This window comes from Arthrobacter antibioticus (assembly GCF_030063205.1).
Taxonomy (GTDB): domain Bacteria; phylum Actinomycetota; class Actinomycetes; order Actinomycetales; family Micrococcaceae; genus Specibacter.
Window position 1 is genome coordinate 57672 of the sequence record NZ_JASISQ010000002.1, and the last position, 113206, is coordinate 170877.

The following is a 113206-nucleotide window of genomic DNA, read 5'->3' on the forward strand; positions in this document are numbered from 1 at the left end:
CAACCCCAAACACTGCGACGTTGGCAATTCCCTTACTGTCTCCGGCACCCTGAAAGCGGCTTTGGCTGATACCCAAAGGCACGGCTGATTGCACGCCGGGCTGCGCTGACCAGAGATCGGATTGTTTGGCCGTCACCTGACTTTCGGTGAAGGAAACCTTTGCTTCGTTCTTGGCAGGGGCGCCAAAAACTATCTGGCTCACTTTGGTGCCTGAGCTGCCTGAGCTTGAGGAGTTGCCTGAGCCGGTGCCCAGCTGCGCAATTGCGGAGGTGGATTGGTTGCCGAGCCCTGCTGTCAGGCCCGATAGCAGGACGAGCAGGAGGCTGATGAGGGCAACAACGGCCCCCATCAGGGCGAACCGTCCCTTGGCAAAGCGGATATCTCGGATCGCGAGGAACATAGGAAGCTTCTTTCATGTGCCGGAAGAACTGGTTGTCTTTCGGGTGGATATGTCAGTAATTCAACTTTCCCGCGGAAGAGCTGCTGTTCCATCGCGGGGTTGGTTGATCCGCCTCCTATGAAAAGTTGGAGGGCCCACTCAACCATTTGGTTGATTCCTCTGCTTGAATCCAACGCCTATGCTGGTGACATGTCTGCCATGGATGCCCCACCCGTCACCAGTGGCACGATCCTTCGCTTTCTGCGTGTCACGTTGCACGTTGGCTTTGCGGTGCTGCTGAGCGTGGGCGTCGTCCGACTCCTAGTGGATCAAACTCACAGGCACGGGCGCTACTGGTTCCTGGCACTGTCGGTCCTTCTTGCGTTGACGTATTTACTCGGGACTGTGGCTGAAAAGCGTTTTTCGGCGGGGCTAACGCGCCGCAATCCGAGACGTTTCGCGGTGCTCTGGCTCGCTTTGATCACGCTCATGTGGGCCATACTTTTGCTCGGCTCGGTAGAGTTCTCCTGGCTTGTCTTCCCGTTGTTTTTCCTTCATTTGCATCTCTTGCCGCGCTGGGTGTCCCTGACCACGGTGGTTCTCATGACCGGTGGAGTCATTGTTGCGCAGTGGCTCTCAACGGGATCCACTTTCCCTCCCCTGCCAGTGATAGTGGGGCCGGCCTTTGGTGCCGCTTTCGCAGTGGTCACTTCTATGGCCTACCAATTGCTGTACCGGGAAGGGGAATACCAGCGTCAAGCGGCGGATGAGCTCCGGCGCACCCGCGCCCAGCTGGCCGCCACCCAGCACGAGTCGGGTGTTCTGGCTGAGCGTGCGAGATTGGCACGGGAAATCCATGACACTTTAGCCCAGGGTTTTTCCTCCATTATTTTGGTCTCGCGTGCAGCCTTGCGCAGCCTGGATTCCGGTGATTTGGAATCCGCCGGTGAGAGTTTGTCCATGGTTCAGGCCACTGCCGCGGAGAACTTGGCGGAGGCTAGGAGTTTTGTGCGTAACCTTTCTTCCCCGGCCCTTGCTGAGAGCTCTCTTGTAGAGAGCCTGTCCCGGCTCTGCATTAAAACGCAGGGCGAGTCCACTGCGCGTGGGGGCTCGTTGCGGTGCAGTTTCCGGTTGGATGGTGAGCCGATGGAGCTACCGCAGCCCTACAAAGTGACCCTTTTGCGTGCCGCTCAGGCGAGTCTCGCCAACGTCTGGATGCACGCTAAAGCCAAGTCCGCCGTCGTAAGTTTGGCGTTTCTGGGCAGCGAAGTGACCCTTGACGTGTACGACGACGGACTTGGCTTTAACCCGGAAGAGCTCGCCGACATTGTGGCCGGGCGTACGGATGGGAGTGGCTTTGGGTTGCGTTCCCTGCATGAACGAGTGGTGGCGCAGCAGGGGACGTTGGCAATCGAGTCAGCCCCGGGAGAGGGCACAGTGGTGGCCATCCGGTTGCCGCTGAATGGGGGCCGGCTGGTTCCCGAAGCAGCACAGGGGGAGATTCAATGAATGAGATCCGGATTTTATTGGTAGATGACCACCCTGTGGTGCGGGCGGGTTTGCGGGCCATGCTGACCGAATTTGAGGGATTCACTGTGGTGGCTGAAGCGCCCGAAGGTGGTGCCGCCATTAAGGAGGTGCAGCGTCTGCAAACCTTGGGTGAACCTGTTGACGTGGTGCTCATGGACCTGCAAATGGGAAGCGGGATGGACGGGGTGAGTGCAACGAAGGCCATCAAGGAGTTATCCGGCGCACCGCCTGTGCTGATTCTAACTACCTATGACACTGATGCGGATATTTTGGCAGCCGTTGAGGCCGGGGCTAGCGGCTACATGCTCAAGGATGCCCCGCCCGAACAGATTCGTGGTGCGGTGCAATCGGCTGCTGCCGGGCAAACTGCCCTGGCACCGGAGGTTGCCGCCAGGCTGATGAGCCGGATCCGCAATCCCGCTCCGGTACTGTCTGCACGCGAAGTGGAACTTGTTGAACTGCTGGCCACGGGGATGGGCAACAAAGCTATCGCCAAGGCGCTGTTCATTTCTGAAGCGACAGTAAAGACCCATCTTGTGCACATTTACGACAAATTGGGTGTTGACAACCGGACGGCAGCCATTGCGGCCGCGGTTTCGCGGCGCATCATCCGCAGTGCCGGGTAAGAGTTGCCTGCCTGAGTGAACTTTCTATTAGAACTCCTTTAGATTCCTTGAAAGCGGCGTAGGCTCGTCAGTACCGTGTGCAAGGGGGCAGGAGGACTCGCCGGTGGCTATTTCGCAACATTGGTCGCGACAGCTTCACTTGAGCATGTCCATTATTTGTACGCTGTTGGCTTCCGGCGGCTTCGTGGCGGCCGGCTATGTTGGCACGTCCTCCGCGGATGCTGCTGCAGCTGTGTTCAGCCAAGAAAGCGGCCAGAGCGCCCAGGCCTCTCCGTATGTGGCCACGCTGGCCGGATTTTATTCCAACGGCACCCAGCAATCCGATGTGACAGTTTCTTTTGCCGACGCAATTATTAGGGCGAGAAAGCCTACCGTCAAACCGATTTTCGATTTGACCGATCCTACCGCCAACACGGGCCACCTTGTGCAGGGGGTCAATGCTCTGCGTGAGCGAACTCCCGAAATCTCCGCCGAGCTGATCTCTCAAGTGCGGAAAGACATTTTGACCGCGGCATACCAAGGTCTGGGACATCGCTACGTTTGGGGAGGGACCAGCTTCGACAACGGATGGGATTGTTCAGGGTTTGTGCAATGGGCCTATGGACAAGCCGGAGTGAGTCTGCCACGCACGGAACAGTGGCTACCCATGGTCGCGACCAACAACCCCCAGCCCGGCGATATTGTGGTGCAAAACCCTGACGGTCCCAACCACTGGTCTCACATTGGCATCTACGTGGGAAATGGCAGGATGATCAGTGCGCTGAACCCGTCCGTAGGAACTTTTATGCACAGCCCGGCAGATGTCAGCAGCTCTTCGAGCTACTTCACCATGCCGGCATTCGCCACAGCTGATGAAAAGGCGAAGTCTGACGCAGCGAAAATCAAGGCTGCGGCGGCCACACCTCCGCCGTCCACGCCTCCGCCGGCCACAACGGCGGCGGCCACACCTCCGCCGTCGGACAAGTCCACGCCCAATCCGGCAGTCAGCACGGCGCCAAGCACTGGCCCTTCAGCCATACCCAGCACGAAGCCGGCTCCAACAGCATCGGAGACCCCAAAGCAACCAGGAACAACACCTGCCACAACCCCAGCTTCGGCGCCTGCACCCTCAGCGCCTAGTAGTTCGTCAGGTAGTTCGTCAGCTTCTGAATCATCGGGATCTTCAGCCGGCACCATTCTTTTGCGCTAGTGCCGCCGCTGGAAAGAAGTGCCCGCATTGTGCCAACAGTTCCAGTACCTTCGACTTGCGCGGGCTGGGCGCATTAACGGGGTCGCCTTGGACGCGAATGGAAAGCAGCACCGATCATTTCCGGATCAATGAGTGTGGAACCGTTTCGGATCGGTTCGCTGGCATCGGTGAAGTCCTCAAAATGGGCAGCTCCAAGTCCATGTAAAACCCGGACAGGACACAGAACAAATCGGTACCGATCGTCTGCCATGTTCTAAGACGCAGTATCAACTTGGATCTGAGTGCTTTGAGACCGGTCCATCTGGGGCTTCTCGCAGGGTGCTCCAGAGCGATGGCGTCGGTGGGAACAAGGAGATGGGAGGATTGAGGTGTGGGACATATTGACGTTGCAAACATTGACTATTTTCTCTCCGACGGACGGCAGCTGCTGAACGGGGTGAACTTCCGCGTCTCAGACGGCACCAAAACGGCGTTGATCGGGCCCAACGGAACGGGTAAAACCACGCTGTTACGTATCATCTGCCAAGACATTAAAGCTGATGAGGGAGCTGTGTCGCGTTCTGGAACCATGGGCGTAATGCGTCAGTTCGTGGGCCAGGTCCGCGATGAGAGCACTGTGCGAGATCTCCTACTGTCCGTGGCAGCGAGCAATATCGCCGCAGCCGGTAAAGCCGTAGATGACGCAGAGCTGGCCATGGTGGAGCGCGATGACGAACCCAGCCAAATGGCGTATGCCCAAGCTATCGCTGACTGGGGTGATGCTGGTGGCTACGAAATGGAGACCACCTGGGATGAAGTCACTATGGCGGCAATGGGCATGGATTTCTACACTGCACAGTTCCGTAAAGCTTCCTCACTCAGTGGCGGCGAGCAAAAGCGTCTTGTTCTAGAGGCTTTATTTGCCGGACCTGACGAAGTATTGCTCCTTGATGAGCCTGATAACTACCTCGACGTACCGGGGAAACGCTGGCTTGAGACAAAAATGGGCTCATCGGAGAAGTCAGTTCTGTTCGTCAGTCACGATCGCGAACTTTTGGCCAATGCCGCAGACCGTATTGTCACCCTTGAACCCGGCATCAACGGGGCTTCCAGTTGGACGCACGGAGGCGGCTTCGAGTCCTACATCAAGGCACGCGAGGATCGCAATGCCCGCTTTGAAGAATTGCGCAAACGCTGGGACGAAGAGCACGTCAAACTCAAAGAACTTGTCAACATGTACAAGAATAAGGCTGCGTTCCGCTCTGACATGGCAAACCGGTACCAAGCTGCTCAGTCGCGCCTTGCACAGTTTCTGGAGCAGGGGCCGCCGGAAGCGTTGCCCATTGAACAAAACGTAAAAATACGTCTCAAGGGTGGCCGGACAGCTAAGCGAGCTGTTATTGCCACCAAGTTGGAGCTGACCGGGCTCATGAAACCTTTCAGTACCGAAGTGTGGTTTGGCGACCGTGTCGGCGTTCTGGGCTCTAATGGATCGGGAAAATCTCACTTTCTGCGTCTTCTAGCCGCCGGTGGCTCAGACCCGGACAAGGAACATGAGCCAGTGTCCGACGTCGAAATCGCCCATGTGCCCCACGAAGGATCTGTGAAACTTGGCGCCCGTATCCGCCCGGGTTTCTTTGCTCAGACGCACGCGCGGCCTGACCTTCTCACCCGGACTTTGCTTGATATTTTGCACCGCGGCGATGAGCATCGTTCCGGTTTGGGCCGCGAAGCTGCTGCCGGGGCATTGGACCGTTATGGTCTGGCGGCAAGCTCGGAGCAGAAATATGATTCGCTATCGGGGGGACAGCAGGCCCGGTTTCAAATTCTGCTGTTGGAGCTCTCCGGTGCAACATTGTTGCTACTGGATGAACCAACCGACAACTTGGACCTACACTCGGCCGAGGCTTTGGAGAAGGCCATAGACTCTTTTGAAGGGACCGTTCTCGCTGTCACGCACGACCGCTGGTTTGCTCGCTCCTTTGACAGGTTCCTTGTTTTTGGTTCCGACGGGAAAGTCTATGAATCCGATGAACCCGTTTGGGATGAGAAGCGGGTCGATCGAGCCCGCTAGACCCTGACCCACCCCCGATCACTGCGACCGGGGAAAAATCCATGGCGTTAGAGTTGGTTCAAAACGCCTTATAAAACACTTGTGTAAAGAGTAAATCCATCATGAATCAGCGTGCGGTCCGTGCCGCGGCCATTGCCACCTTCTCAATCTTTGCCATTAACGGTTTTGTGTTCGCCAGCTGGGCCGCAAGAATCCCTGCCGTGACAAGGGTTTTGGAATTATCCGCAGGAGACATGGGCCTGCTGCTGCTAACAATTGCTGCCGGATCCGTCATTGCACTGCCGTTGGCAGGAACAGTCGTAGGCCGGTTAGGTACGGCAAATACCATCCGCGTTGGTGGGTTCACAGCTGCTTTTGGTGGTCTGATCGTTGCTGTTGCGCTAGCTCAGCACTCCGTTGGGTTCACGGCTGCCGGACTGTTCTTTTTTGGTATAGGTATTGGCTTGTGGGACGTAGCCCAGAACATTGAAGGTGCGGATGTTGAACGGCTGTTGCGTCGCACAGTCATGCCCCAGTTTCATGCAGGATTTAGCGGCGGGGCGCTTGTGGGTGCTCTTGTAGGTGCGGGCTTGTCAGCGCTGAACGTCAGCATGTCCTTGCACCTGCTGGTCATTGTTGTGGGTGTCTGTGTTGCCATGGTTTTTGTGCCGAAATCCTTCCTTCCGGAGACGCATACCAGCGGCAGTAAACGTACGCAAGCCACCACTGCTCTGAAGGGCCGCAGTGCTTGGCGCGAAAAACGTACGCTGCTGGTAGGTCTTGTAGTGCTCGGCGCAGCGCTGACAGAAGGGGCTGCCAATGACTGGATAGCGAAGGCAAGCGTGGATGGCCTCGGCACCACTGAAGCCGGTGGAGCCATCATGCTTGCCGTATTCGTGGCTTCCATGACTTTGTTCAGGTTCTTTGGCGGAAAGTTTGTTGACAAGTTTGGCCGGGTGAGTGTTTTGTACGGCAGTCTGGGCTCGGCACTGGCCGGACTCGTTTTGTTCGTTGTTGCTCCGAATATGCTGCTGGCCGGCGCCGGCGCTGTCCTCTGGGGTGCCGGAGCTGCCATGGGCTTCCCCATGGGCATGTCAGCGGCTGCTGATGATCCGGCCCGCGCGGCCGCTCGCGTCTCCGTTGTGTCAACCATCGGATATGTGGCATTCCTTGCCGGGCCGCCCTTGCTTGGCTTCCTGGGCGACCACGTCACCATCCGCTGGGCACTGCTGGCGATTGCCGTTGCCATTGTGGCCTCTATCCTGACCGCCCCGGCCGCCAAGCCGCTGCCCGCTAGCGAGCATCAGGGTGCGTTGCCTTCCTAGCCGGAAGTTCCCAGCGTTGCCTTCCTAGCGTGAAGTTCTTCGCCGGATGCGCGACGCCGGTAGCTCGCCTGGGGAATGCTCGCTCAGTTGCGGTGAGCGAACGTTTGCCTATAATCGACGTTTACTGAAGGAGCGTTGGATTAAACCCGACGTTAAGTGAGCGAGCGTCGGGGAGGCGGGGCGTCAAACATTGGCGTGTGCCCCTAACGCAACCACCGCCATCATCCATTGTGACTACCCTGAACGCACCCTGAATCATCCCTGAGGTAGAAGAAATTGACTGATTGAATGCGTACGGTGGTTATAGATTCGTAAACCGGGCCACAACGCCCCCAGTAAAACCATCCGAAGGGGTGTCCACATGATTGAGGCAGTCAACCTGGCTAAGCAGTACGGAGCCAAGACCGCCGTTGGCGGTGTCACGTTCACCGTGAAACCGGGAATGGTCACGGGCTTCCTGGGCCCCAACGGTGCTGGTAAGTCAACCACTATGCGTATGGTTGTTGGGCTGGATAAGCCCAGTGCCGGAACCGTGACTGTCAATGGCAAGCCATACGTTGCGCACCGCGATCCGATGCACCAAGTGGGTGCCCTGCTGGATGCTAAGGCGGTGCACACCTCCCGCAGCGCCTATAACCACCTGCTGGCCATGGCGGCAACACACAACATTCCCACCAAGCGTGTCAATGAGGTTATTGACATGACCGGCCTGACCTCGGTCGCCAAAAAGAAAGCAGGCGGATTCTCCCTAGGTATGGGACAGCGGCTGGGTATAGCCTCCGCATTGCTGGGCGATCCGCAGACGCTGATCCTTGACGAACCGGTCAATGGTCTGGACCCCGAAGGTGTGCTGTGGGTGCGCAATTTAGCCAAACATCTGGCTGGACAAGGCAAAACGGTATTCCTGTCCTCACATTTGATGAGCGAAATGGCGCAAACAGCTGATCACCTCATCGTGATTGGCCGGGGACGGATCATTGCTGATGCACCCATTGCCGATATTTTGTCCGGCACTCAGCAGGCTAAAGTGCTGGTCCGCACCTCGGAGGTCACCCGATTGAGCCAACTGTTAACAAGCAACGGTGTACAAGTCGAGTGCAATGAGAATGAGACCCTGGAAATTTCGGGGCTGGACTCCCGCCAGATTGCAACCATTGCCATGGATAACCGGGTGCTGGTGTATGAACTAACCACCATGACTTCCTCCCTGGAGGAAGCATACTTTGACCTCACCAAGGACTCGGTGGAGTACCACTCACAAGAACTTACTGATAATTCGCTTGGCAACGGCTCCGGCTCTGCCACTGAGCCGGTTCCGGCCGCTGTGAAGGGACTCTAAAAATGAGCACAACAACAATTACCGCACCCCACCGCTCAGTGGGCGGCTCATTGACCTTTGTCGGTGTACTGCGCAGCGAATGGATAAAGTTCCGTTCGCTATTGTCGACCCGACTGCTGCTTCTCTTCACCTTTGTTGCAGTGGTTGGAGTAGGTACATTGGTAGCTTGGCTCCAGGCATGGACCTTGGAAGGGGTCATGAAGAGCGGGATGGGCATGGGCATACCGGGCGCTCCCACGGAACCCATGACCTTGGAACAGGCACAGCAGGCGATTGGTTTTACCGGTGCCGCGATACCAAATGGAGGGTTGCAAATTGGTGTCCTGATTCTTGGTTCCCTCTCCGTGCTGTTGATGTCCTCGGAGTTTGGCACAGGTATGATCCGCTCCACCGTCACGGCAGTGCCGAAACGGCTGCCGGCGTTCTTTGCCAAGGCCATGGTCTTGATTGTGATCTCCTACGTCTTGACTCTGTTGGCTGCGCTTGTAACTACATTGGTGGCCATGCCCATCTTTGGTGCCTACGGCGTTGAACTGTCCTTTGGCACAGAAGGCGTCATCTATGCAATTCTCATGGGTGGGCTCTACGTAGCCGGCGTAGCCCTGATGGGTCTGTCTTTGGGCACCCTGCTTCGGAGCTCGGCAGGAGGCATCATTGTTTTGGTTGTCCTGATCTTCCTTTTGGAGATTGGGACAAGCTTGCTGGGACTGGTACCTGGTGAGTTCTTCAAATACGTCAACCAGTACGTGCCCAGCGTTGCTGGCGGACGGATGTTGGAGATCACTGACAAGGAAGCTTTCATCACGCCGCTATCTGGTGGCCTGATTTTCCTAGCCTGGATTGCCTTGCTGATGGTGCCGGCCATCATTTCCTTCAAGACTCGTGACGTCTAAGATCTGCTGAAGGTTTCCACTGACTACCGTTGGGGACCTAAGCTCACACTTATGCGCACATATGACCAGGCGGGGGACGCGGAACGAACGGCCGTGACCCCCGCCGATTCACCTTCCGCTGAGCGGCGGGCCGCAGAATTTACGGACCGCCGCCGTGGCGTCATTAGAAGTTACTTTCACGCCCACCCTCGCATCATGGATGTGGTGGTGGTTTTGTGTTATTTGGCCGCTGGTTCCGGGGTGGTCCGAAGTGGTGATTACGAAACAAATTTAGTCGCGCACTTTAGCATCGTGCTGGCCTGTGCCGCCGTGTTGATGTTCCGGCGGGACAAGCCCCTAACAGTATTGGCGATCCTGCTAGTTTTTGAGATTATCAATATCGCGGTGATACCAAATGCCAGCAATATTGGTGTGAGCCTCTGGTTCGCCCTTTATGCTCTTGCCGTGAAGTACCGGCCATTGTTGAGTTTCTCTGCGGCAGTGGGTGTGGCTATTCCCCTGAGTTTGTACACACTTTTCATCTATCAATTTCCCAGCGAATATCTTGTTGTTGATGGCCCCACCGCAAGTCAGACCACTATTATCTCAACCATTATGATGTTGCTGGCCAACATCATCGCCACCGGGATTGGCTCCACGGTACGTAGCGGGCGCCAACATGACGCTGAACTGCGCCAATGGGCCATCCGCAACGCCCAGCTTGCTTCAGTGGCTGAACGCAACCGAATCGCACGGGAAATGCACGACGTTGTGGCTCATTCGCTCACCGTCATGGTGGCCCTGTCCGATGGGGCCGCCGTGGTAGTCAAGCGCGATCCAACAAAGGCGGGCGAAGTGCTGGGGCAGTTGTCTCAGACCGGCCGCACGGCACTGGCAGATATGCGCCGCGTGTTGGGAGTCTTACGTGAAGATGCTGGTGAAAGCCGCTCGCCACAGCCGCTCCACACTGACATGGGTGCCCTGATTGAGGGATTCCGGCAGGCCGGTCTGCCCATCACCTTCATCCAAACAGGCCCACCCGTGCCAGAAGACCCCGCGCTTGCATTGACCGTCTACCGAATCGTCCAGGAATCACTAACGAACGTGCTGCGTTACGGGACGGCTGTCTCACGGGTGCGGGTCTGCATTGAAAATAAGCTAATCCATGGGCAATTGTTGGTTCAGGTCTCCGATGACGGACGCGGCACTGTAGATACCTCGATTGGTACGGGCCGTGGCATTGTAGGAATGCGGGAACGTGCAGGAATTTTTGCCGGAACTGTCGACGCCGGACCGGCCCCGCACGGCGGCTGGAGTGTTAACGCCGTGCTGCATCCCGCAGAGGGTTCGGAATGAAGGAGCAAGCAATGAATGAGACAGCGGTTGACGGCAGCGCCGAGCGGGCAGAAGTCATCAAGGTCCTGTTGGTGGATGACCAGCCGCTGCTGCGTATGGGATTTCGGCTGATCCTGGAGGGCGAAGACGATCTCCAAGTAGTGGGTGAAGCCTCCAATGGGCTAGAGGCACTGGCCGCAGTGAGCAAGCTGGCGCCAGACGTTGTGCTGATGGATGTTCGCATGCCACTCATGGATGGTATCGAAGCCACGGAAAAGATCAGCGCATCGCCTTCACAAGCACGGATCATCATCCTGACCACCTTCGATCTGGATGAATATGCCTTTGCTGGTTTACAGGCCGGTGCTAGTGCATTCCTGCTCAAGGACGTGGCGCCGGCGGAATTGGTACAAGCTGTTCGATTAGTAGCCAGCGGAGATGCAGTGGTGGCACCACGGGTGACTCAGCGGCTTTTAGAGAATTTTGTGCGTGGCAGCCGGGCCCGCGCGGCAACACATCCTGACCCGCTTCTTGAAGAACTCACCCCGCGAGAACTTGATGTGGCGCAGTGCATTGCCCAAGGGCTTTCCAATGCCGAGATTGCCCACAAACTTTTCCTTTCCGAAGCCACGGTTAAGACACACGTGCGGAGAATTCTCACCAAACTTCATTTGCGGGACAGGGTTCAGGTAGTGGTTTACGCCTACGAAACCGGCATGGTCATCCCCAGTAATTCAGATTACTAACGCTGCTAAGGCTCGATGGGAGGGTGCCACGCCCACTGAGTGTTCATGATTGAATCAAGGTATGACTTCCGTTACACACATCCTGGACCTGCGAGACTTCATCGAAGCGTCGCCATCGAGTTTTCATGCAGCCTGCGAGGCAGGGCGGCGGCTAAAAGCTGCCGGGTTCAGTCAATTAGAAGAAGACGCGGCATGGCCCGTGCATGGTAAGTGTTTTGTCATCCGGGACGGGGCAATTATTGCGTGGATAGTACCTGAAACGGCGAACCAGACCACGGGCTTTAACATTTTGGGCTCCCACACGGATTCACCATCTTTCAAGCTCAAACCGAAACCCACCACTGGCCGTTTCGGTTGGCTCCAGGCAGGTGTGGAGGTTTACGGTGGTCCGCTGATCAATTCATGGCTGGATCGCGAACTGCAATTCGCGGGACGTCTAGTTGACTTAGCTGGCAAGGAAACACTTGTCGCCACGGGGCCGCTCCTGCGCTTCCCGCAACTGGCCATCCATCTTGACCGTGGTGTCAATGATGGGTTGAAGCTGGAAAAGCAACAGCATATGAACCCTGTTTGGGGCCAAGGTGACCCTGGGCAAGAAGATCTGCTCAAGCTCCTGGCAGACCGTGCCGGCGTGGACGTTAAGAGCATTGGCGGCTACGACATTGTGGTGGCGGATACCCAACCTGGTCAGATGTTTGGGGCCAACAATGAATTTTTCGCCGCCGGCCGCATGGACAATCTCACATCAGTGCACACTAGCCTGCTGGCGCTCATCGCTGTGGCAGAAGCCGGTGAATCAGCAAAAGACGGTGGCAAGCCAATGATTCCGGTCCTTGCAGCCTTCGACCACGAGGAAATTGGTTCAGGCTCCCGCTCAGGCGCCTGCGGGCCTATTCTGGAAGATGTCTTGACCCGGGTCTCGGATGGACTGGGCGCAACTGAAAGTGAACGACGTCGAGCCTTCGCCAACTCGTTGTGCATCTCAGCGGACGCCGGACATGCCGTCCACCCGAACTACTCGGAGCGGCACGACCCGGTGAACCTTCCAGTGCTCAACGGGGGTCCGTTGCTAAAGATCAACGCTAATCAGCGCTACGCCACCGACGGTGTGGGCGCGGCGCTGTGGGCAAAGCTCTGCGCCATTGCGGGTGCTCCGTATCAAGAGTTTGTTTCGAACAACAATGTCCCGTGTGGGTCCACGATTGGTCCATTGACAGCCACGCGTTTGGGGATCCGAACATTGGATGTAGGAACGCCGCTGCTTTCAATGCACTCTGCCCGGGAGCTGTGCGGCACGGCTGATCCTTACTACTTGGCGCAGATTACCCAGGCGTTCTTTGGCGGGGCACTTTCCTAGCAGTGTGGCAGCTGCCCTAAGTCAGCCGGCCAAAACTAGGCGACGAGGCTAACCACCAAGTTAATGGTTGTGGCCAGAATCCCGGTACCAAAAACAAAGGCAAGCAGGCTGTGACGCAACACCGCTGAGCGCATGGTGCGTGTGGTGATGTTGGTATCCGAGACTTGGTAGGTCATGCCCACGCTAAAGGCCATGTAAGCAATATCCGTATACTGTGGCGGCGCGTCCTGGTTGAACTGAATTCCACCGGGCTCCCCGCCATAGTAAATTTCGGTGTAGCGCAGTGTAAACAGCGTGTGGACCATGAGCCAGGACATGGCTGTGGTGCTCAGCGCCAGTAGGGCAAGCAGGAATTTTCCCGTTCCTGCTACGTCTTTGCTGCCCACCATCACCAGTACCACTGCAGCCAGTGAGCCCAATGCGGCCAGCAAAATCAGCAGATCCGAGATTTGCCGGCCAGGGTCTTCCGCCACAGCGTGAGTAGCGGTGCGTTCGGCATCCATGGGAATGATGGTGAACCACACCGAAGCGTTGTAAATCAGTGCCGCAACGGCCCAGCCAACCGCTGGAGCATAAAACCAGGCGCCAAGAACGCCCGCCAGCGTGGCCGCTAATGCCCCGCATACGAGCATGCCCAAAATGCGCAGTCGTCTGTGTCTTGCCCGAGCCGAAGGTGCATGCAACATGTACGTGATCATGCCACAAAGCCTCACTCCGTGGCAGCAGCAGAGTTGCACAGACCTATGAACGCCCCCAGCTCGGCCATGCTGGAAGGTTTGCTGGGCATGAAATTGCTCAGCTGCGGTGACCGAATGATGACGGCGCGCCACTGACCACGCGAAACGGCCACATTAATACGGTTCCGATTCAACAAGAACTCCATGCCGCGTGGTGCTGCCGTGGGGTCTGCACATGCCATGCTCACAATGACCACGGCGGCTTCCTGGCCTTGAAATTTATCCACTGTACCAACCCGCACTCCTGTTAATCCGGCGTCCTCCAAAGCCCCGCGCACCACGTGAACTTGGGCGTTGTAGGCAGCCACCACCAAGATGTCTTCCTGTGCGAGCGGACGGGGCGTTTTGCCGGCGTCGGAGGTCCATAAGAGAGAAATATGGGCCTTGGCCTGGGCAACCACCTCAGCGGCTTCCTCGGGGGAAGACTGCACATTGTCCTTCTCGCTGCCACGTGCTTGGGTGACGAAGACGGTTTCTACCCCTGGGTCTTTGCCTGCCAAATAGCGTAGTTCAGCGGCTGGGGCGGACTTAAGCTTGCCTTCGTAACTTAGCTCCGAGACGGCCGTACACAGGGTGGGGTGCATGCGCCACGAGTCAGCCAGAAAGTAGCCCATATCCGCCGGCAAGGTGGCATGCGAGGCAGAAAGCCAGCCCAGTGCCGACTCGTCCACAGGTGCCGGGTGCGAACCCTGTGTCACCTGCGGCAGCTGTTGTGGATCACCCAGCAGCAACAACCGTTGGGCGCATTGTGCCACCGCCAGGGTGTTGGCCAGGGAGTACTGCCCAGCCTCGTCAATGACCAGCAGATCAAGTGCACCAGCAGGAATACCTGCCCCGGTCATGGTCCATGCCGTGCCGCCAATCAGCGCGCCCCCTTCATCGCTTAAGAGTTTGCCAAACTGTTTTTCATCGGTGATGTGCCACGGGACCTCGTGAGGAGTTGGAAGCTTCTTGCCCACCCGCTGGGGATCAACACCGGCTTTTTCAATGGCTGCGCGGAGCATGTTTTCCACCACGGCGTGTGATTGGCCAACCACCCCCACTTTCCAACCTTTTGCCACGAGGTTTGCGATGACGTGAGAACCAACATGCGTCTTACCGGTTCCGGGCGGTCCCTGAACGGCCACATAGGAATGATCCAAATCAAGCACGGCCAAGGTGATGGCGCTAATGTAGTCATACTGTTGGTGGTTGTGCTCATCCCTGTGCTCATCCCCGTGCCCGTGCACGACGGCGGATGGCAGGGTCCCCCCGCTGGCCAGCCTTGGCGGTGACTTGCGCAGAATCTCAATGCCTGGATGCTTGGGCAGGTGGGGCAGCGTGCTGCCCACCAAGTTTGCAAGGTCCGCCAAAGCTGCCCGGATGCTGGCCGTGGGAACGGGCTTGTTCGGTGTTAGCGCCATGGGCAGCTGGTTGTAGGGGGGAACCTTAGTGGTTGACTTTTCCTGCACCAGCAAAGTGGTCAACTCCGGAGTTGCTGGATCCGATATATCCTCCACTATGGTGATGTTGAAAAGCCCGCCCCGAGCGGTGGGGTCTTGGAGCTCCTCTCCCATCCCGTCCGGAAGAGGGGAGTCAAACATGCCAAACCAGGATGTCCCCGAACGGAAATCTGAGCCTTCGGTGGCCGTTCCCGTCAGTTTGAGCGTGCGGACCTCGGTCCTGGCGCGCGGTGTTGGCTTCTCCCAGTCCTCAAGCACTTGGGCGTCCTGCACCAAGAAGATGTTCCGTTCCTGGGCCCAGTCATCACTTGACTTCTGAAGCCGGTCGAAGTGGCTCCACCAAAACTGCTTGTCTTCACGGCGATGGTAGCTGGCAGCGGCAGCCACCATGGCGATGGCATTTTCATCAGCAGTTTGTTCATGACCTTTCTCTTGGGCCAGATTCTCAATAAAGGCATGCAGGGTCAGCTCAGCCGCAGTGTATTCGTGGCTATTTTCCTTGATCTCAGGAACGGTGAGCTTGCCGCTACCCTCCGACCACGCTGGCACTGCGAGCCCGGCTCCTATTGCCAATAGCCAGTCACGCAGGCGCAGAGTGGAAAGACAGTCATACTCGTTGTAATCGGTGATGGAGGCAAGAATCTGCCTGGCTTCCTTCGCCCTGGCAGTATTACCTGCCAATCCGTCGTCGCGCGCTGCACAGTAACTTGCGTACGCAACCACGGATGCTCCGGCGTCTGTCACCTCACCGCTGCGAGCAGCCGGCATATAAAATGGCTCAAGCTTTTTAATGGAATATGAAGACTCGGAGATCCGCACCGATTGGCGGACCGTGTCCAGCAGGTCCACGAGTAGGCCCGCACGCAGCCACTCATCCACAATGTCCTCACCCACACCGTGGAAAACTGAAAGGTTCCGCAGCGCCGACTTTTCATAGGGTGCGTAATGATAAACATGCATGTCTGGGTGGGCTGCACGGCGGGTCTGCACGTAGTCAAGGAATGCTACGAATGCTATGCGTTCCTCTGTGCGGGAATGCGCCCAAAACGGGACAAATTTTTCTTTGGTACCGGCCGGAGATGCTGGGTCAGGGGCCTCGATGGAGCCAAATAGGTACTCGATACCCCACTTCTCGGTGACCGGATCCTGCCACAGCGGATCACCTTCAAAGTCAAAGAAAATATCCCCACTGCTGGGTTGGGGAAGCTTGCTGACGCTATCTTTGAGTACTTTGTAGCTGACCTTGTGTGTGTGATTTCCTTTCCCTGCAAGAGCTGACCCATCTGCAGGGTCCAGGCCAAGCTGCATCCGGGCCTGATCACGCAGACGTGCCAGCGCCCCCGGTGCGTGGGCCATGGCTGCGAGGGCATCAATGGTGGTGATGCCCGCAGCCATGAGTTTGCGGCGTTGGGAGCTGCTCATTCCGTTCACCAGCAGAAGATCGTGGTGAACTTGTACCTGTTGAGCGCAATAATCGCACCTGCCGCAGTAAGAGATTCCGTCCTGGCGCCAGGCAACCGGTTGTGGCTGGGCCCGGTGTGCAGCCGTCAAGGCAAGGAAACGATCCCGGCGTTCTCGGAATACCGGCAGCAGGTCAGGCATGGGGTGGTTGCTGTGTTTTCTACTGCCCAGGACCAAGCTAGCTTGGCGGGCCACGGGAATTTGGTATTTTTGTAGTTGATCCCCGTAGGCTGCAAGTTGCAGAAGGGCGCTAGTTTTTGCGTGCCGGGCCAACTTGGTATCCCAGACGGCATAGGAACCATCAGCCTCCTTGATCAAGAAGTCGGCGAAGCCCACCAGTGACCCATCAAAAAAGGTTGCCTGGAAGACCACATCAGCGCCTGCGCGCAAGGCCGCTAAGGTTTCATCCCGCTTGGCCACCAAACTGGTCCACGTCATCTCTCCACGCGCAATGGACTTCACCCCCTTGTCCGTAGCGGCTTGCCACGGACCGTGTTTGTCGATCAGCTCAGTAAGGATCTTGTGTTCAAAGGCATCACCAAGGGTGGCTGCACGCTCAATCATGGGGTCCTTGGCGAAATCAGGTTTGTCTGCCCGCCCCAGCTTTTCATCCAGAACCCGCAAGGTCCTGTACTGGCATTCACTGGCTGTGACTAGATCCGAGGCGGAGTAGATCAGCAGTGATTCAGCCTTACCAGAGGCGGAAACGTTCGGGGAGTCAAGTAAAAACATGTCAGGGCCTTCCACGCCGGTTCAGTGCAGCACCTTGAATCTAGCAAGGGCTACGGACATTCTGAGAACGTGGCGGCCAGCATACCCACAGTGACATGGGGCAAGATGGAGCTACCACGTACCCAGGAGGCTTTATGAGCAAGTTCCGTTACGAAACCGCTATCCCTTACCCGCGCCCCGACGTCTTTGAATGGTTCACTCGCCCCGGCGCACTGGTTCGGCTCACGCCGTCGTTCTTTGGCAGCACTTTGGCGGAGCCCAGCGATGGTATTAACGTTGGCTCCAGAGCGGCTCTGGGAGTAGGTGCCCCGGGCAATATCGGGATGTGGTTAGGAACCGCCGCCGGGTCTGTGCGCGGACTGTTGCCGGCCTCCCTTGCCGGAAAGAAGTGGACACGACCCGAGCTTCGATGGGACGCGTTGCATACCGAACTGACGCCGGGAACCAGTTTCACGGATGTTATGGACAAGGGACCGTTGGCTGCGTGGACGCATAAACACTCATTTGTTGATGGTGCGCAGCCAGGTACCACCGTGACGGTGGATGAAGTGGATTACGAGCTGCCCGCCGTGGCCCGCAATGCTTGGGCGCAGAAAAAGATGGATGCCGAGCTCACGGCCATGTTTGCTTTCCGGGAGCGCACGCTACTAGCTGATCTGGCTTTTCATGCGAACTATTCCTCGGCTCCGCTAACCATTGCCGTGTCAGGGGCGTCGGGGTTGATTGGCCGTCAGGTCTGTGCCTTGCTAGGTGGAGGTGGGCACACGGTGGTGAAGCTTGTCAGGGGTGCGCCGAAATCCTCCGATGAGATTTTCTGGGATCCCGATGCAGGAGTGCTTGATTCGGCTGGCCTGGCCCGGGCACAGGTAGTGATTCATCTGGCCGGTCACCCCATAGGGGGCCGATTCACCGATGAAGTTAAGGATGCTATTTACCAAAGTCGGGTCCGTGGCACCACGCTGGTGGCGCAGACTTTGGCGGATATAGCGTCCGACGGCGTGGAGCGCACCTTAGTTTGCGGATCCGCGGTGGGATACTACGGCTCCGATCCACATGCTGGTGTCGCGTCCGCGCAGGATGGAACGCCGAGACCACTGGTAGAAAGCGACCCGGCCGGTACCGATTTCCTTGCCCGAGTTTGCCGAGACTGGGAAGCCTCCTGCGCCCCGGCGGTAAAGGCAGGTGTGCGGGTGGCGAATGTGCGCACCGGCCTTGTGCTCTCCGCTGCAGGAGGGGTTTTGCAACGGCTGCTGCCCTTGTACCTGGCCGGGGCGGGCGGGCCCGTGGGTGGCGAGCAGTGGCAGAGCTGGGTGGGAATTGATGACATCGCCGGGATCTTCGTCCACGCGGCGCTGACTCCGCAGCTCAGCGGGCCGCTCAATGGTGTGGCGCCGCAACCGGTAACTGCGCGAGAGTTTGCGCGTACTTTAGGTGCTGTGCTGCACCGGCCCGCGAAATTGAAGGTGCCCGCACTGGCGCCGCGGCTGTTACTGGGGGATCAGGGCGCTAACGAACTGGCGCTCGCCAGCCAACGTGTATCCGCCGCTAAGATCCAAGAAAGTGGCTATACGTTCAGGCACAACGACCTTGAATCCGCGCTGCGTCACATCCTTGGGAAGTAGATTCCATACCCGGGGGTAGTTATTACGTTTCGCACCACGTCTGCCGGGTGCGAAACGTCATAGCTACCCCCGAGCTTTGGAAGCCGGGCGAGACGCTAGCCTAAGATATCCACGGAGGCGGGCTCCGGCGTCGAACGTAATGCACGCAAACCAAAAACAACCATGGGTAGCAGCACTACGAGTGCGGCCATATTGACCCAAAAGAAGCCGCCCAGGGCCAGGATAGGGCCGGCGATGGCTGCCATTCCGGCGGCACCAAAGTTCATCATCATGTCATTGGCGCCCTGCAGCGGCACGCGGAGCTCGTGTGGGGCAGATTGGTTCAGTAGGGATGAGCCACCGATCAGGCATGCCGACCAGCCCAGCCCCAACATGGTGAGCGCCAGGGACATCATGAAAGGGTCGCTGCGCTCGGAAAAAATGGCGCCAACGGTGATGGCTGCCAAGAAAATACCGCAACCGAGCAGCACGACTGGCACGGCGCCCACCTTATCCACCAGGACGCCAAAAACCGGGCTCGCGGCGTACATGCCCAGAATGTGCAGACTGATCACGATTCCGATGATCTCCAACGAATGGCCGTGGGCGTTCATGGCCACCGGGGTCATCACCATGACACCAACCATGATGGCGTGACCGCCAGTGACCGCCACCAACGCTGCCAGTGCGCGCGGGTTGTGGCTGGCCAGACGCAGCGCCCGCCATGCCCCGTGCGCCTTGGCGGGCTTAACTTCACTGGCGGGACCGGCAGCACTGGCCAACTTGGCGGACGGCAGCTGACTAGTTTCCTGCGCCGGGCGGGGTGCAAGAAAAAACACGGAAATCACTAGAGCAGCAGTGATGAATGCTACGAAGGAGAACACGAATGGCCCCGACAAAGGAACTAAACCAAGGGAAATGCCGAACAAACGGCCGGGCTCGGAGAGGTTGGGACCGGCCACGGATCCTACGGTGGTAGCCCAAATAACGATCGCCATTGCACGTCCGGCTTTTTCCGGAGGTGCTCCATCCACAGCCGCATAACGAGCCTGCAAGCCAGCTGCCGTAGCGGATCCGAAAAACAGCATGCCGGCGGCCATGAGCCAGAACTGGCCAAGACTTGCGGCCAGTAGGACCAGTGCCGCGCCTACAGCACCGAGCGCAAAGCCTGTGCTCAGAGCCCAACGTCGCCCGGAGCGCACAGCCAGATTGGCCAACGGTACGGCAACCAGCCCCGCGCCCAAAGCCGACGCCGTTTGTACAAAGCCTGATGCCGCCGTCGTGCCTGCCAGTTGAGCCGCCAGGATCCCTCCCACGGCAACACCGGAGGCAACGCCAACCCCGGAGAGCAACTGGCCTATGACCAGAACGGTCTGGTTACGGCGTTGGAAGGTGGTGCTCATGCGTTTATCCTTGCGGGTGGTGTTGGGGAGATCTTGTATCTACAGTAGCGTTCTACGTCAGTGCCATGGCCGCGGCCTGGGTCACTGCCTCTGTCAACTGCGTCAGAGCTGCTGACTTGATTTTCCAACGTTGCCAAAACAATGGAATGCTTGAAATATAGCCAGGACATAATTCTATTAGTTCCCCGGCGTCAAGATCGAGGCGGCAATGCGACTCGGGTATCAGGCCCCATCCCAGCCCGCGTTTGACGGCTTCCCCAAACTGAAGGGTATCCGGAATGAAGTGCTGGGTGCCAAGGAGCGGGGAGCCCGTCATGGCGGTAAAAAAGTTGCTTTGAAGGGTGTCATTGCGGTCAAACTGCATGGCTGGAGCTGCTGCGAAATGCTGTGTCGAGAATCCTTGCGGAAACCATTGGTTCATGAATGCCGCCGAGGCAACCCCGCGGTATGTCATCGCACCCAGAGGCAGCACCGAACAGCCCTGGACGGGATCAGCCGTGGCGGTTACGGCTGCCATCACCTCACCCGAGCGCAGAAGATCCACGGAATGTTGCTCGTCAGCTCGGATAACTTCACAGCTCAAGGTGCCATCCGGGACTAACGTTGCAAGCGCGTCCATGAACCATGTGGCCAATGAATCAGCATTCACCACAACTGCAATCGAGGCCCGGTTGGTGCTCTGCAAACCCAACTCAACACTGGCGTCAGCTTCGAGTTGACGCAGCTGACGCGCAAGACGGTGCACAACTGTCCCTGCCGAGGTGGCGGTAATGGGAGTGGTTCGCTGCAACAGTATCTGCCCGGCAGTTTGCTCCATCGCTTTGATGCGTTGCGAAATGGCTGAGGCACTCACATGCAGCTGCTGCGCTGCAGCCTCGAACGTGCCTCGTTCCAGAACGGCAAGAAGGGTGTGTAGTTGTTCGGTTTGGAATGCGCCCATTAGATTTCCTTAGGTATCAATAGAATAATTAGCTGTACCACCTGATGTAAGACTAGTAGTTTCAATGCTCGTGATGTCATTAAACATTCTTGGAACAATAGCTACTGGCTTTGGGGCAGGACTTGCCCTCATCATCGCCATCGGAGCGCAAAACGTATTTGTCCTGCGCCAAGGTATCCGCCAGGAACACGTTAGTCTCGTTGTTTTGTTCTGCATGCTCAGCGATATTGTACTGATTGCTGGCGGCATATATGGGATCGGGACGGTCATCACGGCGGTGCCGGCAGTGGTTGTGGTAATCAGGCTGGGAGGGGCCGTATTCCTAATTTTTTACGGCGTTTTAGCGGCCAAACGCGCCAGCCGACCCTCCACGCTGACAGCAGATAGCGGGCACGGCCGACTGAGCAGGAAGGCGGTGCTGCTCACGCTGACGGCACTGACTTGGCTGAACCCTCACGTTTACCTAGACACCGTGTTATTGCTGGGAACATTGGCCAATCAGCATGGCGACCTGCGCTGGTGGTTCGGAGCAGGTGCGGCCTTAGGCAGCGTCATCTGGTTCAGCGCGTTGGGCTACAGCGCTAAGCTGCTGCGACCCGTCTTTGCCAAGCCCGGGGCATGGCGGGTACTTGATGGGTTAGTTGCCGCCGTGATGCTCTTCCTGGGCGTGAAGTTGGCACTGGGGGCTTAGTCGGCATGAACTAAATAAAGTTCATCTCCACTTGCAGGAATGCTTCAGCTGAGATGATGGCGCCCACAAAGGCTTCTTCTTCAGTGGGAGACTTCTGTGGTGTGCGGGTGAACCACTCATGGGTGGTCATATGAACTTTGAGCACTCCACCGCCCGCCGGGGCGTAGAACAACCCAAAGCGTTGAACTGGCCACTCCGCAGAAGTCTCAATCCCAACCAACAGCGCCGCGTTCAGTGCCGGGTTAAACCACTGGGCGATTGGTCTACGCCTGTCCTCGAAAAACAGCCCTGCACAGTAGCGGGCGGCCGCTACCTCACCCATTTCCAGGCACAGCCGCTCACGCCACAACGGCAAAATGACCGTGTCATGGCGCTGCCACACGGCTGGGACCAGAGGCTTGTCGCTGCGAGAGCTCACAAATCAATTTTAGCTAATCCACCGGTAGTTGCCAGCTGCGCAGTATTCCTCTTTTACTTTCGGGCCGGCCGGCCGTTATTCACAGCCCACGCCGTCGCCGTCGCGATCGAACTTAGCCTGAAAACCCGGCTGGCCAATATGGATTGGCGCCGCTCCGGCTGCTCTGACCGCTGAACAGTTCTGGTAGTAAGGTTCTGGCGCCGAGACAGGAGGGGCCGGAGCGGGGACCGGGGGCGCTGCTGGCGGAGCCACCTGAACGGGGGCTTCAATAGGAGCCACAATAGCTGCCTCCACGGGGATCACCGGGACCACCGGAGCTGGCTCGGCGGTCGCGGGCTCAACCGGGGCGGCAGTCTGGTTGGTTGGCGCTGAAATATCAGCGCAACCCTCCAGAACCCGCGCCATGGCATCATGCTCAGCCTGAGTCACCCATAAAGTGTAGGTCGCCTTGACCGAGATCTGCCTGGCTACGTAATCACATCTAAAACTCTTATTGGGCGGCAACCAAGTGGCCGCGTCACCGGCGCCCTTCTTTTGGTTGCTTGGACCATCAACGGCCAACAGGTTCAAAGGATCGTTGGCAAAGGCTGTACGTTGGGCAACCGTGAGCTGCTGGGCACCCTTCTGCCACGCATCATTCAGGGCAACAACATGATCTATCTGAACAGCACTGCTTGTCGCTGACCCCCGGATGAAATCGATGGTCTTGGCCGTGTATGGATCGGCTAGAACACCCGAGAGGACCAGGCAGTCGCGTGTGCCTGGCTTGAACGTTTTGGCACTCAAGTCCCTATTCAAGATGTCGTTGCGTGTATCGCAACCATTCCTATCCACATCAGCCCACGCCTGCCCAAATTCACTGCGACTGTAACCGGTCTTTGGCGCCCGTCCCTTGATCGGCAGGGTTTTGAGCACTTCCAAGGCCTTGGTGGCAAACGGTGGCTGCACGTGTGAGGCCAGATCAGCATCACCTGCGTCGATGACGCCGTCACTGTCTAGCGGAGTTGCATCATTGGCCGAAGAGGAAGGCTGGGGTGTTTCAATCGCCAAAGCGCTTACCGTTGGAGTGCTCGACGCCGGAACCACCTGGGGTGCCGCAGCGCCCCCACATGCTGTTGTTAAGAAAAGGACGGAGGCTAGTGCCGAGCCCACAATGAAATCGGTGGCGCCCAGCGTGCGGGTAGGACGGGATTTAGACAAGACGCAGTGCCCCCAGGCTCAAAGTGATCAGTACGACTTGAGCATACCGGTAGGGGTAAAGAAACTATGACACTAGCTCTAGGAAGGCCGCTCCTGATGTCCCTGACACTTCGTGGCCCTGGCAGCTCCTGACCCTCACCGCTACCGCGTTACATCCACCACGTACCGCACCTCCGTACCCCGCCCTCACCCCCGCGCTTTGCGCCCACCCCGCACATCCACCCCGCTGAGATTGGAGATAAACACCAACCGGAGGTTGGTGTTTATCTCCAATCTCAGCGTCGGGGAAGGGGGTTATCTCCAACCTCAACGGGGTGGGGAGGGGAGTTCAGCCAGGATGCTGCGCAGGATTTCTTCCCCAGCCATAACGCCGCGCACGGAGGTGAGACGAAGGTGGGTGGCGGAGTAGCCGGCGTCGTGCAACTCACCGTGGAGGGGACGGTAGGCGAGATCGGCGTGCTCCAACATGCCTTGATCCAGCAGAGAATCTCCGGCTGCGATGACAGTGCCGGCACCGGTGCGGCGGGCAACCTCTGCCAGCGCGTCCGTCTTGTTAATAGGCAGCGGTACACAATAAAGTTTCCGGCCCTGAACCGAAACGCTCCAGCCAGCGTCGGCGCACAACGCCATCAGTTCTTCCAGGAAGGAATCGGGCATAGCCTCGCGGTCAATGATGGCGTAGACAAAGAGGTCTTCGGCGCGGCGCACACGCAGGATCCACGACGCAAAATCGGGTTTGGATAGATAAGCGTCAATTGTTTCTACGGGCGCGCAGCCAGCCGCCATCCGTGCCGAAAGCTGTTCATGCCAAAGCGCATCAGGGATGCCCCGGTGCAAGAGCACCCCGCCATTGGAGGTAATGGCATAGTTGGGCACGGCACCGGGCAACTGCACACGTTCATACTGGGCCTGTGTGCGGGTGGTGACCGGAACAAACGTGGCGGCAGCTTTCACACTGAGCAGGAGTTCCTTGGCAGCGCAGGTCATGAAGGACAATGGGGCGCCCTCATACACTTCGGCAACAACCAGGGCCGGAGCATCCTTGTCAGCCCCCGTTAGCCACAGCGCATTTTTGGAGTAGATGAGAGTTCTGTCGAGGTCGCAGGCCACCAGCGTTGAGGTGCTCATGCGTTATGCACTGCCTTGCCATCCGCGCCCACAGCGCTTTTATCGAACTGCGGATGGATCAAACCAACGCAACTATAGGGCAGATCCGGCACTTCCTCCACCGGGGTGCCGCGTTGGGCGGCCAGGAGCAGAACGTGGGCAATATCGCCCTTGGCGCCCGGATTGACCAGCACCCGCCATGGCACCCGGCGCAGCAGCACCCGCGTGGTTTCGCCAACGCCGGGCTTGACGAGATTGACGTTATTGATTCCGTACTTTGTGCTGATTTGCTCCACGGCATCCCAGCCAATCCAGCTCGGCGCCGGGTCAGCAGCGCGGTGGGACGCGAGCTGGCGCTCGACCTCCGGCCCCACCCGATCAAAGTGGGAACAGATGGCAGTGATGAAGTCATTTGACACATCATTGGGGGCAAGCTCTGAGTAGAACTTTGCCCCGTGAAAGTCCTGCGGGCCAATGTGTTCCACGTTGAATACGGTGCGCGAGACCAGCCCGGACACCGTGGAGTTCAGACAGGCTGAGGGAATCAGATAGTCCTCCCGGGTGCCAAACATTGATACGCAATGCCCGGGATCGGCAAGCACGGCCAGATCGTCCGGGAAACGGATACCGGTTTCAGCGGCAAAGTCATCGAGGGCCGCTGTTAGCTCGCGTGAAATGGCGCCCTTTCCCGTCCAGCCGTCCACAAAAAGGATCCGTTCCGGATCAAAATGTGCTGCCAGGTAATGCAAGGCAGTCTTATCCAGACCAACTCCGCGAACAATGCTCATGGTGAAATGCGCCAGGTCCACACCGTGAGTTTGCAAAGCCCAGCGGCGCATCAAAATGCCGATCGGGGTGCCTGCGCGCGCCAAGGAGACCAGAACCGGCTGGTTGTTCCGGGCCGCCAGAGCCAGCTCGCTCACAACACCAACCGCCGTGGCAATCCGCTCACCCGAGCGTTCAACTGCTTGCTGATACAGCCCCTGATATTCCGCACTGGGCGAGTATTCCACCGGCAGCGATTCGGCGTAATTTGCCGCCCCGGACTGAATGGCGCGCTCGCGCTCAGCTGTGGGGGCCTCCAAAGCCAAGTGGCTTAAATCCTTGAGCAGCCAGGAGACGTCCTGCGCCGCATAGGAGCCAAAGTCCGGCCCGGTGAGAGCGGAGGGAAGGGGAGAAGTGCTCATGGCGTGACCTCTGTATCAATGCTGCTGGGAATGCTGCTGTGAATGTTGGCGGGTTGGTTGCCGCGCACAGGGGTATCGACCGGCAGCAAAACGAGAACGACGTCATCGGCTATCCCCGCCAGGGCAAGTCCCAGCGGCTGGAGTCCGGCACCGGGGCGATCAGGCGTAGTGCTACCCGTCAGGACATCTTCGCGGCTGGTCCCCGGCTCGGGAAAGACCACAATAGTACCTGGGCGCTGGCCGGTTCCATTGAGGTTGTAAGCAAAACGAATGCCCGGCCCGTCATGAGTGAGGTCATGGCTGGCAAAGCTGAGGGCGCCGGCAATGGCGTAACCAGACTGATCGAGCGCAACAATAGGGGATCGCGTGGTGGTGGAGAACCGCACATCCCCAGCTGGCAGCAAACTCGCCAACGTATTGGCCACCGCCAGCGGTAGGAACATGTTTTCCTCGCAACCCAGCACCACCAGCGGTCCTTGACACTTATGCGTGCCCACCAGGTTGGACAGCGCCTTGGCAATGACGTCAATGTCAGCAGCATTGGGTGGGCTGATGTTGCCAAAACGGTCGCTGCGCACGGGCGTAAGGTCTTCCGAGGAAAGTTCAAGCACAGACAGGCGCCCCGCAGGTTTGGGATTAGCGGCAGGCACCGGGCTAACGGAAGCAGGGGGTTGCAACCGTTGAATGAGCTCGGCGGCTCTAGGAAGAATATCCGGCGCTAACTCAACCCGGGCCTTCCCCAGCGCCGTCACTGCAATCTTGCAATCCAGTTCCGTCGCCAGAGCATCAAAACGCGCACGATCACTGCTGCTGCGAAGGTCAATCAATGCCGCAATAACGTACACCGCGTGCGGCACCAAGGCGTGCAGCTCACGAATGGTGTTAATGACAGTTGAGCCCGTGCTGAGTTCATCGTCCACCAAAATAACCGGCCCATTGCCATCCAACCAATGCGGATCGGTAGGAACCAAAGCATGCGAGGTGGCGTGCGAGTGCCCTTCCTCAAAACCCGCCACAGGAACAACTGACGGCGTGGCGTGGCGGGTGGAATGAAGATAGTAGGCACCCAATGAGTTTGCCACCAGGCGCCCTAGCCCGGTGGCGGTTTCGGCATACCCAAGAACGACGGCGTCGGTCACCACTGTACGCAGCCCGGCCACCGTCTCCGCGAAGGCTGCGATAGCCGAGTGCCGCTTCCCTGGTGAACCCTGTAGGACAGCGCTCAACTGCGCAGCCGCGGTGGTGAGAGAGGACTCTCCGGTGGCCGGAAGCGTCCGGGGGTGGCCGCCGTCGTCCGGCATGAGCGCTAATTCACTGGCCACGAAGGCACCCAGCAGTTCACCGGCAGCCATCACTAAAGCGGGCTCGGTGGGCACGTGTTTCGCCAAAACGGCGGAGACCAACAGATGGGCGCGCTTGGGATTGCGGCGGAGGGCCAAACCAACCAAATCTTGCACTGCCACGGCACTCTGAGGGTCACTGTGGATGGCCACATCGAGCTGATCTGCAACGAAATCGCCGGACCAGGGACGCTGTTGGGAGATGCTCATGCCATGCTCGCTTCCAGAAGATCTACGAACGTGACGTTGGGTGCGGAGACACCGAAGGCATCCGCACGCAGCAAAGTCCGTTGCGCCCAAGCCTGATGCGGTTTCATTTCATTCATTTTGTTGCCGTACGGGGAGGCCGCGGCACCACCGTTCACATTGTCGGCAATGGCCAGCGCATCGAGGTATTCCTCATGGCTGACAACGCTCAGGGCATGCACCAACGCCACGTGGGTGGGGTGAATGACGGTTTTTCCCAGCAAACCGTTGGCCAAATCCAGCTCAATCTCGCGGATAAGGGTGTCCAAGTTAGCGGTCATGATGCGTTGGCGCAGTTCCTGCTCCTCTGGCCGGGCGAAGGGTGTGGTCCGCAATTGAGGACGCAGCACCCGCTCGGTATTGGAGTAGTGCTCCCAGACAGGTCCGGAGATAACAAAGCCACCGTCAGGCCTGCCCAGCACATTGACAATGTCCCCAATGACCCCCGCTACGACATTGACGTCGTAAATGGTGAGGTCACGGGAGCGGCGCAAACCAAAGGCGCTTGACATGTCAGTGGCACCGATCCGGACGGACAAGATGTCCCTGCGGTTGGCGGCCAGTAGCGTGTAAATGTTTGTTAGTGCCGCAGCACGGCTTTCCAGATGGATGACGGCCGAAGATTCCAGGATGGGCATAATGCGTAATCTGTGCCGCGGAGCACCTGCCCCTGGTGAGTCCCCGTCAAGACCCAACTCAGCCTGAATGATGTGCAGGGCATCCAGGAATGCGGCGGCGACCCCAGATTCGTTATCAAACTTCGGGATCACAAAACCCGTCAACACTTCTGTTGCAGCACCTGCCCGGCGCGCCACTGAGAGCATTTGCTCCGGTGTTCTGACCCGAACAAAAAGTAACGGCAGGCTTTCGTCGCGGGAGGCCAGGGTGGAAAGAGCCGAGATGACTCCTTCTTCGGCGCTAAGAACATCACCGTCAGGAATTGAATCCTCCAGGCACAGCACCATGGAAACACAGCCAAAGTCGCGCTGTCGCAGCACATCCTTGACCAGATTCGGTCGATTTGCCGGCGTGTACAACGTCCCGCCCAACCCCACTGCAAGAAGCTCGGGGGCACTGTGCGCCGTCAGCTCAACGGGTAGGCGATAAAAAAGAGCGCCGGTTTGAGCGGGGCTCAAGGAACGAAAATGTCGCATGGGTCCTTTCGAACTGCTGGCTGAGGCACTACTTTCCGACTGTTTTTCCCGCTGTGCTGTCCCGCTGTGCTGTCCCGCTGTGCTGTCTCGCTGGGAGGGACGTTTAACGCCCGTAGGCAGAGGCTGGTGCTTTGTGGGTCATAGAGAAATCGAATTCCTGCCAAATCGTGTTGTCAGGCCAGTCGTGCGGAACGGGCTCCGCCCGTAGCTCCAGCACATTGCCAATTCTATGCACCAGCAGAACAATCTGGGTACCGTCAGCGGCGGGAGGCAGTGCCACGGTTTGTCCCGTCAGTAGCCTGACGCCCATTGCGGCGCTGCTGCGATTGATGAAGATCGCACGTCGAAGCTCACGTACATGACGCAGGGTGATTAGGACATCTCTGCCTTGGTAGGCCACTAGTTCTCGGTTACCAGATGTCATAACGGGAGAGCCGGCTTTGTGTCCGTCAACTGTTTGTCCACCCGTCACATGGCGCACACTTTCCCACGCGACGGCTGTGCTGCCACCGATCACCATGGTGCCAACCGCGGATTCAAGGGCGGATAGCCGGAGTACCCGCTCATCGAGATTGAGCTCAAATACCTCCGCTATTCCAGGAGCCTTGAAAAGCAACTGGACCTCGTGGTCTTCCCGGCCAGCTTTCTCCCGTTGAGCCTCCAGCTTTTGCATGCGTGCGGTAGTAGACGACGACGGGGCGTTGGCCCGCAGATTCAAACCTGCCGAACGCTGGGCTGGCACAGAGGGCGTCCGAGCGGGTGAGCTTGGTGCTAAGGACAACGACGCAGCTGGACTTGAGGCAGCACTTTGAGCAGTGGCTGGCGTGTCCGCTTGACCCCGGCCAGGTTTGATCCGGCGGCGCAGAAAGGGTAGATCAGTACGTGGATTCGAGGAAACATTCATGGGATGGCTCTACAGCCTGATTCCGTAGTCCTTGGCCACTCCAGCCAACCCTGTGCTGTAGCCCTGACCCAGTGCCCGAAACTTCCAGTCGGAGCGGTGCCTGTACAGCTCACCAAAGATCATGGCCGTGACAGTCTCAAGCTTCACGGCCGAAAGATCGAAGCGCACCAACTCACGGTTATCCGCTGTTGCAACCCGGATATGGGCGCTGCGTACAGCCGCAAAAGTGCCTTGCCCACGAAATTCAGGATCCACGTAGACCAAGAAAATGATCTTGGTAATGTCCTCAGGTACCTGGCTTAGCGCAACATCAATTTGTTCTTGATCCCCATCACCGATGAACGTGACTGAGGAATCGGCGCTGACCAGCTGGTTAAAAAACACCAAGTGCTCGTTGGAAACGGCCCTGCCATCCGCACCACACATGAGGGCGAAAGGAACCAACTCAGCTTGGGGTCCGTTACTGGGGATGGTGTCCCAGCCCATGCCCACTAAGACGTGGTCAAGACCGGGATTCTCAGCCGTCAGGGCGGCATTCGCCCCCGCCACTAATGCTGCCAACTTTGGCCCTCCAAACGCAATGGGTCTCTTTCTGAAACTGGTTGGTGAAGTTGCAAGGCAGCGTCCTGCTCGGAGAATTTATCCGCCAGGAAGCGTCCGTGTGTGGAGAGTTCCTCCACTGCGCCGATGCGAATCTGATTGAGCAGATCCGCAAGGGTTTGTTCAAGGGTTGCCAGCTGCTCGGCAAACAAAAACGTGGCAGGGGACTCCTCATCGTGATGTGAGGGTGGTAGCCCCAGATACGCCTGCAACGGGGTGGGAACATAACTACAAATCATTGCGTTCAGCAACACTCGTTGCTCCGTAGAACAGCCCCGCACACTGATGTCCGCAACTGTGACGCGCATGAGATCCCCTAAATGACGCAACTGGGACGTCAATAATGGTGGCAGCTTGCTTCCAGACCTGCGCACGGCAGCGCGCAGAGTATCTACAGCGGCACCCATCTGGGAGATTTCCTCTGCCACTGGATCAACTGCGGGGCGGTCAGGAAGCTGCTGTGCGGCACCACCGCCAAACATGCCCCCCACAAAACGGCCAATCATTGCATAACCCTTGCTTCGTCGTCGTACGTTCTAGGCTACTCCCGTTCAGACTGGCGTGAACGCTCCAGGTACGGCTTGGCCTTAGCCAATCCACTCTCCAGCGCGTTCACGGTTCCTTCCATGTTCTTGGCTGCCGAAGCCCGGAACGTATCAATGGCATCCATGGTCTCAAACACGTTGTCGAAGGCCTTCTGCAACGTTTCAACGCTGACTCCGGAGCTGGAGGCTTGCTGGTGAATACGTACTGTCTGATCCTTGAGCATCTCAGAAGTTTTCAAGATCATGTTATTCGTGGTGGTGTTGATGGCATCAATCTGATCAAGGACCATCTTCTGGTTGGCAAGTGCCTGGGCCACGATCACGGCGGTGCGAAGCGCAGAAATGGTGGTGGTGCGGGCCCTGTCAACGCCCTTGATGAGCTCAAGGTTGTTCTTGCGGATCAGATCCATGGCCAGGTAGCCCTGCACGGAAACTGCAAGCTGAGTCAGGATGTCTTGGTGGCGCTGACGAATGGGGAAAAGGACATCGGCTTCAAGCTTTTGGGCCTGCTCAATCTGGCCTGAAGCGCGTGTGGCGTCAATTTTTTCAACACAGGCGCCATCCAAGGCCTTGGCGAACACTGCGTATTCACTTAAGCTCTGCATGGTTTCCCATAGCTTGACCTTTTCCCCGGCCAGCGAGGCATTGTCCTTCAGGAGTTCATCCTGACCGGTCATGAGCGACTTGATAATGGCATCAATTTGGGTCTGCGCTGACTCGTACTTCTGAAAATATTTTGCCAGCTTGTTGCCGCCGGGGATGAAACCAAGAATTTTCCGGCCCACACTAAGATCGGCGTTATTGGGCGTCAGGTCTTCAACGGTTGAGCGCAGATCGTTTAGCGTGCCAGCCACCTGGGCCTGGGCACTATTGCCACTTTTTTTAGCTCCGGAGACTGACGTTGACGAGCGCTCCAGCATACGGCTTGAGGCGCCTGCTGAGTTGGTCATTTCATTGCCGGCGAGCTTGCTAATGCCATCTACTTTGGTGGTGAACTCGGGGCTGCGCGCATCAAAGGCCGCTATTTCGGCGATGTATTCCTTGGCCTGACGGTTGATTTCGCTCTGACGTTCCGCAGGAACGGGAACCATGCCGGGAGCTTCGTCGGCCACAACAATGTCAGGGGCGTCCGGAGCCTTCAAAACAAGCGCTGTTTCGGATTCAGTGGGGGGTGTTAGTGGTGAAGTCATTGTGATATCCAATTTTCCAGTAGCAAGGGTAGCTGGTGGTGATTTACGGGCGAAGTCCGCCGTCACACCCAAGAGGCTGTGGCGGCGGACTGTCACCAACGCAATAACTGATGGTGGGCTCACAGGTTCGGGCCCGAGTGGACACGTGTCAGCGGCTCCGCTTGGGAGGAACTGGGGATTAGCCCATCGGGACACCGAAGTCGGCAACAATTCCGGCCAGGCCGGAGGCGTAACCCTGGCCCACTGCTTTGAACTTCCATTCGGTGCCGTTGCGGTAAATTTCTGCGAACAGCATGGAGGTTTCCGGCGCAGCATCCTCGCTGAGGTCAAAACGAACAATTTCTTGTTCGCTGCCCTGGTTGACCACACGGCAGTAAGCTCCGCGGACTTGACCGAAGTTCTGTCCGCGCACATCTGCCTGGTCAATGGAGACAACGATGACTACGCGCTCAACATCTGCGGCGATCTTGGCGAGGTCGATCAGAATCTGCTCGTCATCGCCGTCACCTTCGCCCGAACGGTTGTCACCAAGGTGGGTGACTGAACCGTCCTTGGCAGCTGGCTGGTTGTAGAAGATGAAGTCATCACCTGAGCGGACCTTGCCCGTGGCTCCAACGAGCAGCGCGGACGCGTCGAGGTCAAAAGCCTCACCCGTGGTGGTGCGCGGATCCCAGCCCAAACCAACGAGTGCTTTCTGCAGGCCCGGATCGGTTTTGGTCAAAGAAAGGTTGTTGCCTTTTGCAAGCGTGAGTCCAGCCATGAAATCTAGTCCTTACATTGTGGATGTCCGGTGGTTGGTAAAGCAGTGGCTGGTGGGCGGCTGAGCCGCCCACCAGCAGTGGAACTAGTCCAGAACAATTCCGTAGTCAGTTGCAATGCCGTGCAGGCCGCTGGCGTAGCCTTGACCAACTGCGCGGAACTTCCATTCTGCGCCGTTGCGGTAAATCTCAGCGAAGACCATAGTTGTTTCCGATGCCGCATCCTCGGAGAGGTCGTAGCGAACAATCTCTTGCTCGTTGCTCTGGTTGACGACGCGGCAGTATGCGTCGCGGACCTGGCCAAAGTTCTGGTGGCGGGCTTCCGCCTGGTCAATGGAAACTACAATGACCACACGCTCAATTTCCGGGGAAACTGTTGCCAGGTTGATGAGGACCTGCTCGTCGTCGCCGTCGCCTTCACCTGTGCGGTTGTCACCCTGGTGAACAACCGAGCCATCCTTGGACTCCAACTGGTTGTAGAAAATGAAGTCGTCATTGTTGCGGACTTTGCCGCTGCTTGTGACCAAAATGGCCGATGCGTCCAGATCGAACTGATCGCCGCTGGTGGTGCGTGGATCCCAGCCTAATCCCACCATGGCCATCTGCAGACCGGGGTCTGCCTTGGTCAGGGAAAGGTTGCCGCCCTTGGATAGTGTCAAAGATGCCATGGAAACTGAACTCCTTTAATAACGAAGACGTGAATTGCTAAGACGCGCTAATAAATAAAACCAAATGCGTTGGGCGATACCCTACAGGGCGTTGGCTGCCGGCTGGATCAAGTCCATTGCCGTGCGGCCGTTGGCACGCTCACCAATGGCCGTGAACTTCCAGCCTGAGTCTTCACGGGAGACCTTGGCCATGATCATGGCTGTGTGGGTGCCCGCATCGGTCAGCTGGAACCGGGCAACCTCGGGGGTGCCGGCCGTCGAATCATCCACAAGGCGGCAGAACGCGTTTTCAATGGTGTCGAAGGTCTGGCGGCTGTAGCTGCTAATGACAAACACAATCTGGGAAACAGCGGGAGAGACTTTTGACAGGTCTACCAAGATGGTCTCGTCATCGCCGTCGCCTTCACCGGTGAGGTTGTCGCCTGTGTGCTTAGTGGAGCCATCTTTACTCTGCAGCTGGTTGAAGAACACCGTGTCAACGGCCTTGCCGCTGCCGTCAAAGAAAATGGCCGAAGCGTCTAAATCAACATCGGGAGCCTTCTTCAGGCCACCAAACAGCCCGCGCTTGACGGGGGCTGCAGTATCCCAGCCCAAGCCCATCCGCACCCGGGTGAGGGAAGCGCCGTCGTTCTTCTTCAGTGAAAGGGTTTGGCCCTTTTGCAAACTAAGTCCCATAGTGTTGTGCTCCTTTAAAAAATATATTGTGGATGCGCTAGCTGGAGAGTTGTTCCACCCTGTGTGAATCGGCCGCAGCTGCGCGTTTGTTTCGAACAATTGAGGATATGAAGGCGGCGCCAATGAAGACAAGGCCAATAACTCCGGTGATAACTTCATTGACTTCGAAGCTAATGGTCAATAGAAGGATGACGGAGAGTGCACCGATGGCCCAGTGTGCACCATGATCTAAGTATTCAAAGTCATCAAGTGTGCCTTCACGCACGAGGAACACGGTCAGTGATCGGACGAAGATAGCGCCGATCAAACCAAGGCCCAAGGCGATGATGATGGGGTCGGAGGTGATGGCGAAGGCGCCAATAACGCCGTCGAATGAGAACGATGCGTCGATGACTTCCAAGTACAGGAACAACATGAAAGCAGCTTTACCAACAGCCTTGCCGACGCCTTTATTGGCTTTCTTCGCAATTTTTGCCGCTGTTGCGTCGGTATCTTGGGCATCGGTTTCACCGTCCCCGTCAACGTCAAACATGTCACCAAGGCCGTTTACGAGTACATAAGTAATCATGCCCAAGATGCCAGCAATAAGCACATCCACTTCTTTGCCCGGGCGGACCATGACGGCTGAGGCGACGAGGATGAGCAGGGCGATTGCCATGGAGGCACCGTGCAGGCGGCCAATAACCGCCAGTGGCTTTTCCAGGAACCCCAGCCAGTGGATCTCGCGCTCTTCAAACATGAAATCAAGGAACAGCATGAGCAGGAAGACGCCACCAAATGCGGCAATCTGGGGGTGGGCATCATGGAGCAGGTAGGCGTAGCTGCCGGCAGTATGGATGTCGCCCTTTTCCAAGGCGAGTTTAATGGCTTCCACCGGGTTTAGGTTGGCGGTGACGCCCACAATCAACAAGGGGAATGCCACACGCATGCCGACAACGGCGATGAGAATACCGACCGTGAGGAAGATTTTCTGCCAGAACTCGTTCATTTTTTCTAGAATTCGCGCGTTCACAACAGCATTGTCAAAACTGAGACTGATCTCCAAAACACCCAGAATGGCGCAAAGGATCAGGGCTTGAAAGCCGCCGTAGAAGTAGGCAACAACCAGTGCCACCGCGGTGATCCCGAAGGACCAGCCAAAAGTTTTCATGAACACGCGCTGAAAATCTCCTCAAAAGCTCCCTGTCAGATGTGCACCAGGGATTTGTGGTCAAAGTGGGTACAGCCGCACGCGGCCCGACAGCTCACGCGCGGATCGTTCAAAGTCAATTATCTCCATTCACCTTATATATGCCTAATGGTTGGGAGCCGGAGAAAGTTCCATTTTGATCTGCGAAGTTGCAACTCCATACTGCCTTACGCGTCCTCATGAGCCTAGGAGTGCCCTAGGCTTGCAAAGAAACGGGGGTTTTGAGTAATGAATGAGATTTCGCTTGACGCTAAAGGTCAAAATAGGCTCGATATTCTGATGCGGTGGGCCGAAGAGCTCGCCAGCACCGGTGGCCAGGCACCGGATCGCCACCATTTGGAATCCATTGCGCGCACCAAGATAGTTGCTATCGACGGGGCGGGTGCAGACTTGATCCAGCTGTGGGAACCCACCATCAGTTGGATGCTCAAACAAGCGGCTTTTGGTGTTGCTGACCCGCATCTGCACCTGCCAGATGAGCTACGTACGCCTGCCTGCAGCGAAACTGCACCGCCCGCCGTCGTGCCTGAAGAAAAAGTTGCCCAAGTAACAAATGAGCCGGCGAGTCACCCAGCGCAAGCAACCTCTGCACCCGCAGTTCGGATGCCCAAATGGGAGATTGCAGCAATTGAGCAGGTCCACGATGCCATCAAGCGGTACATCAAGCCGCTTGAAGCGTTGCGGGCCCGCGATGCCAATGAAGGCGACACCCGAATGGTTGTCACTGACATGCTGTGCGAAGGCTTGGACTATGACAAATTCAAGGATCTCACCACCGAATACATGGTGAAGGCGGACTTTGCGGATTACGGGGTCCGCATCGACAAACAAATGGTGGCCTTCATTGAAGTCAAGCGGATTAGCCAGAAACTCAATGAACGCCACCTGCGTCAAGTCCTGATGTATGCGGTCAACGAAGGCGTGGAGTGGATGGTGCTCACCAACGGGGCTGTGTGGCAGGCCTACCACCTCACAGGCGGCCTACCCGTTGTGGTTGATATGGCCTTTGAAGTGGATCTGTTGGGGCCGGCATCTCTGGCAGAAAAAACCGAAATGATGTTCTCTTTGCACAAGGAGGCGCTGAAACGGCGCCGTATTGACGAAGTGTGGCGGCACCGCGCGGCCACCGAGCAGGGAGTGCTGCTGGAGATGATTCTCTCTGATGCGGTACTGGATGAGTTGCGTAAAGAAGTTCGACGGCGGACTGGGACGGCCACCACTGCACAGGCACTGAGCGAGGTGATCCGGACCGAAATCGTGGATCCTAAGCTCATCGCCAAACTGTTCAAGGCCCAGCGTTCACCTTTCCTGACCGCCGGTCCCGTTCGAAAGTAGACTGACGCAATGACCCAAGCACCTGATCCGTCCTTTGCCCCTGTGTCCACTAATACCGTGTCCACTAATACCGTGTCCACTAATACCGTGTCCACTAGTACCGGGTCCACTAATGCCGGGTCCGTTGACCTTGGGGCCCTTGCAACGTTGCCCAAAGCCGAGCTGCACCTGCACATTGAGGGCACACTTGAACCGGAATTAATCCTGGAGCTGGCAGCCCGCAATGGCATCACGTTGCCATTCCCAACACTGGATTTACTGCGGGAACAATATGATTTCAGCGATCTGCAGTCATTCCTGAACCTGTATTACGCCAATATGGCTGTGCTCATCACGGAAGCCGATTTTGCAGATATGACGCGCGGCTATCTGCGCCGCGCCCAAGAACATGGGGTGCGCCATGCGGAGATCATGTTTGATCCGCAGGCCCATCTGGTGCGCGGTGTGGAATTGTCGACGGCGGTTAACGGTATTGCGGGTGTCCTAGCTTCCAGCGAGGCTGACTTTGGTATCAGCACGGCCTTGATTGCGGCCTTCCTGCGGGATGAGTCTGAGGAGTCGGCGCTGGTGGTTTTGGAAGCACTGTTGGAGATGGAAGCGCCCATCATTGGTATTGGCCTGGATTCGGCCGAGGTGGGAAATCCGCCGTCGAAGTTCATTCGGCTCTATAAGCGGGCTGCTGTGGCAGGTCTGCGACTGGTGGCTCACGCCGGGGAAGAAGGGCCGCCAAGCTATGTTGAAGACGCGCTGAATCTGCTCGGTATTGAGCGGATCGACCATGGCATTAGGGCCGTGGAAGATAAATTCCTGGTCAAGAGACTTGTCGCGGAGCAGGTTCCCTTGACTGTTTGTCCGCTGTCCAATGTGCGCCTGCGTGCCGTTGATACATTGGCCGCCCACCCGCTGCCTCAGATGATAGATGCAGGGATGAACGTGTGTGTGAATTCTGATGATCCAGCCTACTTTGGTGGCCATGTGGGGGATAACTTTGCCGCCCTAGTAGCCGAATTTGGTTGGACTGTGGAAAAGGTGGAGAAACTGGCGGCAAACTCCATCCGTTCCTCTTTTGCCACGAAAACCCGCAAGGAGGAATTGCTGGCGGAACTTGCACAGTGGAGCGCCGGGCAAGGCTAACGGGACCCACGTAAAGCCCAAATTCGCGAGGCTTTTAACAACTTAGGGTGTGGTCAGTCCACATCCCTGCGAATTTGTCCTACAGTGGGGAACATGAAAATTGCGCTCTTTGCCACATGCATCGTGGACGCCATGTATCCGCGCACGGCGCAGGCCACCGTCGCCATCTTGGAACGGCTCGGACATCAGGTGGTTTTCCCCCGCGGGCAGGCCTGCTGCGGGCAAATGCATGTTAACTCGGGTTATTTCAAGGAAGCTCATACCGTGGTTGCCAACCATGTGCAGGCCTTCGATACAGAAGATTACGACGTCGCGGTGGCACCTTCTGGCTCGTGCGTAGCCAGCGTGAAGCACCAGCATGAATTAGTGGCCCGCCGTTGCGGTGACACAGAGCTCGAAGCACGTGCCGCAGTGGTGGGTGCCAAAACCTATGAACTCTCACAGTTGCTGACCGACGTTTTGGGCATCACCAACGCCGCTCAGCAACTGGGCTCTTACTTCCCCCATAAGGTCACCTACCACCCTAGTTGTCACGGAATGCGGCTGCTGCGCCTAGAAGACCGGCAACTAAATTTGCTTGCAAGCGTGGGCGGGATTGAAATGCTCGCATTGCCCGAGGCGGATCAGTGTTGCGGCTTTGGTGGCACGTTCGCCATGAAAAATGCTGATGTCTCCAGCGCCATGAACATCGACAAGGCAGAAAATATTTGCGGAACAGGAGCAGAACTTTGTTCCGGCGGTGACGCCAGTTGTCTGATGCATATTGGCGGCGGGCTATCCCGGCAGGGGAGCGATGTGGGCACCCTGCACTTTGCCGAGATCCTGGCCAGCACCATGGAACATCCTATTACAGTCACCGGTGAAGTGAAATTGGCGGGGAGCAAAAGATGACTAACACTTTCTTAGGTATGCCGGCGTTGCCGGTCTACGGAACAGGCAACCTCCATGCCAGCGAACCCTTCCCACAAGCAGCCCACCGAGAACTAGGGAATGCCCAATTGCGTGCCAACTTGGGGCATGCAACCCACACCATCCGGGACAAGCGGCTGAAGGTTGTTGCGGAGTTGCCCGATTGGGAAGACATGCGCAACGCCGGCAGTGCCATCAAGGATGCAACTATGGCCAACCTGCCCGCATTATTGGAGCAGTTTGAAGCAAATTTCAACGCCCGAGGCGGCATCATTCATTGGGCTCGCGATGCCCAGGAAGCCAATGAAATTGTCACGGCTCTCATCAGGGAAACTGGCGAAACTGAGGTGGTGAAGGTTAAGTCCATGGCCACCCAGGAAATTGGTTTGAACGAATACCTGCAAGAGCAAGGCATTGCAGCGTACGAAACTGACCTTGCCGAACTCATTGTGCAACTGGATCATGACAAGCCCAGCCACATTCTGGTTCCTGCCATTCACAAGAACCGCAGCCAGGTTCGGGAGATCTTTCTGCGGGAAATGCCCATGGTGGATCCCAATCTCACAGATGATCCGGCCCGTCTGGCCGAAGCGGCTCGGAAACATCTGCGTAAGAAGTTCCTTTCCGCCAAAGTAGCCATTTCGGGAGCTAACTTTGGTCTTGCAGACACTGGGACACTGACGGTTGTGGAGTCTGAGGGCAATGGACGAATGTGCCTGACCCTGCCGGAAACCCTCATTACTGTCATGGGGATTGAGAAGCTTCTGCCCTCATGGACTGACCTTGAGGTGTTCATGCAACTGTTGCCCAGATCCTCCACGGGTGAGCGGATGAACCCCTACACTTCACTGTGGACGGGCGTCACGCCCGGAGACGGGCCCCAAAATGTCCATCTGGTCATGCTGGATAACGGGCGCACGGCCGCATTGGATGATGAAATGGGCCGAACAGCGCTGAACTGTATCCGTTGTTCAGCCTGCATGAATGTGTGCCCCGTCTATGAACGCACTGGCGGTCATGCTTACGGTTCTACCTATCCGGGTCCCATCGGCGCGATTCTTTCCCCGCTCATGACAGGTATTAAGGCGGAGGAAAACAGTTCACTGCCGTATGCCTCATCATTGTGCGGCGCCTGCTTTGATGCCTGCCCGGTGAAGATTAACATCCCCGAAATTCTTGTCCATCTGCGTGGAGAAGACGTGGACTCAAAACGCGCCAAGGTGAAGGTTCCCACTCAAATGGACCTCATGATGAAGGGCGCAGAGTGGGCGTTTGCCAAGGGCTCGCATATGAACCTGCTGGAGAAGGGCCTGCCGTTAGGCAGGCTAGCAGCCGGCCGGGACAAAATCATCAAGAGACTCCCCGGAATCGCAAGTGGCTGGACGCAAAGCAGAGATATCCCCGCCCCGCCAAACCAATCATTCCGCCAATGGTGGGATAAAGAACATCAGGGCCGTGCCGTCGTCGTACCTGAAACCGAGTTGGGGGAGCAGGCATGAGCGCCCGCGAGGACATCATGAACCGGATCAAATCGGCTCTGCGTGATGCCCCAAAAACTCCCGTTGTGCCACGGGAGTACCGCCGCAGCTCAGAGATGACTGATGCGCAACGCCTGGATCAGCTTGTTGAGCGCCTGGTTGATTACAAGGCCAACGTGTTCCTCACTTCGGCAGCCGATGCGCCGGCCAAGCTTGCACAACTACTCTCCGGTAGTGCCTCGATTGTGGTGCCGCATGGGCTTGAGCGGGAGTGGCTTTCCCGGCTCGCTCCAGAGTTTTCCCCGGAAGAGAAGAACGACGCCGGGACGCTGGCTGTGCTTGTTGACTCACCGGAGAACCGGCTCACCGTGGCGGAGCTGGATGCTGTGGACGCCGTGGTGACTGCTGCTGCCGTGGCTGTTTCAGAGACCGGAACGATCATGCTTGACGCTAGCGATAATCAGGGCCGACGGATCATTTCGCTTGTTCCCGATAGGCACATTTGTATCTTGCGTGCTTGTGACATCGTGGAGGTGCTGCCGGAGGCGATTGCCCGGTTGGAAGCTACCCGGGCGCAGACTTGGATCAGCGGACCCAGTGCCACAAGCGATATTGAACTTGAGCGCGTTGAAGGAGTGCACGGGCCCAGAACGCTCGACGTCATCATTGTGAGGTAGTGCTCTGTTTTGTGAGTATCCCGTTGGGGTTCCCAAGACTGGCTTGCAGTGGAAACATGGCGACCATGAGAACTTCTGAACTATTGACAGATGCCTTTGGCCGGATCGACACCATTGTCACAGGTGTCCTTAACGGATTGGTGCCGGAGCGGGCAAATTGGCGCCCGGGCGGGACAGGGAATTCCATCTCGTGGCTGCTGTGGCACCTGAGCCGTGGTCAAGACGAACAAATTGCTGACGTAGCTGGGGCGCAATCTCTCTGGAGCGATGGAGGTTATGCCGCACGCTTTGCTTTTGACCTTGATCCTGGCGACACCGGGTATGGGCATACAAGTGAGCAGGTGTCAGCGGTTCACATTGAATCTATTGCCCTGTTGCGCGACTACCAGACGGCCGTCCAAGCCCAGAGTCTGGAATTTGTGGGCTCACTGAAAGATTCTGACTTGGAGCGGATCGTCGACAAACAGTGGAGCCCGCCTGTGACTTTGGGAGTGCGGCTCATCAGTATTCTCGATGATTGCATCCAACACGGTGGGCAGGCGGCCTACATCAAGGATCTGCCCTTACATATTTGATCGCTCAGGCATAGGCTGGCAGCGACCCCACATGGCTCGATGGTGTTCCTTTGGGATGGTTAACAAATGCCAATTCCTGTTGGTGGGGTTTTTCTCGTTGCACTGGGGAGTGTCAGCTGATGCTCTCTGAACTGACTAGAAGGGATGCACCACCATGTCAGGAAACAAGGCCGTTGCCTACAAGAGCCCCGGCGTCGTTGAAGTCATTGATATCGATTACCCGACGTTCGAACTCAAAGACGGACCGGGAGTCAACTCGGCCAATGTGGGGCGCAAGGTTCCCCACGGCGTCATTCTCAAGACTGTTGCCACCAACATTTGCGGTTCCGACCAGCACATGGTGCGAGGACGCACCACAGCCCCTTCGGATCTGGTCTTGGGCCACGAAATCACCGGTGAAGTGGTGGAAGCGGGTCCGGATGTCGAATTTATCAAGGTGGGGGATATCTGCTCAGTCCCCTTCAATATTTCCTGTGGGCGCTGCCGCAACTGCAAGGAGCGCAAGACGGGCATCTGCCTGAATGTAAACCCGGATAGGCCAGGCAGCGCCTACGGCTATGTTGACATGGGCGGCTGGGTGGGCGGCCAGGCGGAATACGTGCTGGTGCCGTACGCCGACTGGAACCTGTTGAAGTTCCCAGACCGTGATCAGGCTCTGGAAAAGATGATGGACCTGACCATGCTTTCGGATATTTTTCCCACAGGTTTTCACGGTGCAGTCACGGCCGGGGTGACCGTGGGATCCACTGTCTACATTGCGGGGGCAGGCCCAGTTGGCCTCGCCGCGGCCACGAGCGCACACCTGCTGGGAGCCGCCGTGGTGATTGTAGGTGACATGAACGCCGACAGGTTGGCTCAGGCGCGAACCTTCGGCTGCGAGAGCATCGACCTCTCTCAGGGGGACCCCGGGCAGCAGATCGAGCAACTTCTCGGTGTGCCAGAAGTTGACTGTGCAGTAGATGCAGTGGGGTTCGAGGCCAAAGGCCACGGCCACGGCGCGGGCGAGGCCCCGGCCACGGTGCTGAACTCGCTTATGGACATTACAGCTGCAGGCGGTTCTTTAGGCATTCCTGGCCTGTATGTCACGGGTGATCCGGGTGGCACCGACGAGGCTGCCAAAAAGGGTTCATTGTCATTGAGCCTGGGAACTGGTTGGGCAAAGTCGCTCGCATTCACCACCGGTCAGTGCCCTGTCATGAAGTACAACCGGGGGCTGATGATGGCGATCCTGCATGAGAAGGTGCAGATTGCCAAGAACGTCAACGCCCAGGCCATCTCACTCGCCGATGCCCCACGCGGCTATGCCGAGTTCGACGCCGGTGCGGCCACGAAATACGTGCTCAACCCCAACGGCTACCTAGACTAGCGGCGCTTGTCCCTGCCGTGTTCTCGCTGGTGAGGTTGGAGATGATGACACCCCATCGTCCTCCGGGGTTTCATCATCTCCAACCTCTACGAGGGGGCTTCTTGGTATGGAACTGTGCTGATTCAGGTTGGTTGAGGTTGTTTCGGTTTGTTTCAGGCGGGCGTTAAGGGTGCCCTGAGGGGCCACTTAGCGTCGTCCAAGATGATCTGAACACAGGCGCCGGTTACTTCATTGACAAGTATGGGCGCGGCGAGGTTGACCGTGCTCTGGGCGCTCGGGTTCACGACCACAAGCACTGTGGCTGTGGCGGTGCCGATGCGCTCGAGCTCAGAGGTAGCGAGCCTTGGCGTGTAGTGCGGCAGATGCTCAGCGGCGTCCAAAACAAACAGGCGCGCCGTGCTTCCTTCGGTTGCGAGGGAAAAGAGCCCGGTGGATCCTTCGATCGCGGTCAGCATGAAGTCCACGGCAGGCTCAAGCCCTGGCGGGGAAGCCACGAATCGGAGCTTGGCGGGGGGGTGCAATACCTCTGAACTCATCGCAGAAAGTCCATCAACGTGGTCTGCAGCACTTTTGAGGTGACGCTTAAGGAGGCTTGGTAGGCAAGTTCCTGTGTTTTTAGCTCCAAAATAGCTTGTCCAAGGTCAAGGTCCTCGATGTTGGCCCGATCGGTTTCCAGATCGAGCTGGGAAGTGATATTCGTTTCCTTGGCACGGAGCAGAACTGCGTGGCGGGCACCCAGTTCCGAACGCTTGTCAATGACGTTGTTTAGAGCGGCGTTGACTTCATCAATGGTGGCGGAAGCCGGGCTTCCCGCTAATACTTCAGCAGAGAGTTTTGAAATCAAGCCAAAGACCGAGCTCGCCCCTGTGCCGAAGATGGCTGCACCGTCGGCATCAACCCGAAGCGTTGATTCTGCGCTGATGCGCCGGGTAACAACACTCCCATCCGCGCCGGTGAATGTCGGTGGTGCACCGTCTTCGAACGCGTTGTTGGCACCAGAGTTACCGGCAAAGATATTCCGACCCAAAACTTTAGTGTTGGCGTGGGCTAGCAATTCCTCGCGCAGAGAATCCAGTTCGGCAGCGATGGCATTTTTTCCTTCTTGGGAAAGACTGCCATTGGCTCCCTGAATGGACAGGAACTGCACGCGCTGCAACAGAGTCACGGAGCTATCCAGGGCTCCATTGGCCATAGTCATCCACGTATTGCCGCTGTCAATATTGCGCCCGTACTGGGCTGCCTGTGTTTGTGTGGCGCGCACGGCCATGGAATCAGCGGCCGCTGCAGGATCATCGGAAAGCCGGACATTCTTTTGCAGGGTGTTTGCCCGCAGCTGGGCCTCGGCTAGTTTGGCCGCATTGGCTTGGACTCCGCGCTGCGCGGCTGCTGAGGTGGTTTGCATAGTGACACGCGAGATCATATTAACGACCCACCCTTCCGGTTTGGTTGATGAGAACGTCAAGTGCTTCATCGACGGCTGTCATGACACGGGCAGCCGCTTGGTATGCGCGTTGATACGTCAGCAGGTTCACGTTCTCCTCGTCAAGGTCCACCGACGCGTTTGCCTGCTGGTTGGAGAGGGCGTTCGTCAAGGAGACATCTGAGAGGGTGGCTTGCTGGAGGCCTGCCTGAATCTCAACGCCAAGACGAACCACAGTGTCTGACCACAAGGCATCAGCGGAGTCGGGTTGTTTGCCCAGCTGTGAGATTTTATCGGCTATTGACCCATCTTTTCCACCCATATTGACGGCTCCAGCGGCTATCTCTTTGGCTGAGGTTGGCACCACGGTAAGGCCTAGAGCGGCCGGTACACCAGCTGTAACTTTAAAAAAGTCACCTCCGGGGGCGCCTTCGGAGGTGACTCCGCTTTGATGGACAACGTTGAGACTTCCTGCCAGTTTTTGCGCTAGTGCGTTGTAAGAAGCCGCAGTTTGTGCCAGAACGCCGCCACTGCCGGCTGGTTTCAAAACAGAGAGCAAACCTGCCAGTTTTCCGCCGTCAAGATCCACTGCAGAACCTGGACGGTGAGACCACTCGAGGCGTACCTCACCGTCATTGGCCATCCTTGTGGCCCCATCGAGTTTCACCGCGTTATTTGTGGAACCGGACAACAGAACATTCCCGCCCAGCAGGATCTCATTGGTCCCGTCTGGTAGGTCGCGGACGGTTCCCCCGGTCAATTGGGTAATCTTCGTGGTCAAGTTACTCCGCTGGTCAAGGAGCTCGTTGTGAGGGGTGCCCGCAGCATGGGCTGAACGAATGTCTTTGTTCAGAGCCGCTATCTGTCCGGCAGTTGCATTGATATCAGCGACAACAGTGTTCGCAGTGTCTCGGGTCTGTGACCACTGTTTATCTAGCGCCGAATACCCTGCGGCAATACTGGCCACTAACGCCGCAGATTTTTCCAATAAAACAGCAGAGGTCCCAGCGTTCCCGGGATCGTTGGCAATACCCTGCCATGCGGTCCAAAACCCCTGCAATTGGCTGGAAATTCCGTTCGGGCCTGGCTCGTTCAGTATCTCCTCGATGCCGGTCAGTGCCTGAGCGCGGGCACCGGTGTACCCAGCGGCGGAGAAACTGGTGCGCACCCTTGCATCCAAGAAAGCATCGCCTAGTCGAGAAATGCCGCTAACCCCGACGCCCTGACCGGTTTTAATACCTAAATCATTCAGCGAACCTCGCGCTGGAACGCCCAACGCCGCAAATTCAGTTCGCTGACGCGTGTATCCAACCGTATTGACATTGGTCAGGTTCTGACCAGTGACATTCAATCCGGTGCGGGCAGCATTAAGCCCGGATAGGGCCGTATTTAGGCCACTAAAACTACTCACGAGTTCCTCAAATTTTCTTTAGACACTTTTATCCAGCAGCAGAGAAACCGCATCTTGGCTGGTTTTCCCACGGTGGTCATAGGTGCCAGCCTCAGGGCTGAGATTGGCGGCAGTGTCTTGCGCAGAGCGTAAGCCAGCACGCAGAAACTGTAGATTAATGTCCCGTTGCCCACGGATTTGTTCCACGGTGGCCAGCATGGCCTGAAGGTGTTCTGTGAGAATTTCCTGCCAAGGTCCTGTGGAAGCGGCATCTGCGAGATCCAGCAGACCGGCATCCTCCGCTAGGCCCCAGGAAACGGCGAGCTGTGACGCCACCACGGTGCGCTCCAGCGAGGTGGCGCGCAGCCGTTGGACAACATGATCCACTTCACGGGTGGCGCTTTCAAGCCAACGGGTTTTCCCTGTTGAGAGGATCAAATGTTCCTCTTCCAACTTGAAAACCAGAAGGTCAAGGAGTTCCCGCTCACGCCACAATAACGTGCTCAGTTCCTCAGGACCCATGTGTAGTTCCTTTCATAGGGCTGGCCTAGCTGCACCAATAACTATCGGCAGTAAAAGTACACCGGTTAGTCATTTTTATCTAGAGGTGTTTTTTGTGCCCTCAGTGCCCTACAGTTGTCTTGATTAGTGCGCTATCGGCGATCGCTGAATTCTGGGGGCGAGCCCGTCGATGCACTTTTATGAATTGCCTAGGGGGCAAACAATTGAATCGCGTTGAGCGCGACGCTCTGGTCGTGCAAAATTTGCCGCTGGTTGGATATCTCGTAGCGGAGGTCTTCCTCCGCGCAAACCACTTAAGTAGGGAAGACCTTGTTCAGGTTGGGGCTATGGCCCTGATTCACTGTGCCGAAGCCTTTGACGAAGGTATGGGTGTGCCGTTTGGCGCCTATGCCCGCCGGCGGATCAAGGGTGCCTTTGCCGATGAACTTCGGCGCGATGATTGGGCCACGCGGGGTGCGCGCAGCAGGATGACCGAGCTTGCAGCAGTCAAAGAGACCCTGGGGAATGTGCTGAAACGCCCGCCCAGTCTTGGTGAATTGGCCTCTGCGCTCGGTGTTGAAAAGTCAGTGGTGGAAGCATCGCAGATTGACGCAAGCCGAACTGTCACACCGTTAACTGACGTCATAGCCGAGATGGTGGCGGCCACCTCGCAGGGGCCAGAAGAGCAAGTGGTTGAGGCGGAGCATGCTGATTTTCTTGGCCATGCGGTGGCTGCCCTGCCGGAGAAGATGCGCTACATCGTTGAACAAATTTACTTCCATGATCGCAGCGTGAAAGAACTTGCGATGGAGCTAGGCTCAAGCCACTCCGCTGTGTCTCAGCAACGTGCCGAAGGCATGCGGTTGCTGCGTGACGGATTAGAACGGCACTACCTGGCGAGTTCTACACCGGATTCCCCGGCTCATGCGCGGATCACAGTATCCCGCCGGGAGTCTTATCTGGCCGAGCTGGGCACCCGCACTTACGGTGGCGCCACCCGGGCACGGCAAACTCTGCGTGGGATGCCTGCACAGTTGAGCCGTCCCAGCTCCAGATAGATTATATGTTGCCAAGGAGAAACTTTTAGTGGTTCTTCTTACGGCTTGCAGGTGGGTGCCGACAGTGGTGTTTAGCTGCCCATGGATGGGCGGCTTCGGTCATACCCCAACTCACGGAGGATTTACTCATGGGCATGCAAGTCAACACAAACCTCGCGGCTAACAACGCTTACCGCAATTTGAGCACCACCCAGAATGCGCTGGGAAAGTCAATGGAGAAGCTCTCCAGTGGTCTTCGCATCAACCGTGCCGCAGATGACGCAGCCGGCCTGGCCATCTCCGAAGGCCTGAAGTCACAGGTCAACGGTTACACCGTTGCTGCTCGTAACGCTCAGGACGGCATCTCTGTTGTCCAGACCGCTGAAGGATCGCTGACTCAGGTACAGTCAATCCTGCAGCGTATGCGTGATCTGGCTGTACAGGCCGGCAACGATTCAAACAATGACGATTCTCGCGGGGCCATCAAGAAGGAAACCACTCAGCTGACAGCAGAGCTGACGCGCATGTCTGAGGCCACAAAGTTCAACGGCAAGTCACTGTTGGATGGGTCGACGGCGAATATGACGTTCCAGGTCGGCGCGGACGGCAATAAGTCCAACCAGATTTCGGTCAATCTTGCTAATGCGAACGTCGAGACAATCGCGAACACGCTCGCTGGCGGTGACCTGACAACCGCGGGCACGAAGTTTGACATTGCCGATATCTCGACTGTTGCCGGTCCTGCGAGCTTTACAACAACCAAAGGTGGCGTGGCAACCACAGTCACGACGGCCGACCTCGGAGCTGCTGGAGCTTTCGACAGCGTTGACAAGTACGCCGATGCACTGCGCGGCGACGCTTCGTTTGCAGCTAACTTCACAGTCAGCGTCAACAAGGATGCCAACGGTGCGGGCACTGGTATCACTGTTATGGCTAAAGACGGTGGAGTAGTTAGTACAACTGCGCCGACTACAGCTGGAACTGCGGTTGGCACAGCGGGAACCCCGATGACAGGCGGACTGAATTTTGAGACCGCTACGAATGCGCAGGCATCGTTGAACCTGATCGACACGCAGATCAAGACGGTTTCTGCAGCCCGCGCCGACCTCGGTGCCGTGCAGAACCGCCTTGAATCAGCTATCAGCAACTTGAATGTTGGCAAGGAAAACCTGTCCGCAGCCACGTCACGCATCACTGATGTGGACATGGCTTCAGAAATGGTGGACTTCACGCGCTCCAACATCTTGGCGCAGGCAGGCACGGCCATGTTGGCCCAGGCCAACCAGTCCAACCAGGGCGTCCTGAAGCTGCTCGGCTAAATCGAGTAACTTACCGGGACTCCAAAGTTCCGGAGTGCAGGTCAGCTGGGGGTACGGACTCATCCGTACCCCCAGCTGTGCATGGTCCACTTTAAGATCTAACATCTCACTGCGAAAAGGAAGCTCCACATGGGCTTGGGAATCGACGGACTGTCCTCCGGATTGGACACAACGGCAATTATCAACGCGCTCATTGCCGCCGAGTCCCGCCCCCAGGCGCTGATGAAGAGCAGGGTTGTTACCGATACCGCTTTGGTCACTGCAATGCAGGCGCTCAACACTAAGTTTGCCGCACTGACCAGCCAAGCTGGGACGCTGGCGAAAACCGGAGGTCTGGACATGTTCCAGGCCACGTCCTCATCTGATGCAATCACCGCCAAATTGGGACCCGGTGCCGTGACTACCAGCCTGAATCTGAGTGTCAATACGTTGGCACGAGCACAGTCAAACGTCAGTGGTCCTATGACGGAGTGGCCGGCTAGCCCGGCCGTCATGACCTTTGTTAAAGGTGACGGTACCACCACCGAGGTCACCGCCGAGTCCACGTCCCTTGATGCAATGGCCTACGCCATAAACAGATCCGATGCGGGAATTTCAGCCGTCAAAATTGCCTCAGGTGTTGACGCCGATGGCGCCACGCAATACCGGCTCCAGCTCACTGCCAAGGACACCGGAGCCGCCAATGGCTTCGCAGCTCACCAGGGCACCGCCGCAGAGGTTGAGGCAGGGACTGCCGTACCCCTGACAAGCCCAGGGGCATGGACCACGCTACAAACCGGGCTGGATGCCAAAATGACACTTTGGGCTGGCACCGCTGCCGAACAGGTGATCACTTCGGCTAGTAACGCCTTCGCCGGGCTTGCTCCCGGACTGGACATCACCGTCAACAAAGTCTCGGCTGAGCCTGTCACGGTTGGCGCCTCACGTGACGCGGCCAAAGTAGCTTCCGCAGCCAAAGATTTCTCTAGCAATATAAACATCATCCTGGGTTCCATCCTGACCCAGTCGACTGTCACATCGGGAGCCGGCTCGGATGGGGCATCTGTCAAGGGCGGACTCTTTTCCGGGAACAGTACTGTTTCCGATGCCAAAACCAAGCTGTTCAACTCGGTTACATCTCCCATCAACGGGTTCTCCCCGGCGACAATTGGCTTCAACACCACAAAGAACGGTGACCTCTCCTTCGAACCAGACGTTTTTGCGTCAGCGTATGCCAAAGACCCGGTGGCTACCGAAAAGATGCTTCAAACTATGGCCTCGCGGGTGGAAGAAGCGGCCAAGTCGATTTCTGGCCCTGACGTAGGTTCACTGTCCCAAAGAGTCAAAGGTCAGCAATCGATCATCAATGATCTCAACACTCAAATTCTGGACTGGGATTCCCGTTTGATGACGCGTAGAGCGTCATTGCAGGCCGTCTACACGTCATTGGAGGTTCAGATGAGCAAGATGCAATCGCAGCAATCGTGGTTGACGGCCCAAATTAACTCCTTTGATGCGGCAGGCAAGAAATGATGAATGCAAGCAGCCGTAATAAGGCGCTGAACTCCTACCAGCGTGAGGCAATCCTCTCGGCAACCCCTGCGCGTCTCCTGACGATGCTTTATGACAGGTTGCTCCTGGATCTAGCTCGCGCGGAAACTGCGCAGAACGCCTCTGACTGGTCGGTGGCCAGTGATAACCTGCTGCATGCTCAGGACATCATCGGCGAACTCTCCGGATCCTTGCAACCGGAACTGTGGGCCGGGGCAGACCAGCTGCTGGGCATCTACAATTACGCGGGGACGGCGCTGATGAACGCCAATATCCGGCGTGATCCCGCGCTAACCCGCGAGTGCATCGATCTCCTTGAACCGCTTAGGCTCACCTGGCATGAGGCTGCGGCTCTGCCCTCCGGGATCCTCGCGGGTGTGCAGGCTGGCGGCTACACCTCGTGATTTGGCCGCGCGGAGAACGGTTCGTTGAACCAGCGCAACCCGCACCCGAAAGGATCCCGGCTCCGAGTCCGCCGGCAGAAAGTGGAGTGGCTGATTTGCCAGATCTGGTGGATGCAGGCCAGGAGCAGTGGGAAACTGTCCTGGCTGAGTTGGAAGAGCAACTGTCGGTGGCAGTGTTGCAGAACCGCGGCTGGGCTCCGCCGATGAATCTTAGCCCTTTGCCTGAAGCACTGCGTGAGCGGGCAAAGAATCTAGCTGAGCTACAGAACCAGATGATCCAAGCCTTGCAAAGCTCACGCGAAAGCACTGCCACAGAACTTGGAACGCTGAAAACAGTTCAGCGCGATGCACCCGCCATTTATCTTGACGTCATGGGCTAACTGCTTTCACGAACCCCGTCCGGCCGGGCGGAATGAGAGCAACTCACAAACAACTTAAAAATAGTGTGTATTTCTCTTACGGTACTTCCCAAGCTTCCGATAGTGACAGATGAGCTACGGACGGCTCGCCCCTCAGCCACGGACAGGCCTCAAGTTTTACATCAAGGAAGAGCTCAGTGCTTGATTCCGTGGTTACTGTGGCGCTTACGAGCGCCCTCGATGGATTGTCCATGCGCCAACGCGCCATTGCCGACAACATCGCAAACGTCAATACCCCCGGCTACACTGCCCAGCGGGTGAAATTCGAAGCCGCCTTGGCTGAATCCGTCAACCGCCGCGACGGTGATGTGCGCGCCACTACGGAACGTTCGGTGGAGCCAACCCAGCTCAACGGTAACAACGTCAACCTGGACACTGAGACGCTTTCAAATATAGAAACCGTGTTGCGGTACCAATTTGCCGCCCACGCGGTTAACAGCGAATTCAACTCCATGCGCACAGTTCTCAAGAGCCAATAAGTGAGCGACGCAATTGGCATTGCCTCCACCGGATTAACGCTGCACCGCAAATGGCTCGACGCCGTCTCTGACAACATCGCCAACGTCAATACCGTGACGGCCACAACCGAGGAAGCTTTCCGTGCCCGGTACATCATTGCTGAAGCAGGGGCAGGGGACTCGGGCGTTTACGTAGCTGGTGCGGCACGCGGTAGCGCAGAAGGACGAATGACCTTTGAACCCGACCATCCATTGGCGGATGAGGGCGGTTATGTCCGGTACCCCGATATTGATATGGCGTCCCAAATGGGCCAGTTGATCATGGCCCAGCGTGGATACCAAGTCAACGCTTCAGTGGTAGACCGAGCCAAAGTTATGTACGAATCCGGATTGCAGATTGGAAAGTAGCCGATGAGTGTTTCTGGAATTGAAGGCGTACAGGCCAGCATCGGAACGGGGTATATGCCTCAAGTGCAACCCAGTACCGACAACGGTGCCTTTGGCGACTCATTGACGGGGGCGCTGAGTGATTTGCAGGGATTGCAGTCCACCTCGAACACCATGGCGGTCAAGGCCGCAACGGGAAGTCTGGATGATATTCATCAAGCCACGATTGCATCAGCCAGGGCCGCCGTGACCTTGGAGTTGGTCTCCACACTGCGCATCCGCGGTGTCGACGCATTCAACGAGATCATGAGGATGCAGGCCTGATGCCGCCGTTTCTCACCGCTTTTCCAGCTCGTTTTTCCGGCATGGCCAAGGGTTTCACCATGGCCCAAAAGACTTTGGTGGTTATTGGGTTGGCTGTTTTGGTACTAGGCAGCGTGGCCTTGTTTAGTTGGGTCACGAAACCCAGCTATGCCCCGCTATTTTCCTCTTTGGCACCGGCCGACGCCAATGCCATTGTTACGCAACTTAAAACTGATAATGTGCCCTACCAACTAGTTAACGGCGGTGCCACCATTTTGGTGCCGGACGCCAATGTTTATGACCAGCGTCTTAAGGCTGCCTCCGCGGGTCTTCCTGCGGCAACCACGGCAGGTTACTCACTGCTGGACAGTATGGGTGTGACGTCATCGGAGTTTCAACAAAACATCACGTACAAACGTGCCATGGAGGGAGAACTAGCACAAACCATCATGGCGATGAAGGGCGTGACTATGGCCTCCGTAAAATTGGCGGTCCCTGAACAAACAGTGTTCACGGCCACCAAGCAGGACCCCACCGCGTCAGTGTTCGTGGAAACCAGCCCTGGTGTCAGCCTCTCCGATGATCAGGTCAACGCGATTGTGCACCTCACGTCATCCTCGGTAGAGGCTTTGAAGCCAGCAAACGTTTCCGTTGTTGATGCGGCGGGGGCCGTGCTTTCGGCCGCAGGAAATGGTGCCACTGGAAGCGGTGGAAAACAGGCCCAAGCCTACGAGCAACGCGTTAGTGCTGCTGTGCAGTCCATGCTGGATACGGTAGTTGGTCCAGGTAATTCCAGTGTGACTCTCTCAGCCACCATGGACAACGCTTCTACGGACAGAATGAAAGAGTCCTTCACCTCTCCGGAAGGTGCACCAGCCCTGAACGAGTCGACCTCCAGCGAGAAAGGCACGGGCGGTGCTGGGTCAGGAGCTGGCGTACTAGGTCCAGATAACATTGCTGTTCCCGGCGGTGCTGGTGATGCTGGCGGAACCTCGGAGTCGAATAAAACAACCAAGAACAACGCCATCGACAAGGTAACGGAAAATACCGTTATACCTGCTGGGAATGTCCAGCGGCAGTCGCTGGCAGTCGCCGTCGACACAGCCGCAGCGGCCAAAATCGACGCAGCAACTTTGACGGAAATGGTCTCAATGGCCGCCGGGTTAAACCCGGGTCGCGGAGACACTGTCAGCATGAAGGTAGTGCCTTTCTCCACAGCTCAGTCCGAGGCTGCCCAAGCTGCCCTTGATGCAGCCAAGGCCGAAGCGGGTGCGGCGAAGACCGCAGAAACATGGCGCAATCTGGGCATTGCTGCGGTATTGCTCCTGCTGCTGCTGGTGGTAATTGTCATTTATGCACGCAAAAATCGTCGTCAGGTGCGTGAATTAGTAGACCTCGGTGAGCAGAGCCGGCAGCTGGTCTCGCTGACAAAGCTTCCTGCTGATCCTGAACCTGCCACGACTGCACTCACGGCAATTCCCGTACCCGCTGCCCTGCCTGTGGCCGAAAGTAGCGACGCCGATTCCAAGCGAGCATCTTTGGAGGCGCTGGCCGGTGCGGATCCGCAAAAAACTGCCGGACTATTGCGCTCGCTCATGGATGAAAAAGTGGGTGTCTGATGGCTTCGGTGCCGGTGACAGTTAACCAGAAGCCGGCAACACCACTGACAGGGACTCAAAAGGCCGCAGCCGTGCTCATGCAGTTTTCACAAACAGCGGCGGCTGCCGTCATGTCGCATCTGTCGGAGAGTGAGGCGGAGGCCATTGTCTCAGAGATAGTGAAGATGCGGCGCGTTCAGGCAGATGTTGCTGACGCTGTTATTAATGAGTTTCACGATATCGCCGTCAGCGGGCGGCGTGCAGCCCAAGGCGGACGCGACTTTGCCGCAGGTCTGCTTGCGGCATCATTTGGCAGCGAAAAAGCGGCCGGAGTCATGGACAGGCTGGCCTCGTCACTGGCCGGAAAGCCGTTTGAATTCTTAGACGACGCCGAACCGGGACAGTTGCTGTCCCTGCTGGAAGATGAGCTGCCGGCCACTATTGCGTTGGTGCTGGCCCATCTGCGTCCCGACCGCGCCTCTGCCACCTTGGCCGGCCTGACTGGCGGGCTGCGCACCGACGTGGCGCAGTCCATCGCAACAATGGGTTCAGCCACCCCAGAAGCTGTAGGGATCGTTGCGGGCATGCTCAAACAGCGCGCGCTGGCCGTTGTGGCACCGCGTGAACAGATGGCGGTGATCGGCGGGATTCAACCGTTGGTTGAAATCATTAACCGCTCCGATGTGGCAACTGAACGTGCGCTCCTGGAAGAGTTGGAACTGCGGGATCCGGAACTCGCAGAAGAAGTACGCTCGCGCATGCTCACATTCACTGACCTGGTGAAACTGGACAACCAGGACGTGCAGCTGGTGCTTCGCGGTATTCCTGCCAACACGCTTGCGCTGGCAATGAAGGGGGCTCCAGCCGCTGTCTTGGAAGCCATTCGATCCAATATTTCTGAGCGCAACCGTGAACTGCTTGAATTTGAACTTGAGGCACTCGGTCCCGTGCGAAGTTCAGAAGTGGAGCAGGCGCGGGCAGATATTGTACGGATCATCCGTGAACTCGAGGCTAATGAAGAGATCACAGTGCGTCGAGGGGATGAAGATGACATTGTCTACTAACCATTCGGTACCGCGCCCAGCGGTGTTCCCAGTAGTAGCTACTTCGGCCCAAGCCCACGCCCTACAGGAAGCAAAATCCAGCGGATTCACCCAAGGCCACGCCGCCGGCTACGTGGCTGGATTGCAACGTGCTGAACAGGAGGCTGCGGCACAAGCGAAACAACAGAACATGGAACACGAGGTGCTGCTGGCCACGTTGGAAACTCGGCAAACAGAGGGTCTGGGCGCCCTGAACCTGGCCATCGCCGCGCTCACGAACCGCACCGTGCCGGTTCTAGCGCACGCAGAACAAGCTCTTTTTGGATATGCCCTTGAACTGGCGCAGGCACTGCTGGGCCATGAGCTGCGGGACGGGGAAACATCCGCACGGGCCGCACTGGCGCGTGCCTGCGCACGGGCTCATACCGAAATACCAGTGAGTATCCGAATGAATCCTGCGGATATTGCAGCGCTGCCCAACTCCGATTTTCCTGACGGCGTGGCCATCCAAAACGATGCAAGCATCGGCAGGGGCGACGCCATTGCCGAATACGCCGACGGATTCCTTGATGCTCGGCTTGCCACAGCCTTGGACAGGGCCCGATCCGCACTGCTGGGCGATTTTCTGCCGGCCAGCGAATTGACCGCGGACGCACCTGTTCTGGACGCCCTAGTTCCCGGTGCCCAAGCGCCCACTGCCGCGGCGGCGAACGCTCATGCAGCGCCGCTCATGACGGGACGGTCATGAGGACCGCTACTCTCACCGGCTCCCATCGGATGGCAACGGCCGTACGGGCAGCTGCGCCCGAAAGAGTAGGCGTGGTGACAGGTGTTGTTGGATTAGCCGCCCAGGTCAGCGGCCTACGCTGCGCTGTGGGGGACATGGTCACTATTGGTGAGCGCAACCCCGTGGATGCTGAAGTGGTCGCCGTGGCGGCAGGTAGCGTGCGGATCATGCCGCTGGCACCCATGAACGGTATTGGCGAAGGTGACCTGGTGAGGGCCAAACAAGTCCCCCTCTTGGTTCCCACGGGGGACGGGCTTTTGGGCAGGGTTATTGATGGGCTTGGCCGCCCTATCGACGGGCTCGGCCCCTTACAAGGCGTGACAGGGGTGCCGCTGGAAAACAAGTCACCCAATTCCATGCAGCGGGCCCGCATCACCACGCCCTTGCAGACCGGGGTGCGGGTTTTGGACACCATGACCACCACGGGGCGCGGCCAACGTTTGGGGCTTTTTGCTGGTTCCGGAGTGGGCAAGTCTTCCCTGCTCTCGATGATTGCCCGCGGCACCGAGGCGCAGGTGTCAGTCATCGCGTTGGTGGGGGAACGCGGGCGTGAGGTGCGCGAATTTTTAGAGGACGATCTGGGTCCTGCAGGCCTGGCACGCTCGATCGTTGTGGTGTCCACAAGTGACGAACCAGCCCTGCTGCGCCTGCGTGCCGCATTCACTGCAACCCGGATAGCGGAGTCGTTCCGGGAACGCGGGGATGATGCCATGCTCATGATGGATTCGTTGACCCGGGTGGCAATGGCGCAACGCGAGATAGGCTTGTCCGTTGGTGAGCCGCCAGCAACACGAGGGTACCCGCCGTCGACCTTTTCTGTCCTAGCGCGACTGCTGGAACGGGCCGGCACCGACAAAGTGGGATCCGTCACCGGCCTGTACACGGTGTTGGTGGATGGTGATGATCACAATGAGCCGATCGCTGATGCCGTCCGCTCAATCCTCGACGGTCACGTGGTGTTGGAACGCAAATTGGCGGTGGCAGGGCATTTCCCAGCCATCGACGTGCTTGCCTCCATCTCACGTGTGGCTTCCAAGGTGTGTGCCCCCGGGCAGAAGAACGACGCCGGCACCTTGCGTAAGGTGTTGGCGGCACGGGCCGCGGCCCAGGACCTGATAGACGTTGGCGCGTACCAGGCAGGGAGTAACCACTTGGTGGATGCGGCCGTTCAGCACGGTGCGGCGATCAACGATTTTCTTCAACAAAGTATGGACGAACAAATTCCGGCCCCACAATCGTGGGCACAGCTTCGCGCTTTATCCACCATGATTTCAGGAGCATAAATGGGCAGCACATTCCGTCTGGCCGGTCTCTTACGGTTCCGTCAGGCGCAAGAGGAACAGGCAGCGGCGTCTTTGGCGCAAGCAAATGCGCGGCGTAAGGAACAGCGCGAGCACGTGAGTAAAGTGCGCGGCACTCTGGCAGCTGCGCCATCCAACGCCGGATCTGCTGCCGCTTTGCGGGCCACGGCCGCGGCGCGTTCGTCTTCACGGAGCATGTTGTTGGAGTTGGCAGCGCTGACCCACTCAGTGGAGGAGGCTGCCTCGAATGCTGAGAAAGATTTACTGACTGCCAAAAAATCTGCTGCATCACTGGAAAAATTAGCCGACCGTCACGAAATGGACCGCCAGGAACTGTTACTCCACGATGAACAGCTCTTCCTGGACGAGCTGGCAGTTTCGCGCGCAACCAGCCAAGATGACGCGGGCACCGCTACAAGCCTGCGGGTGAACCGATGAGGTCCATCGATACATTGACCACCATGTCAGCGGGTGGGCTCGGTGGCCGCGGTGCCGCGCACTCCTCAACGGAGGGATCTGGGACGAGCTTTGGTGCGTCCCTGCAAGATGCCTTGAAGCATGGGTTGGGAAACAAGACGGGAGGGCTGCAGAACACCGGCACCAGCACCGTTGACGTGGAAGATAATGCACCCAATGACGCGAATTCCCGAGTCGGAGCCGGCTCCCCGGATTCTTCGCCCGAGTCTGCCCAGGGTCTGCCAGCTGGCACTGTTGATGCCTCGATTTCAGACTTTTGGGCCGCAGTCATGCAGCCGGCGGATCCGGCTCTGCCGGCAATAACAGTGCCGGCAACTCCGGATGGTGTTGTTGCCGGAGCAGAAGAGGGCCTTGACGGCACCGGTGTTGGCGCGGAAGCCGGAACTTTGGATTCCGAGGCTGATTCTTCCGCGTCCATTGCATTTGGCGGCACCGCACCCGGGGCCGCTGCAACCGCGCCCGCGACACCCGGTGCCACGGCACCCGAGCGCCTTGCCTCCGGGCATGCAGGCGAAGCCGCAGCGGGAAGTGGCCAGCAAAATCCCCAGCAGTCACACGGTCCGGTCACGCCTGAGGGTGCAAAGACACCTGTTTCCTTAACTCCCCTTGCGCAGGGCGCTGACACAATACTGTCGCCGGCGGGGTCAGCCAGTGCGGCCGCTGCGAATGCGATGGCAGAAACTGGCTCTAAGCCAACTCTCGTTACAGAGGCGGGAAGCCCCGCGCTGAGCCCCGGCAACTCGGCAAGTCAGAGAGTAATTCCTGTTGCAGAGCAAGAGGTAGGCGGTCCGGAGGCTCCGCCCATCCCCGCATTATCTGCAGTGGCCGCGACACCGCCGCAGGCTCCGGTCCAGACTTCCGCCGCGGCGCCGGTTGCGGCACACGGACATACGCCCGCGCCAGCGTTAGTTGAACAACTGGCACGTCCGCTATTCACGCTGGCCGGAGCCCCCCTGGGGGAGCACGTCATGAAAATCAGTGTGGTCCCTGATGCTCTTGGACCAGTCACCGTAAGGGCTCAGTTGAGCGCCGACGGGATACACATTGAACTAATCGCCGCAAGTGACGCGGGCAGGGAGGGGCTGCGGGGCATCCTTTCCGACCTGAGACGGGATCTTGCCGCCGGGGGGATGGCATCTTCGCTGTCATTGGGCAGCGGGAACTCCCCTGCAAACCAGGGTGAGCAACGCAATTCCCAAACGGTGACAAGTCCGTGGAGCAATAGCACGGCACTAAAGACCGATCAAGACCCGAACCCGCAGGGTCCTATGCCCCCTGCGCCCGCGGGCGCAATAAATAATTCACTGGACATCACCGTATAGAAAGGCAGGCAAACCATGAGCGAATATTCGATTGCCCCATTGACGCCATCTGGCAATTCCATGCAGCCGCCCACAGCGGTGGATGGGATCAACAACATCCCCGGTCGGCGTGATCCTAAACAAGTCATGGACTCCGAAGTGTTCATGAACCTTCTTGTTGCCCAGTTGCGCCATCAAGACCCATCCTCGCCGATGGACACAAACGAAATGATTAGTCAGACCACCCAACTGGCCACCATGGAAAAGCTGACCAATATGGACAAAACGGCTACGGAGAGTTTCTCTCTCCAAATGCGCACCGCAGCAGCAGCACTGATTGGCGAGCAGGTCAGTTGGCAAGATGCTGACGGCACAGCACACAGTGGGATTGCCTCTTCGGTGTCCTTCATCAACGCGGTCCCGCAAGTCAGTGTCGGGGGGAAAATGATTCCTTTGGACCACATATCCGGAATAACCAGTACGGGAAAACCTGAACCCGTTTCCATCTAACTGCCACTAGTCTGCACAGGCACCACTTTTATCAACCAGCTTGACCCTTACCCACCAAGTACAGAAAGGCTTCACATCATGCTTCGTTCCTTGTATTCCGGAATCTCCGGTCTTCGCGCACACCAAACCATGCTTGACGTCACCGGCAACAACATTGCCAACGTCAACACGGCCGGTTTCAAGTCCTCCACGGTCCAGTTCCAAGACACACTGTCCCAGGTGGCTCGTTCCGGCTCCGCAGCTCAAGCACAGGCTGGCGGAACAAACCCCGCACAGGTGGGTCTGGGTGTCCAGGTGGCAGGTATCTCCACTAACTTCTCCCAAGGTTCAGCCCAAGCAACTGGCCGTTCCTCTGACATGATGATCTCCGGCGACGGATTTTTCATTACTGCCAAAGGCGGAGAGCAGCTTTATGCGCGTGCAGGGTCGTTCGACTTCGATTCGCAGGGCCGCCTGGTCTCACCCGACGGTGCCTTGCTGCAGGGTTGGTCCGCAGTCAATGGAGTCGTCAACACCGGGGCGGGACTGGGCAACATTTCCATTTCCAAGCAGATGGTGTCTGACGCATCCCGCACAACGAGCGCCACGCTAGGTGGGAACCTGCCCGACGATGCTATTGCCGGCACCGTACAGACACGCGACATGAAGGTGTTTGACGACGCAGGCAATCCCCGGAACGTTTCGCTGACATTTACCCGCACCGGGACCGGTTGGGACGTAACCGGTGCCGATACGAACGCACCCGGTGGAGCCGCTACAGGCGCCACGGCACTGACTTTCACCAATGGTGCCCTGACCGGCGGCGGAACAATGAACATTGGCGGGTTGAGTGTCAATATGGGCGCCGTGACCGGGTTCGCTCAAATGAGCACACTTGCCGTCACTGCAACCGATGGAAGTGCCGCCGGCACCTTGGACTCCTTCAGCATGGGAACGGACGGCACCCTGACAGGAACGTTCAGCAACGGTGGAAACATGGTGATCGGCCGCATAGCCTTAGCTAACTTCACCAACGCCGGTGGTTTGGAAAAAGCCGGCTCCTCCTCCTACCGTGCCACGGCATCATCTGGAGCGGCGGCGGTTGGAACAGCCGGGTCCAACGGCTTGGGCTCCTTGGCTAGTGGCTATGTGGAAATGTCAAATGTGGACCTTTCTCAGGAATTCACCAACCTGATCGTTGCCCAGCGTGGCTTCCAGTCCAACGCCCGCATCATCACCACCTCGGATGAAGTGCTGCAGGAATTGACGCAACTCAAACGCTGATAAGGATGCTGCCCTGACAATGGCGCAGTGCGTGAACTGGACTTCCATATTTTATGGACTTCACTTCAGGCGCTGCGCCACATCTGTTTAAGGGGCACCTGTGTACGCAGGGTGGCAATTGATCTCTTGGTCATCTGACCCGACCGCGCCGTTTTCTAACCAATAGCGCGGGTCAGCCGACAGTAGCGTTTGATGGACGGCTGGCGTCCCAATGAACTAAGGATGAGCCCTTGATCAGTGTCACCCGTTTGGACGGGCGAGAGTTTGCGCTGAACCCAGACTTGATTGAACGAATCTTCGAGTCTCCGGACACAACTGTGGTCATGGCCGATGGGGCGAACTACATTGTTACCGAATCAATGGCAGCCATCATTGAAAAAATTGTCCGCTTCCGTGCTCGCATCATCTCGATGGCCCATGACTACTCCGAGGATGAGATCGAATTGCCGGCGCCACCTAAATTAAGCATTATCCACCCTTCCGGAAATCCCACCACGTCAGGATCGTAAAGCGATGGATCCCGCAACAATACTCGGTCTGCTCATCGCCTTCGGTGCCTTGTTTGGCATGATCACTTTGGAGGGCGCCAGTGTCACAAGCGTGACGCTCCCGGCCCCCATGCTGCTGGTTCTGGTTGGCACCATCGCCATTGGCGTGGCTGGTTCGACCTTGAAGGATGTTGTGCATGCCGCAAAGTCACTTCCCAGAGCATTTTTAGCTAAACCTCCGAAACCTGGGGAGAGTATCGAGCAGGTCGTGGCGCTGGCAGACAAGGCGCGTCGGGAGGGACTGCTGTCTCTTGAAGCTGCCGCGGCCGAGACTAAAGACCCGTTCTTGCGCGATGCGTTGCAGAACATTGCGGACGGTACCGATGGGGAAGATCTGCGCGAGCTCTTGGATGATGCCGTTGAAACTAAGATCAAAAGTGATCATACGGCCTCTAAATTCTTTACAACTTTGGGTGGTTACGCACCCACCGTGGGCATCATTGGCACAGTTGTTTCGCTGACGCACGTACTGGAGAATCTCTCGAATCCAGAAGAGCTGGGACACATGATTGCTGCAGCGTTTGTGGCTACACTTTGGGGTTTGCTGTCCGCAAACTTCATCTGGCTACCTATTGGTTCACGATTGAGCCGGCTCTCGGAGCTGGAAGTGGACCGTATGACTCTCATTACCGAGGGTGTCTTGGCTGTGCAGGCAGGGTCCCAGCCCACCCTGTTGCGTGAGCGGTTGACAGCCATGGTTCCCGCATACCGCCAACAGGGTGGCAAGAAAAATACACGTGGTAAAGCCCAAGACCGCGATGCAGCATGAGTCAGGGACGTAAAACTGCCCGCAAGCGGAGGGGTAAACCGGAAGAGAGCCACCCGGATGAGCGCTGGATGGCTTCCTACATGGACATGGTCACTGTTTTGATGTGCATGTTTATTGTCCTTTACGCCATGTCCACAGTGGATGATGTGAAGTATGAGAAACTTCGTGACTCGCTAGCCAGTGGCTTTGGCCAGGTGAATGTTGGGAAGGTGGATACTGCCTCTGGAATCGTGGTGCCACCCGAAGATGTGGGCAAGGAAGGTACTTTAACGAACACTCCTCTAGACCGAGCGGTGACCGAGGTTGATCGCCTCACTGCGCTGAAGGAGGCCATGCGCGTGGGGCTGGAGACAAACGGACTGGCTGAGAACGTAGAGTTTCAGATCGACCACCGTGGATTGAGCGTAAAGCTAGTTGGCTCGCAGTCATTCTTTCGTCCAGACAGTCCAGAACTATCCTCCCGTGCTACAGCCGTACTGGATACGATCGCCCCCACACTGCTGTCCTCCGGTCTGGATATTTCTGTTGAGGGTCACGCCGCCGACGCCATCACCAACTACCCCTCAGTGTGGGAGTTGTCCGCAGAACGCGCCGTCGGTGTGGTGCGTCACCTTGTGGAGCGCCGAAATCTGCCCGGCGCCAAGGTTGCTGCGATCGGCTACGGAAGTACACGCTCTGTCAATGACAACTCCACTGAATCTTTACGCGAACTAAACAGACGCGTTGACATAGTGGTGCTATCCAACCAGCCCGAGGAAGTTCGTGCGCTAATTCCAGAAGTATTGAAAGCAAAAGCTGTTCCTTCCTAACGCATGTCTTGGTTGTGCCGATAGTGACAGATATGGCTGACCCTTACCTTCCTTCCTCCCTGCCCGCTCCGTGGGCGAAAAGGGTGGTTGAGGTCTACGATTTTCGGCGGCCTACAACTTTGGCTCGCGAGCACAGTCGTGTGCTGGAACTCGCCTTCGAAACCTTCGCTAGGCAGTGGGGTACGCAACTAACCACCAAAATCCGGGCGGCTTCCTCCGTTATCACCGAACAGGTGACAATGGAGACCTACGATGAATATGCTGCCGGGTTGCCCGCGTCCACCGCAATGGTACTTTTCTCCCTTGGTGGGCAAGAGTCCAAAGGTGTCATTCAGTTCCCCGCAGAAGCGGCATTGAGTTGGATCACCCGCATGCTCGGCGGAGGGTCTGCTGTACCGATCCCTGACCGTAAATTCACCCAAATCGAGCACGCGCTGGTCACACGGCTGATGGAAGATGCCTTAGAGGACCTCAGGTACTCCTTTGGGTCCCTACTCGTTGAGACACCTGCCGTTGAAGGGATCCACTTCAACTCCCAGTTTGCCCAGGCTGCCGCTACGAACACACTCATGATTGTTGCCGGTTTTACAGTGCGAATGGGCGACCTGAGCTGGCGTGCCACGATTGCGTTGCCTGCCGAGGTTTTAGTGCAGCAGTTGGGAAGCCACAATCCGATCAGCGATGCCGCTGCGGCGCCCGAACAGTTGCGCGCCCAGCTAGGCGGGGTGCCTGTTGATGTTGCGCTGGCGCTAACTCCGGTGCCGGTCACCCCGGACACCATTTTGAACTTGGCGGTGGGTGATGTTTTGAACCTTCCTCATCCCACCAACAGACCTTTTGACTTGACCGTTGGGGGTAAGCCCGTTGCCTGTGCCATCGGCGTGACGCATGGCTCACGCAAAGCCGGGCAGATTGTTACTATCGAAGAGAGAAACCCATGAGTATGAATCCGGTCAAGCTGGCGGTGGCCAACGCACTGGCAAGTGCACTGCCCTCCACAACGACCTTGAGCGTTAATCTCGCTGATAGCGCCGCTGCGCCAGCCGGAACTGTCGGGTTTCTCGTGGATTATGTGGGGCCCCAAACCGCGGAACTTGCTGTGCTGCTCTCTGAGCGGGCCGTGCAAGCCGTGCGAGCGGCTGGTGGCGCTGGAAGTTTTGCGCTGGTAGATGTTATGCGTCCCGCTTTCGAGGCCGCCACGGCGCAACTTGGCTCCGGCGTTCTTGGGGAAGTGTCAGAAAGCTCTTCTGCGGCCCATTTCAAGGGCGTGGACACAACAGTATTCGAACTGAACGATGCGGGCAGCGGCTTCGATAACCAAGAGCCCTACGCATGGGTGGCGCTTAAGTTTCGTGACTCTGCTAGTCAAGGCGCCGGAGGGCTGAGCGCGGCAAAACTTGGGCGTATTCACGATGTTGAAATGGCCTTGTCTGTGGTCATCGGGCGCACGCGAATGAGTGTGGCCCATGTGCTGGGATTGGAACCAGGTCAGGTAGTGGACCTTGACCGTTCCGCCGGATCCCCCGCGGACGTGTTGCTGAATGGACGCTTGATAGCCCATGGTGAAGTTGTTGTTGTGGATCAGGATTACGCAGTGCGGATCACCAAAATTTTGGACACAGCAGAGACGGTCGGCTAGATGGATGCATTCCTCCTGGTCATCCGGGTAGGACTATCTCTAGGTGTAGTCATGGTCCTCCTCTGGATGGCCCAGAAACGATTTTCAAAGGTCGGACGCTCCGCAGAACAGTCCGATCTTGCTGTGGTTGTTCGCAAAAGTGTTGGGCCAAAGGCCTCAGTGGTGGTCGTGGAATCTGACGGGCTGCGTTTTATGCTTGGGGTCACCGAACATTCGGTCAACGTTTTACACAGCAGCGAGGCACCCGAACCGGCGCCGGTACCATCACAAGCAATGGATCACGGGGAGGATCCTGCCTTTGCTGCGCTACTGAAGTCCGCTGGTGAGCCGGCCCTTCGCCGGGATAGCGCAACCCGCAAACTTCGGCACAGCACAGCTACAGGATCCATGCATGGATCGATCTTTGCTCGCAGCACATGGGTCCAGGCAGGTGCCGCTGTGCGCAAGGGCTTGAATCTGTGACCCGGCCCTTCGCGCACTCGCGCAGTTACCTCCGGATGGCTGCCTTAGCCTTCTCGGTGCTTGTCGTGTTGTATTTGCTGTTGATCTCCACATCCATTTCCGCACATGCCTTGACGGGCATGCTCCCGATGGATCCCGTGGACCCGACCCCGCCCACAGATCCAACCCCGCCAGGGGAGAGCGACGGCGTCAACGTCACTGTCAATGGTCTGACAGGCAGCCCCAGCTCCTCCATCGTCACATTGTTGGCGGTCACTTTATTGTCAGTTGCTCCGGCACTGCTGCTGATGATGACCTCTTTCACGAAGATCTTTGTGGTTCTGGCCATGGCTCGCAACGCCGTCGGGCTTCCATCAATTCCGCCCAACCAGGTGCTGGCCGGGCTGGCGCTATTTTTGTCACTGTTCATCATGGCGCCGACTCTGACCGAGATCAATAACATTGCCGTGCAACCGTTCCTCGACGGAAGCATCGACATCAGCCGGGCGTTTGAACTTGCCGGAACACCGTTGCGCCAATTCATGCTCCCGCATACCCGTGAGGCGGATATCGCTCTCATGACCCGGGCCGCCGAACGGGAAAATCCGGACACACCAGAGACAGTTCCAATGCTGACGTTGATCCCGGCCTTCATGATTTCTGAGCTACGTGCCGCTTTCATTATTGGGTTCGTTATTTTCATTCCATTTTTGATCATCGACCTTGTGGTTGCCTCAGCGCTGATGTCGATGGGCATGATGATGCTTCCGCCGGTGATGATCTCGTTGCCGTTCAAGATTCTCCTGTTCGTGTTGGTGGACGGCTGGGGCCTGATCATTACTTCTCTTATTCAAAGTTATGCAGGTGGGCCGTGAATTCTGCTGAAGTCCTAAATATTGCCGTACAGGCCTTGTGGGTGGCGGCGAAGCTGTGTGCCCCCATCCTGATCACGGCTCTTGTCGTGGGGTTTTCCATTTCGCTGGTGCAATCCATCACACAGATTCAAGAGGCCACACTGTCTTTTGTTCCCAAGGCAGCCGCAGTGGTGATTGCGTTGGTAATTTGTGGGCATTGGATGATTACCGAGATCGTCACTTTCACGCATCAACTCTTTGACAAACTCCCCGCGCTGCTGGCTGGTTAGGCACAGAAGCTATGAACATTCCCGTTGAACTGGCGTGGTTGGAGGCCGCGCTGCTGGCTGTTGTGCGTGCCACAGCCTTCATTGTTATTGCACCACCTTTTTCTTACAACGCCATCCCGTTGCGAATCAAAGGCATGCTGGCTCTGGGTCTGGGTCTTGCCATGAGTAATCGGGTGGTGGTTGGGCCCGAGGTGAGCGAGGTGGGCCCTTTTGTTACCGCTGTCATCTTGGAAGTTGTTGTGGGCGCGGCCTTGGGATTCTTGGTGTACGTGGTGTTCGCTGCGGTGCAGTCTGCCGGATCCATGATCGATTTGTTTGGCGGATTTTCTATGGCTCAGGCATTCGATCCACAGTCCATGGTCAATGGAGCCCAATTCACCCGGTTATTTCAAATGACAACGTTGGCACTGTTGTTTGCCTCTGATGGCTATCAGCTCATTATCGGTGGTCTGGCTCGATCCTTTGACGCCATCCCAATCGGTGGGGGATTGGATTTGACGAACCCCGCCGACGCCATGGTGGGCGCTGTGACACAAATGTTTTTAGCCGCTGTGCAGATTGCTGGTCCGCTGATGGTGGTGCTCTTTCTTGCTGATGCAGGGTTGGGTTTGCTCACGCGTGTGGCACCCGCCTTGAATGCTTTTGCATTGGGATTTCCGCTAAAGATCATGCTGACGCTTACTTTGGGTGGGCTAGTGCTGATGGCATTGGGCCCGGTGGTTGCGGCTTTGGTGACCACAGCCATGACGCAGTTGTCGGGGGTGATCAGCCGTGGCGGATGAACCCAGTGGGGAAAGAACCGAAGAAGCCACCGACAAACGTATGCGGGAGGTGCGCGAGAAAGGCCAGCTTTCGCGTTCCCAGGATCTAACAGCGTGGGTTGGTGTGGGGGCTGCCGCTCTCTTGATACCGGGTGTGATCTCGCGCGCCTCCAATGAGTTAGCCGAACAAATGTTCACGGTTACGGCCATGGCCGCCAATCCGGAACCAGAGGCAGCAGTGCGGGCCATGGAGGACGCCTTTATGTCCTTGACCAATATTCTAGGAATGCTGTTTGTTGGTGTTGTGGTGGCAGTCCTGGCGGCTGCAGTGTTGCAGGGTGGAGTGCGGTTTAAAAAATTCAAACCCAAATATGAACAATTTAACCTCCTCAAGGGCCTAAAAACCGTGTTTGGGACGCAGGCGCTGTGGAATGGGGCCAAAGCGTTGCTGAAGACAGCCGTCGTCGGACTTGTATTGTTCATTGTCATCGAAGGGCTAACATCGACGCTCTTGCGTTCCTCCGGTGCCCTGCCCATTTCAGAACTGCTATCCACAGCCGGTGCGGGACTTGTTCAATTGATCCAGTACGCGGTTACCGCTGGAATGCTCTTGGCTGTGGCTGACGTTTTTGTTGTTTCCCGGCGAAATCGAAAACGGACGCGAATGACCAAAAAAGAGGTTAAAGATGAGCACAAGAGCACCGATGGTGATCCACTGGTAAAGTCGGCCCGTCGCCAACGCCAGTTGAGTATGGCTCGGAACCGCATGATGGGCGCGGTGGCGACGGCCGACGTCGTGCTGGTAAACCCCACCCACGTAGCCGTGGCACTGCGTTATGAGCCCGGTAAATCAGCTCCCCGCGTTGTGGCCAAGGGTGCGGATCGGGTTGCTCTGCGCATCCGCGCCGAGGCCGAGGCCAAAAAGGTGCCGGTCGTTAAAGACATTCCGCTGGCCCGCGCCCTACACGGCTCCTGTGAGCTGGGAGCTGAAATTCCGGTGGCACTGTACAACCAGGTAGCAGCCGTCTTGGCCTTCGTCATGGCGCTGAAGAAGCGTGGTGGCTCCGCCGGAACCCACCAGATATTAGCTGCCGGATCAAGCATTCCTCCGAGTCTGGTCCCGGTATGAATAGCAACGCCGCCGTATTGTCCCGTCCTTCCAACCTAAGGAAACCGCTGTGAACCGCAACGTGTCAAGCATGGCCATCCCCATGGGTGTGGTGGGCATTGTGCTGCTGCTTGTGGTGCCCATTCCCACCATTTTGTTGGACATACTGATCATCATCAACATCGTGTTTGCACTTTTGGTGCTCATGAACACCATGTTTGTGCAGAAACCTCTTGACTTCTCCGTATTCCCGTCGCTGCTGTTGGTTGCTACGTTGTTCCGGCTGGGCTTGAATGTTGCTTCAACTCGTCTAGTTCTGGGACAAGCCCATGCGGGGGCGGTCATCCAGGCTTTTGGTGAAGTGACAATTGGTGGAAACCTCATCATCGGGGCCGTGATTTTCCTGATTCTTGTGGTCATTCAGTTCGTCGTGGTCACTAAGGGTGCCGAGCGAGTAGCCGAGGTTGGTGCCAGGTTCACTCTGGACGCCATGCCAGGAAAGCAGATGGCGATTGATGCGGACCTCAACACGGGTTTGATCACTGACGCCGAAGCTAAGGACCGCCGGGCGGAAGTATCCGCCGAGGCTGATTTCTACGGTTCTATGGATGGAGCATCGAAGTTCGTCAAGGGTGATGCAATAGTCGGCATCATCATTATCTTGATCAACCTCATTGGTGGAATTGCAATTGGCCTGGGCCAGCGCGGTATGGAAATCTCCGACGCCTTGCACACCTATTCCATGCTGTCCATGGGCGACGGATTGGTCTCGCAGATCCCCGCGCTGCTCATGGCCGTGGCTACAGGCATGATTGTCACCCGCTCCAATGCTTCTGCCGATCTAGGAACGACGGCGGCCGCACAGCTAACGCAATCACGTCCGGCTTTGATGGTGGCTGGCATTGCGGCGATCATCATGGCACTGATCCCCGGTATGCCAGCGCTTTTGTTCCTAAGTGTTGGTGCACTGATGCTGTTCATGGGTCAGCGGGTTAAATCCGCGGAAAAAGCTGCGGCTCAGGCATTGGCTTTGGAGTCTTTGCCTTCTGCTGCGCCCGTAGAAACTACGCAGGACATCCTTGAACAAATGCGGGTTCAGCCCCTCGAGATCCAACTGGCCACTGATTTGGTGGACTTGGTGAACGGATCCGCCGATGATCTGCTGGCCCGCATCCGGGCCCTGCGGCACAAAGTTGCCATGGAACTGGGAATCGTGGTGCCACCGGTGAGGACGCGAGATCACGTGGAACTGCCGCTATCTAGCTATGTCATCCGCATTGCGGGAGTGGAGGCCGGCCGTGGCACCGCCCCACCCGGTCGGGTGCTGGCGCTGGGAGATAATCTAGCGGGCTTGCCGGGCACCCCCACTGTGGAGCCGGTCTTTGGGCTGGCAGGGAAATGGGTACCGGCAGAAATGCGGCACAGTGCGGAAATGGCTGGTGCCACGGTTGTGGACCGTGTCTCGGTCCTTGTCACCCACCTTTCCTCCGTTGTCAGTGCCAATGCTGCGCGGCTCTTGAGCCGGGAGGATGTTCGGGTCCTCACCGAGGGCGTGAAGGAAGTGTCTCCTTCCACCGTCGAGGAACTGGTTCCTGCGTTGCTGTCCCTGGGTGAGGTGCAAAGTGTCCTACAGGGCCTGCTAAGCGAGCAGGTGCCCATTAATGATTTGCCTCGCATCTACGAATCGTTGTCACTGCAAGCCAAAAAGGGAACCGATACCGAGGGACTCGTTGAGGCTGCGCGGAACTCGTTGGGCCCCGTCATTGCTGATAAGTATTTGGATGAGGGTACTCTGGCGGTGCTCATGATCGATCCAACTCTGGAGCAGGAAATGCTCGAAGGGCTGCGTCCCTCCGAGCTGGGCACCCAGATCATGATGGATGCCAACAAGCTCGACGCCGTCCTGGGTTCAGTAAGCGACAGAGCGGCCGATGCCGAGGCGGCCGGCAGGAATACCGTCCTGGTCTGCGCTCCGGCACTGCGTCCGGCAGTGCGCAGACTTGTGGCTGGGCGGGTTTCCGGACTCCCAGTCCTGTCCTACACCGAGGCTACCTCCGGTAACCCAACCATTGAAACGTTAGGAGTGATTCGCGGTGTCCAGCCAATTTCAGCTTAAGGGTCACAGCATGGAGAGCCTGCGCTGGCAGCTCTTCGAAACCTACGGTTCCAGGGCCCGGATTATCCGTGCAGAACGGATCCAGACCGGCGGAGTTTTTGGGATCGGGGCAATCACCAGCTTCGAAGTAAACGTGGAAGTTGATGACCTTCAGGAGGATGATCCGGGGCTGACACGCCATGAACGCTCGCGGTTAGTGGAGGTCAACCGAGGCCCGGCAGTGCCGAGACGTGGCCTCGGGGCGTTGTTGGCCCAAGCGGACAACGCTGATAGTGCTGCGCCAAGCCAAACACTGAAGGCCCTTGAACAGAAACCAGATTTTGATGCCATCATGGGAGAGCTTGCTGGCGAAGATCCCTACGATGATTCTGCCCAGGTGGACTCGGCAAGAGCCATGCCTCGACCGTCGCAGCGGCCAGGAGATGTCATCATCCTGGCGGGATTGCGTGAACAGCCGTTGCATACGGCCTGGAGCATGATTAGTACCCTTATGGGTGGTGCAGACCTGCTGACAGCAGGAGACCACCGCTCTGTGGGCGTCAGCCACGTCTTTCTCGATAGCGTGGGGGTGAAGAGGGCGCAAGCCCTGGCAGCCAGCGTAGGAAGGCCGCTATTGATAGCATTTAGCTTTGGCCAACGCGGATCATCTAACTTGTCGGTGCTTGCCTCTCTACGGCCCGCCCAGCTGTGGCTGGTGGTGGACGCAGCTCACAAGCCTGAAGACACTCAGTCATGGGTTCGCCGGGCCTGTAGGTACGCGGTTCCTGACGCTTTGGCTGTTGTGGGGGCCACTGACACTATGACGCCGGAAACGGTCAATGAGCTTCGGCTCCCGGTTGGCTGGGTGGACGGTCACCAGGCAACATCAACTGAGCTTTAATATTCCCCCAACTGCATATCCAGGGAAGGAACTGCATGCTGGTACTAACACGCAAGATTGGCGAAAAGATTGTCATCGCAGGAAACATCACGGTGACAATTCTCGATGGCGGCCGCGGCGAAGGGGTGCGCATAGGCATTGACGCCCCACGGGATGTGAGCATTCATCGAAGTGAGGTCATCGATGCCGTTTCGGCAAGCAACTTAGAAGCTGTGGAAGGCTCGGCGGTGGTGGCTACACAAAGTGCTGATAGTCCTGAACAGCTCATTCTGGCCGCATTGGGCATTACGCTGACCTAGATGCGGACTGCGTGGGAGGTTACTTCTCCCACGGTGCCTTGAATGGAAAATACTTTTCTAGAAAATCCGTAACAAGTTCGCGGCGCTCAGTTGACGTGGCGTCACCGAAACTGCCGTCATTAAGGCACAGAAAATCCGCGTTTCGGCGCGCTAAAATTCCATCCAGTGCCGCCAGACCCTTATTGCTGGTGGTATCAACATAGATACCCTTCCCGTCTTTGTGCATGACGGCCCGGCCGGTCAGCAGCGCGTAGTAGTGGTAAAGAGAGTTCGTAACCGAAATATTATCGCCAGCCCGGAAGGTACTGGCTGCGGTTGCGGCAAACTCGGGGGCAAACTCCTCGCCAAGTTCGGCCAGTACGGACCGTCTCAGAGGTGCCGCGCTATGTTCTAGATGGTGGGTGGTGAAGGCGCCAAAGCGGTCCCACAAGAGCCGTCGATTCACGCGGGCAGAGTTTTCAAAACCGCTACGCTGTGGCTCACTAACGCCGAGCCCAATCCTGTTGGGCGAAAGCATGAAGCGGGTTATGCCACCGGGGGTGAAGAATAATTCCGGTGAAAGTGGCCGGCCAAAGAACATGTCGTCATTGGAATATAAGAAGTGTTCGGCCAAGCCGTCAATGAGGTGCAATTGCGACTCCACCGCCATGGAATTGTGGGTGGGCAGCACTGAGGGGTCCGCAAAATGCTCGTGGCTGCGCACAAGTGTGACGTTGGGGTGCTTGGCCAACCAAGCCGGTGCAGGAGAGTCCGTGGCAATAAAAATGCGCCTCACCCAAGGGGCAAACAGGTACACGGAGCGCAGAGCATACTTCAGCTCGTCTACGTGGCGGAAGCGCGATTCGTGCTCATCGCCTTCGCCAAGCAGCGCGCCTGCTTCCATTTCGCGGCGTGCATCCTGATACGCCTGAGTGCTGCCATCAACCCAGGAGAAGACCATGTCAATCTCAAAACGAATGTCAAAAGCATGGTCCATGAACATGTTTTCGATTGTTGGCCAATTTTGACCGTACATATTTACTGAACTGCGAGTGGCACTTGCGCGATCAACGGTTCGCCGCGTCAGGGAATTTTCCACCGGGAGATCAATGTGGGTATCAGTGAAAGACCAGAGTTCGATCTGGACTCCCCACGCCGCACCATAATACAAACCACCGCGTGGCTCAATGCGGGGGCGAAACAACCTCATAATGCGTGTGCTGGGTGCGGCGGCCAGCTTCCCCTCTGCAAGCAACACAGTGATTTTCTTTGTATCAACACTGCGCGCGTAGAAAGGCTCATGCGCGAAGGCAGTGGCGAGTGCTTGTTCTAGCGCTGGGCGCAGTGTGCGCTCAATTGCAAGCACCGGACGTTGATCATTGCCTCGGACTAGCAGGTAATCGATTGTGCATGCATCCAACACTGCCCGGATAGCCAGGAGGTCCTCCACCATGGCCTCGTGCGGCGTCAGCCCATTTTTCCCTGCGCCATTTTTCCCTGCGCCATTGAGCAGGGCCAGCCGACCACGGTTCAGCACCACATCATCACGGCTGAGAATAAGTTCCGCCTGGGGGCTCATTGCTGTGGTGGGACCATTGATGGGCGTGCTGGTCAGGGCTGGCTCCGGGGACTCAGTGGGGCTGGATGTGAAGGGGAACCAACACACGAACAGAGTCCGGTGCTAGTCACTGAAAGAGTTTACCGCGCGTGTGCTTTCTATTTCTTTTGTTCTTTCCTTTTTTGTGTACGGCATGTCCGGTTGAACAGCAGTGCCACAGCAATGCCTGCCAACCAGAAATCCTTAGCCATGGAGGTGCCCTCGGGAGTTGGGCGGATACTGCCGGGCGCTGTCATGCCCGGGGTTTTAAGGTAGGTGGCCACCAGCCCGCTAGAAAAGACACCCAACGCAAGTCCGGCCAAGCGGCTGGGAATAAATGGAGTTAATATCAGCGAGCCAAGGGCAATTTCGGAAACACTTAAGGAACGCCCAAACTGGTCAGCTGAGAGCTTCGCAGCCTGTGGGATGACGCGTTGTGCGGAAGTTTGCAGGCCCGCGGCTTGATCCTTGGTGAGGCTGAGCTTGCCAATCCCGGCGTTGAGTATGAAAGCTCCGGAGACGAGTCGGAGTGCTGCGTTGCTGATGCTAAATCCCATGGTGAGCTCCTGTGCATTCTGGTGGCTGTCTAAAGGTTCAGCCTAAGGTTGCTGGCCCTGTGTGGCTAGTGTTCTGGCACGTTGGCCGATTCAACGCGCCGAGTTGCCACTTATGGTGCCCAAAATCGAGTTTACGACACCATAAGTGGCAACTCGGCGTGAGTTTGCTATGAATTAGCCGCTGGGCGGTTCCATAGTGGCTGCGAGTCCTGCGATCATGGCTTTTAGGCCCAGAGTAAATGCAGCATCCGCATCATTTCGAGAAGAAGCGGAACCCTCTGAGGCCCCTGAACCCTGAGGGTCGACGCGGCCTCGACGGGCGACGGCGGCGCTGAAGTTCGGTGATTGCGGCGCCATGGTGCCGGCGTCGAAGATGTCAGCTGGGGCATTTGCATCGTAGGCGGAACCGTAGATGAACGATTCCAGGGCAACCACCGCGTCAATGATTCCCTCGGGTGCCCAGCCTGCGGCGAGAAAGCCGTTGGTGACGGCCTCATACATGGTGATGGTTTTGGGGGCGTTGGTTACCGGCAGTAGGGCAATGACGGGGATGAGCGGCAAATGCGAGGCAAAAACGTTCCTGTAAGAATGCGCCCAGGTGTTGACGGCCGTTTCCCAAGACTCGGTGGCAAAGCTTGAAACATCAACTCTTCCCATCAAGTGGTCTTCCACCAGTAGCAGTACGTCTTGTTTGGAGCGAACATGGTTGTACAGCGCCGATGGCGCTACATTCATTGACCTGGCTAGTGCCGCCATGGTGAGGCCTTTGTAACCATCGTGACTGATTAGTTTCAGGGCTGCCCTGGTGATCCGGGCGGAACTGAGCAGCGCGTGCGGGGGGCGACCTGCCCGGCGTCGTCCGTCTCCTGGCACTTCTGCAGCTGAAACCAAGGCGGGTACTCCTTCTCCACCCCGGCTGGGGCACAACTTATTTACTCACACCACTTTACGGATGTGGTGATGTCAGTTACAGTCTATTCTAAATGAACGGCATTCATTTAGTGAGGCCCATCACTGGATGCTGCACAAGAGAGGTAGTCATGAGTTCTGCAGGAAACTCCACCATCGAGCGCGAACGTAACTGTGATGTGGTCATCATCGGCGCAGGCCCATCGGGATTGACCGCAGCCCGTGAGTTGAAGAAAGCCGGGCTGAGCGTTGCAGTTGTTGAGGCGCGCGACCGTGTGGGAGGACGCACGTGGTCCAACACGATTGACGGAGCATGGCTGGAAATTGGAGGCCAATGGGTTTCCCCGGATCAGACTGCCTTGATTGGTTTACTTGAGGAACTCGGCCTGGACACGTACTCCCGCTATCGCGATGGGGACAGCGTCTACATTGCCCCGGACGGCACCCGCACCCGGTACACCGGTGAGATGTTCCCGGTCAGCTCTGATACCGAGGCGCAGATGGACAAACTCATCCAAACCCTGGATGAGTTGGCCGCCGCCATGGATCCCGCCAAGCCATGGGAACACCCGCAGGCGCGTGAACTGGATATAGTTTCCTTCCACCACTGGCTGCGCGGCCAATCCGATAACGAGGAAGCCTGCAATAACATTGGCCTGTTCATCGCCGGCGGGATGCTGACCAAACCCGCGCACGCTTTCTCGGCTCTGCAGGCTGTCATGATGGCCTCCACTGCTGGCTCCTTCACCAACTTGGTGGATGACAATTTTATCCTCGACAAGCGCGTCGTGGGCGGTATGCAGGGCGTTTCGGTAGCCATCGCCAACGACCTCGGTGAGGATGTTTTTCTGAATTCTCCTGCCCGCACCATCCGCTGGGAGAAGTACGACGGCGACTACCGGGCCACCGTAATTGCCGACGGCGTCACCGTAACTGCCCGCCGCGTCATCATGGCCGTCCCGCCGAACCTGTACAGCCGGGTCTCTTACGATCCGCCGCTGCCGCGCCGTCAGCACCAGATGCACCAGCACCAGTCGTTGGGTTTTGTGATCAAAGTTCACGCTGTCTACGAGACTCCGTTCTGGCGTGAAGATGGCCTGTCCGGCACCGGTTTCAGTGCGTCCTCTCTGGTCCAGGAGGTTTACGACAACACCAACCACGAGGACTCCCGCGGCACCTTGGTTGGCTTCATCTCGGATGAGAAGGCCGATTACGCCTTCACCCTCTCTCCCGAACAGCGCAAAAAAGAAATCACAGCAGCGCTCGCAGAGTTCCTAGGCGACGCCGCCGCGGACCCCGTTGTCTATTACGAATCCGACTGGGGAACAGAGGAATGGACTCGCGGGGCCTATGCCTCCAGCTACGATCTGGGCGGCCTGCACCGCTATGGCGCGGACCAGCTGACCCCCGTTGGACCCATCCATTGGTCTTGCTCGGATCTGGCCGCTGAGGGCTACCAGCACGTTGACGGTGCTGTCCGCATGGGACAGTTCACCGCGGCTAACTTGATTGCCGAACTGAAGTAAAACAGCCACTAGGCGCCATCAGCAGCACAGTGACAATGACGTCCTGAGGAGGACCTTATGCGGTATGTAGTTGGGTATAGCGCCAATGCTCGTGGCGGTGACGCCGTGAACCTGGCAGTGGCTTTGGCTCGTCGGCAGGGTGCCTCCTTGGACCTCGTCATGGTCATGCCAGAAGGTTCGCTGTACAACGGCGTTTATCCGCCGGAGACCGGGTTCGGCACTATTCTGGCCAAGCAGGTCTCAAAATGGCTAGATGAGGGCTTGGCGCTCATTCCGGCTGATGTGCCGGCGCAGGCCCACATCCGTCGGGGCGACTCTGAGGCGCAGGCGCTTATTGCAGCGGCAGGGGAGTTGGGGGCCGCAATGCTGGTGATTGGTGCCAGCAGTGCCGGCTTGTTCAAGCGATTCTCGGTTGGTTCGGTTGCCAGCTCCCTGCTGCACGCCTCCACAATTCCTGTTGTCTTGGCCCCGGCAGGGTATAGCCGCACAAAAGCACTCACGCGCCTGACCTGTGCACTTGGCACCCGGGCAGGAGCCGAAGACGTGCTGCGAACAGGGATTGCTATGGCAAGACGCCGGTCTCTGCCATTGCGGCTAGTTTCGCTGGTGGCCTTGGGCTCCGGCGATTCGGGCGCCACTGTAGAGGATGCTGAACGTCACCTTAGACAGGTTGCCGAAGCTAGCCAAGGCGTTGAGAGCAGCGAGCTGGAGAAGCTGGACATCGACGTTGTGGTTGGCCACGGGCGCACTATTGAAGACGCTGTGGACAACCTCGATTGGAAAAAGGGCGAGATCCTGCTGATTGGGTCAAGCCGTTTAGCTCAAAATAAATCGATCTTTTTGGGGGCAACGGCCAACCGCATCCTGCGAGCCCTGCCAGTGCCCATGATCGTGGTGCCGCGCAACTACGTGCTGCAACCGGAAGAACTCTTCCAGACAACCCAGATCCCCGTCGTCAAAGCAACGAAGCCTGAGGCCGCGGGACCAGCAGAGGTGATGAAATGACAAGTCCAGACACAGTTAGGAACGCCGCCGGCGACCACGGACTCAGTGAAAAGGGCCTTAAGGCCGGCTCCGTTGGGCTCATTGGTGCTGTTGTCATAGGCATCTCCTGCATTGCCCCGGCCTACACCCTGACAGCCGCCCTAGGACCCACGGTCTCGGAAGTGGGCGTGCACCTGCCAGCGATTTTCCTTGTGGGGTTCATTCCCATGTTGCTGGTGGCGTTGGGATACCGGGAATTAAATAATGCCATGCCCGACGCCGGTACCTCCTTCACTTGGGCAACCCGAGCCTTTGGCCCGTGGCTGGGCTGGATGGGCGGTTGGGGGTTGATTGCTGCCACCATCATTGTGCTCTCAAACTTGGCGGCGGTGGCAGTTGATTTCTTTTACCTGATGCTGGCGCAAATATTTTCCAATCCTTCACTGGCGGATCTCACCCGAAACCTTCCACTAAACCTGGCCACCACCATGGTGTTTATCGCAGGTGCATGTTGGATTTCATACCGGGGTATGGAGACCACCAAGTCCTTCCAGTACATTCTGGTTGCGTTCCAGTTACTGGTTCTTGGCTGGTTCGCCTTCGCGGCCTTCGCTCACGTGGCCAACGGCACGGCATTTGATGCCACAGCCATTCAGGCTGACTGGTTCAATCCCTTCGCCGTTGAATCGTTCTCGCAGTTCGCCGCAGGTGTTTCGCTGTCCATCTTCATCTTTTGGGGTTGGGACGTCACGCTAACAATGAACGAGGAAACGAAGAACCCGAAAAAGACGCCCGGCCGGGCAGCCACCGTTACGATCATCGTCATTGTGCTGATCTACATGACGGTGTCCTTGGCCACGCTGTCCTTCGCTGGCATCGGTACTACAGGACTCGGCGCTGGAAACCCGGAAAATCAGGGCAGCATCTTCGCCGTCCTTGCCGGACCTGTCATGGGGCCTTTCGCAATCTTGATGTCGCTGGCCATTCTGAGTTCCTCAGCGGCGTCTTTGCAGTCAACGTTCGTTTCGCCGGCCAGGACGCTGCTGTCCATGGGGCATTACCGTGCTCTGCCTAAGAGCTTCGGCAAGATCAGCCCCACGCACAAGTCACCTGGCTATGCGACAGTGGCAGCAGCCATTGCTGCAGCAGGGTTCTACATCATCACCCGGACCCTGTCCGAGAACGCCCTGTGGGATACGATCACGGCTTTGGGCATGATGATTTGTTTCTACTACGGCATTACTGCACTAGCCTGTGTCTGGTATTTTCGCGCAGAAGCCTTCCACGGGATCAAGAATTTTATTTTCAAGTTCCTTGCCCCGCTCATCGGCGGTGTGATTTTGCTTGTCATGTTCTTCAAAACGGCCTATGACTCGATGGATCCCGATTATGGTTCAGGTTCCAACATTGGTGGACTAGGACTGGTATTCATCCTTGGCGCCGGGGTCATTGCCCTCGGAGCGGTGCTGATGTTCTTTATGTACCGCAGCCACCCTGAATTTTTCAAGGGTGAGGTACTGGGGAAGGCCAGCCAGCCGTACAACCCCTAGAGGCTCGCTACATAAAAAGCCACCGTTTGCGGTTTAGGCCACCCGTGGCAGGGTGGCCTAAACCGCAAACGGTGGCTTTTTTCACTTCACGGGGCTGGAGATGCCCTTTTAGACGCTAGCTCTTGGGCCGACGAGCCGTTTCCCGCTCTTTCGCCAGCTTGGCCTCGGCACGAGCCTTGGCGTGGACGGCACGCTCCTCAACCAGCCACGCAGGGGGAGCCTGCAATAGCGCGGTGATATCCGCCGTCGTCAGTGCCTCGGAAATATTCGAACGGTTAAGACCGCCAACGGAGATGTTTAGTTTCTGGGCAATGACCGGACGCGGGTGGGGTCCGTTGCGGCGCAGTTCTTCCAGCCAAGCGGGAGGCTCCTCCTGCAAAACCTTGAATTCTTCCCGGCTGATTGCGTTCTCTTGGAATTTCGCTGGTGCTGCGGGCAGGTGGATGCCCAGCTTCTTGGCTGCCGTGGCGGATTTCATGGCCTGGGGTGAAGGTTCAATGCTCATGCACTAAGCGTACCGGTGGCCAGAGAGTAGTTTTAGAGGAAAGCGGTAGGTTAGGGTAAACAGGTGCCTGAATTCCGCGAACTTACAGTGACCTTTGTCCCGGGTGTGACCCCTGGAAAGTGGATCCACCGCTGGCAGGAGCGTATGCCGGACGTGCCTTTAGTTTCGCACCCTGTGCCGGAAACGCGCCAGTTAGATTCCGTGCGGGCCGGCGAGGTCGACATGGCTTTTGTGCGGCTGCCCGTGGATAAGACGGGGCTGCACGTGATCCCGCTGTACAGCGAACTCTCGGTTGTCGTTGCCCCTAAGGATCACCCCATTGCCGCCTTCGACGAGCTTGATGTTGCGGATCTGGCGGATGAATATCTGCTTGCCGACCCCGATGACTTCCCACAATGGCGTGATATTTCTAGCGAAATTGCGGCAGGTACCCGCAAACCGCTGCCTCCCATGGCCGGGATTGAGGAAGCACTGGATCTGGTGGAGGCTGGCCTGGGTATTCTCATCCTGCCAATGTCCGTGGGCAGGCACTACAGCCGGAAAACCTTGCGTTCGCGACTGCTGCACGGTGTGCCAGAAACGAGCATTGGGCTGGCCTGGATAGACAACCCTGTCCCGTTGTCTGCAGACGATGAGGCAGTGATCCAAGAGTTTATTGGTGTGGTGCGCGGGCGTAGTGCCAATAGCTCGCGCCAGCCCTCCGTTCAGGCGAAGCAGGATGCCGCGCCTAAAAAGGGTGCCAAAGTCGCAAAAAGTTCGACGCAGGCCCGCACCGGCGCGGCCAAGGGCAAGTCCAGTGGGGCGAACCTGCGCGGCGGCGGTCGGCCTGGCGGTAAGGCTCGCGCGCAAAAGCGCGGGCGACGCTAGCGCTTCTTCGCAGCTTTCGCGTGTCGGTGTAGCTTGCGCAGCGAACCGGCACTAGCTGGCAAATAGCGTTAAACCAAAGCGCTGGCTCCCGCCCAATGGGCGGAAACCAGCGCTTTGGTTCTTGCTGTGCTTCTGTGAGCTGTGCTTACTTGGAAGCGTCGAGCTGCTGCTGCTTCTGCTTGTTCACAATGACCTTGACGTCGCCGAGGTCGCTGATGACGCGGGCAAGTGACTTCTTGGACGTGGGCCACTGGGTGCCCTTGAAGCGGGTGGCGTCGGGGCCTTCCCACTGAACGGACTGTGCCTTGCTGTCCAGGGTAGACATGACCTGAGTGATCTGGTCAATGGCGGTGCCGAGCTTTGAGGCCAAATCGGCCATGTCCTGGGGATCGTTACCAATCATTCCAGCTGCCATGATGCACTTCCTTCACTAAAAATTTGCGGTATTACCGCTGTGGTTTCACTGCGACCGGAGAGTTCCTGCCGAGCGATTACTTAGAATCTATCCCGACTTGGCCACAGCCGTCGATGGGGTGCGCTACCCATGCAGCGCTACCCATCCGGCACCGGCCTACGCAGCGGTGTCCAGGACTGGACATTGACAGGGCAAATACACCGTGCCATATTGACGGCAATGGCCTAGGACCCGCCCACGCCAGAGTTTGTCAGCTCAAAGGAGAGACGACTGTGAAAGCGGCATTGTGGGAAATTGAAACATTTGACTATCACACGGCAGGTGAGCCGTTCAGGATTGTCCCGGCCCTGCCTTTCGACATTTCTGGAAGTACCGCGCTGGAACGGCGCGAAAATGCCATTGCAGGGGATGCCGATAAAATTCGGAAGCTCCTTGTCAACGAGCCTCGCGGGCATGCCGATATGTACGGTGGCTTTGTGGTGCCACCCAATGACTCCGGGGCCCATTTTGGCGCCATATTCTGGCACCGTGAGGGTTTCTCCACTGTCTGCGGACACGGCACCATGGCGTTGGGAACGTGGGCTGTGCGCAGTGGACTTGTCAGGGCCCCGGACGACGGCGAGACGGACGTTGTGATTGATATTCCTTCGGGTCGCGTCACGGCGCGGGTGACGATGGGTGGCGGCAAAGTCAGGGAAGTGGCATTTCACAATGTGCCCTCCTACGTTGTGGCGCGAGACATTAAGGTGAAAACCGCGGACTTTGGGTTGTTGCGTGTTGATTTGGCATGGAGTGGAGCTCTGTACGCCTCGGTTTCTGCCGCTGCTGCGGGTCTTGAGGTCACGCCGTCGAACTTGGCGAAGGTGGTTTCCGCCGGGCACCAAGTGGCGGGCGCACTAGCGGGGCACCCGGCAGCGCAGCACCCGGGGAACACCCAACTGGAAGGTATTTTTGGCACGATCTTCCACGAGCCCGTCAAAGAATCCGGGTCCGGACTTGCGCAGCGCAATGTGAGCGTTTTTGCTGATGGGCAAGTGGACAGGTCGCCCAGTGGGTCAGGAACTGCCGCCCGGGTGGCGTTGCTGAGCGATTCTGGGCAACTGGCGGACGGGGACGTGCTGGAAAACTATTCAATTATTGACACTCGATTCACCGCCCGAGTTGTTGACAGGGTTACTGGCAGCATGGGCGAGAAGTTGGGCGGCTCAAGTGAGAGTGTAGTGGTTGAAGTCAGTGGCCGGTCCTTCCCTGTTGGCGAAGGTAAATTCACTTTGGACGCTGACGATGAGCTGGGATTGGGGTTTGTACTGCGGTGATGTGCCGCGCGGACAGCGCAATACGGTATGAAACGGTACATTATGGGAAAAAACTGGGACGATTGGTCAATGAACACATCCAGTTTCACCATTCAGGGGCTTCCTGCATGCCTTTGTCAGCTCGCGGATGCCTTAGTTTCATTGAAGGGCCGGTTCTGAGTTGCGCCTAATACCGGAGAAGGTCCGGGTTAGTTCGAACTATGCCGGTGTGCTGAAAGTTGGCAGTTCACCGATTCCGGCGTGGGTATCTTTCCTTGTCGCCGTTCTAGTCACTGTTTCGGCTGTTGATGATACGCGCCTGTTCATCATGAAAGCGCAGACTGGACCGTTTCCCTGGTGGGCGCTGGCCGGCACTGCCAGCTACTGGGCTGTATGGATGACAATCGCGTTCTGGCCGCGCCTGACAGCTATAGCTTTTGTGGTGATGCTGGCAGCCATGTACCCAAGCACGCAGCCGGGCGGTGCACTTATTTTGGCGTTTGGGGCGCTTGCCGTTGCCGCATACCGAGTCTCCACCCGAAGTTTGGCAGTTATAGTTGGTTTTTTTCTCGCGTGGCAGATTGTCTGGATATTTGGTGTCTCAGAGCTGAGCGTGGCGGCACTTTGGGCCTATTTATTCGCCACGTTGCTGCTCATAACACCAGGATTAGCGGTAAAACTCTTGAGAGAGAAGGCCCTCCGGGTTGAACGCACTCAAAAGGAAGCAGAGGAAAAAGCCGCTCAGGCGGCCCTTGAACAGCGCATGGAATTGGCGCGTGAATTGCATGACGTTGTTACTCATGGGCTGACAATGATTGCGGTGCAGGCAAACCTTGGCACGATTTCTAAAGAGGAGAGTGACCGCGCGCATGCCTTGACCGAAATTGGTGGGATGGCGCGGAACTCACTTGATGACCTGCGCAGGCTTCTCCAGACAATGCGCGCCGATGAGGTTCCCCAAGGCGTACCTGGAACGGACTCTGATGTTTCGCCCAACCCGGCCTGTATAGATTTGGCACAGAGCATTGCCGATGCGCAGAAGATGCTCAATGGACTTAGTGTCCCCACACGTGTCACAACATCCGGAGACTTGGAGCGGACTCCCAATGGGTTGCGCTCCACTGTCCTGCGGGTACTGCAGGAAAGTGCGACTAATGCCGTCAAACATGCCGGCAGTGGTAGCGAATGTGATATCCGCGTGGACGTAAAAGAAGAATTCATTGAACTAAGCGTTCAAAACCGAATGACCCCCGGTAAGCCGGGCCTGCCGGTCTCCGGCACTGGGCTGGCTGGGCTGCGAGAACGGGCTTCGCGATTGGGCGGCACACTTGAGGCTGGACCCGTAGATGGGTGGTGGCGTGTGCGCGTCGTGTTGCCGCTTTCGGGCCGTCCTATGTGACTATTTGACCAGTCATTGTTTTTTAGTGCCTTATTCCCTCGTCCGTTTGGTCAGATTTGACCATAGAGCATTGAATACGAGCTTCTTCTTGCATAGCGTAATAAAATGCGCGGGCTGATGACAGCACAATGTTTAAATGATGCTTACGAGGTCCTGCCTCATCAAAGGAGAAGGCCATGAATGAATTGCACTTGTTTGGAGCCGGACGTCCGGGACAACAGGGCGGGTCAAAGCCGGCGGGAATTTGGCCAGCCGGTTCTTTTCCCACAACGCCGACTCGCTGAGAGTTGCTGGTACCTTTGGCCTTTCTTATGGCCATTATCGCAAATCTAGGTACGTAGACTGTGACCATGACTTTGAATGCGGTAGCAACTAAATCAATTGACGTGGTCATCGTGGATGACGAAAAATTCGTCCGAGGCGCATTGCGCACTTACCTGTCCCAGGCAACTGACGTATCGGTGGTAGCCGAAGGCGAGAACGGCGCACAGGCCGTGCGGTTGGCTCACGAACACCATCCTGACGTCATGCTCATTGACATTCAAATGCCTGTCATGGATGGCATTGCGGCAATCCGACGAATAGTGGCCGAGCTGCCAGAGGTACGCATACTCGTTGTGACCGGCCATATTTCCGATGTGTACCTCAAGTCCGCGCTCATTGCCGGAGCTAGCGGTTACGTAGTCAAGGATGCCAAGCCCGAGCGCATCGTGGCAGCGGTCAGAGAAGTGCATGCGGGAGAGTGCCCTATCGACCCGGGTGTCACGCACCTGCTTGTTGCCGACATTCGCAAGAGCCTACCTGCCACCAGGCAGCGAAGTGCCGTTGAACTCTCAGACAGAGAAGAAGACGTATTAAAGCTGCTGTGCGAGGGGCAAAGCAACAGTGAGATCGCTTCCGCCTTACACCTCTCGGAATCAACGGTGAAATATCACCTGGTCCGTTTGGGGCGTAAATTCTCGGCGCGGGATAGGTTGCAGATTGTCATCACAGCACTCCGCACGGGAGTCATAGCTTAGGGTGCGTTCGGTTGGGAAGTTCGAGGGGTAAAAAAGACTGTCCAAAAGGACAGGGGTGTATAAGGTTTTAGGTGTCCTTTTGGCTCAAGTGTGGCCCTAAGCTGGGGACCAGCCATGTCATGGTGATTCACATCATTGATCCTGAAAGGTTTCCTCATGAAAAACCCCATTGCCTCCGTCGGCGTTGCCGCAGTTCTTGCCGCCGGTCTGATTCTGGCACCCGGGCTGTCTCCTGCCCAGGCCAGCACGCCTAATACCAGTAACACCACTATTGCAATGAAACCTGGCAATGTAGCCACTACTTACGGCATGTGGTTTGTTCCATGCAACGTCTTTGGCTTTCGTATGTGCTGAAAACACCGAAAAGCAGCTAGTCCGCAACGCATCTTACGTTCGCAGTGCTGCAGTTGGCGCGCTTTATGCAGCAAAAGAGAGTCGCCTGTGCACTATCAGGAGAAATCCTGATAGTGCACAGGCGACTCTCTTCATTGCCAAACTAGTCCGCTAGAACCCTTGGGCTTTGCGGTAACGCTGCATTTGCTGATGACGGCGAATTAGGCTGTCTCGGCGTGGGGTCGCCTCGGATGAAGGGTCTTCGGCAGTGAGATCAATATGGCTTTCACCGAATTGCCACAGTAGCAGGTCATCCAGGAGCCTGTCAGGACCGGGGGAGTACCTGTGGTCCAGGGCTTTGCGCACATTAGAGATAATTTCGGGCTGCAGAAGTGCTGCAAGGTCCACTGTTTTACCTAGTCCGTGGGCCGCCACGAGTTCTGCAGACCAGCCCCAGTCGTCGTCGGACTTCCTATCAACGTGAGGCAGCAGGGTCTGCCACACAGCCTTGATCCTGTTCGGCGTCAGTGAGATATTGCCTTCACCCTCGGTGTCCCAGTAACTTGTGACAGTTTCATACCTGTCGTGGAGCTCAGAAAACGCCGACTCAACTGTCTCAAGCATGGCCGCGGTGGCCGTGAACTGCCTGTCAAAGTACGGGCTCCACGCCCGCGGATCCTGGGACTTGAAACGTATGTCGTGCTCAATTTCACTCCAGGCATGGGCAAAGATAGTTCTGATCTGGCACTCAAAAAAGTAGCTGCCATTGGCTTTGCTACCGGGGTCAAGCTGTTCCTGATAGGCCCGCACTACATCGTTTTGGATGGTGCGTAGGATCAAGTGGCGGCTGGAATAACCATAAGTGCCGGACTCAATGGAGCCAATGTCCTTCTCCGTGTCGCCCCGGCAATCAAAAATGTTTCGTTTGCGTTTAATCAGGTTTGCGGCAAGAGCGTTTTCGCCAGGCAGAGTGGTAATGACCCGGACACCCACCATGTCAGTGAGGTTACGCAGCGGCTCAGGGAATTGCAGGGCAGGGGCGGCATCCGGCTCGGACACCATCCGGGACGCTTTTTCCCTGAAAGAATCAATGCTCTTGGTGCGGCTGGTAACAAAAAGTGGCTTGTCTTCGGCCTCGCTGAGAACGTCCCTGACAAGGGATTCCATTTCAGCGGTGACTCGCTGCAAAGCCGGCAACGTCCGTTCAAAGTCAGCCACCGAAGCAGCGACAGCCGGGCGCAGTGATTCATCGAGGCGTTCCCAGTTACTACTCATACATTGAGCCTAAGCTCCCGAGCTGGCCCCAGGCGAGCAGCATCGCCGACTATGACACAAATATTCGGATAACGCACGGGTTCGGACAGCTGTTTCAATCGCACGGGCAATAGGCTAGTGCCATGTTGACAGTTATTGGTGAAGCCTTAGTTGATGAAGTGGTAGATACTGGCAAGGATCCACAGCCGCATGTGGGCGGCAGCCCCATGAACGTGGCCGTCGGGTTGGCCCGCCTGGGACACCCCGTTCAGTTCCTTGGTAGGTTCGGCCGTGATGCTTATGGGGATATGGTTGCTGGCCATCTTCGAGCCAATGACGTCATGGTGCCCATAGCCCCTGATGACCAGCCAACCTCCGTGGCCCGGGCGGTCTTGGATGCGGACGGCGCCGCAACGTATGAGTTCGCGCTTGACTGGTCCCTGCCGGAGATGGGTGGGGCTGAGGGGCAACCCAACTTTATGATGACCGGGACAACCCTGCTCCACACCGGCTCCATCGCCACCATGCTGGCACCGGGCGCCGAGCAGGTCCTGGCCGCAGTCATGGGTTCACACCCTCACGCCACCATCTCCTACGATCCCAATTGCCGCCCCAGTATCATCAGCGACGTTGACTATGCCCGGGAGCAGGCGGAGAAATTTGTTTCTCTGGCAGATGTCATCAAAGCCTCCGATGAGGACCTCGCCTGGCTTTATCCTGGCGTTGACCCCAAGGAATCGGCCCGCAACTGGCTTGCTCTGGGCGGTACTGAAGGTCCCGCCGTCGTGGTTCTAACCCAGGGCGGTGATGGCCCATGGGCGGTGTGTGCGGCCGGTGAGAGTGCCTGTGCGGTACCTCTGGTGAAGGTTGTGGACACAGTCGGGGCAGGAGATTCCTTCATGGCGGCCCTCTTGTCAGCACTTGTTGACAGGGAGCTGGACGGGGCTCAGCGGCGCCCCGATCTGCGTGCCATAGGAACCGCAACTTTGACTGAAGTGATTAATTACGCGGCCCGAGCCGCCGCCATGACCGTGTCCCGGGCTGGAGCCAACCCACCTAACCGTGCGGAAATGCGTACGTGAGCCGCACGTGAGGGAAGTTGGATAGCCTTGAGTATGCGTTTAATTGCCAGTGACATTGACGGAACTATTTTGGGCCACGACGGAAAGATCAGTAACCGCACCGTGGAGGCCTTCTTGGCCGCGGCCGAAGCGGGTATTGACATTGTGTTTGTGACGGGCCGGCCGCCGCGCTGGCTGGATCCTATCCGTGAACAGATTGGGCACACGGGCACTGTTATTTGCTCCAATGGTGCTGTGACGTATGATCTTGGCACCGAAAAAGTCCTTGATTCCCATGTGCTTACCTGGGACACGGTGGAGATGGTCCGCAACATCGTCACTGAATTGGCTGCCAAACCCTACTTTGCCCTAGAGTCTTTGGCCGGTTTGCATATTGAAGAAGGGTTTTATGGCACACGCGCCCCTGCCAGTCGTGCCGATTTCATGTCCCAGGTTCTCACCCCCGACATGGCGGATAGCGGGATCGTGAAGATGCTTGCGGTTCTGCACACTGGCAACGCGGATGAATTCATGGAGCTCGTGACCCCGAGGGTGGGCTCGCTGCTTGCAGTGACCCACTCAGCTCCCGAGATGGCCCTGCTTGAAATGGGTCCACTAGGAGTGAACAAGGCCGTCACACTGGCCCAATATGCTGGCGCCCGTGGGATTGCGGCCGCTGACGTGGTGGCATTTGGTGACATGCCAAACGACGTTGAAATGCTGGGTTGGGCCGGTGCTGGCTATGCGATGGCCAGTGGTCACCCCCAAGCGCTCGCAGCTGCAGCGCTGCGTGCACCTCGTTTTGAGGCCGACGGCGTGGCCCAAGTTATCGAGTCCCGCCTGGCTGCGCTGCGCCTGGCCTGATTGACCAAGGCATAATCGAAAATGAAGACAACCCGCAATTCAGTAAAGCCTTTTCTGGATTCAGCACAGCCACTTGCTATTGCACACCGTGGCTTTTCTTTGGACGGCCTGGAAAATTCGTTGACTGCGTTTCAAGCAGCGCTGGGACTGGGCTACGAATACCTCGAAACTGACATTAACACCACCTCTGACGGGGTTGGGGTGGTGTTCCACGATGCAACCCTTGACCGCACCACGGATCTGGCCGGCACCATTGCACGGTTGCCGCACTCGGTGGTGAGAAGTGCCCGGATTGGCGGCAGGGAGCCGATTGCCACGCTCGAAGAATTCATTACCGCGTTGCCAAACGCAAGGTTTAACGTGGATGTGAAGGATGCTGGTTCCGTGGAACCCCTCGTTGCGGCGATTGAAACCTACGGCCTGCATGAGCGCGTTTGTATTGCCTCCTTCTCAGACAAGCGCCGCCGTCAAGTGCTTGCGCGGCTGAGCCGTCCGGTGGCAAGTTCGGCTGGAATGAAACTACTTCTGACGTACTACCTTTTGACCCCGTTGTTGCCAAGGGTGCTCACCCGTTTCATCATGCGTGAGGTCGATGTGCTGCAGATTCCCAGGACCTACAGGGGGCTAAACCTTGCCAGCAGGGCAAAGGTGCGCCGGGCGCACCGGATGGGTCTGAAGGTCCATGTCTGGACTATTGATGATCCGGCACAAATGCATGAACTCTTTGAGCTTGGGGTGGATGGCATCATGACGGATAGAGCAGACCTGCTCGCCGAGGTTATGCGCCAGCGAGGTTACTGGAGGTAATCATTGAGCCATGTCGGTGAGCGGTGGCAGGATAGAGGCATGCGAATCCTCATTGCCCCCGACAAGTTCAAGGGGACCCTCACCGGCCCGGAAGCGGCCGCGGCCATGGCTGAAGGTGCTCTGCGGGTTTACCCTGACGCGGTGGTGACTGCCCTTCCCATCGCCGACGGCGGGGAAGGTACCGTTGAGGCTGCTGTCGCAGCCGGCTTTTCGGAACGCTTAAACACTGTGATTGGCCCCATTCTCAAACCCGTGGCTGCTGTGTGGGGCTTTCAGGAGAAGACCGCTGTGGCCGTCATTGAAACCGCTCAGGCCAGCGGCTACCTGCTCAGTGAGCCCACTGTTGAAAATTCCCTGCGGGCGCACTCCTACGGTTCCGGTCAGCTGGTTGCCGCCGCGCTGGAAGCTGGGGCCACGGAAATTATTATTGGCTTGGGCGGTTCTGCCATGACGGATGCCGGAACCGGAGCCCTGCGCGCCCTAGGGCTTAAATTATTGGATGCACACGGAAATCTAGTTCCCCTAGGCGGCGGTCCGCTGGTGGACGTGGTGGCAGTAGATGCTTCGGGACTTGATCCGAGACTGGCAGGGGTTAAAGTGCGGATGGCAGTAGATGTGGATAATCCGCTGTACGGACTCCAGGGTGCTGCGCATGTATTTGGCCCACAAAAGGGAGCCGACGCGGACGCCGTCGAACATCTCGATGCTGGTTTACGCAACCTAGCATCGGTGGTCAGGGAATCCACTGGCACCAACATCAATATCTCCGGCGCCGGTGCAGCCGGTGGCTTCCCCTCCATGTTTGTGGCCTATGCCAATGCCACAGTGGAACGCGGCTTTGACTTGGTTGCAGCCCTGATCGACCTGGAAACAGCCCTTGAAAGCGCCGATCTTGTCATTACCGGAGAAGGCTCCCTTGATGCACAGTCGCTTTCCGGGAAGGGACCGCTTGGAGTGGCCGATGCCGCCCATGCCAGGGGGATTCCGGTGGTGGTAGTGGCTGGCAGAATCACTGTGAGCCCCGCGCAATTGGCCGAGCATGGAGTTGTGGCTGCCGTCAGTGCAACGGATGTGGCGGGCTCGCCCGAGGCGGCCCTTTCGGATGCGGCACGGTACACCACGATCGCCACCTCAGAGGCGCTTAACGGTATCTGAAACTCCCGGTTGAGGTTGGAGATGATGACACCCCATGGTCCTCCGGGGTGTCATCATCTCCAACCTCAACCGCAGGGGCTAGGTGGTCTTTTCTATTGACGGTTCCTGAGCAGTGGCGTCAATCTCAGGATCCAGTGGATTTGTGGCAGTTCCGCGCCACTTCGCCAGTGCGTTCATACCGTGATAAACAATCAGCGCGGCGGCGGTGCCCAGAGCAATACCCTCGAAGGTGAGGTTTCCCGCGGACCAGGTGAAGTTGGCGATGCCCACAATGAGCGCCACGGCAGCCGTGGTCAAGTTGATGTTGTTGGAGAAGCTGACCTTGTTCTGTACCCAGATGCGTACTCCCAGCACGCCGATCATGCCGTAGAGCAGGGTTGCGGCTCCGCCCAAAACGCCCAGTGGAACTGTTGCGATCAATTCGCCAAACTTGGGTGAGAAACTCAGGAGAAATGCTGCGATTCCCGCCACCCAGTAGGCCGCTGTGGAGTACACCTTGGTGGCTGCCATGACCCCAATGTTCTCCGCGTAGGTGGTGGTGCCGGAACCGCCGCCAAACCCTGCCAGGGTGGTGGCGACGCCGTCTGCGATGATGGCTCGGCCCGCGTAGGGGTCAAGGTTCTCTCCCGTCATAAGAGCCACTGACTTCACATGACCGATGTTCTCGGCCACAAGTACCAGGACTACGGGGATGAACAGGCCCAGCACTGCGAAGTGGAACGTGGGGGTCTGGAAGTGTGGCAGACCGATCCACCCAGCCTCATGGATTTTGGAGAAGTCCACTTCGTGGCGCAGCACCGCTACGCCGTAACCCACCACTACGCCAACAAGGATGGCTAAGCGGCCAAGGATTCCACGGAATAATACGCTGACAAGGATGATGACAAGCAGTGTGATGATCGCTGTGACGGGGGCTGCTTCAAAATTTGTTCGCGCTGAGGGAGCCAGGTTCAACCCGATCAGGGCAACAATGGTGCCCGTGACGGGGGCTGGCATGAGCCGGTTGATCCACTCGGAGCCAAACTTTTGCACTATCAGGCCAAGGATGGCCAGAGTAATGCCGGCGATAACCACCCCGCCTAGAGCGCCCGCCACACCAAACTGCTGCTGCGAGGCCAAGATGGGAGCGATGAAGGCAAAGCTTGAACCCAGGTAGCTGGGGACACGGCCCCGGGTTAGGACTAGAAAAAATAAGGTGCCGATACCGGAGAAAAACAGCGTGGTTGCCGGCGGCATGTTGGTGATCAGCGGGACCAGGAATGTAGCGCCAAACATTGCCACCACGTGCTGTAAACCAATGCCGATAGTTCGTGGCCAGCTCAGCCGTTCATCAGGACCAACAACCTGCCCCGGCTGGATGCTTTTACCATCTCCGTGGAGTCTCCATTTTGTGCCCAGCAAACTCATCTCAGCTTCTCCAGTTCTAGTCCTGGGCCCGTGCAGCCCGCAGCTAAGAATATCGGAGCCTGTTCGCTCTCGGGCGCGCAAGGCGGCTGAGCCGGGCATGGTGCTTGAATTGAGCTGTGAGTTCCGTGCCTCTCCGGGCTCCCGCGCGGCTGCATTGGGGGCTAGGATCACGGTATGTGTCGGCTCTTTGGAATGCATGCCGGAGCGGAACCGGTCAAGGCCACGTTCTGGCTGCTTAAAGCTCCACTCAGTCTTGCCGTGCAGAGCCGGCGGGAACCTGACGGGAGTGGGATTGGGATTGGGGTCTTTACGGCGCGCGGAGACCCTGTCATAACCAAACAGGCCGTCGCCGCATTTAAGGACATAGAATTCGCCACGGCGGCGAAGGAACTGGAAAGCACCACCTTTGTGGCCCATGTTCGGTATGCCACCACTGGCGCGCACACGGAGGTGAACACTCACCCATTTGAGCAGGATGGCCGAATTTTCGCTCACAATGGCGCATGTGGGGAGCTAGCCAAGCTTGACGCGCGGGTGGCCGAGTTTGGCGGGGCCGATCTTGTTCGCGGGCAGACTGACAGTGAACGTATATTTGCTTTGATCACATTAGAAACTAGGCGCCACAGCGGCAACGTGGCGGCCGGCATTGAGGCGGCTTTGGGTTGGATTGCCGAGAACCTGCCGGTTTATAGTTTGAACTTAATCATCAGTACTGCCACGGACTTATGGGCACTGCGCTATCCGCAAACGCACGAACTCCATGTTCTTCAGCGCGCACCCGGTGGCAATGGAGCAGGCCGATCCTTGGCAATAGATAGCAGCCGAATCCACGGACACAGCCGCGCACTGGCCCGGAAGCGCTCGGTCATCATCGCCACCGAACCCATGAGCAGCGATCCTGGCTGGCGGATGATGGGGCCAGGTGAGCTGCTCCATATTGACGTGGGGCTGGGCCTAAGCAGCAGCTACACCTTGCCGCAAAAGCCCGCCCGCCGGCTGCGGCTAGTCCCAGCGGAACTGCCCATGGGCACTCTTGATAGGTCCGGCCCTACGCTGCAATAAGTAGACACGGCGAACACGCTACGGGTGCGGTATGTGGCCTTCACTGGCAAGAAGTACGACGCCGAGAAGGTCGTTGAGAGCGTGCGCCAGGTCTGGATGGGCTAGCTCATACCGCGAGCGGCGTCCTTCCGGGATAGCGACCGCCAGTCCACATTCGCGCAGGCAGGAGAGGTGGTTGGAGATGCTTTGGCGAGAAACGTTTAGTTGGTCAGCTAAATCGCCCGGGTACTGGGGTTCCTTGGCCAGGGCCATCAGGATTTCTGCTCTCGTGGGGTCTGAGAGAGCATAGCCAAAGCGGGCTAGTACCGCTGCGTTGCTAATGGGCTTCATTCTCAATATCATACAGTACTTGCTGAATTCATCGTTGGATGTACTATTGAGGCATGTCTGCTCATAGTCACTCTCATTCCCACGCGGGACCCCCCGGTGAAAGCCACCAGGGCCGCATTGGCATTGCTTTGGGAATCACACTGCTGGTTTTTATCTTTCAAGTCATTGGTTCAATCCTTACGGGATCACTGGCGCTGCTCTTTGATTCCGCTCACGTCCTCACCGATGCGGGCGGACTGGCCATGGCCCTGCTCGCAGCCCGGCTAATGACACGCCCGGCAACCAGCAAACGCACCTGGGGATTTGCACGCGCGGAGGTTCTTGCCGCAACAGCACAAGCCGCCATCCTTCTCGCCGTCGGACTTTTCGTTTTGATTGAAGGAGTCCAGCGGCTGTGGAACCCCACGGAGATCGCCTCCAACGAAATGATCGTTTTTGGGGCGATTGGTCTGCTGGGCAACATCATTGCGATGTTCGTTTTGATGGGCGGGCGCAGCAAAAACTTCAACATGCGGGCTGCGTTCCTTGAAGTTGTCAACGACGCACTCGGGTCGGTGGCGGTGATTGTGGCGGCAATCGTGATCTCCACGACTGGGTGGATGCAGGCGGACGCCGTGGTGGCCATGCTGATAGGTTTGATGATCCTGCCGCGCACCGTGAAGTTGCTGCTGGAGACCATCAGTGTGCTGCTGGAATCTACCCCGTCGGGTCTTGACCTTGACGAAGTCCGCAGACACATTTTGGGCATCGGGCACGTGATCAGTGTCCATGACCTGCACGCAAGCCAGATTGCCACCGGGCTGCCCATTTTGTCTGCGCACGTGGTGGTTGACGATGAGTGCTTTTACGATGGCCACGTGCCGCAGATGCTCGATGCCCTCCAGAGGTGCGTAGCAGGCCACTTTGAGGTCAGCATTGAGCACTCAACGTTCCAGCTTGAAACTGCCGGGCACGCCGAACATGAGCTTGGCGCTCACCACTAAATCCACTAATGGGCCCCTGGTCCCCGGGGAGGTTATGAGATCACACCGTCCACAAGAGCCTTCGCCTCTGCCTGAACTTCAGCGAGGTGCTCTGCTCCCTTGAAAGACTCCGCATAGATCTTGTACACGTCTTCGGTGCCGGAAGGGCGGGCCGCGAACCAGGCGTTTTCGGTGGTGACCTTCAGCCCGCCAATGGGTGCCCCGTTACCGGGAGCCTGCGTCAGCTTTGCCGTAATTGCTTCGCCGGCCAAGGTGGTGGCTGTGACGTCGGAGGCTGAGAGCTTGCCCAGGGCCGCCTTTTGCTCGCGGGTGGCGGCTGCGTCAATGCGGGCGTACGACGGCGAACCAAAGCGATCTGTCAGATCACGGTAGTGGACTGACGGGGATTTGCCTGTGACTGCCGTGATTTCGGAGGCCAGCAGAGCCAAAAGAATGCCATCTTTGTCCGTGGTCCAGACCGAACCATCCTTCTTCACAAAAGCTGCGCCGGCTGATTCCTCCCCGCCAAAAACACCTTCGCCGGAGAGCAGACCGGGCACAAACCATTTGAAACCTACGGGGACTTCAACGAGCTTGCGGCCCAAGTCCGCCGCCACCCTGTCGATGATGGAGGAGGACACAAGTGTTTTACCAACACCGGCCGTTGCCGGCCACTGGGAACGGTGCGTGTAAAGGTACTGGATTGCAACTGCAAGGTAGTGGTTGGGGTTCATCAAACCGGCGTCGGGGGTGACGATGCCGTGCCTGTCGGCGTCGGCGTCGTTCCCCGTGGCAATGTCGTAAGGAGCGCCGTCCTTGAGCTTGTTGATCAGTGAGGCCATGGCGAAGGGGGAGGAGCAGTCCATACGGATTTTCTCATCCCAATCAAGGGACATAAAGGCCCACTGCGGATCAACTGTGGGGTTGACCACCGTTAGGTCAAGGTTGTGGCGTTCGCCGATCTCACCCCAGTAATCCACCGAGGCGCCACCCATGGGGTCAGCGCCAATCCGGACTCCGGCGGCACGGATGGCGTCCAGATCCAGTACCGACGGGAGGTCATCGACGTAACTGGAGAGGAAATCGAATTTGCCGGTGGTGGAAGCGGCCAAGGCCTCGGGGAGCTGGACCCGTTTTACCCCGCGTAACCCGTTTTCAAGAAGTTCATTGGCGCGGTTGGCAATCCAGCCCGTGGCGTCGGAATCGGCCGGTCCGCCGTGTGGAGGGTTGTATTTGAAGCCACCGTCTCCGGGAGGGTTGTGAGATGGTGTCACCACAATGCCGTCAGCCAAGGCTTCGCTGCGGTCCTTGTTATGGCTGAGAATGGCATGCGAAACCGCCGGTGTGGGTGTGTAACCGTGGCGTGCATCAATCAGCACCTCAACGCCATTCCCGGCCAAAACTTCAAGGGCGGTGTTTTGTGCGGGCTCACTGAGCGCATGGGTATCTTTGCCCATGAAGAGCGGCCCCGTGATTCCCTGCCCTGCCCGGTACTCAACAATGGCCTGGGTGATGGCTGCTATGTGGCCTTCGTTGAAGGAGGCTTTCAGCGAGGAGCCACGGTGCCCGGACGTGCCGAACGCAACACGCTGTGCCGGATCGCTAAGATCGGGGGAGAGATCGTAATACGCATCCATCAGCGTGGAAAGATCAATAAGGTCCTGGGGAAGGGCAACAGTGCCCGCGCGGCTAGCCATGCTCACAGCATGCCAGAGCATGGGGTGTATTGGCACCCGCTGACCATATTATGAAACTAGCTCTAAGCGGTGCTGCCAACGTAACTCAATTGCTGCACTACTATGGGAGGCAACTTTACCCCGCACGTTTCCCGCTCGCGGGATCAACCTTCAGCAGGAGATAGCAGTGTCGAATCAGCCGGAGCAGCCGCAACCTTACCCGGGGCAACCCGCCAACTACACACCCCCGGGGTACATTGCCCCGCCGGTGCCGCCGCAGTATCAGACACCACCTGCTACGGATAATTATTCCGGAGGACAGCAGCAATTCCCGAATGCGCCGGCTCCTCAATACGGCCAACCACAGTTCCAGAACCCCCCGGGCTCGCAATACTCTGCCCCTACGTATTATCAGGGCGGGCCAGGCTACGTGGGTGTCAACAGTGGCCCACGGGGGTTTAGCCTGACCAGTATGATCCTGGGCTTAAGCTCACTTATTCTGGTTGGTTTCATGATTGTCCCGCAGATTGTTGGCATCGTGTTGGGCCATATAGGCCTGCGCAGGGAAAGCCCGCAGGGTCGCGCCTTTTCCATCACCGGATTGATCACTAATTACTTGGCCTTGCTGATATGGGGCGTCATCTACGCTTTTTATATCTTTTTCTTTGCCATAGTCATGAGCGATGTTGGTACAGATTACAGCTCTTATTAAGAGAATTGATAGGCGCCATATATTTTAACGAATGAGGGCATCCACCTGACGCGAAAGCGAAAAGGTGGATGCCCTCATTGGTTCGTGCAGGAAACGCTAGATAACTCCGCTCATCAACTTCTTGATCGGTTTCTTTACCGCGAACAGCAGTACGCCGAAAGCAATGGAGACCAGTCCTATAACGAGGAAGTATGGGGTCTCATTGGCTGGGTCGTACCACTGGGCCAGTACGCCGGACATGGCCGTACCAAGCGAAACCGAGAGAAAGAACAACGCCACCATCTGCGTCTGGAATGCAGCAGGTGCCAACTTCGTGGCCAGTGACAGGCCCACAGGGGAGAGCATCAGTTCAGCCACCGTGAACAGCAGCAGGATCAAAACAATCGCCATCAGCGGCACCGCGGCCATACCCGCGAACGGAATGAAGGTCAGGTAGGCAAGCCCCATCACAATCAGTGCCACAGAGAACTTTACCGGGGTCCCTGGCTGGCGCGGACCCCACTTGGTCCAGATGGCAGCGAACACCCCGGCCAGGATGATGATGAACACCGGGTTGATGGAGGTGACCCAGCTGGCAGGCATCTCCCAACCAAGAATTGTCCGGTCAAGGCGCTTGTCAGAGTACAGGGCAATGACAGTGAACTGCTGCTGGAAAAGGGACCAGAAAACGGCGCTGGCAAGGAAGAGCGGCATGAAGGAATATACGCGGCTGCGCTCGTCTCCGGTCACGCTCTTGTTGGCGAGAATAACGGCAAAGTAGGCGATCGTGGCCACAATGACAACGGCCACGATGACCCACTTGAGATTCTCGGCCGTAATAAGCTTTAGCACTACGGCGGCAACAATGACCACCACGGTGGCGCCGGCCAACCCCGCGAACTTGCCGTACTGCGACTTCGGCAGCGGGTTGGGGATTTCATGCGCACTCTGGGGGAGATTCTTACGGGTCAGCCCATATTGGAGCAGACCAAAAGCCATGCCGACGGCCGCGGCGGCAAAGCCAATATGGAAACCCCAGGTGACCTGAAGCCAGCCTGTGGCCAGGGGGCCGATGAGTCCGCCAATATTGATGCCCATGTAGAAAATTGAGAAACCGGCGTCACGCCTGTCATCGTCTTTGGAGTAGAGAGTGCCCACCAGTGAGGTGGCGTTGGCTTTCAACCCTCCGGAGCCCACACCAATGAGGATCAAGCCAGCCGCCAGGCCTCCCGCGCCCGGCAACAGCGCCAGTGAGAGGTGGCCGGCCATGATCATGATGGCGCTATAGAAGAGTACTTTTTCCGAGCCAAGTAGCCGGTCGGCAACCCAGGCACCAAGAATCGTGGAAAGGTATACGCCACCGCCGTAGGCGCCTACGATCCCGAGGGCGGTTCCCTCGTCGATGCCAAGCCCGCCGCGGGTGACGGAGTAATACATGTAGTACGCAAGGATGCCCTGCATACCGTAGAAGGAAAATCTCTCCCACAGCTCAACGCTGAAGAGGTTCAGCAGCATTTTGGGCTGGCCAAAGAAGGATGTGTCGCGGGTAATTGGGGGTGCCTTGGCCGAATCGGCGGGGCTGTTTGGTGAGCTCACAAAACCAATTTTTGCACTACTGTCATGGATCTTCACATTCGGGATGTCTGAACAGGGCTACCCTTAACCAGTATTGAGCTTTAGATCCAAGGAGAAAACACATGTCAGAGATCATGAATGTCACCGTTGCCGAACTAGGTGGCGACGCGGTGATTCTAGATGTCCGTGAAGATTATGAATGGGTTGCAGGGCACGTTGATGGTGCTATCCATATCCCATTGGAGCAGTTGCCTGAACGCCTGGAAGAACTCGATCCCGACACTGACTTGAACATCATCTGCCGTACAGGAGGCCGTTCATTTCGGGCCACCACGTGGCTGAACCAAAACGGCTACAGTGCCTTCAATGTGGTTGGCGGCATGGGCGCATGGTTTGAAGCACAGAAGCCCATGATCTCCACTAACGGGGAACCCCCGCGCGTTCTTTAGAACATTAGAGAATTGTTAGCCTCAATTTCGTAGACAGGTTTTCCATGATTTCGGTGCCCCATGCTTCCTCCCTGCCCCTGACATTCCTTGGGCCGGAGGGGACGTTTACCGAGGCCGCCCTGCTGCAAGTACCAGGGGCGGTCAACGCGAAGAGGATTCCCTCAACCAACGCCGCCGCGGCGCTGGCCAAGGTGCGCGCCGGTGAAGCATTTGCTGCGATGTTGCCGATTGAGAACTCCATTGAGGGTGGCGTGCCAGCAACTCTGGATGCTATTTCCAACGGCGTGGAGCTACGAATCCTCCATGAGGTGGTGGTGCCTGTGAGCTTTGTGCTGGTAGCACCTGCCGGGATCGGGCTTTCTGACATCACCGCTGTGGGAACTCACCCGCACGCTTGGGCGCAAACTCGAGACTGGTTTGGCGAACACCTGCCGTTGGCAACCCATGTGCCGGCAAATTCAACAGCGGCTGCCGCACACGCGCTGCTCAGCGGTACCGACGCGTTCCAAGCTGCGGTTTGCGCCCCATTGGTGGCTGCACAAACCGGACTCACGATTTTGGCCTCAGGCATTGAAGACAACCTGGGAGCCGTGACACGGTTTGTTCTGGTTGGCCAGCCCGGCTCACTACCCCAACCGACAGGGGCGGATAAAACTACTCTTGCCATTCCGCTGCCCGAAGACCACCCTGGGGCGTTGATGGCCATTCTTGAGCAGTTTGCCAGCCGCGGCGTGAACTTGAGTCGTATTGAATCCCGCCCTACAGGACAATTTTTAGGCCACTATATTTTTAGTGTTGACGTTGACGGCCATATCCATGATGCCCGCGTGGCCGATGCGTTGCGCGGTCTGCACCGGGTAAGCCCGGGCATGCGCTTCCTGGGTTCTTATCCCCGGGCAGACAAGGTCCCGCCACTGATCCGCCCATATAATTCCGACTCAGCCTTTGAGGATGCAACCGCTTGGGTTCAGTCGCTCCGCGGCTAGCCAGGCATGACGCGGTTCGCGTCTCCTTTGGTTGTGACCCAGGGTTTGGCGCCTAAGTAGTTCACAGCGTTCGCATCCCCTTGGATGTTGACTGTGGAGATCGTTGCTGCGCCAGCAGAACTGGCGAAGCCCTCCACATTGACGGTGCCAACGTTGTTGCAACTAACTACCAGTTAGCCGCCGGTTGACGTCAGGTTTTGTGTTTCGATCTGGCCCTAGGGTTACTTGGGGGGACCACGGTCCTCACACGTAGGCATGCGCTGCAGTGGCGGGCCTTGACTCTGGTGTCAACCGGCACGGGACGCCCTGAAGTTGCGGTGGCCGGCATGATCCGCTTGCGGCGATAGATGATGACCGCATGCTTATGCAGGGTTTAGCCGCATGGATGGAGCCACTAGAGGATGTTTTGCTTGATCTTAACTCGCAAGATGATTGCCAACCTGCACAGAAGATCCGTCGAGTTCTGGGCAGCGGTGCCGCGGTACTTGTGGTTTCCACCATTCCTGATCAGGCACAAGTCTTCGCCATGCCGGGTGCCGGTGCTGCCGGATACATCATTAAAGACAACGATTTAGACGTCCTACTACAAGCCATTCGGGACGCCGCGGCAGGAACACTTGAAGTCAGCCCGGAACTGGTGTTCCTTCTCAGCACCGGGAATAAGCACCGATAAGCGGGAGCCGCGTCCGGAACTCTCCAGCCAGGAAGCACTGGTGTTGCGCGCTTATGCCTCCGGCGCCACTTTGGCGGCAACAGCCTTCCAAGCCGGGGTTGCGTATGGCACGGCTCGGGAATACTTCGAGCCGGTTAAGCGTAAATATTCGGATGCTGGTTGGCCCACACACACTAAGTTGGACCTTGCGGATCGTCTTCGTGAAGAAGAGTTGGGACCGTAGCGCCACGGCGACTGGGCGCTAACCCAGAAAGCGTGATTTGGTGTGTTACTTCCCGCCGGAGCTCAGCAAGCCTATGCTTTGAGTATTCGGCGAATAAGCCGGGCACCGAGCGAAAACACAGCAGGAACAGAAAGGGGCTGGTAGCCATGGACGCCCAAGGAGCCAAAGATAGCCACCAGGACGGCACTATCATCAATCCTGATCAGGATGAGGGTCCGGATACCTCGGTGGGGGATGAGGGCGACGACGCCAATGAGTTGCGCTTCGATGAAGAGCAACGCCTCATCAATGAACAATCGCAGCGCCCCGAAACCGACTGATCCCGTTCGGCCCTGATGCCTCGGGCCCTGAAATCCTTCGGGGCTGAACTGGCGGCGCTACACGGGATTATTGGGCGCGGCCACGCGCACCAAGACCGCTTTGGTTTCCACACTGACCTTCACGCACGTGGCAGGGCCCGTGGGATCGCCGTCAATCTGGGTCTCAACGGGCATGACTGTGCGAATAACCAGATTTTGGGAGCGGTAAAAGTCAATGACCGGCAAGTGATTCTTGTGCTGAAATACCACCTTGCCTGCCATCGCCATCCAGCCAAAAGCGCTGCGTGGGCTGATCACCACAACGTCCAGGACGCCGTCGTCAATCAAAGCGCCAGGAACAAAATCAATGCCACCGGGCAACAAGCCGCAGTTGGCAAACAGCACCGAACGGACCTTGCGCTGCTGAGCCGGTTCATCATCTAAAGCAATGCTGACTTTTTTGCGCGCCCCAGCCATGTGACGCAGCCCGGCCTCACTGTAGGCGAGCCAGCCTACGTGCGCTTTCAGCTTGGATTTGGTGTCGTTCATGACGTCGGCGTCCATGCCGAGTCCGGCGATCACCATAAAAGAATGTTTGGAGACGGACCCTGTGACGCCATCCTCAATTTCCATCAGACCGGCATCTATGTGGCGTTGATGTCCAAACAAGGCAATCTGGACGTTGCCAGCAATGTCAGTGACATCCAGTTTCAGGTTCCGGGCCAGCAGGTTCCCGGTGCCCAAGGGAATGATGGCAAGGGGCACCTCGGTATGCCGTAGGGTCTGGGCCACAGCGCGAACTGTGCCATCACCACCGCCCACAATAACGACGTCGGCCTTGGCATCCAGCGCCGCAGCAGCCATGGAAAAACCAGGATCTTCAACGGTGGTTTCCAGAAAAATGGGGGCGGGCCAGCCAGCTTTCGACACGGAGCGGGTGATGAGCGTCTTGGCGTCCGTGGACCCATGCTTGGCGGGGTTATAGATAAACACAACCTGCTGTTTTGCAAGATGGATCTTGTGCGGGAAATCGCCCACAGCGCTGCGGGTATGCTTCTGGGCGAGTTTGCGCACACCCAGCCAGCTGATGGCAGCGGCGAGCACAATGGCCGCCACAATGATGGCTACAAGTATTTCAGTTGGCATGATTATCCAATCTTATCCCGTGAAGTTGTTTTGATTGGATAGGCTAAGGGAGTGATCGATGTACGAGACCTCTGCGAAAATCCTGAAATATACCGTGCCAGCCAGCGTGCCCGCGGTGCCGAACCGTCTGTGGTGGACTCCATCATCGCCGCTGATAGCGCCCGCAAGGCCGCAATTACCTCTTTTGAGGCACTGCGCGCCGAGCAGAATGCGTTTGGTAAAAAAGTTGCGAAAGCCAAGGGTGAAGAAAAGCAAACTCTTCTGGCTGAGGTCAAGGAGTTGGCGTCCGCAGTAAAGGCCGCCTCAGCCGCTTCTGATACGGCCGCTGCCACGGCCGATTCGCTTTTGCGCAGTATGGCCAACCTGATCTCAGAAGGTGTCCCCGAGGGGGGCGAGGATGACTTCATCGTCCTGAAGACCGTTGGTACCCCGCGTGAATTCCCGGACTTCAAGGCCAAAGACCATCTGGAAATCGGTGAACTCATCGGTGCCATCGATATGGAACGTGGTGCCAAGGTTTCCGGTTCGCGTTTCTACTTCCTTAAGGGAGTGGGCGCACGCCTGGAACTGGCGTTGTTGCAGATGGCTATGGACCAGGCCATCGAGGCCGGCTTTACACCCATGATCACCCCCACTTTGGTCCTGCCTGAAACCATGGCCGGCACAGGCTTTGATGTTGAGCACGACGCAGAAATTTATCGCCTGGCCGAAGACAACCTGTACTTGGTGGGCACTTCCGAGGTGGCTCTTGCGGGCTACCACGGCAATGAAATCATCAACGTTCAGGAACCCCTCAGGTACGCCGGATGGTCCTCCTGTTACCGCCGCGAAGCCGGTTCGCACGGCAAGGACACCCGCGGTATTATTCGCGTCCACCAGTTCAACAAAGTGGAAATGTTTGTTTACACCACTGTGGAGAAGGCCGCGCAGGAACACCAGCGCCTGCTCGCATGGGAAGAGGAAATGCTTGCCAAGGTGGAGCTGCCCTACCGTGTCATTGATACGGCGGCAGGTGATTTGGGTGGTTCCGCAGCCCGCAAGTTCGACTGTGAAGCATGGGTTCCTACACAGGGGGACTACCGTGAACTGACCTCCACCTCTAATTGCACCAGCTATCAGGGACGCCGTTTGAATATCCGCGAACGCCTCGCAGCGGACGACGGCGGCAAGGGTGGCACCCGCGCGGTTGCTACACTCAACGGCACGCTAGCAACCACTCGCTGGATCGTGGCCATCCTGGAACACCACCAGAACGCCGACGGCTCCGTCAATGTCCCTGTTGCGCTGCGCAAATATTTGGGTGGCATGGAAGTGTTCCCGGTCCTGTAGTGGAACCGCTACTAACGCCTGTTTCTGCTGGCGCTGTCTGTGGCAGGTTTCTGCCGCGAGGTGAACACCGGGTTAATACTCACAGTGTGCATAAGAGTGTGAGTATTAACTCCTCTCACTCCTAGGCCCAGTAGCAGCTATTTACCCACTGTTCATTCAATGATGTGGGCCACGCCATGGCAACTTCAAAGCACGCTCTGTTCTACTTGAGGTATGACAATTACTGCAAATTCCGCAAAACCTGGCATCGATGACCGGTCAATAGCAACACAGAACTTCCTGGTGGCCCTTGATGTAGACGGCACCCTGGTGGACCATGACGGAGTAATGACCGACACTGTTAGGCATGCTGCTCGCGCCGTTGTCGCAGCCGGTCACGAGGTCATTATCTCCACCGGGCGCTCCTTAGGCGCAGTGCTGCCCGTCCTTGAGCTACTGGGCTTGGTCCGCGGCTACGCCGTGTGCTCCAACGGCGGTGTGACCCTCCGGCTGGATCCCGCACTGGATCTTGGCTATGAAATTATTGACCGCGAAACGTTTAGCCCCAAACTAGCCCTGACCACGTTGCGAGAAAAAATCCCTGGCGCGCGCTTTGCCTTGGAAGATGCCAATGGGGACTTTCTCTCAACCTCCCGTTTCCAAGACCCCAGTTTCGGCATTGAAGCCCGCGGGGTGGACTTCCATCACTTGCTAGAAGCTGAGGCGGTGCGGGTTGTGGTCAATTCTGCCGAGGCCAGCACGGCAGAATTTAGTGCCGCCATTGCCGCAGCCGGCCTGCATGGGGTGACCTACGCGGTGGGTTGGAGCGCCTGGCTGGACATTGCCGCAATGGGCGTCACCAAAGCCTCTGCGCTGGAGAAGCTGCGCGTGAGGCTGGGCATCACTCGGGAACTGACAGTCGCCGTGGGTGATGGTTCCAATGACATCGATATGCTTCGTTGGGCAGGCAGGGGAGTTGCCATGGGCCAGGCCGAACCGGACGTGAGAGCCGCAGCAAATGAGATTACGGCCTCCGTATACGACGACGGTTTGGCCACCATCCTGCACAGCCTGCTCTAGCCCGAGCCCTTTTGGCCCGAGCCCTTTTGGGTTGAAAAGCGGCGCCACCTGTGAAGGTGAGCGCCGCTTTTTTGTTTCAGGAAATAATTAGTGCTGGGTGTCTTTGAACCGTTGAATGGATGCGTTCAGCTCGGTCTCCGCGGCGGCGCGGTTGTCCCAGCCCGCAGCCTTGACCCATTTGCCGGGTTCCAGATCCTTGTAACGGGTGAAGAAGTGCTCGATTTCCTTGACCAAGAAATCGTCCACGTCGGAGAGCTCCTGGATGTGATCAAAACGCTTGTCATCAACAACACACAAAACCTTGGCGTCTCCGCCGGATTCATCGGTCATGTTAAAAACTGCGATGGGGCGGGCATCAACAACTACGCCCGGGTGCAGATCAAAATCCTGCAGCATCACGAGTGCGTCAAGAGGATCGCCGTCTTCGCCCAGAGTGTCATCAAAGAAGCCGTAATGGGTGGGGTACGCCATGGACGTAAACAGCACACGGTCCAGGCGTACACGGCCGGTCTCGTGGTCAACTTCATACTTAACACGTGATCCACGGGGGATCTCGATAGTGACGTCGTGCTTCATCGTTGTGCTCCTGAATATGTTGGTGTGCGAGACCGGGCGAGCCCGCGCACAAAAATTCCGTCTAGACTGAGGATATAGGCGCTTTCGCTGCGCCGAAACCCGCCTGGACCTTCTAGGCCCATTATTGCCCAATTCCTGCAGCCAATTGCACGCAGGGACCATCACAGACGAAGGAATTGCCTGCAGTATGGGACGCACGTCAAAAGTGGTGACGAGCGGCCTGCTCGTATGTGCACTCGCCGCTGTGAGTGTTCCCGTGGGCCTGCAAGTGATCCCGGCGTTCTTCCCGCTTGACCCGGGCTCGGTAGTTGTGCTGCCGGCGGCACAGCAGGCACCCACATCACTTGGCGAAATTTCCGGTGTCTCCCCGCTTGCGGCCACCGCGCCCATCCCCGATCCTGGTGCGCTTTCTGCCGGGTTGAAGAAAGCCTTGATGTTCGACGGCGAGGGAACCTTCAGCATGTACGTCACCGATGCGCTGACAGGCGAGACGCTGTTCTCCCAGGACGGCGAAAAAGCCAGGACTCCTGCCTCTAACCTGAAACTTTTGACAGCGGGTGCCGTTCTTAAAACGCTCGGACCAAGCACACAGTTCAGTACCCAAGCCATAGCAGGGTCCAAGGCCAATGAGATTGTGTTATTAGCCGGTGGTGATTCGCTGCTGACAGCAGGTGCCAGCCGAGCGGACTCAACGATGGGGCACGCTGGACTGGCCACCTTGGCGCAGCAAACCGCTAAAACTCTGGCAACGGCGGGAGTCACAGGTCCAGCAACGCTGAGCATTGATGACACTTTGTTCACGGGACCCGCATTGAACCCCAAGTGGGGTGATGGTGATGTTGAGGTAGGCGAGATTGCCCCCATTTTCCCCATGGCACTTTATGCAGGACGCTATATCCCGGGAGTTTTATCGGGTCCTCGTCCCCAAGATTCGGCTGTTGCCGTGGCGGAAGCGTTTGCACAGGCGTTGGAGGATGCAGGAGTTAAAACAACCGGGGCCATCACCCGAGGCAAGGCACCTCCTCCGGCTGATGGTGCGGGGACAAATCAGCCTGGTGCGGTACTTGGGACCGTGAAATCGGCCAGTGTCACCGAACAAGTCAGGTACATGCTTGAAGAGTCGGATAATTACGTAGCCGAAGTTCTTGGCCGTATGACGGCGGCGAAACTGGGCAAGGAAGCCAGTAACTCTGGGGCAGTGGCCGCGGTTCGACAGGTGGTTCAGGAGCTGGGGCTGGAGATGACAGGTATTTCCATCACAGATAATTCCGGTCTGGCAGCCGGGAACTTGATCAGCTCCCAGCAGCTAGTTCAGATGCTGTCTCTGATGTTGGCCGACCCGGCAGCAGAGATTGGCCAGGCCCTGCCTGGCCTTCCCATCGCAGGGCTCACAGGATCTTTGGCGCACCGGTTTGTTTCAGCACCATCGCTTGACGGGGCAGGGTTGGTCCGCGCCAAGACCGGATCCTTGAACCTTGTCACATCGCTGTCAGGCTACGTAGTGAACTCACAAGGGCGCCTGCTTGTCTTTTCAATGATGGCTAACGGATTGACCGGTGGCCCCATCCCCGCCCGGTCAGTGGTTGACAGAGCCGCGAGCGTCTTGGCGTCAAGCTAGGGGCGCAGGGCGCAGGGGCCAGCAGGCGGTCAGGGTTTTGTGGTCTGATGGTTCCATGACTCCGCAGAGCAACTCCGCAACGACACCGTCCACTTCTCCCAGCATGGTCAATTGGGAGTTGGCCGCTAAGACGGCCGCCAACTTGGCACCGGCCGGTCCGGCGCTGACCGGTTCCGAAATCTCCGCAGCCGTGGACAACCTGCGCCTGATGGCTGAACGCTCAGTTCCATACGTGCATGAAATCAGTCGGCTTGAGGCCGCCAAGGACTTGCATGACTCCGAGGTACTGGTGGTAGACCGGGCCTCATGGGCCAAGGCCAATACGCAAAGTTTCGCCGTCATGATGGACCCCGTGCTGCGTGCCGTGGCAGCCAAGCAGGCCCAGAGTGCACAAGAAGCCGGGGGGAAACCGGTCCCCGGGGGCTCAAGCACGGCCGTGAGTGCCACCGTCACTGGTGCACAGCTGGGCGGCGCCCTGGCGTTTCTCTCTAGTAAAGTGCTTGGGCAGTACGATCCTTTCTCCGCGCTGGCGCCAGCTACTTCCGATCGAGAGCAGGCAGCGGGTGGGCGCCTTCTTCTCGTGGCGCCAAATATCATCACCATCGAACGCGAACTGAAAGTGGCACCAGCCGATTTCCGCCTTTGGGTGTGCCTTCATGAGCAAACCCATAGGGTGCAATTCGCCGCTGCACCCTGGCTTCGCCACCACATGCTCAGTGAGATTGAAAAACTGGGGGCACTGTTAGTGGGGGATTCGGAGAACTTTGGGGAACGCATTATGCAATCCGCCAAGCAGCTTGGCAGCAAGTCCAGCAAGCCCAAAGAGTTGGCGAAACCGGGTGAGGGTTTGCCATTGGAAGATCAACCTCGTGGCGGGGTTCTGGATTTGCTTCAGAATCCTGAGCAAAAAGCGGCACTCTCACGCCTGACGGCTGTTATGAGCCTGCTTGAAGGACACGCCAACGTTGTGATGGACGGTGTTGACCAAAGCATTGTTCCTACAGTGCGTACTATCCGCCAACGCTTCAACAGCCGAGGAAAGGACCGAGGCGTTGTTGAAAAATTCTTCCGAAACCTTCTAGGACTGGACGCAAAAATGCGCCAGTACAGTGACGGTGCCAAGTTTGTCCGGGATGCTGTGGCAGTGGTTGGCATGGAGGGGTTCAATCATGTGTGGACGCAGGCGGAGAACCTGCCCACAGAAAAAGAAATCCACAACGCCCGGCTTTGGGTTGAGCGGATGGGTTTGTAATTGCGTCCCGAAACGAGAACAAGAAGCCCTCAACCGCGCCGCCGCCTTGACCCCACCGTTGGCAAGGCTCGGGCCATGGTGGGGGAACTTTTGGGACTGAAAACCACAGGTAAAAACCGCGAGGTTCAGAACCCGCCCCTAATCTTGGTTGGTTGCAGCGGCGGGCCGGACTCGCTTGCGTTGGCTGCTGTTTGCGCGTTCTTTGCCAAACGTGGGGAAGTTCGTGTTGGCGCCGTCGTGGTTGACCATCAGATGCAAGCCGGCAGCGCCGAGGTTGCTCAGGCTACTGCGCTCCAGCTCCGCACGCTGGGACTGAACCCCGTACTTGTGCGCGAAGTTGAGCTGGACTATGACGGCGCCGGCCCGGAAGCGGCTGCCCGGGCTGCTCGCTTTGGGGCGCTTGAGGCCGCGGCGCATGAAGTGGGTGCTCACAGTGTGTTGTTGGGACATACCCTCGATGACCAAGCCGAATCGGTGTTGCTGGGACTGGCCAGAGGGTCAGGGACGCGTTCGTTGGCCGGCATGCGGGCACGCCGGGGGATCTATCTACGACCCTTTTTGGGACTGCGCAGAAGTGAGACTTTGGCCATATGTGATGCGTTAGAACTCACGCCATGGCATGACCCGGCCAATCAAGACCCGGCATACCTGCGGGTCAGGGTCCGAAACGAGCTGATCCCCCAGCTACGGGCCGAGCTGGGCCCCGGGATCACCGAATCCCTGGCCAGATCAGCGAACATTTTGGGTCATGACGCGGACTTTCTTGATGAGCTTGCCGCAACCGAATACAACAAAATTGCCATCCGGACCAACGCAACCAACCACACCAGCATAGCCAGAGACACGGGTGATTCTCCGGGGAAACTTGCGGAAAACCGTGCTGATAACTGCCGGGAAAACCGTGCTGATGACAGTGGCGCTGATGAGATCATCCTGTCCGAAGATGCACTCAGATCAGCGGCTCCGGCCCTGAGGATGAGAATGTTGGCGCTGGCCGTCGTCGAACTTGGCGGAGTCCAGCCAAGCCTTGAGCGACTCGGTGCGGCCGAAAAATTGCTGGAGCGAACAGGCTCTGCCGGGCCCGTTCAACTCGCAGGAAAAGTCAGTGCCTACAGAATCTCCCGCAACCAGAGTGTTCCCCACGAGGGCCCCGGCTATGGGAAGCTAGTTCTTAGACGCAACACGTAAGCGCCCAATAGTACTAAAACCAGTACCAAAACCTTCACAATCAGGAGTCATTGGTGGATTCACAAGACGTCCAAGCCGATCTTAAGCACGTTCTTTATACAACAGAACAAATTCAAACCCGCGTAGCCGAGCTGGCCGCACAGATTGATGCTGACTACCAGGGCCGTGACGTCCTCTTGGTCGGCGTACTCAAGGGTGCTGTCATGGTTATGGCGGATTTGTCCCGGGCCTTGCACAGTCACGTCACCATGGATTGGATGGCGGTTTCCTCCTACGGCTCCGGCACCCAGTCCTCAGGTGTTGTGCGTATCCTGAAGGACCTTGAAACGGACCTCATGGGCAAGCACGTACTCATCGTTGAAGACATCATTGATTCCGGTCTGACCTTGTCATGGCTGCGAGCCAACCTGATGTCACGTGGACCGGCATCCGTTGAAATTTGTACTTTATTGCGTAAACCAAAAGCCGCAAAAGTTGAGATTGACGTTAAATACGTTGGCTACGAGATTCCCAACGAATTTGTTGTTGGTTATGGCCTTGATTTTGCTGAAAAGTATCGCAACCTGGACTTCATCGGCACCTTGGCTCCGCACATTTACGAGTAGTCACATCCGCGCGTGAGCGGATGTGGGCATGAGCCTGCCCTTGGGGGCGATATTTTTTGTAGGTGAGGAACAGCAGACCCTCAAGCCGTTGGTGGCTGACGGGTCGCAGATTTGCCAAGGAAATCTCGGCCCCAGGGCGGGCTGTTTGCGTCTAAGGCACCGTTTAGCGGGAAATCTTTATGCCCACAGGGAACTAAAGGCAATTCCTGTACGTGTACTTAGGCGAACGGTGTAAAGCTATTACTCGAGGACGTCTCGCAGCGTCTTGTACAGGTATGAATTGGTTGAGCGGGAGGGACGAGGCCTAGCCTCGAACACATGAAAGTCAAAAAACTCTTCAAAGGTCCATTTGTCTGGATCATTGTGGTGGTTGTGCTCATTGGGGCCGGCCTATTCACGTTGACTGGCACAGGGCAGAGCCGCGTCGGCACTTCTGAAGCCTTGGACCTGCTCAAGAATGACAAAGTTGTCTCGGCCAAGATTTTTGGGTCCGAAGGCCGCGTGGACTTGGTCCTCAAGGACGACTACACAACGCTCGATGACCGCAAGGCTGGCAAGAACGTCCAGTTCTACTACGGCGGCTACCGGGCAACCACCATGGTTGATGCTATTGACAATGCCAAACTGGAAAAATTTGACGACCAGCCGGCGTCCAATAACTTCTGGTCAAGCATGCTTTCCTTGCTGATCCCTTTCGTGCTGATCGGCCTGATTTTCTGGTTCCTGTTCTCCCGCATGCAAGGCGGCGGCAACAAAGTCATGCAATTTGGCAAGTCAAAGGCCAAGCTGCTCACCAAAGACCACCCGCAGGTGACGTTCAATGACGTTGCGGGCGCGGATGAAGCGGTGGAAGAACTCCACGAAATTAAAGACTTCCTGCAGAACCCTGACAAGTTCACCGCCGTTGGCGCCAAGATTCCCAAGGGTGTTCTTCTGTACGGGCCTCCCGGAACCGGTAAAACCCTTCTGGCCCGTGCCGTGGCAGGCGAAGCCGGCGTACCGTTCTACTCCATCTCCGGATCTGACTTTGTTGAGATGTTTGTTGGTGTGGGTGCCTCCCGTGTCCGTGACCTCTTTGAGCAGGCCAAAACCAACGCCCCAGCCATCATCTTCGTTGACGAGATCGACGCCGTGGGCCGTCACCGTGGTGCCGGGATTGGCGGCGGCAATGACGAGCGCGAGCAGACGCTGAACCAGCTGCTGGTTGAAATGGACGGCTTTGATGTAAAAACCAACGTCATCTTGATTGCCGCCACCAACCGTCCGGATGTCCTGGACCCCGCCCTGCTGCGGCCAGGCCGCTTTGACCGTCAAATTCCTGTTGAGGCGCCCGATCGTTTGGGCCGCGAACAAATCCTGAACGTTCACTCCAAGGGCAAGCCCATGGCGCCCGGTGTGGACTTGAACGCCGTTGCCAAGAAGACACCCGGTTACACGGGTGCTGACCTGGCGAACGTTCTTAACGAGGCCGCACTGTTGACTGCCCGCTCCAACGCGCAGCTCATTGATGACCGTGCCTTGGATGAGTCAATTGACAGGGTTATGGCCGGGCCGCAGAAGCGCACCCGCGTCATGAAGGAACTGGAACGCAAGATCACCGCCTACCACGAGGGTGGTCACGCATTGGTGGCTGCGGCCATGCACAATACTGCCCCCGTCACCAAGATCACCATTCTGCCTCGTGGCCGTGCGTTGGGCTACACGATGGTTGTTCCCGAGGATGACAAGTACTCAATCACGCGTAATGAACTGCTCGATCAGATGGCGTACGCGATGGGTGGCCGTGTCGCTGAGGAGATCGTTTTCCACGATCCCTCCACCGGCGCCTCAAACGATATTGAGAAAGCTACCGCCACCGCCCGTGCCATGGTTACCCAGTACGGGATGAGTGAGCGGATTGGTGCCGTGAAGCTTGGCTCCGGCGCAGGTGAGCCGTTCATGGGTCGTGACGCTGGCCAGGATAGGGGCTACTCGGAGTCTGTTGCCGGGGTTGTGGATGAAGAGGTTCGCAAGCTTATTGATCAGGCGCACGACGACGCCTATGAGGCGTTGATAGCCAACCGCGATGTCCTTGACCGTTTGGCTCTTGAACTCCTTGAGCGTGAGACCCTGAACCAGGCTGAGATCGCGGAGATTTTCACGAATCTGCGCAGGCCGCCCCAGCGCAAGGTGTGGCTATCTAAGGATTCCCGCCCCGTCTCTGATCTGCCCCCTGTCATTACCGACAAGGAACGCCGTCAGGCGCTGGAAGCGGGTGTCCCTGCTCCGGATGCTACCTCCCCTCAGGACCAGCTTGCCAACGCCCACCTGGACGGTGAAGTAGATGCGCCAAACTCCCAGCAAGGCATCAATCTTGGCAAGGGCGATACCCCGCAACTGCCAGGACAGTCATAATCGGCGATAGAATCACATCCGTGACTGATTACGACGACGAACTCGACTTCCAGCAGGGCGGTGCCAATGGCGCCGCCCTCGCGGGTGACGAAGCTGGGATGGATCTGCCACGTATTGAGGCGGCAGTCCGGGAGATACTTTTAGCTATTGGTGAGGACCCGCAACGCAGTGGACTCCTCGACACTCCCAAACGTGTAGCCAAGGCCTACCGAGAAATGTTTGCCGGCCTGCACCAAGACCCAGCCGATGTTTTAGGTACAACTTTTGATATTGCCCATGAGGAAATGGTGCTTGTCAAAGACATCCCGTTTTATTCAACGTGTGAACACCACCTGGTGCCATTTCATGGCAGTGCGCACGTAGGTTACATCCCGTCGTCGGACGGCAAAGTCACCGGGTTAAGCAAGCTCGCGCGGCTGGTGGATATATTTGCCAAACGTCCACAGGTGCAAGAACGGCTCACGAGCCAAATTGCTGATGCTTTGATCGAACATCTCAAGCCCCGCGGCGCCATTGTTGTCGTTGAGTGTGAGCACATGTGCATGTCCATGCGTGGCGTGCGTAAACCAGGGGCCAAAACAGTCACAAGCGCTGTCCGCGGTCTGCTTCACGAGCCTGCCACCCGGGCCGAAGCCATGAGCCTGATTCTTGGAAGGTAACTAGACACACAATGGATTCTCTCGCAGCGGCACCCGGCACGGGGCCGGCCACTTCTCCTTTGCCTGTCCTTCGCGCCCGGCGGTCAAATGCAACATTTGCGGCCTTGCCGACGGACCGTCTGGTGGTGATGGGGATATTGAACTGCACCCCGGATTCCTTCAGCGACGGTGGCGATTATGACTCCACAGAGACTGCCATTGCGCACGGACTGCGGATGTTTTACGGTGGCGCAGACATTATTGATGTGGGTGGCGAGTCCACCCGCCCCGGCTCCCTCGAGGTCGATGAGCTCGAGGAGCAACGGCGCATCCTGCCCGTCATTTCAACCCTTGCAAAGGCTGGGGCGTTGATCAGTGTGGACACACGTCACGCCTCAACAGCTGCACTGGCACTGGATGCCGGCGCCGGGTTGATCAATGATGTTTCTGGTGCCCGCGTCCATGAGGACATGATCGCGCTGATTGCGCAGCGTGCGGTCCCCTACGTCTTGATGCACAGCCGTGGGAACTCCCGTTCCATGGACTCCCTGACTCAGTACACGGATGTAGTTGATGACGTGGTGCGTGAGCTGGGCGAGGTGCGCGAGAAGTTCTATGCAGCAGGAGTTAGGCCTGAGAATTTGATCCTTGATCCGGGCATTGGCTTCTCCAAGAACGCCGATCAGAATTGGGAATTGCTGGCTAACCTGCATCGTGTGGCTGACATGGGCAACAAGGTATTGGTGGGGACCTCTCGCAAACGCTTCCTGGGTTCTTTGCTGACAAGTGCCGGAAAGGCTGCCGCACCCAAGGAACGTGACGACGCCACATCGGCAACCACAGCACTTGCCGGTACCCAGGGTATTTGGGGTGTTCGCGTGCACGACGTTGGAGCGAGCCTTGACGCCGCGAAGGTTGCCGCCCGGCTCCTAGTTGGTAACGCTAACCGCAACGCCCGGTTGGCGGCGGCGCGCCAGACAGAACCCTCCTGTGTGGATACACAGTGATGGGCCAAGATAGCATCAAGCTGACAAGCGTGACCGCCATCGGCTATCACGGCGTTTTTGAGCATGAGAAACGTGACGGTCAGCCGTTCATCACTGACGCTGTGTTGCATTTGGATGTCTCCGCCGCAGCTGCCACGGATGATCTGCACAAAACAGCAAACTACGGCGCTGTTGCTGAGACCATTGTGGCTATGGTGACAGGGCAAGCATTTGATTTGATTGAGACATTGAGTGTTCGCATGGTTGAGAAAATCCTCATCGACTTCCCCATCCTCAACGCCGTTGAAGTGACAATTCACAAACCCAAGGCCCCGATTCAGGTACCTTTTGGTGACGTGAGCGTCACTGTTTTTAGGTCCCGTGAACAACTCCGCGCAAGCGAGCTCGAGGCCGGAAAAGTCAAGGTAATCGAGTCTGTCACTAGTGAAAGCAAAGCCGTCCTGGCGGGTAAAGCGTGACTGCGCTCCACCCACTTACTCGAGCCATCCTGGCATTAGGAAGTAACCTAGGTGAGCGTGCAGGCACACTGCAGAGCGCCGTTGGGGACCTAGTTGATCCACCCGAAGTTCGGCTATTAAACGTTTCACCTGTTGTGACCACCAAAGCAGTAGGTGGGCCCGAGGGGCAACCAGATTTTCTGAACATGGTCATCGCCATTGAAACGGCGCTGACATCAACAGAACTTTTGGCCCATTGCCAAGCGGTTGAGCTCTCCCACCACAGAACCCGGACTGTTCGTTGGGGTGCGCGAACCCTAGACGTCGACATCATCACGTATGGGGAAGAAAGCAGTGTGGATCCAGTGCTAACCCTGCCTCATCCACGCGCTGCCGGTCGGGCCTTCGTGCTGTACCCGTGGTCGTTGATGGAGCCCAATGCCAAACTCAGTGGCTCTTCGGTGGCAGAACTGGCGGCCGCGGCACCAGACATGCCCGGCATCAGCGTTGAGCCAGATAACTCCGCGAACCAAGACTCCTAAACGGCAACGGGCGAACCACCGTCAGTAAAAATCCCAAAATGGGAAAAACCGGTACGGTTGAATGTGTAGTCCAACGCGAATCGAAGAGGCAACAATGAGAAGCACAATGCGGACCATCAGGCCTGCGTGGCTGGTGACGGTGACGGTTATTGTGGCCGCGGTTGGGTGGGCCACCACCGAGCTGACCTCACGCGCGAGCCTGGCCCTGCCGGTTCTACCTTTGAGTTCCTTGATCACCATGGCCCTGATCGCCGTAGTGTCCCTGGTCCTTGGCTTGAAGGTCCGTCGCTGGCGGGACGGAAATCGAGATAAAGCCCTGGATCCGCTGATGGCAGCCCGCACAGTGGTGCTGGCCCAAGCCTGCGCTTATGCTGGAGCCGTGCTTCTTGGCTGGCACCTGGGCATTTTAGTTGATCAGCTGCCCACCATTGCCATGCGCGCAGATCTGGCCGTGATCTGGCAGATGGTTGCCTTGATAGCGGGTGCCCTGGTGATGGTTGCCGTGGGCGTTATCGTAGAGCGTTTTTGTAAAGTTCCGCCCGAGGACAGTGAACCCACAGCAAAACCCCGCCCCAAACAAGAGGGGCGAGGAGAGGAAGAATTTGCGTAAGCAAAAAAGCAGTGTGATTGACCCGCAAGACGTTACCTTTCT

117 protein-coding genes (2 of these 117 only partly in view) are annotated in these 113206 nt (G+C 57.5%); 82 read left to right on the forward strand and 35 right to left on the reverse strand.

What is annotated here, in order from left to right; all coding sequences use genetic code 11:
* Positions 1-400: the start of an ABC transporter permease gene (locus QMG40_RS05285; RefSeq protein WP_283528770.1), read on the reverse strand. 743 nt of this gene lie to the left of the window's left edge; 400 of the gene's 1143 nt are visible here — the first part of the coding sequence; the start codon lies at positions 398-400; its stop codon lies beyond the left edge, outside the window.
* Between the two features lie 189 nt (positions 401-589).
* Between QMG40_RS05285 and QMG40_RS05290 the strand changes: the two genes are divergently transcribed.
* The 10 genes from QMG40_RS05290 (at position 590) to QMG40_RS05335 (ending at position 12730) form a co-directional block, all read left to right on the forward strand.
* Positions 590-1888, forward strand: a complete 1299-nt coding sequence (locus tag QMG40_RS05290; protein ID WP_283528772.1) for a sensor histidine kinase — start codon at positions 590-592, stop codon at positions 1886-1888.
* On the forward strand, positions 1885-2535 hold the full coding sequence (locus QMG40_RS05295; RefSeq protein WP_283528774.1) for a response regulator: 651 nt from the start codon (positions 1885-1887) through the stop codon (positions 2533-2535). The genes QMG40_RS05290 and QMG40_RS05295 overlap by 4 nt, the downstream gene beginning before the upstream one ends.
* A gap of 103 nt (positions 2536-2638) precedes the next feature.
* On the forward strand, positions 2639-3724 hold the full coding sequence (locus QMG40_RS05300; protein ID WP_283528777.1) for a C40 family peptidase: 1086 nt from the start codon (positions 2639-2641) through the stop codon (positions 3722-3724).
* Between the two features lie 370 nt (positions 3725-4094).
* Entirely contained in the window at positions 4095-5777 is a 1683-nt protein-coding gene (locus tag QMG40_RS05305) for an ABC-F family ATP-binding cassette domain-containing protein (RefSeq protein WP_283528779.1), read from the forward strand.
* Positions 5778-5878: 101 nt separating this feature from the next.
* Positions 5879-7081: an MFS transporter gene (locus QMG40_RS05310; RefSeq protein WP_283528782.1), complete on the forward strand. Its 1203-nt coding sequence runs from the start codon at positions 5879-5881 to the stop codon at positions 7079-7081.
* Between the two features lie 361 nt (positions 7082-7442).
* Positions 7443-8420 carry an ABC transporter ATP-binding protein gene (locus QMG40_RS05315; protein ID WP_283528784.1) on the forward strand — a complete coding sequence of 326 codons (978 nt, stop codon included), beginning with the start codon at positions 7443-7445 and terminating at the stop codon, positions 8418-8420.
* Between the two features lie 2 nt (positions 8421-8422).
* The gene (locus QMG40_RS05320) at positions 8423-9313 is read left to right on the forward strand and encodes an ABC transporter permease (protein ID WP_283528786.1); all 891 of its coding nucleotides are present in this window, start codon (positions 8423-8425) and stop codon (positions 9311-9313) included.
* A gap of 51 nt (positions 9314-9364) precedes the next feature.
* Positions 9365-10648 (forward strand): sensor histidine kinase, encoded by a 1284-nt coding sequence (locus QMG40_RS05325; protein ID WP_283528788.1) that lies wholly within the window; start codon positions 9365-9367, stop codon positions 10646-10648.
* 11 nt (positions 10649-10659) lie between these two features.
* The gene (locus QMG40_RS05330) at positions 10660-11373 is read left to right on the forward strand and encodes a response regulator (protein WP_283528790.1); all 714 of its coding nucleotides are present in this window, start codon (positions 10660-10662) and stop codon (positions 11371-11373) included.
* Positions 11374-11434: 61 nt separating this feature from the next.
* Complete coding sequence (locus QMG40_RS05335) at positions 11435-12730, forward strand: M18 family aminopeptidase (protein ID WP_283528792.1); 1296 nt, start codon at positions 11435-11437, stop codon at positions 12728-12730.
* A gap of 35 nt (positions 12731-12765) precedes the next feature.
* Here the strand turns inward: QMG40_RS05335 and QMG40_RS05340 are convergent, their stop codons facing one another.
* Together QMG40_RS05340 and QMG40_RS05345 are read right to left on the reverse strand one after the other, a co-directional pair.
* Entirely contained in the window at positions 12766-13428 is a 663-nt protein-coding gene (locus QMG40_RS05340) for a DUF1345 domain-containing protein (RefSeq protein WP_283528794.1), read from the reverse strand.
* An 11-nt stretch (positions 13429-13439) separates the two neighbouring features.
* Positions 13440-17102, reverse strand: coding sequence for a TM0106 family RecB-like putative nuclease (locus QMG40_RS05345; RefSeq protein WP_283528797.1), 3663 nt, complete (start codon positions 17100-17102; stop codon positions 13440-13442).
* A 134-nt stretch (positions 17103-17236) separates the two neighbouring features.
* On the opposite strand from QMG40_RS05345, the gene QMG40_RS05350 reads away from it, so the two are divergent.
* On the forward strand, positions 17237-18724 hold the full coding sequence (locus QMG40_RS05350; RefSeq protein WP_283528799.1) for a TIGR01777 family oxidoreductase: 1488 nt from the start codon (positions 17237-17239) through the stop codon (positions 18722-18724).
* Positions 18725-18819: 95 nt separating this feature from the next.
* On the opposite strand, the gene QMG40_RS05355 is transcribed toward QMG40_RS05350, so the two are convergent.
* Together QMG40_RS05355 and QMG40_RS05360 are read right to left on the reverse strand one after the other, a co-directional pair.
* Positions 18820-20106, reverse strand: coding sequence for an MFS transporter (locus QMG40_RS05355; RefSeq protein WP_283528801.1), 1287 nt, complete (start codon positions 20104-20106; stop codon positions 18820-18822).
* 52 nt (positions 20107-20158) lie between these two features.
* Positions 20159-21046, reverse strand: a complete 888-nt coding sequence (locus tag QMG40_RS05360; RefSeq protein WP_283528803.1) for a LysR family transcriptional regulator ArgP — start codon at positions 21044-21046, stop codon at positions 20159-20161.
* A 73-nt stretch (positions 21047-21119) separates the two neighbouring features.
* On the opposite strand from QMG40_RS05360, the gene QMG40_RS05365 reads away from it, so the two are divergent.
* Positions 21120-21737 carry a LysE/ArgO family amino acid transporter gene (locus QMG40_RS05365; RefSeq protein ID WP_283528805.1) on the forward strand — a complete coding sequence of 206 codons (618 nt, stop codon included), beginning with the start codon at positions 21120-21122 and terminating at the stop codon, positions 21735-21737.
* Positions 21738-21747: 10 nt separating this feature from the next.
* Here the strand turns inward: QMG40_RS05365 and QMG40_RS05370 are convergent, their stop codons facing one another.
* The 7 genes from QMG40_RS05370 to QMG40_RS05400 all read right to left on the reverse strand — a co-directional run bounded on the left by QMG40_RS05370 (position 21748) and on the right by QMG40_RS05400 (position 29062).
* Positions 21748-22155, reverse strand: a complete 408-nt coding sequence (locus tag QMG40_RS05370; RefSeq protein WP_283528807.1) for a hypothetical protein — start codon at positions 22153-22155, stop codon at positions 21748-21750.
* Between the two features lie 75 nt (positions 22156-22230).
* On the reverse strand, positions 22231-23355 hold the full coding sequence (locus QMG40_RS05375; protein ID WP_283528809.1) for a GmrSD restriction endonuclease domain-containing protein: 1125 nt from the start codon (positions 23353-23355) through the stop codon (positions 22231-22233).
* 306 nt (positions 23356-23661) lie between these two features.
* A complete protein-coding gene (locus QMG40_RS05380; RefSeq protein ID WP_283528811.1) occupies positions 23662-24483 on the reverse strand; it encodes an HAD family hydrolase in 822 nt (273 codons plus the stop codon).
* The gene (locus QMG40_RS05385; protein WP_283528813.1) at positions 24480-25649 is read right to left on the reverse strand and encodes a cysteine protease StiP family protein; all 1170 of its coding nucleotides are present in this window, start codon (positions 25647-25649) and stop codon (positions 24480-24482) included. Before QMG40_RS05385 ends, QMG40_RS05380 begins: the two co-directional genes overlap by 4 nt.
* On the reverse strand, positions 25646-27199 hold the full coding sequence (locus QMG40_RS05390; RefSeq protein WP_283528815.1) for a phosphoribosyltransferase domain-containing protein: 1554 nt from the start codon (positions 27197-27199) through the stop codon (positions 25646-25648). Before QMG40_RS05390 ends, QMG40_RS05385 begins: the two co-directional genes overlap by 4 nt.
* Complete coding sequence (locus QMG40_RS05395; RefSeq protein ID WP_283528817.1) at positions 27196-28389, reverse strand: HpcH/HpaI aldolase/citrate lyase family protein; 1194 nt, start codon at positions 28387-28389, stop codon at positions 27196-27198. The genes QMG40_RS05390 and QMG40_RS05395 overlap by 4 nt, the downstream gene beginning before the upstream one ends.
* Positions 28390-28492: 103 nt before the next feature.
* Positions 28493-29062 (reverse strand): hypothetical protein, encoded by a 570-nt coding sequence (locus QMG40_RS05400; RefSeq protein ID WP_283528819.1) that lies wholly within the window; start codon positions 29060-29062, stop codon positions 28493-28495.
* Between QMG40_RS05400 and QMG40_RS05405 the strand changes: the two genes are divergently transcribed.
* Positions 29061-29201 (forward strand): hypothetical protein, encoded by a 141-nt coding sequence (locus QMG40_RS05405; protein WP_283528821.1) that lies wholly within the window; start codon positions 29061-29063, stop codon positions 29199-29201. The two genes, QMG40_RS05400 and QMG40_RS05405, sit on opposite strands and share 2 nt — an antisense overlap.
* 101 nt (positions 29202-29302) lie before the next feature.
* On the opposite strand, the gene QMG40_RS05410 is transcribed toward QMG40_RS05405, so the two are convergent.
* The 7 genes from QMG40_RS05410 to QMG40_RS05440 form a co-directional block, all read right to left on the reverse strand.
* Entirely contained in the window at positions 29303-29854 is a 552-nt protein-coding gene (locus tag QMG40_RS05410) for a TerD family protein (protein ID WP_283528823.1), read from the reverse strand.
* Positions 29842-30399, reverse strand: a complete 558-nt coding sequence (locus QMG40_RS05415) for a hypothetical protein (RefSeq protein ID WP_283528825.1) — start codon at positions 30397-30399, stop codon at positions 29842-29844. The genes QMG40_RS05410 and QMG40_RS05415 overlap by 13 nt, the downstream gene beginning before the upstream one ends.
* Positions 30400-30434: 35 nt before the next feature.
* Complete coding sequence (locus QMG40_RS05420; RefSeq protein WP_283528828.1) at positions 30435-31628, reverse strand: toxic anion resistance protein; 1194 nt, start codon at positions 31626-31628, stop codon at positions 30435-30437.
* Between the two features lie 178 nt (positions 31629-31806).
* Positions 31807-32388 carry a TerD family protein gene (locus QMG40_RS05425; protein WP_283528830.1) on the reverse strand — a complete coding sequence of 194 codons (582 nt, stop codon included), beginning with the start codon at positions 32386-32388 and terminating at the stop codon, positions 31807-31809.
* An 84-nt stretch (positions 32389-32472) separates the two neighbouring features.
* On the reverse strand, positions 32473-33054 hold the full coding sequence (locus QMG40_RS05430) for a TerD family protein (RefSeq protein WP_283528832.1): 582 nt from the start codon (positions 33052-33054) through the stop codon (positions 32473-32475).
* 81 nt (positions 33055-33135) lie between these two features.
* On the reverse strand, positions 33136-33729 hold the full coding sequence (locus QMG40_RS05435) for a TerD family protein (RefSeq protein ID WP_283528834.1): 594 nt from the start codon (positions 33727-33729) through the stop codon (positions 33136-33138).
* A 37-nt stretch (positions 33730-33766) separates the two neighbouring features.
* The gene (locus tag QMG40_RS05440; RefSeq protein ID WP_283530082.1) at positions 33767-34879 is read right to left on the reverse strand and encodes a DUF475 domain-containing protein; all 1113 of its coding nucleotides are present in this window, start codon (positions 34877-34879) and stop codon (positions 33767-33769) included.
* Positions 34880-35146: 267 nt separating this feature from the next.
* Here QMG40_RS05440 and QMG40_RS05445 point away from each other — a divergent pair, with 267 nt between their 5' ends.
* From QMG40_RS05445 to fdhA, 7 genes are all read left to right on the forward strand, one after another.
* The gene (locus QMG40_RS05445) at positions 35147-36253 is read left to right on the forward strand and encodes a type I restriction enzyme HsdR N-terminal domain-containing protein (protein WP_283528836.1); all 1107 of its coding nucleotides are present in this window, start codon (positions 35147-35149) and stop codon (positions 36251-36253) included.
* A gap of 9 nt (positions 36254-36262) precedes the next feature.
* Positions 36263-37387 (forward strand): adenosine deaminase, encoded by a 1125-nt coding sequence (locus QMG40_RS05450; RefSeq protein WP_283528838.1) that lies wholly within the window; start codon positions 36263-36265, stop codon positions 37385-37387.
* A 93-nt stretch (positions 37388-37480) separates the two neighbouring features.
* Positions 37481-38278 (forward strand): (Fe-S)-binding protein, encoded by a 798-nt coding sequence (locus tag QMG40_RS05455; RefSeq protein WP_283528841.1) that lies wholly within the window; start codon positions 37481-37483, stop codon positions 38276-38278.
* On the forward strand, positions 38275-39795 hold the full coding sequence (locus tag QMG40_RS05460) for a LutB/LldF family L-lactate oxidation iron-sulfur protein (RefSeq protein WP_283528843.1): 1521 nt from the start codon (positions 38275-38277) through the stop codon (positions 39793-39795). The genes QMG40_RS05455 and QMG40_RS05460 overlap by 4 nt, the downstream gene beginning before the upstream one ends.
* Positions 39792-40451 carry a LutC/YkgG family protein gene (locus QMG40_RS05465; protein WP_283528846.1) on the forward strand — a complete coding sequence of 220 codons (660 nt, stop codon included), beginning with the start codon at positions 39792-39794 and terminating at the stop codon, positions 40449-40451. The genes QMG40_RS05460 and QMG40_RS05465 overlap by 4 nt, the downstream gene beginning before the upstream one ends.
* A 65-nt stretch (positions 40452-40516) precedes the next feature.
* Complete coding sequence (locus tag QMG40_RS05470; protein ID WP_283528848.1) at positions 40517-41026, forward strand: mycothiol transferase; 510 nt, start codon at positions 40517-40519, stop codon at positions 41024-41026.
* A gap of 154 nt (positions 41027-41180) precedes the next feature.
* Complete coding sequence (fdhA, locus tag QMG40_RS05475) at positions 41181-42392, forward strand: formaldehyde dehydrogenase, glutathione-independent (RefSeq protein WP_283528851.1); 1212 nt, start codon at positions 41181-41183, stop codon at positions 42390-42392.
* A 152-nt stretch (positions 42393-42544) separates the two neighbouring features.
* On the opposite strand, the gene QMG40_RS05480 is transcribed toward fdhA, so the two are convergent.
* Genes QMG40_RS05480 through QMG40_RS05495 form a run of 4 tightly spaced genes read right to left on the reverse strand, consistent with a single transcriptional unit; the run spans position 42545 to position 45724 of the window.
* Positions 42545-42886: a flagellar assembly protein FliW gene (locus tag QMG40_RS05480; RefSeq protein ID WP_283528853.1), complete on the reverse strand. Its 342-nt coding sequence runs from the start codon at positions 42884-42886 to the stop codon at positions 42545-42547.
* 38 nt (positions 42887-42924) lie between these two features.
* A complete protein-coding gene (locus QMG40_RS05485) occupies positions 42925-43794 on the reverse strand; it encodes a flagellin N-terminal helical domain-containing protein (RefSeq protein ID WP_283528855.1) in 870 nt (289 codons plus the stop codon).
* 19 nt (positions 43795-43813) lie between these two features.
* A complete protein-coding gene (flgK, locus tag QMG40_RS05490; RefSeq protein WP_283528857.1) occupies positions 43814-45223 on the reverse strand; it encodes a flagellar hook-associated protein FlgK in 1410 nt (469 codons plus the stop codon).
* An 18-nt stretch (positions 45224-45241) separates the two neighbouring features.
* Positions 45242-45724 (reverse strand): flagellar protein FlgN, encoded by a 483-nt coding sequence (locus QMG40_RS05495; RefSeq protein WP_283528859.1) that lies wholly within the window; start codon positions 45722-45724, stop codon positions 45242-45244.
* A 179-nt stretch (positions 45725-45903) separates the two neighbouring features.
* On the opposite strand from QMG40_RS05495, the gene QMG40_RS05500 reads away from it, so the two are divergent.
* The 29 genes from QMG40_RS05500 (at position 45904) to QMG40_RS05640 (ending at position 70354) form a co-directional block, all read left to right on the forward strand.
* On the forward strand, positions 45904-46761 hold the full coding sequence (locus tag QMG40_RS05500; RefSeq protein WP_283528861.1) for a sigma-70 family RNA polymerase sigma factor: 858 nt from the start codon (positions 45904-45906) through the stop codon (positions 46759-46761).
* Positions 46762-46889: 128 nt separating this feature from the next.
* Positions 46890-48059: a flagellin N-terminal helical domain-containing protein gene (locus QMG40_RS05505; protein WP_283528863.1), complete on the forward strand. Its 1170-nt coding sequence runs from the start codon at positions 46890-46892 to the stop codon at positions 48057-48059.
* A 129-nt stretch (positions 48060-48188) separates the two neighbouring features.
* Positions 48189-49571 carry a flagellar filament capping protein FliD gene (gene fliD, locus QMG40_RS05510; protein ID WP_283528865.1) on the forward strand — a complete coding sequence of 461 codons (1383 nt, stop codon included), beginning with the start codon at positions 48189-48191 and terminating at the stop codon, positions 49569-49571.
* Positions 49568-49993: a flagellar export chaperone FliS gene (gene fliS / locus QMG40_RS05515; RefSeq protein WP_349361602.1), complete on the forward strand. Its 426-nt coding sequence runs from the start codon at positions 49568-49570 to the stop codon at positions 49991-49993. Before fliD ends, fliS begins: the two co-directional genes overlap by 4 nt.
* 86 nt (positions 49994-50079) lie before the next feature.
* On the forward strand, positions 50080-50373 hold the full coding sequence (locus QMG40_RS05520; protein WP_283528867.1) for a hypothetical protein: 294 nt from the start codon (positions 50080-50082) through the stop codon (positions 50371-50373).
* A gap of 176 nt (positions 50374-50549) precedes the next feature.
* Positions 50550-50891: a flagellar basal body rod protein FlgB gene (locus QMG40_RS05525; RefSeq protein ID WP_283528870.1), complete on the forward strand. Its 342-nt coding sequence runs from the start codon at positions 50550-50552 to the stop codon at positions 50889-50891.
* Positions 50892-51278 carry a flagellar basal body rod protein FlgC gene (locus tag QMG40_RS05530; RefSeq protein WP_283528873.1) on the forward strand — a complete coding sequence of 129 codons (387 nt, stop codon included), beginning with the start codon at positions 50892-50894 and terminating at the stop codon, positions 51276-51278.
* Positions 51279-51281: 3 nt separating this feature from the next.
* A complete protein-coding gene (gene fliE / locus QMG40_RS05535; protein WP_459252960.1) occupies positions 51282-51581 on the forward strand; it encodes a flagellar hook-basal body complex protein FliE in 300 nt (99 codons plus the stop codon).
* Positions 51582-51622: 41 nt separating this feature from the next.
* Complete coding sequence (gene fliF, locus QMG40_RS05540; RefSeq protein ID WP_349361608.1) at positions 51623-53179, forward strand: flagellar basal-body MS-ring/collar protein FliF; 1557 nt, start codon at positions 51623-51625, stop codon at positions 53177-53179.
* Positions 53179-54222, forward strand: a complete 1044-nt coding sequence (gene fliG, locus QMG40_RS05545) for a flagellar motor switch protein FliG (protein WP_283528878.1) — start codon at positions 53179-53181, stop codon at positions 54220-54222. The genes fliF and fliG overlap by 1 nt, the downstream gene beginning before the upstream one ends.
* On the forward strand, positions 54206-54949 hold the full coding sequence (locus tag QMG40_RS05550) for a FliH/SctL family protein (protein ID WP_283528880.1): 744 nt from the start codon (positions 54206-54208) through the stop codon (positions 54947-54949). Before fliG ends, QMG40_RS05550 begins: the two co-directional genes overlap by 17 nt.
* Positions 54946-56271: a FliI/YscN family ATPase gene (locus QMG40_RS05555; RefSeq protein ID WP_283528883.1), complete on the forward strand. Its 1326-nt coding sequence runs from the start codon at positions 54946-54948 to the stop codon at positions 56269-56271. Before QMG40_RS05550 ends, QMG40_RS05555 begins: the two co-directional genes overlap by 4 nt.
* A complete protein-coding gene (locus QMG40_RS05560; RefSeq protein WP_283528885.1) occupies positions 56272-56727 on the forward strand; it encodes a flagellar FliJ family protein in 456 nt (151 codons plus the stop codon).
* Positions 56724-58088, forward strand: a complete 1365-nt coding sequence (locus tag QMG40_RS05565) for a flagellar hook-length control protein FliK (protein ID WP_283528887.1) — start codon at positions 56724-56726, stop codon at positions 58086-58088. Before QMG40_RS05560 ends, QMG40_RS05565 begins: the two co-directional genes overlap by 4 nt.
* A gap of 15 nt (positions 58089-58103) precedes the next feature.
* Entirely contained in the window at positions 58104-58577 is a 474-nt protein-coding gene (locus QMG40_RS05570) for a flagellar hook capping FlgD N-terminal domain-containing protein (protein WP_283528889.1), read from the forward strand.
* Between the two features lie 78 nt (positions 58578-58655).
* Positions 58656-59840 (forward strand): flagellar hook protein FlgE, encoded by a 1185-nt coding sequence (locus QMG40_RS05575; protein WP_283528891.1) that lies wholly within the window; start codon positions 58656-58658, stop codon positions 59838-59840.
* A gap of 230 nt (positions 59841-60070) precedes the next feature.
* Positions 60071-60349: a flagellar FlbD family protein gene (locus QMG40_RS05580; RefSeq protein WP_283528893.1), complete on the forward strand. Its 279-nt coding sequence runs from the start codon at positions 60071-60073 to the stop codon at positions 60347-60349.
* A 4-nt stretch (positions 60350-60353) separates the two neighbouring features.
* Positions 60354-61157 carry a motility protein A gene (locus QMG40_RS05585; RefSeq protein ID WP_283528895.1) on the forward strand — a complete coding sequence of 268 codons (804 nt, stop codon included), beginning with the start codon at positions 60354-60356 and terminating at the stop codon, positions 61155-61157.
* The gene (locus tag QMG40_RS05590; protein WP_283528898.1) at positions 61154-61966 is read left to right on the forward strand and encodes an OmpA/MotB family protein; all 813 of its coding nucleotides are present in this window, start codon (positions 61154-61156) and stop codon (positions 61964-61966) included. Before QMG40_RS05585 ends, QMG40_RS05590 begins: the two co-directional genes overlap by 4 nt.
* A 32-nt stretch (positions 61967-61998) precedes the next feature.
* Positions 61999-62907: a flagellar motor switch protein FliM gene (locus tag QMG40_RS05595; RefSeq protein WP_283528900.1), complete on the forward strand. Its 909-nt coding sequence runs from the start codon at positions 61999-62001 to the stop codon at positions 62905-62907.
* Positions 62904-63605, forward strand: a complete 702-nt coding sequence (gene fliN, locus QMG40_RS05600) for a flagellar motor switch protein FliN (RefSeq protein WP_283528901.1) — start codon at positions 62904-62906, stop codon at positions 63603-63605. Before QMG40_RS05595 ends, fliN begins: the two co-directional genes overlap by 4 nt.
* On the forward strand, positions 63606-64067 hold the full coding sequence (locus QMG40_RS05605) for a FliO/MopB family protein (RefSeq protein WP_283528903.1): 462 nt from the start codon (positions 63606-63608) through the stop codon (positions 64065-64067).
* 35 nt (positions 64068-64102) lie between these two features.
* Complete coding sequence (gene fliP / locus QMG40_RS05610) at positions 64103-64921, forward strand: flagellar type III secretion system pore protein FliP (RefSeq protein ID WP_283530089.1); 819 nt, start codon at positions 64103-64105, stop codon at positions 64919-64921.
* Complete coding sequence (gene fliQ / locus QMG40_RS05615) at positions 64918-65190, forward strand: flagellar biosynthesis protein FliQ (RefSeq protein WP_283528905.1); 273 nt, start codon at positions 64918-64920, stop codon at positions 65188-65190. The genes fliP and fliQ overlap by 4 nt, the downstream gene beginning before the upstream one ends.
* An 11-nt stretch (positions 65191-65201) precedes the next feature.
* Positions 65202-65972, forward strand: a complete 771-nt coding sequence (locus QMG40_RS05620; protein WP_283528908.1) for a flagellar biosynthetic protein FliR — start codon at positions 65202-65204, stop codon at positions 65970-65972.
* Positions 65962-67080, forward strand: coding sequence for an EscU/YscU/HrcU family type III secretion system export apparatus switch protein (locus QMG40_RS05625; protein ID WP_283528910.1), 1119 nt, complete (start codon positions 65962-65964; stop codon positions 67078-67080). Before QMG40_RS05620 ends, QMG40_RS05625 begins: the two co-directional genes overlap by 11 nt.
* A gap of 70 nt (positions 67081-67150) precedes the next feature.
* Positions 67151-69175, forward strand: coding sequence for a flagellar biosynthesis protein FlhA (locus QMG40_RS05630; RefSeq protein WP_283530091.1), 2025 nt, complete (start codon positions 67151-67153; stop codon positions 69173-69175).
* Positions 69153-70055 (forward strand): hypothetical protein, encoded by a 903-nt coding sequence (locus tag QMG40_RS05635; protein WP_283528912.1) that lies wholly within the window; start codon positions 69153-69155, stop codon positions 70053-70055. Before QMG40_RS05630 ends, QMG40_RS05635 begins: the two co-directional genes overlap by 23 nt.
* Positions 70056-70090: 35 nt before the next feature.
* On the forward strand, positions 70091-70354 hold the full coding sequence (locus tag QMG40_RS05640) for a carbon storage regulator (RefSeq protein WP_283528915.1): 264 nt from the start codon (positions 70091-70093) through the stop codon (positions 70352-70354).
* A 19-nt stretch (positions 70355-70373) separates the two neighbouring features.
* Here the strand turns inward: QMG40_RS05640 and QMG40_RS05645 are convergent, their stop codons facing one another.
* From QMG40_RS05645 to QMG40_RS05655, 3 genes are all read right to left on the reverse strand, one after another.
* The gene (locus QMG40_RS05645) at positions 70374-71912 is read right to left on the reverse strand and encodes a stealth conserved region 3 domain-containing protein (RefSeq protein ID WP_283528918.1); all 1539 of its coding nucleotides are present in this window, start codon (positions 71910-71912) and stop codon (positions 70374-70376) included.
* 137 nt (positions 71913-72049) lie between these two features.
* Positions 72050-72487 carry a hypothetical protein gene (locus tag QMG40_RS05650; RefSeq protein ID WP_283528920.1) on the reverse strand — a complete coding sequence of 146 codons (438 nt, stop codon included), beginning with the start codon at positions 72485-72487 and terminating at the stop codon, positions 72050-72052.
* Positions 72488-72661: 174 nt separating this feature from the next.
* The gene (locus QMG40_RS05655) at positions 72662-73378 is read right to left on the reverse strand and encodes a TetR/AcrR family transcriptional regulator (RefSeq protein WP_283528923.1); all 717 of its coding nucleotides are present in this window, start codon (positions 73376-73378) and stop codon (positions 72662-72664) included.
* 149 nt (positions 73379-73527) lie between these two features.
* Between QMG40_RS05655 and QMG40_RS05660 the strand changes: the two genes are divergently transcribed.
* The 3 genes from QMG40_RS05660 to QMG40_RS05670 are packed head-to-tail and all read left to right on the forward strand — an operon-like array spanning position 73528 to position 77456.
* Positions 73528-74922 carry a flavin monoamine oxidase family protein gene (locus tag QMG40_RS05660; protein WP_283528925.1) on the forward strand — a complete coding sequence of 465 codons (1395 nt, stop codon included), beginning with the start codon at positions 73528-73530 and terminating at the stop codon, positions 74920-74922.
* Between the two features lie 57 nt (positions 74923-74979).
* Positions 74980-75927, forward strand: coding sequence for a universal stress protein (locus QMG40_RS05665; protein WP_283528927.1), 948 nt, complete (start codon positions 74980-74982; stop codon positions 75925-75927).
* Entirely contained in the window at positions 75924-77456 is a 1533-nt protein-coding gene (locus tag QMG40_RS05670) for an APC family permease (protein ID WP_283528929.1), read from the forward strand. The genes QMG40_RS05665 and QMG40_RS05670 overlap by 4 nt, the downstream gene beginning before the upstream one ends.
* A 115-nt stretch (positions 77457-77571) precedes the next feature.
* On the opposite strand, the gene QMG40_RS05675 is transcribed toward QMG40_RS05670, so the two are convergent.
* On the reverse strand, positions 77572-77934 hold the full coding sequence (locus QMG40_RS05675; RefSeq protein ID WP_283530093.1) for a DUF5997 family protein: 363 nt from the start codon (positions 77932-77934) through the stop codon (positions 77572-77574).
* Positions 77935-78024: 90 nt separating this feature from the next.
* On the opposite strand from QMG40_RS05675, the gene QMG40_RS05680 reads away from it, so the two are divergent.
* Complete coding sequence (locus QMG40_RS05680; protein WP_283528931.1) at positions 78025-78828, forward strand: substrate-binding domain-containing protein; 804 nt, start codon at positions 78025-78027, stop codon at positions 78826-78828.
* A gap of 145 nt (positions 78829-78973) precedes the next feature.
* On the opposite strand, the gene QMG40_RS05685 is transcribed toward QMG40_RS05680, so the two are convergent.
* Positions 78974-79243, reverse strand: coding sequence for a WXG100 family type VII secretion target (locus QMG40_RS05685; protein ID WP_283528933.1), 270 nt, complete (start codon positions 79241-79243; stop codon positions 78974-78976).
* A gap of 272 nt (positions 79244-79515) precedes the next feature.
* Here QMG40_RS05685 and QMG40_RS05690 point away from each other — a divergent pair, with 272 nt between their 5' ends.
* From QMG40_RS05690 to QMG40_RS05705, 4 genes are all read left to right on the forward strand, one after another.
* Complete coding sequence (locus QMG40_RS05690) at positions 79516-80559, forward strand: proline racemase family protein (protein ID WP_283528935.1); 1044 nt, start codon at positions 79516-79518, stop codon at positions 80557-80559.
* A 208-nt stretch (positions 80560-80767) separates the two neighbouring features.
* A complete protein-coding gene (locus QMG40_RS05695) occupies positions 80768-81937 on the forward strand; it encodes a sensor histidine kinase (protein ID WP_283528937.1) in 1170 nt (389 codons plus the stop codon).
* 350 nt (positions 81938-82287) lie between these two features.
* Positions 82288-82956 (forward strand): response regulator, encoded by a 669-nt coding sequence (locus QMG40_RS05700; protein WP_283528939.1) that lies wholly within the window; start codon positions 82288-82290, stop codon positions 82954-82956.
* Positions 82957-83112: 156 nt separating this feature from the next.
* Positions 83113-83310: a hypothetical protein gene (locus QMG40_RS05705; protein ID WP_283528941.1), complete on the forward strand. Its 198-nt coding sequence runs from the start codon at positions 83113-83115 to the stop codon at positions 83308-83310.
* Positions 83311-83460: 150 nt separating this feature from the next.
* On the opposite strand, the gene QMG40_RS05710 is transcribed toward QMG40_RS05705, so the two are convergent.
* The gene (locus QMG40_RS05710; RefSeq protein ID WP_283528943.1) at positions 83461-84564 is read right to left on the reverse strand and encodes a GTP pyrophosphokinase; all 1104 of its coding nucleotides are present in this window, start codon (positions 84562-84564) and stop codon (positions 83461-83463) included.
* 122 nt (positions 84565-84686) lie between these two features.
* Here QMG40_RS05710 and QMG40_RS05715 point away from each other — a divergent pair, with 122 nt between their 5' ends.
* Genes QMG40_RS05715 through QMG40_RS05730 form a run of 4 tightly spaced genes read left to right on the forward strand, consistent with a single transcriptional unit; the run spans position 84687 to position 88430 of the window.
* Positions 84687-85625: a carbohydrate kinase family protein gene (locus tag QMG40_RS05715; protein WP_283528945.1), complete on the forward strand. Its 939-nt coding sequence runs from the start codon at positions 84687-84689 to the stop codon at positions 85623-85625.
* 33 nt (positions 85626-85658) lie between these two features.
* Complete coding sequence (locus tag QMG40_RS05720) at positions 85659-86468, forward strand: HAD-IIB family hydrolase (RefSeq protein WP_283530095.1); 810 nt, start codon at positions 85659-85661, stop codon at positions 86466-86468.
* A 21-nt stretch (positions 86469-86489) separates the two neighbouring features.
* Complete coding sequence (locus QMG40_RS05725; protein ID WP_283528948.1) at positions 86490-87275, forward strand: glycerophosphodiester phosphodiesterase; 786 nt, start codon at positions 86490-86492, stop codon at positions 87273-87275.
* Positions 87276-87314: 39 nt separating this feature from the next.
* Positions 87315-88430, forward strand: a complete 1116-nt coding sequence (locus QMG40_RS05730; RefSeq protein WP_283528950.1) for a glycerate kinase — start codon at positions 87315-87317, stop codon at positions 88428-88430.
* 78 nt (positions 88431-88508) lie between these two features.
* Here the strand turns inward: QMG40_RS05730 and QMG40_RS05735 are convergent, their stop codons facing one another.
* Positions 88509-89837 (reverse strand): uracil-xanthine permease family protein, encoded by a 1329-nt coding sequence (locus QMG40_RS05735; RefSeq protein ID WP_283530097.1) that lies wholly within the window; start codon positions 89835-89837, stop codon positions 88509-88511.
* 174 nt (positions 89838-90011) lie between these two features.
* On the opposite strand from QMG40_RS05735, the gene QMG40_RS05740 reads away from it, so the two are divergent.
* Positions 90012-90899 carry a class II glutamine amidotransferase gene (locus QMG40_RS05740; protein ID WP_283528952.1) on the forward strand — a complete coding sequence of 296 codons (888 nt, stop codon included), beginning with the start codon at positions 90012-90014 and terminating at the stop codon, positions 90897-90899.
* A gap of 18 nt (positions 90900-90917) precedes the next feature.
* On the opposite strand, the gene QMG40_RS05745 is transcribed toward QMG40_RS05740, so the two are convergent.
* The gene (locus QMG40_RS05745; RefSeq protein WP_283528954.1) at positions 90918-91229 is read right to left on the reverse strand and encodes an ArsR/SmtB family transcription factor; all 312 of its coding nucleotides are present in this window, start codon (positions 91227-91229) and stop codon (positions 90918-90920) included.
* A gap of 53 nt (positions 91230-91282) precedes the next feature.
* Here QMG40_RS05745 and QMG40_RS05750 point away from each other — a divergent pair, with 53 nt between their 5' ends.
* Positions 91283-92212: a cation diffusion facilitator family transporter gene (locus QMG40_RS05750; RefSeq protein WP_283528957.1), complete on the forward strand. Its 930-nt coding sequence runs from the start codon at positions 91283-91285 to the stop codon at positions 92210-92212.
* A gap of 32 nt (positions 92213-92244) precedes the next feature.
* On the opposite strand, the gene pgm is transcribed toward QMG40_RS05750, so the two are convergent.
* Positions 92245-93888, reverse strand: a complete 1644-nt coding sequence (pgm, locus tag QMG40_RS05755) for a phosphoglucomutase (alpha-D-glucose-1,6-bisphosphate-dependent) (protein ID WP_283528959.1) — start codon at positions 93886-93888, stop codon at positions 92245-92247.
* Positions 93889-94339: 451 nt separating this feature from the next.
* Between pgm and QMG40_RS05760 the strand changes: the two genes are divergently transcribed.
* Complete coding sequence (locus QMG40_RS05760; RefSeq protein WP_283528962.1) at positions 94340-94579, forward strand: hypothetical protein; 240 nt, start codon at positions 94340-94342, stop codon at positions 94577-94579.
* Positions 94580-94675: 96 nt separating this feature from the next.
* On the opposite strand, the gene QMG40_RS05765 is transcribed toward QMG40_RS05760, so the two are convergent.
* Entirely contained in the window at positions 94676-96154 is a 1479-nt protein-coding gene (locus tag QMG40_RS05765) for a peptide MFS transporter (RefSeq protein WP_283528964.1), read from the reverse strand.
* Between the two features lie 101 nt (positions 96155-96255).
* Here QMG40_RS05765 and QMG40_RS05770 point away from each other — a divergent pair, with 101 nt between their 5' ends.
* From QMG40_RS05770 to QMG40_RS05790, 5 genes are all read left to right on the forward strand, one after another.
* Positions 96256-96582, forward strand: a complete 327-nt coding sequence (locus QMG40_RS05770) for a rhodanese-like domain-containing protein (RefSeq protein ID WP_283528966.1) — start codon at positions 96256-96258, stop codon at positions 96580-96582.
* A gap of 44 nt (positions 96583-96626) precedes the next feature.
* Positions 96627-97568, forward strand: coding sequence for a prephenate dehydratase (gene pheA / locus QMG40_RS05775; RefSeq protein ID WP_283528968.1), 942 nt, complete (start codon positions 96627-96629; stop codon positions 97566-97568).
* Positions 97569-97926: 358 nt separating this feature from the next.
* The gene (locus QMG40_RS05780) at positions 97927-98241 is read left to right on the forward strand and encodes a helix-turn-helix domain-containing protein (protein ID WP_283528971.1); all 315 of its coding nucleotides are present in this window, start codon (positions 97927-97929) and stop codon (positions 98239-98241) included.
* A 40-nt stretch (positions 98242-98281) separates the two neighbouring features.
* On the forward strand, positions 98282-98464 hold the full coding sequence (locus QMG40_RS05785) for a hypothetical protein (protein WP_283528973.1): 183 nt from the start codon (positions 98282-98284) through the stop codon (positions 98462-98464).
* A 146-nt stretch (positions 98465-98610) separates the two neighbouring features.
* On the forward strand, positions 98611-98784 hold the full coding sequence (locus tag QMG40_RS05790) for a hypothetical protein (protein WP_283528975.1): 174 nt from the start codon (positions 98611-98613) through the stop codon (positions 98782-98784).
* 57 nt (positions 98785-98841) lie between these two features.
* On the opposite strand, the gene QMG40_RS05795 is transcribed toward QMG40_RS05790, so the two are convergent.
* Positions 98842-99909 (reverse strand): diacylglycerol/lipid kinase family protein, encoded by a 1068-nt coding sequence (locus QMG40_RS05795; RefSeq protein ID WP_283528977.1) that lies wholly within the window; start codon positions 99907-99909, stop codon positions 98842-98844.
* A 51-nt stretch (positions 99910-99960) separates the two neighbouring features.
* Here QMG40_RS05795 and serS point away from each other — a divergent pair, with 51 nt between their 5' ends.
* Both serS and QMG40_RS05805 read left to right on the forward strand, forming a co-directional pair.
* The gene (gene serS / locus QMG40_RS05800; protein ID WP_283528979.1) at positions 99961-101238 is read left to right on the forward strand and encodes a serine--tRNA ligase; all 1278 of its coding nucleotides are present in this window, start codon (positions 99961-99963) and stop codon (positions 101236-101238) included.
* A gap of 213 nt (positions 101239-101451) precedes the next feature.
* The gene (locus QMG40_RS05805; RefSeq protein ID WP_283528981.1) at positions 101452-102297 is read left to right on the forward strand and encodes an HAD family hydrolase; all 846 of its coding nucleotides are present in this window, start codon (positions 101452-101454) and stop codon (positions 102295-102297) included.
* Between the two features lie 87 nt (positions 102298-102384).
* On the opposite strand, the gene QMG40_RS05810 is transcribed toward QMG40_RS05805, so the two are convergent.
* On the reverse strand, positions 102385-102873 hold the full coding sequence (locus QMG40_RS05810; protein ID WP_283528983.1) for an inorganic diphosphatase: 489 nt from the start codon (positions 102871-102873) through the stop codon (positions 102385-102387).
* Positions 102874-103060: 187 nt separating this feature from the next.
* Here QMG40_RS05810 and dacB point away from each other — a divergent pair, with 187 nt between their 5' ends.
* From dacB to QMG40_RS05865, 11 genes are all read left to right on the forward strand, one after another.
* On the forward strand, positions 103061-104491 hold the full coding sequence (dacB, locus tag QMG40_RS05815; protein WP_283528985.1) for a D-alanyl-D-alanine carboxypeptidase/D-alanyl-D-alanine endopeptidase: 1431 nt from the start codon (positions 103061-103063) through the stop codon (positions 104489-104491).
* A gap of 55 nt (positions 104492-104546) precedes the next feature.
* Positions 104547-105743, forward strand: coding sequence for a zinc-dependent metalloprotease (locus QMG40_RS05820; protein WP_283528988.1), 1197 nt, complete (start codon positions 104547-104549; stop codon positions 105741-105743).
* 75 nt (positions 105744-105818) lie between these two features.
* Positions 105819-106931 carry a tRNA lysidine(34) synthetase TilS gene (gene tilS, locus QMG40_RS05825; protein ID WP_283528990.1) on the forward strand — a complete coding sequence of 371 codons (1113 nt, stop codon included), beginning with the start codon at positions 105819-105821 and terminating at the stop codon, positions 106929-106931.
* 53 nt (positions 106932-106984) lie between these two features.
* Positions 106985-107536: a hypoxanthine phosphoribosyltransferase gene (gene hpt, locus QMG40_RS05830; protein WP_283528992.1), complete on the forward strand. Its 552-nt coding sequence runs from the start codon at positions 106985-106987 to the stop codon at positions 107534-107536.
* 318 nt (positions 107537-107854) lie between these two features.
* Positions 107855-109930: an ATP-dependent zinc metalloprotease FtsH gene (gene ftsH, locus QMG40_RS05835; protein ID WP_283528993.1), complete on the forward strand. Its 2076-nt coding sequence runs from the start codon at positions 107855-107857 to the stop codon at positions 109928-109930.
* A gap of 98 nt (positions 109931-110028) precedes the next feature.
* Positions 110029-110589 carry a GTP cyclohydrolase I FolE gene (gene folE, locus QMG40_RS05840; RefSeq protein WP_283530099.1) on the forward strand — a complete coding sequence of 187 codons (561 nt, stop codon included), beginning with the start codon at positions 110029-110031 and terminating at the stop codon, positions 110587-110589.
* 11 nt (positions 110590-110600) lie between these two features.
* Positions 110601-111575, forward strand: coding sequence for a dihydropteroate synthase (gene folP, locus QMG40_RS05845; protein ID WP_283528995.1), 975 nt, complete (start codon positions 110601-110603; stop codon positions 111573-111575).
* A complete protein-coding gene (gene folB / locus QMG40_RS05850; RefSeq protein ID WP_349361603.1) occupies positions 111575-112033 on the forward strand; it encodes a dihydroneopterin aldolase in 459 nt (152 codons plus the stop codon). The genes folP and folB overlap by 1 nt, the downstream gene beginning before the upstream one ends.
* Positions 112030-112554 carry a 2-amino-4-hydroxy-6-hydroxymethyldihydropteridine diphosphokinase gene (folK, locus tag QMG40_RS05855; protein WP_283528997.1) on the forward strand — a complete coding sequence of 175 codons (525 nt, stop codon included), beginning with the start codon at positions 112030-112032 and terminating at the stop codon, positions 112552-112554. The genes folB and folK overlap by 4 nt, the downstream gene beginning before the upstream one ends.
* 94 nt (positions 112555-112648) lie before the next feature.
* Positions 112649-113164, forward strand: coding sequence for a DUF3180 domain-containing protein (locus QMG40_RS05860; protein WP_283528999.1), 516 nt, complete (start codon positions 112649-112651; stop codon positions 113162-113164).
* Positions 113157-113206, forward strand: partial view of a PH domain-containing protein gene (locus tag QMG40_RS05865; protein WP_283529001.1) — the 5' portion only. The gene runs 472 nt beyond the window's last position; the window shows 50 of its 522 coding nt (coding positions 1-50); its start codon is at positions 113157-113159; its stop codon lies off the right edge, out of view. Before QMG40_RS05860 ends, QMG40_RS05865 begins: the two co-directional genes overlap by 8 nt.

Bases quoted from the DNA above. Each gene is read 5' to 3' on its own strand.
- QMG40_RS05640 (WP_283528915.1), top strand. From the start codon at position 70,091: ATGCTGGTACTAACACGCAAGATTGGCGAAAAGATTGTCATCGCAGGA.
- QMG40_RS05430 (WP_283528832.1), bottom strand. From the start codon at position 33,054: ATGGCATCTTTGACACTATCCAAGGGCGGCAACCTTTCCCTGACCAAG.
- QMG40_RS05485 (WP_283528855.1), bottom strand. From the start codon at position 43,794: ATGCAAACCACCTCAGCAGCCGCGCAGCGCGGAGTCCAAGCCAATGCG.
- QMG40_RS05450 (WP_283528838.1), top strand. From the start codon at position 36,263: ATGACCCAAGCACCTGATCCGTCCTTTGCCCCTGTGTCCACTAATACC.
- QMG40_RS05700 (WP_283528939.1), top strand. From the start codon at position 82,288: ATGACTTTGAATGCGGTAGCAACTAAATCAATTGACGTGGTCATCGTG.
- fliE (WP_459252960.1), top strand. From the start codon at position 51,282: ATGAGTGTTTCTGGAATTGAAGGCGTACAGGCCAGCATCGGAACGGGG.
- fliP (WP_283530089.1), top strand. From the start codon at position 64,103: ATGGCTGCCTTAGCCTTCTCGGTGCTTGTCGTGTTGTATTTGCTGTTG.
- QMG40_RS05445 (WP_283528836.1), top strand. From the start codon at position 35,147: ATGAATGAGATTTCGCTTGACGCTAAAGGTCAAAATAGGCTCGATATT.
- QMG40_RS05645 (WP_283528918.1), bottom strand. From the start codon at position 71,912: ATGAGCCCCCAGGCGGAACTTATTCTCAGCCGTGATGATGTGGTGCTG.
- QMG40_RS05605 (WP_283528903.1), top strand. From the start codon at position 63,606: ATGGATGCATTCCTCCTGGTCATCCGGGTAGGACTATCTCTAGGTGTA.
- pgm (WP_283528959.1), bottom strand. From the start codon at position 93,888: ATGGCTAGCCGCGCGGGCACTGTTGCCCTTCCCCAGGACCTTATTGAT.
- QMG40_RS05555 (WP_283528883.1), top strand. From the start codon at position 54,946: ATGAGGACCGCTACTCTCACCGGCTCCCATCGGATGGCAACGGCCGTA.
- QMG40_RS05570 (WP_283528889.1), top strand. From the start codon at position 58,104: ATGAGCGAATATTCGATTGCCCCATTGACGCCATCTGGCAATTCCATG.
- QMG40_RS05325 (WP_283528788.1), top strand. From the start codon at position 9,365: ATGCGCACATATGACCAGGCGGGGGACGCGGAACGAACGGCCGTGACC.
- ftsH (WP_283528993.1), top strand. From the start codon at position 107,855: ATGAAAGTCAAAAAACTCTTCAAAGGTCCATTTGTCTGGATCATTGTG.
- fliD (WP_283528865.1), top strand. From the start codon at position 48,189: ATGGGCTTGGGAATCGACGGACTGTCCTCCGGATTGGACACAACGGCA.
- QMG40_RS05495 (WP_283528859.1), bottom strand. From the start codon at position 45,724: ATGGGTCCTGAGGAACTGAGCACGTTATTGTGGCGTGAGCGGGAACTC.
- QMG40_RS05620 (WP_283528908.1), top strand. From the start codon at position 65,202: ATGAACATTCCCGTTGAACTGGCGTGGTTGGAGGCCGCGCTGCTGGCT.
- dacB (WP_283528985.1), top strand. From the start codon at position 103,061: ATGGGACGCACGTCAAAAGTGGTGACGAGCGGCCTGCTCGTATGTGCA.
- QMG40_RS05390 (WP_283528815.1), bottom strand. From the start codon at position 27,199: ATGAGCATCTCCCAACAGCGTCCCTGGTCCGGCGATTTCGTTGCAGAT.
- QMG40_RS05590 (WP_283528898.1), top strand. From the start codon at position 61,154: ATGAGTCAGGGACGTAAAACTGCCCGCAAGCGGAGGGGTAAACCGGAA.
- QMG40_RS05385 (WP_283528813.1), bottom strand. From the start codon at position 25,649: ATGAGCACTTCTCCCCTTCCCTCCGCTCTCACCGGGCCGGACTTTGGC.
- fliS (WP_349361602.1), top strand. From the start codon at position 49,568: ATGATGAATGCAAGCAGCCGTAATAAGGCGCTGAACTCCTACCAGCGT.
- QMG40_RS05660 (WP_283528925.1), top strand. From the start codon at position 73,528: ATGAGTTCTGCAGGAAACTCCACCATCGAGCGCGAACGTAACTGTGAT.
- fliG (WP_283528878.1), top strand. From the start codon at position 53,179: ATGGCTTCGGTGCCGGTGACAGTTAACCAGAAGCCGGCAACACCACTG.
- QMG40_RS05665 (WP_283528927.1), top strand. From the start codon at position 74,980: ATGCGGTATGTAGTTGGGTATAGCGCCAATGCTCGTGGCGGTGACGCC.
- QMG40_RS05760 (WP_283528962.1), top strand. From the start codon at position 94,340: ATGATCCTGGGCTTAAGCTCACTTATTCTGGTTGGTTTCATGATTGTC.
- fliN (WP_283528901.1), top strand. From the start codon at position 62,904: ATGAGTATGAATCCGGTCAAGCTGGCGGTGGCCAACGCACTGGCAAGT.
- QMG40_RS05335 (WP_283528792.1), top strand. From the start codon at position 11,435: ATGACTTCCGTTACACACATCCTGGACCTGCGAGACTTCATCGAAGCG.
- QMG40_RS05415 (WP_283528825.1), bottom strand. From the start codon at position 30,399: ATGATTGGCCGTTTTGTGGGGGGCATGTTTGGCGGTGGTGCCGCACAG.
- QMG40_RS05780 (WP_283528971.1), top strand. From the start codon at position 97,927: ATGCTTATGCAGGGTTTAGCCGCATGGATGGAGCCACTAGAGGATGTT.
- folB (WP_349361603.1), top strand. From the start codon at position 111,575: ATGGGCCAAGATAGCATCAAGCTGACAAGCGTGACCGCCATCGGCTAT.
- QMG40_RS05860 (WP_283528999.1), top strand. From the start codon at position 112,649: ATGAGAAGCACAATGCGGACCATCAGGCCTGCGTGGCTGGTGACGGTG.
- QMG40_RS05650 (WP_283528920.1), bottom strand. From the start codon at position 72,487: ATGGGATTTAGCATCAGCAACGCAGCACTCCGACTCGTCTCCGGAGCT.
- folE (WP_283530099.1), top strand. From the start codon at position 110,029: ATGGATCTGCCACGTATTGAGGCGGCAGTCCGGGAGATACTTTTAGCT.
- QMG40_RS05330 (WP_283528790.1), top strand. From the start codon at position 10,660: ATGAATGAGACAGCGGTTGACGGCAGCGCCGAGCGGGCAGAAGTCATC.
- QMG40_RS05405 (WP_283528821.1), top strand. From the start codon at position 29,061: ATGCGTGCGGTAGTAGACGACGACGGGGCGTTGGCCCGCAGATTCAAA.
- QMG40_RS05380 (WP_283528811.1), bottom strand. From the start codon at position 24,483: ATGAGCACCTCAACGCTGGTGGCCTGCGACCTCGACAGAACTCTCATC.
- QMG40_RS05805 (WP_283528981.1), top strand. From the start codon at position 101,452: ATGACAATTACTGCAAATTCCGCAAAACCTGGCATCGATGACCGGTCA.
- QMG40_RS05550 (WP_283528880.1), top strand. From the start codon at position 54,206: ATGACATTGTCTACTAACCATTCGGTACCGCGCCCAGCGGTGTTCCCA.
- QMG40_RS05420 (WP_283528828.1), bottom strand. From the start codon at position 31,628: ATGACTTCACCACTAACACCCCCCACTGAATCCGAAACAGCGCTTGTT.
- pheA (WP_283528968.1), top strand. From the start codon at position 96,627: ATGATTTCGGTGCCCCATGCTTCCTCCCTGCCCCTGACATTCCTTGGG.
- QMG40_RS05720 (WP_283530095.1), top strand. From the start codon at position 85,659: ATGCGTTTAATTGCCAGTGACATTGACGGAACTATTTTGGGCCACGAC.
- QMG40_RS05320 (WP_283528786.1), top strand. From the start codon at position 8,423: ATGAGCACAACAACAATTACCGCACCCCACCGCTCAGTGGGCGGCTCA.
- QMG40_RS05500 (WP_283528861.1), top strand. From the start codon at position 45,904: ATGAATTGCCTAGGGGGCAAACAATTGAATCGCGTTGAGCGCGACGCT.
- QMG40_RS05565 (WP_283528887.1), top strand. From the start codon at position 56,724: ATGAGGTCCATCGATACATTGACCACCATGTCAGCGGGTGGGCTCGGT.
- QMG40_RS05400 (WP_283528819.1), bottom strand. From the start codon at position 29,062: ATGCAAAAGCTGGAGGCTCAACGGGAGAAAGCTGGCCGGGAAGACCAC.
- QMG40_RS05710 (WP_283528943.1), bottom strand. From the start codon at position 84,564: ATGAGTAGTAACTGGGAACGCCTCGATGAATCACTGCGCCCGGCTGTC.
- QMG40_RS05675 (WP_283530093.1), bottom strand. From the start codon at position 77,934: ATGAAATCCGCCACGGCAGCCAAGAAGCTGGGCATCCACCTGCCCGCA.
- QMG40_RS05770 (WP_283528966.1), top strand. From the start codon at position 96,256: ATGTCAGAGATCATGAATGTCACCGTTGCCGAACTAGGTGGCGACGCG.
- QMG40_RS05460 (WP_283528843.1), top strand. From the start codon at position 38,275: ATGACTAACACTTTCTTAGGTATGCCGGCGTTGCCGGTCTACGGAACA.
- QMG40_RS05795 (WP_283528977.1), bottom strand. From the start codon at position 99,909: ATGCCAACTGAAATACTTGTAGCCATCATTGTGGCGGCCATTGTGCTC.
- QMG40_RS05560 (WP_283528885.1), top strand. From the start codon at position 56,272: ATGGGCAGCACATTCCGTCTGGCCGGTCTCTTACGGTTCCGTCAGGCG.
- QMG40_RS05340 (WP_283528794.1), bottom strand. From the start codon at position 13,428: ATGATCACGTACATGTTGCATGCACCTTCGGCTCGGGCAAGACACAGA.
- QMG40_RS05585 (WP_283528895.1), top strand. From the start codon at position 60,354: ATGGATCCCGCAACAATACTCGGTCTGCTCATCGCCTTCGGTGCCTTG.
- QMG40_RS05595 (WP_283528900.1), top strand. From the start codon at position 61,999: ATGGCTGACCCTTACCTTCCTTCCTCCCTGCCCGCTCCGTGGGCGAAA.
- fliF (WP_349361608.1), top strand. From the start codon at position 51,623: ATGGCCAAGGGTTTCACCATGGCCCAAAAGACTTTGGTGGTTATTGGG.
- QMG40_RS05820 (WP_283528988.1), top strand. From the start codon at position 104,547: ATGACTCCGCAGAGCAACTCCGCAACGACACCGTCCACTTCTCCCAGC.
- QMG40_RS05715 (WP_283528945.1), top strand. From the start codon at position 84,687: ATGTTGACAGTTATTGGTGAAGCCTTAGTTGATGAAGTGGTAGATACT.
- QMG40_RS05395 (WP_283528817.1), bottom strand. From the start codon at position 28,389: ATGCGACATTTTCGTTCCTTGAGCCCCGCTCAAACCGGCGCTCTTTTT.
- QMG40_RS05505 (WP_283528863.1), top strand. From the start codon at position 46,890: ATGGGCATGCAAGTCAACACAAACCTCGCGGCTAACAACGCTTACCGC.
- QMG40_RS05725 (WP_283528948.1), top strand. From the start codon at position 86,490: ATGAAGACAACCCGCAATTCAGTAAAGCCTTTTCTGGATTCAGCACAG.
- QMG40_RS05630 (WP_283530091.1), top strand. From the start codon at position 67,151: ATGGCCATCCCCATGGGTGTGGTGGGCATTGTGCTGCTGCTTGTGGTG.
- QMG40_RS05670 (WP_283528929.1), top strand. From the start codon at position 75,924: ATGACAAGTCCAGACACAGTTAGGAACGCCGCCGGCGACCACGGACTC.
- QMG40_RS05790 (WP_283528975.1), top strand. From the start codon at position 98,611: ATGGACGCCCAAGGAGCCAAAGATAGCCACCAGGACGGCACTATCATC.
- QMG40_RS05365 (WP_283528805.1), top strand. From the start codon at position 21,120: ATGTCATTAAACATTCTTGGAACAATAGCTACTGGCTTTGGGGCAGGA.
- QMG40_RS05455 (WP_283528841.1), top strand. From the start codon at position 37,481: ATGAAAATTGCGCTCTTTGCCACATGCATCGTGGACGCCATGTATCCG.
- folP (WP_283528995.1), top strand. From the start codon at position 110,601: ATGGATTCTCTCGCAGCGGCACCCGGCACGGGGCCGGCCACTTCTCCT.
- QMG40_RS05310 (WP_283528782.1), top strand. From the start codon at position 5,879: ATGAATCAGCGTGCGGTCCGTGCCGCGGCCATTGCCACCTTCTCAATC.
- fdhA (WP_283528851.1), top strand. From the start codon at position 41,181: ATGTCAGGAAACAAGGCCGTTGCCTACAAGAGCCCCGGCGTCGTTGAA.
- QMG40_RS05575 (WP_283528891.1), top strand. From the start codon at position 58,656: ATGCTTCGTTCCTTGTATTCCGGAATCTCCGGTCTTCGCGCACACCAA.
- QMG40_RS05360 (WP_283528803.1), bottom strand. From the start codon at position 21,046: ATGGGCGCATTCCAAACCGAACAACTACACACCCTTCTTGCCGTTCTG.
- QMG40_RS05295 (WP_283528774.1), top strand. From the start codon at position 1,885: ATGAATGAGATCCGGATTTTATTGGTAGATGACCACCCTGTGGTGCGG.
- QMG40_RS05735 (WP_283530097.1), bottom strand. From the start codon at position 89,837: ATGAGTTTGCTGGGCACAAAATGGAGACTCCACGGAGATGGTAAAAGC.
- QMG40_RS05470 (WP_283528848.1), top strand. From the start codon at position 40,517: ATGAGAACTTCTGAACTATTGACAGATGCCTTTGGCCGGATCGACACC.
- QMG40_RS05730 (WP_283528950.1), top strand. From the start codon at position 87,315: ATGCGAATCCTCATTGCCCCCGACAAGTTCAAGGGGACCCTCACCGGC.
- QMG40_RS05685 (WP_283528933.1), bottom strand. From the start codon at position 79,243: ATGGCAGCTGGAATGATTGGTAACGATCCCCAGGACATGGCCGATTTG.
- QMG40_RS05425 (WP_283528830.1), bottom strand. From the start codon at position 32,388: ATGGCTGGACTCACGCTTGCAAAAGGCAACAACCTTTCTTTGACCAAA.
- QMG40_RS05750 (WP_283528957.1), top strand. From the start codon at position 91,283: ATGTCTGCTCATAGTCACTCTCATTCCCACGCGGGACCCCCCGGTGAA.
- QMG40_RS05810 (WP_283528983.1), bottom strand. From the start codon at position 102,873: ATGAAGCACGACGTCACTATCGAGATCCCCCGTGGATCACGTGTTAAG.
- QMG40_RS05290 (WP_283528772.1), top strand. From the start codon at position 590: ATGTCTGCCATGGATGCCCCACCCGTCACCAGTGGCACGATCCTTCGC.
- QMG40_RS05745 (WP_283528954.1), bottom strand. From the start codon at position 91,229: ATGAAGCCCATTAGCAACGCAGCGGTACTAGCCCGCTTTGGCTATGCT.
- QMG40_RS05440 (WP_283530082.1), bottom strand. From the start codon at position 34,879: ATGAAAACTTTTGGCTGGTCCTTCGGGATCACCGCGGTGGCACTGGTT.
- QMG40_RS05355 (WP_283528801.1), bottom strand. From the start codon at position 20,106: ATGAGCACCACCTTCCAACGCCGTAACCAGACCGTTCTGGTCATAGGC.
- QMG40_RS05465 (WP_283528846.1), top strand. From the start codon at position 39,792: ATGAGCGCCCGCGAGGACATCATGAACCGGATCAAATCGGCTCTGCGT.
- QMG40_RS05315 (WP_283528784.1), top strand. From the start codon at position 7,443: ATGATTGAGGCAGTCAACCTGGCTAAGCAGTACGGAGCCAAGACCGCC.
- QMG40_RS05740 (WP_283528952.1), top strand. From the start codon at position 90,012: ATGTGTCGGCTCTTTGGAATGCATGCCGGAGCGGAACCGGTCAAGGCC.
- QMG40_RS05350 (WP_283528799.1), top strand. From the start codon at position 17,237: ATGAGCAAGTTCCGTTACGAAACCGCTATCCCTTACCCGCGCCCCGAC.
- tilS (WP_283528990.1), top strand. From the start codon at position 105,819: ATGGTGGGGGAACTTTTGGGACTGAAAACCACAGGTAAAAACCGCGAG.
- QMG40_RS05705 (WP_283528941.1), top strand. From the start codon at position 83,113: ATGAAAAACCCCATTGCCTCCGTCGGCGTTGCCGCAGTTCTTGCCGCC.
- QMG40_RS05345 (WP_283528797.1), bottom strand. From the start codon at position 17,102: ATGTTTTTACTTGACTCCCCGAACGTTTCCGCCTCTGGTAAGGCTGAA.
- QMG40_RS05435 (WP_283528834.1), bottom strand. From the start codon at position 33,729: ATGGGACTTAGTTTGCAAAAGGGCCAAACCCTTTCACTGAAGAAGAAC.